The 107,272-nt window shown below is 70.5% G+C and carries 98 protein-coding genes and 1 tRNA gene (1 of these 99 cut by a window edge); 31 read left to right on the top strand and 68 right to left on the bottom strand.

Annotation, left to right across the window (positions count from 1 at the left end; translation table 11 throughout):
• The 3 genes from ACFY0K_RS20135 to glgB form a co-directional block, all read left to right on the top strand.
• A partial coding sequence (locus ACFY0K_RS20135) for an alpha-glucosidase C-terminal domain-containing protein (RefSeq protein WP_390640949.1) occupies positions 1 to 369 on the top strand: 369 nt, incomplete at its 5' end.
• 132 nt (positions 370 to 501) lie between these two features.
• On the top strand, positions 502 to 1,890 hold the full coding sequence (locus ACFY0K_RS20130) for a maltokinase (RefSeq protein ID WP_390640948.1): 1,389 nt from the start codon (positions 502 to 504) through the stop codon (positions 1,888 to 1,890).
• 17 nt (positions 1,891 to 1,907) lie between these two features.
• The gene (gene glgB, locus ACFY0K_RS20125; RefSeq protein WP_390640947.1) at positions 1,908 to 4,088 is read left to right on the top strand and encodes a 1,4-alpha-glucan branching enzyme; all 2,181 of its coding nucleotides are present in this window, start codon (positions 1,908 to 1,910) and stop codon (positions 4,086 to 4,088) included.
• On the opposite strand, the gene ACFY0K_RS20120 is transcribed toward glgB, so the two are convergent.
• From ACFY0K_RS20120 to ACFY0K_RS20100, 5 genes are all read right to left on the bottom strand, one after another.
• Complete coding sequence (locus tag ACFY0K_RS20120) at positions 4,063 to 6,333, bottom strand: HelD family protein (protein WP_390640946.1); 2,271 nt, start codon at positions 6,331 to 6,333, stop codon at positions 4,063 to 4,065. The two genes, glgB and ACFY0K_RS20120, sit on opposite strands and share 26 nt — an antisense overlap.
• A 149-nt stretch (positions 6,334 to 6,482) precedes the next feature.
• Positions 6,483 to 6,830: a thioredoxin family protein gene (locus tag ACFY0K_RS20115; protein WP_390640945.1), complete on the bottom strand. Its 348-nt coding sequence runs from the start codon at positions 6,828 to 6,830 to the stop codon at positions 6,483 to 6,485.
• Complete coding sequence (locus ACFY0K_RS20110) at positions 6,827 to 7,255, bottom strand: MerR family transcriptional regulator (RefSeq protein WP_351962268.1); 429 nt, start codon at positions 7,253 to 7,255, stop codon at positions 6,827 to 6,829. Before ACFY0K_RS20110 ends, ACFY0K_RS20115 begins: the two co-directional genes overlap by 4 nt.
• A gap of 29 nt (positions 7,256 to 7,284) precedes the next feature.
• Positions 7,285 to 8,058: a DUF2127 domain-containing protein gene (locus tag ACFY0K_RS20105; protein WP_352364941.1), complete on the bottom strand. Its 774-nt coding sequence runs from the start codon at positions 8,056 to 8,058 to the stop codon at positions 7,285 to 7,287.
• 253 nt (positions 8,059 to 8,311) lie between these two features.
• Positions 8,312 to 9,694 carry a cation:dicarboxylate symporter family transporter gene (locus tag ACFY0K_RS20100; protein ID WP_352364943.1) on the bottom strand — a complete coding sequence of 461 codons (1,383 nt, stop codon included), beginning with the start codon at positions 9,692 to 9,694 and terminating at the stop codon, positions 8,312 to 8,314.
• A gap of 151 nt (positions 9,695 to 9,845) precedes the next feature.
• Between ACFY0K_RS20100 and ACFY0K_RS20095 the strand changes: the two genes are divergently transcribed.
• Positions 9,846 to 11,471, top strand: a complete 1,626-nt coding sequence (locus ACFY0K_RS20095; protein ID WP_351962271.1) for a sensor histidine kinase — start codon at positions 9,846 to 9,848, stop codon at positions 11,469 to 11,471.
• Positions 11,468 to 12,154, top strand: coding sequence for a response regulator (locus ACFY0K_RS20090; RefSeq protein WP_351962272.1), 687 nt, complete (start codon positions 11,468 to 11,470; stop codon positions 12,152 to 12,154). Before ACFY0K_RS20095 ends, ACFY0K_RS20090 begins: the two co-directional genes overlap by 4 nt.
• 105 nt (positions 12,155 to 12,259) lie before the next feature.
• Here the strand turns inward: ACFY0K_RS20090 and ACFY0K_RS20085 are convergent, their stop codons facing one another.
• Positions 12,260 to 12,820 (bottom strand): hypothetical protein, encoded by a 561-nt coding sequence (locus ACFY0K_RS20085; RefSeq protein ID WP_390640944.1) that lies wholly within the window; start codon positions 12,818 to 12,820, stop codon positions 12,260 to 12,262.
• Between the two features lie 566 nt (positions 12,821 to 13,386).
• Between ACFY0K_RS20085 and ACFY0K_RS20080 the strand changes: the two genes are divergently transcribed.
• The 4 genes from ACFY0K_RS20080 (at position 13,387) to ACFY0K_RS20065 (ending at position 17,288) form a co-directional block, all read left to right on the top strand.
• Positions 13,387 to 14,754: an extracellular solute-binding protein gene (locus ACFY0K_RS20080; protein ID WP_351962275.1), complete on the top strand. Its 1,368-nt coding sequence runs from the start codon at positions 13,387 to 13,389 to the stop codon at positions 14,752 to 14,754.
• Between the two features lie 8 nt (positions 14,755 to 14,762).
• Positions 14,763 to 15,635, top strand: coding sequence for a carbohydrate ABC transporter permease (locus ACFY0K_RS20075; RefSeq protein ID WP_390640943.1), 873 nt, complete (start codon positions 14,763 to 14,765; stop codon positions 15,633 to 15,635).
• 8 nt (positions 15,636 to 15,643) lie between these two features.
• Positions 15,644 to 16,474 (top strand): carbohydrate ABC transporter permease, encoded by an 831-nt coding sequence (locus tag ACFY0K_RS20070; protein ID WP_388605117.1) that lies wholly within the window; start codon positions 15,644 to 15,646, stop codon positions 16,472 to 16,474.
• A 100-nt stretch (positions 16,475 to 16,574) separates the two neighbouring features.
• Complete coding sequence (locus tag ACFY0K_RS20065; RefSeq protein WP_390640942.1) at positions 16,575 to 17,288, top strand: XRE family transcriptional regulator; 714 nt, start codon at positions 16,575 to 16,577, stop codon at positions 17,286 to 17,288.
• Between the two features lie 117 nt (positions 17,289 to 17,405).
• On the opposite strand, the gene ACFY0K_RS20060 is transcribed toward ACFY0K_RS20065, so the two are convergent.
• Complete coding sequence (locus ACFY0K_RS20060) at positions 17,406 to 18,431, bottom strand: ATP-dependent 6-phosphofructokinase (RefSeq protein WP_390640941.1); 1,026 nt, start codon at positions 18,429 to 18,431, stop codon at positions 17,406 to 17,408.
• Between the two features lie 186 nt (positions 18,432 to 18,617).
• Between ACFY0K_RS20060 and pta the strand changes: the two genes are divergently transcribed.
• From pta to pyk, 3 genes are all read left to right on the top strand, one after another.
• Positions 18,618 to 20,753 carry a phosphate acetyltransferase gene (gene pta / locus ACFY0K_RS20055; protein WP_390640940.1) on the top strand — a complete coding sequence of 712 codons (2,136 nt, stop codon included), beginning with the start codon at positions 18,618 to 18,620 and terminating at the stop codon, positions 20,751 to 20,753.
• Positions 20,750 to 21,985 carry an acetate kinase gene (locus ACFY0K_RS20050; protein ID WP_390640939.1) on the top strand — a complete coding sequence of 412 codons (1,236 nt, stop codon included), beginning with the start codon at positions 20,750 to 20,752 and terminating at the stop codon, positions 21,983 to 21,985. The genes pta and ACFY0K_RS20050 overlap by 4 nt, the downstream gene beginning before the upstream one ends.
• A gap of 74 nt (positions 21,986 to 22,059) precedes the next feature.
• The gene (pyk, locus tag ACFY0K_RS20045) at positions 22,060 to 23,487 is read left to right on the top strand and encodes a pyruvate kinase (protein WP_382717576.1); all 1,428 of its coding nucleotides are present in this window, start codon (positions 22,060 to 22,062) and stop codon (positions 23,485 to 23,487) included.
• A gap of 110 nt (positions 23,488 to 23,597) precedes the next feature.
• On the opposite strand, the gene ACFY0K_RS20040 is transcribed toward pyk, so the two are convergent.
• The 6 genes from ACFY0K_RS20040 to ACFY0K_RS20015 form a co-directional block, all read right to left on the bottom strand.
• Complete coding sequence (locus tag ACFY0K_RS20040) at positions 23,598 to 24,062, bottom strand: hypothetical protein (protein ID WP_351962283.1); 465 nt, start codon at positions 24,060 to 24,062, stop codon at positions 23,598 to 23,600.
• Between the two features lie 17 nt (positions 24,063 to 24,079).
• A complete protein-coding gene (locus ACFY0K_RS20035) occupies positions 24,080 to 28,201 on the bottom strand; it encodes a Hint domain-containing protein (RefSeq protein WP_390640938.1) in 4,122 nt (1,373 codons plus the stop codon).
• Positions 28,202 to 28,574: 373 nt separating this feature from the next.
• Positions 28,575 to 29,945 (bottom strand): hypothetical protein, encoded by a 1,371-nt coding sequence (locus ACFY0K_RS20030; RefSeq protein WP_390640937.1) that lies wholly within the window; start codon positions 29,943 to 29,945, stop codon positions 28,575 to 28,577.
• Positions 29,935 to 30,519: a DUF6114 domain-containing protein gene (locus tag ACFY0K_RS20025; protein WP_382717564.1), complete on the bottom strand. Its 585-nt coding sequence runs from the start codon at positions 30,517 to 30,519 to the stop codon at positions 29,935 to 29,937. Before ACFY0K_RS20025 ends, ACFY0K_RS20030 begins: the two co-directional genes overlap by 11 nt.
• A 141-nt stretch (positions 30,520 to 30,660) precedes the next feature.
• Complete coding sequence (locus tag ACFY0K_RS20020; RefSeq protein WP_390640936.1) at positions 30,661 to 31,308, bottom strand: DUF6230 family protein; 648 nt, start codon at positions 31,306 to 31,308, stop codon at positions 30,661 to 30,663.
• Between the two features lie 644 nt (positions 31,309 to 31,952).
• Positions 31,953 to 32,927 (bottom strand): tetratricopeptide repeat protein, encoded by a 975-nt coding sequence (locus ACFY0K_RS20015; protein ID WP_390640935.1) that lies wholly within the window; start codon positions 32,925 to 32,927, stop codon positions 31,953 to 31,955.
• A 232-nt stretch (positions 32,928 to 33,159) separates the two neighbouring features.
• Between ACFY0K_RS20015 and ACFY0K_RS20010 the strand changes: the two genes are divergently transcribed.
• The gene (locus ACFY0K_RS20010) at positions 33,160 to 33,957 is read left to right on the top strand and encodes a TetR/AcrR family transcriptional regulator (protein ID WP_390640934.1); all 798 of its coding nucleotides are present in this window, start codon (positions 33,160 to 33,162) and stop codon (positions 33,955 to 33,957) included.
• A 59-nt stretch (positions 33,958 to 34,016) separates the two neighbouring features.
• Here ACFY0K_RS20010 and ACFY0K_RS20005 read toward each other — a convergent pair whose 3' ends face one another.
• The 4 genes from ACFY0K_RS20005 to ACFY0K_RS19990 form a co-directional block, all read right to left on the bottom strand.
• Positions 34,017 to 35,717: a methylmalonyl-CoA mutase gene (locus ACFY0K_RS20005; RefSeq protein WP_390640933.1), complete on the bottom strand. Its 1,701-nt coding sequence runs from the start codon at positions 35,715 to 35,717 to the stop codon at positions 34,017 to 34,019.
• 91 nt (positions 35,718 to 35,808) lie between these two features.
• Positions 35,809 to 36,153: a DUF3817 domain-containing protein gene (locus ACFY0K_RS20000; RefSeq protein ID WP_351962290.1), complete on the bottom strand. Its 345-nt coding sequence runs from the start codon at positions 36,151 to 36,153 to the stop codon at positions 35,809 to 35,811.
• Between the two features lie 66 nt (positions 36,154 to 36,219).
• A complete protein-coding gene (locus ACFY0K_RS19995) occupies positions 36,220 to 36,729 on the bottom strand; it encodes a MarR family winged helix-turn-helix transcriptional regulator (RefSeq protein WP_382717549.1) in 510 nt (169 codons plus the stop codon).
• A 99-nt stretch (positions 36,730 to 36,828) separates the two neighbouring features.
• The gene (locus ACFY0K_RS19990; RefSeq protein WP_390640932.1) at positions 36,829 to 38,031 is read right to left on the bottom strand and encodes an MFS transporter; all 1,203 of its coding nucleotides are present in this window, start codon (positions 38,029 to 38,031) and stop codon (positions 36,829 to 36,831) included.
• An 88-nt stretch (positions 38,032 to 38,119) separates the two neighbouring features.
• Here ACFY0K_RS19990 and ACFY0K_RS19985 point away from each other — a divergent pair, with 88 nt between their 5' ends.
• Positions 38,120 to 39,112, top strand: coding sequence for a DUF5937 family protein (locus ACFY0K_RS19985; protein ID WP_390640931.1), 993 nt, complete (start codon positions 38,120 to 38,122; stop codon positions 39,110 to 39,112).
• Between the two features lie 271 nt (positions 39,113 to 39,383).
• Here the strand turns inward: ACFY0K_RS19985 and ACFY0K_RS19980 are convergent, their stop codons facing one another.
• From ACFY0K_RS19980 to ACFY0K_RS19960, 5 genes are all read right to left on the bottom strand, one after another.
• Positions 39,384 to 40,034, bottom strand: coding sequence for a TetR/AcrR family transcriptional regulator (locus ACFY0K_RS19980; protein ID WP_390640930.1), 651 nt, complete (start codon positions 40,032 to 40,034; stop codon positions 39,384 to 39,386).
• The gene (locus ACFY0K_RS19975) at positions 40,031 to 40,711 is read right to left on the bottom strand and encodes a DUF4166 domain-containing protein (RefSeq protein ID WP_390640929.1); all 681 of its coding nucleotides are present in this window, start codon (positions 40,709 to 40,711) and stop codon (positions 40,031 to 40,033) included. The genes ACFY0K_RS19980 and ACFY0K_RS19975 overlap by 4 nt, the downstream gene beginning before the upstream one ends.
• Positions 40,708 to 41,451, bottom strand: a complete 744-nt coding sequence (locus ACFY0K_RS19970; protein WP_390640928.1) for a hypothetical protein — start codon at positions 41,449 to 41,451, stop codon at positions 40,708 to 40,710. Before ACFY0K_RS19970 ends, ACFY0K_RS19975 begins: the two co-directional genes overlap by 4 nt.
• A gap of 171 nt (positions 41,452 to 41,622) precedes the next feature.
• Entirely contained in the window at positions 41,623 to 41,916 is a 294-nt protein-coding gene (locus ACFY0K_RS19965) for an MTH1187 family thiamine-binding protein (protein ID WP_390640927.1), read from the bottom strand.
• A complete protein-coding gene (locus tag ACFY0K_RS19960; protein WP_390640926.1) occupies positions 41,913 to 42,269 on the bottom strand; it encodes a DUF3817 domain-containing protein in 357 nt (118 codons plus the stop codon). The genes ACFY0K_RS19965 and ACFY0K_RS19960 overlap by 4 nt, the downstream gene beginning before the upstream one ends.
• A gap of 205 nt (positions 42,270 to 42,474) precedes the next feature.
• Between ACFY0K_RS19960 and ACFY0K_RS19955 the strand changes: the two genes are divergently transcribed.
• The 4 genes from ACFY0K_RS19955 to ACFY0K_RS19940 all read left to right on the top strand — a co-directional run bounded on the left by ACFY0K_RS19955 (position 42,475) and on the right by ACFY0K_RS19940 (position 45,131).
• On the top strand, positions 42,475 to 43,107 hold the full coding sequence (locus ACFY0K_RS19955) for an AIM24 family protein (RefSeq protein ID WP_093499030.1): 633 nt from the start codon (positions 42,475 to 42,477) through the stop codon (positions 43,105 to 43,107).
• Position 43,108: 1 nt separating this feature from the next.
• The gene (locus tag ACFY0K_RS19950) at positions 43,109 to 43,759 is read left to right on the top strand and encodes an AIM24 family protein (protein ID WP_390640925.1); all 651 of its coding nucleotides are present in this window, start codon (positions 43,109 to 43,111) and stop codon (positions 43,757 to 43,759) included.
• A 47-nt stretch (positions 43,760 to 43,806) separates the two neighbouring features.
• Positions 43,807 to 44,562 (top strand): AIM24 family protein, encoded by a 756-nt coding sequence (locus tag ACFY0K_RS19945; protein WP_390640974.1) that lies wholly within the window; start codon positions 43,807 to 43,809, stop codon positions 44,560 to 44,562.
• 92 nt (positions 44,563 to 44,654) lie between these two features.
• Entirely contained in the window at positions 44,655 to 45,131 is a 477-nt protein-coding gene (locus ACFY0K_RS19940; protein ID WP_089098733.1) for a MarR family winged helix-turn-helix transcriptional regulator, read from the top strand.
• Between the two features lie 178 nt (positions 45,132 to 45,309).
• Here ACFY0K_RS19940 and meaB read toward each other — a convergent pair whose 3' ends face one another.
• Positions 45,310 to 46,266, bottom strand: coding sequence for a methylmalonyl Co-A mutase-associated GTPase MeaB (meaB, locus tag ACFY0K_RS19935; RefSeq protein WP_351962302.1), 957 nt, complete (start codon positions 46,264 to 46,266; stop codon positions 45,310 to 45,312).
• A 39-nt stretch (positions 46,267 to 46,305) separates the two neighbouring features.
• Positions 46,306 to 47,511: an acetyl-CoA C-acetyltransferase gene (locus ACFY0K_RS19930; RefSeq protein ID WP_390640924.1), complete on the bottom strand. Its 1,206-nt coding sequence runs from the start codon at positions 47,509 to 47,511 to the stop codon at positions 46,306 to 46,308.
• 149 nt (positions 47,512 to 47,660) lie between these two features.
• On the opposite strand from ACFY0K_RS19930, the gene mce reads away from it, so the two are divergent.
• The 7 genes from mce (at position 47,661) to ACFY0K_RS19895 (ending at position 57,534) form a co-directional block, all read left to right on the top strand.
• Entirely contained in the window at positions 47,661 to 48,101 is a 441-nt protein-coding gene (gene mce, locus ACFY0K_RS19925) for a methylmalonyl-CoA epimerase (RefSeq protein WP_123974084.1), read from the top strand.
• Between the two features lie 222 nt (positions 48,102 to 48,323).
• Positions 48,324 to 52,172, top strand: a complete 3,849-nt coding sequence (gene scy / locus ACFY0K_RS19920) for a polarized growth protein Scy (RefSeq protein ID WP_351962303.1) — start codon at positions 48,324 to 48,326, stop codon at positions 52,170 to 52,172.
• A 195-nt stretch (positions 52,173 to 52,367) separates the two neighbouring features.
• Positions 52,368 to 53,303, top strand: a complete 936-nt coding sequence (locus ACFY0K_RS19915) for a cellulose-binding protein (RefSeq protein WP_390640923.1) — start codon at positions 52,368 to 52,370, stop codon at positions 53,301 to 53,303.
• Between the two features lie 254 nt (positions 53,304 to 53,557).
• Positions 53,558 to 54,514, top strand: a complete 957-nt coding sequence (locus ACFY0K_RS19910) for an ATP-binding cassette domain-containing protein (RefSeq protein ID WP_390640922.1) — start codon at positions 53,558 to 53,560, stop codon at positions 54,512 to 54,514.
• Between the two features lies 1 nt (position 54,515).
• A complete protein-coding gene (locus tag ACFY0K_RS19905) occupies positions 54,516 to 55,292 on the top strand; it encodes an ABC transporter permease (RefSeq protein WP_390640921.1) in 777 nt (258 codons plus the stop codon).
• 122 nt (positions 55,293 to 55,414) lie between these two features.
• Positions 55,415 to 56,656 (top strand): ABC transporter ATP-binding protein, encoded by a 1,242-nt coding sequence (locus tag ACFY0K_RS19900; protein ID WP_390640920.1) that lies wholly within the window; start codon positions 55,415 to 55,417, stop codon positions 56,654 to 56,656.
• Positions 56,653 to 57,534 (top strand): ABC transporter permease subunit, encoded by an 882-nt coding sequence (locus tag ACFY0K_RS19895; protein ID WP_351957765.1) that lies wholly within the window; start codon positions 56,653 to 56,655, stop codon positions 57,532 to 57,534. Before ACFY0K_RS19900 ends, ACFY0K_RS19895 begins: the two co-directional genes overlap by 4 nt.
• 7 nt (positions 57,535 to 57,541) lie before the next feature.
• On the opposite strand, the gene ACFY0K_RS19890 is transcribed toward ACFY0K_RS19895, so the two are convergent.
• Positions 57,542 to 57,883 carry an ATP/GTP-binding protein gene (locus ACFY0K_RS19890; RefSeq protein WP_351957766.1) on the bottom strand — a complete coding sequence of 114 codons (342 nt, stop codon included), beginning with the start codon at positions 57,881 to 57,883 and terminating at the stop codon, positions 57,542 to 57,544.
• A gap of 223 nt (positions 57,884 to 58,106) precedes the next feature.
• Here ACFY0K_RS19890 and ACFY0K_RS19885 point away from each other — a divergent pair, with 223 nt between their 5' ends.
• Positions 58,107 to 59,135, top strand: coding sequence for an LLM class flavin-dependent oxidoreductase (locus ACFY0K_RS19885; RefSeq protein ID WP_390640919.1), 1,029 nt, complete (start codon positions 58,107 to 58,109; stop codon positions 59,133 to 59,135).
• Between the two features lie 103 nt (positions 59,136 to 59,238).
• On the opposite strand, the gene ACFY0K_RS19880 is transcribed toward ACFY0K_RS19885, so the two are convergent.
• Positions 59,239 to 59,631, bottom strand: a complete 393-nt coding sequence (locus ACFY0K_RS19880; RefSeq protein ID WP_093499046.1) for an SCO5389 family protein — start codon at positions 59,629 to 59,631, stop codon at positions 59,239 to 59,241.
• Between the two features lie 316 nt (positions 59,632 to 59,947).
• On the opposite strand from ACFY0K_RS19880, the gene nucS reads away from it, so the two are divergent.
• The gene (nucS, locus tag ACFY0K_RS19875; protein WP_382717496.1) at positions 59,948 to 60,619 is read left to right on the top strand and encodes an endonuclease NucS; all 672 of its coding nucleotides are present in this window, start codon (positions 59,948 to 59,950) and stop codon (positions 60,617 to 60,619) included.
• Positions 60,620 to 61,398: 779 nt separating this feature from the next.
• On the opposite strand, the gene ACFY0K_RS19870 is transcribed toward nucS, so the two are convergent.
• The 3 genes from ACFY0K_RS19870 to ACFY0K_RS19860 all read right to left on the bottom strand — a co-directional run bounded on the left by ACFY0K_RS19870 (position 61,399) and on the right by ACFY0K_RS19860 (position 65,650).
• Positions 61,399 to 63,930, bottom strand: coding sequence for an ATP-binding protein (locus ACFY0K_RS19870; RefSeq protein WP_390640918.1), 2,532 nt, complete (start codon positions 63,928 to 63,930; stop codon positions 61,399 to 61,401).
• 362 nt (positions 63,931 to 64,292) lie between these two features.
• Positions 64,293 to 64,616, bottom strand: coding sequence for an STAS domain-containing protein (locus tag ACFY0K_RS19865; RefSeq protein WP_093499049.1), 324 nt, complete (start codon positions 64,614 to 64,616; stop codon positions 64,293 to 64,295).
• Positions 64,617 to 64,801: 185 nt separating this feature from the next.
• Positions 64,802 to 65,650, bottom strand: coding sequence for a 3-hydroxyacyl-CoA dehydrogenase family protein (locus ACFY0K_RS19860; RefSeq protein ID WP_382717489.1), 849 nt, complete (start codon positions 65,648 to 65,650; stop codon positions 64,802 to 64,804).
• A gap of 210 nt (positions 65,651 to 65,860) precedes the next feature.
• Here ACFY0K_RS19860 and ACFY0K_RS19855 point away from each other — a divergent pair, with 210 nt between their 5' ends.
• Positions 65,861 to 66,433: a cob(I)yrinic acid a,c-diamide adenosyltransferase gene (locus tag ACFY0K_RS19855; RefSeq protein ID WP_390640917.1), complete on the top strand. Its 573-nt coding sequence runs from the start codon at positions 65,861 to 65,863 to the stop codon at positions 66,431 to 66,433.
• A gap of 156 nt (positions 66,434 to 66,589) precedes the next feature.
• Positions 66,590 to 68,416, top strand: coding sequence for a glycosyl hydrolase family 18 protein (locus tag ACFY0K_RS19850; protein ID WP_390640916.1), 1,827 nt, complete (start codon positions 66,590 to 66,592; stop codon positions 68,414 to 68,416).
• Positions 68,417 to 68,501: 85 nt separating this feature from the next.
• Here ACFY0K_RS19850 and ACFY0K_RS19845 read toward each other — a convergent pair whose 3' ends face one another.
• The 21 genes from ACFY0K_RS19845 to ACFY0K_RS19745 all read right to left on the bottom strand — a co-directional run bounded on the left by ACFY0K_RS19845 (position 68,502) and on the right by ACFY0K_RS19745 (position 90,822).
• Positions 68,502 to 68,948, bottom strand: a complete 447-nt coding sequence (locus tag ACFY0K_RS19845) for a DUF2550 domain-containing protein (protein WP_093499053.1) — start codon at positions 68,946 to 68,948, stop codon at positions 68,502 to 68,504.
• Between the two features lie 130 nt (positions 68,949 to 69,078).
• Complete coding sequence (locus ACFY0K_RS19840; protein ID WP_351957774.1) at positions 69,079 to 69,453, bottom strand: F0F1 ATP synthase subunit epsilon; 375 nt, start codon at positions 69,451 to 69,453, stop codon at positions 69,079 to 69,081.
• A gap of 134 nt (positions 69,454 to 69,587) precedes the next feature.
• Positions 69,588 to 71,024 carry a F0F1 ATP synthase subunit beta gene (gene atpD, locus ACFY0K_RS19835; protein WP_351957775.1) on the bottom strand — a complete coding sequence of 479 codons (1,437 nt, stop codon included), beginning with the start codon at positions 71,022 to 71,024 and terminating at the stop codon, positions 69,588 to 69,590.
• Positions 71,024 to 71,944, bottom strand: coding sequence for a F0F1 ATP synthase subunit gamma (locus ACFY0K_RS19830; protein WP_351957776.1), 921 nt, complete (start codon positions 71,942 to 71,944; stop codon positions 71,024 to 71,026). Before ACFY0K_RS19830 ends, atpD begins: the two co-directional genes overlap by 1 nt.
• Before the next feature lie 21 nt (positions 71,945 to 71,965).
• Positions 71,966 to 73,558: a F0F1 ATP synthase subunit alpha gene (gene atpA / locus ACFY0K_RS19825; RefSeq protein WP_093499057.1), complete on the bottom strand. Its 1,593-nt coding sequence runs from the start codon at positions 73,556 to 73,558 to the stop codon at positions 71,966 to 71,968.
• Between the two features lie 134 nt (positions 73,559 to 73,692).
• Entirely contained in the window at positions 73,693 to 74,508 is an 816-nt protein-coding gene (locus ACFY0K_RS19820; protein ID WP_390640915.1) for a F0F1 ATP synthase subunit delta, read from the bottom strand.
• On the bottom strand, positions 74,505 to 75,050 hold the full coding sequence (locus tag ACFY0K_RS19815; protein ID WP_294011079.1) for a F0F1 ATP synthase subunit B: 546 nt from the start codon (positions 75,048 to 75,050) through the stop codon (positions 74,505 to 74,507). Before ACFY0K_RS19815 ends, ACFY0K_RS19820 begins: the two co-directional genes overlap by 4 nt.
• A 37-nt stretch (positions 75,051 to 75,087) precedes the next feature.
• Positions 75,088 to 75,336: a F0F1 ATP synthase subunit C gene (locus tag ACFY0K_RS19810; RefSeq protein ID WP_123974115.1), complete on the bottom strand. Its 249-nt coding sequence runs from the start codon at positions 75,334 to 75,336 to the stop codon at positions 75,088 to 75,090.
• 76 nt (positions 75,337 to 75,412) lie between these two features.
• Positions 75,413 to 76,249 carry a F0F1 ATP synthase subunit A gene (gene atpB / locus ACFY0K_RS19805; RefSeq protein WP_390640914.1) on the bottom strand — a complete coding sequence of 279 codons (837 nt, stop codon included), beginning with the start codon at positions 76,247 to 76,249 and terminating at the stop codon, positions 75,413 to 75,415.
• 210 nt (positions 76,250 to 76,459) lie between these two features.
• Positions 76,460 to 76,891: a TspO/MBR family protein gene (locus ACFY0K_RS19800; RefSeq protein ID WP_388605159.1), complete on the bottom strand. Its 432-nt coding sequence runs from the start codon at positions 76,889 to 76,891 to the stop codon at positions 76,460 to 76,462.
• Between the two features lie 301 nt (positions 76,892 to 77,192).
• On the bottom strand, positions 77,193 to 78,617 hold the full coding sequence (locus ACFY0K_RS19795) for an MraY family glycosyltransferase (RefSeq protein ID WP_390640913.1): 1,425 nt from the start codon (positions 78,615 to 78,617) through the stop codon (positions 77,193 to 77,195).
• 150 nt (positions 78,618 to 78,767) lie between these two features.
• Positions 78,768 to 80,012, bottom strand: a complete 1,245-nt coding sequence (glyA, locus tag ACFY0K_RS19790; protein ID WP_390640912.1) for a serine hydroxymethyltransferase — start codon at positions 80,010 to 80,012, stop codon at positions 78,768 to 78,770.
• Between the two features lie 494 nt (positions 80,013 to 80,506).
• Positions 80,507 to 81,190 carry a protein-tyrosine-phosphatase gene (locus ACFY0K_RS19785; protein WP_390640911.1) on the bottom strand — a complete coding sequence of 228 codons (684 nt, stop codon included), beginning with the start codon at positions 81,188 to 81,190 and terminating at the stop codon, positions 80,507 to 80,509.
• Positions 81,187 to 81,834: an L-threonylcarbamoyladenylate synthase gene (locus tag ACFY0K_RS19780; RefSeq protein WP_351957786.1), complete on the bottom strand. Its 648-nt coding sequence runs from the start codon at positions 81,832 to 81,834 to the stop codon at positions 81,187 to 81,189. Before ACFY0K_RS19780 ends, ACFY0K_RS19785 begins: the two co-directional genes overlap by 4 nt.
• 61 nt (positions 81,835 to 81,895) lie before the next feature.
• Positions 81,896 to 82,741: a peptide chain release factor N(5)-glutamine methyltransferase gene (gene prmC, locus ACFY0K_RS19775; RefSeq protein ID WP_390640910.1), complete on the bottom strand. Its 846-nt coding sequence runs from the start codon at positions 82,739 to 82,741 to the stop codon at positions 81,896 to 81,898.
• A 42-nt stretch (positions 82,742 to 82,783) separates the two neighbouring features.
• Entirely contained in the window at positions 82,784 to 83,860 is a 1,077-nt protein-coding gene (gene prfA / locus ACFY0K_RS19770) for a peptide chain release factor 1 (RefSeq protein ID WP_351957787.1), read from the bottom strand.
• Positions 83,861 to 83,973: 113 nt separating this feature from the next.
• A complete protein-coding gene (rpmE, locus tag ACFY0K_RS19765) occupies positions 83,974 to 84,198 on the bottom strand; it encodes a 50S ribosomal protein L31 (RefSeq protein WP_030049623.1) in 225 nt (74 codons plus the stop codon).
• 301 nt (positions 84,199 to 84,499) lie between these two features.
• Entirely contained in the window at positions 84,500 to 85,636 is a 1,137-nt protein-coding gene (locus ACFY0K_RS19760; RefSeq protein ID WP_390640909.1) for an LCP family protein, read from the bottom strand.
• Positions 85,637 to 85,854: 218 nt separating this feature from the next.
• Complete coding sequence (locus ACFY0K_RS19755) at positions 85,855 to 85,977, bottom strand: hypothetical protein (protein ID WP_390640908.1); 123 nt, start codon at positions 85,975 to 85,977, stop codon at positions 85,855 to 85,857.
• A gap of 340 nt (positions 85,978 to 86,317) precedes the next feature.
• On the bottom strand, positions 86,318 to 89,104 hold the full coding sequence (locus ACFY0K_RS19750) for a S8 family serine peptidase (protein WP_390640907.1): 2,787 nt from the start codon (positions 89,102 to 89,104) through the stop codon (positions 86,318 to 86,320).
• Positions 89,105 to 89,271: 167 nt separating this feature from the next.
• Complete coding sequence (locus tag ACFY0K_RS19745; protein ID WP_390640906.1) at positions 89,272 to 90,822, bottom strand: phospholipase A2; 1,551 nt, start codon at positions 90,820 to 90,822, stop codon at positions 89,272 to 89,274.
• Between the two features lie 323 nt (positions 90,823 to 91,145).
• Between ACFY0K_RS19745 and ACFY0K_RS19740 the strand changes: the two genes are divergently transcribed.
• Positions 91,146 to 91,814, top strand: a complete 669-nt coding sequence (locus tag ACFY0K_RS19740; RefSeq protein WP_390640905.1) for a hypothetical protein — start codon at positions 91,146 to 91,148, stop codon at positions 91,812 to 91,814.
• A gap of 249 nt (positions 91,815 to 92,063) precedes the next feature.
• On the opposite strand, the gene rho is transcribed toward ACFY0K_RS19740, so the two are convergent.
• The 7 genes from rho to ACFY0K_RS19705 form a co-directional block, all read right to left on the bottom strand.
• Complete coding sequence (gene rho / locus ACFY0K_RS19735) at positions 92,064 to 94,103, bottom strand: transcription termination factor Rho (RefSeq protein WP_390640904.1); 2,040 nt, start codon at positions 94,101 to 94,103, stop codon at positions 92,064 to 92,066.
• Positions 94,104 to 94,510: 407 nt separating this feature from the next.
• Positions 94,511 to 95,440 (bottom strand): homoserine kinase, encoded by a 930-nt coding sequence (gene thrB, locus ACFY0K_RS19730; RefSeq protein WP_390640903.1) that lies wholly within the window; start codon positions 95,438 to 95,440, stop codon positions 94,511 to 94,513.
• Between the two features lie 253 nt (positions 95,441 to 95,693).
• On the bottom strand, positions 95,694 to 96,752 hold the full coding sequence (thrC, locus tag ACFY0K_RS19725) for a threonine synthase (protein ID WP_390640902.1): 1,059 nt from the start codon (positions 96,750 to 96,752) through the stop codon (positions 95,694 to 95,696).
• A 6-nt stretch (positions 96,753 to 96,758) separates the two neighbouring features.
• Positions 96,759 to 98,051: a homoserine dehydrogenase gene (locus ACFY0K_RS19720; RefSeq protein ID WP_390640901.1), complete on the bottom strand. Its 1,293-nt coding sequence runs from the start codon at positions 98,049 to 98,051 to the stop codon at positions 96,759 to 96,761.
• 158 nt (positions 98,052 to 98,209) lie between these two features.
• Positions 98,210 to 99,601: a diaminopimelate decarboxylase gene (lysA, locus tag ACFY0K_RS19715; protein ID WP_390640900.1), complete on the bottom strand. Its 1,392-nt coding sequence runs from the start codon at positions 99,599 to 99,601 to the stop codon at positions 98,210 to 98,212.
• A gap of 16 nt (positions 99,602 to 99,617) precedes the next feature.
• Positions 99,618 to 100,595, bottom strand: a complete 978-nt coding sequence (nrtL, locus tag ACFY0K_RS19710) for an ArgS-related anticodon-binding protein NrtL (protein WP_390640899.1) — start codon at positions 100,593 to 100,595, stop codon at positions 99,618 to 99,620.
• A 183-nt stretch (positions 100,596 to 100,778) separates the two neighbouring features.
• Positions 100,779 to 101,279, bottom strand: a complete 501-nt coding sequence (locus ACFY0K_RS19705; RefSeq protein WP_390640898.1) for a response regulator — start codon at positions 101,277 to 101,279, stop codon at positions 100,779 to 100,781.
• 99 nt (positions 101,280 to 101,378) lie between these two features.
• On the opposite strand from ACFY0K_RS19705, the gene ACFY0K_RS19700 reads away from it, so the two are divergent.
• Positions 101,379 to 101,450 (top strand) — tRNA-Arg (locus tag ACFY0K_RS19700).
• 174 nt (positions 101,451 to 101,624) lie between these two features.
• Here the strand turns inward: ACFY0K_RS19700 and ACFY0K_RS19695 are convergent.
• From ACFY0K_RS19695 to ACFY0K_RS19645, 11 genes are all read right to left on the bottom strand, one after another.
• The gene (locus tag ACFY0K_RS19695) at positions 101,625 to 102,008 is read right to left on the bottom strand and encodes a DUF6083 domain-containing protein (RefSeq protein ID WP_390640897.1); all 384 of its coding nucleotides are present in this window, start codon (positions 102,006 to 102,008) and stop codon (positions 101,625 to 101,627) included.
• 195 nt (positions 102,009 to 102,203) lie between these two features.
• Entirely contained in the window at positions 102,204 to 103,577 is a 1,374-nt protein-coding gene (locus ACFY0K_RS19690; protein ID WP_390640896.1) for a tyrosine-type recombinase/integrase, read from the bottom strand.
• On the bottom strand, positions 103,574 to 103,744 hold the full coding sequence (locus ACFY0K_RS19685) for a helix-turn-helix domain-containing protein (RefSeq protein ID WP_351958038.1): 171 nt from the start codon (positions 103,742 to 103,744) through the stop codon (positions 103,574 to 103,576). The genes ACFY0K_RS19690 and ACFY0K_RS19685 overlap by 4 nt, the downstream gene beginning before the upstream one ends.
• A gap of 16 nt (positions 103,745 to 103,760) precedes the next feature.
• Positions 103,761 to 105,170 carry a replication initiator protein RepSA gene (gene repSA, locus ACFY0K_RS19680; protein WP_390640895.1) on the bottom strand — a complete coding sequence of 470 codons (1,410 nt, stop codon included), beginning with the start codon at positions 105,168 to 105,170 and terminating at the stop codon, positions 103,761 to 103,763.
• Positions 105,171 to 105,174: 4 nt separating this feature from the next.
• The gene (locus tag ACFY0K_RS19675; protein ID WP_390640894.1) at positions 105,175 to 105,321 is read right to left on the bottom strand and encodes a hypothetical protein; all 147 of its coding nucleotides are present in this window, start codon (positions 105,319 to 105,321) and stop codon (positions 105,175 to 105,177) included.
• Positions 105,322 to 105,402: 81 nt separating this feature from the next.
• Positions 105,403 to 105,645, bottom strand: a complete 243-nt coding sequence (locus tag ACFY0K_RS19670) for a hypothetical protein (RefSeq protein WP_390640893.1) — start codon at positions 105,643 to 105,645, stop codon at positions 105,403 to 105,405.
• 5 nt (positions 105,646 to 105,650) lie between these two features.
• Positions 105,651 to 105,833: a hypothetical protein gene (locus tag ACFY0K_RS19665; RefSeq protein WP_390640892.1), complete on the bottom strand. Its 183-nt coding sequence runs from the start codon at positions 105,831 to 105,833 to the stop codon at positions 105,651 to 105,653.
• 93 nt (positions 105,834 to 105,926) lie between these two features.
• Positions 105,927 to 106,472 (bottom strand): GGDEF domain-containing protein, encoded by a 546-nt coding sequence (locus ACFY0K_RS19660; protein WP_390640891.1) that lies wholly within the window; start codon positions 106,470 to 106,472, stop codon positions 105,927 to 105,929.
• 3 nt (positions 106,473 to 106,475) lie between these two features.
• Positions 106,476 to 106,799 (bottom strand): SpdD protein, encoded by a 324-nt coding sequence (locus ACFY0K_RS19655; RefSeq protein ID WP_390640890.1) that lies wholly within the window; start codon positions 106,797 to 106,799, stop codon positions 106,476 to 106,478.
• 20 nt (positions 106,800 to 106,819) lie between these two features.
• Positions 106,820 to 107,002 carry a mobile element transfer protein gene (locus ACFY0K_RS19650; RefSeq protein ID WP_351957803.1) on the bottom strand — a complete coding sequence of 61 codons (183 nt, stop codon included), beginning with the start codon at positions 107,000 to 107,002 and terminating at the stop codon, positions 106,820 to 106,822.
• A gap of 19 nt (positions 107,003 to 107,021) precedes the next feature.
• On the bottom strand, positions 107,022 to 107,272 hold the 3' portion of the coding sequence (locus tag ACFY0K_RS19645; RefSeq protein ID WP_390640889.1) for a DUF2637 domain-containing protein. 394 nt of this gene lie beyond the right edge of the window; 251 of the gene's 645 nt are visible here — the last part of the coding sequence; the start codon falls outside the window, past its right edge; the stop codon is at positions 107,022 to 107,024.

The raw sequence follows: 107,272 nt of genomic DNA, 5'->3' as shown, positions 1-107,272 counted from the left end.
GGCTACCAGGTCACCAACGTCGAGGCCTCCATGTCCTCGCCGTCGTCCCTGCTGCACTGGACCCGGCGCATGATCGAGATCCGCAAGCAGAATCCTGCCTTCGGACTGGGGTCCTATACCGAGTTGCAGTCGTCGAACCCGGCGGTGATCGCGTTCCTGCGGGAGTACGAGGACGATCTCGTACTGTGCGTGCACAACTTCTCCCGCTTCGCGCAGCCCACCGAGCTGGACCTCAGGCAGTTCAACGGCCGGCATCCGGTCGAGCTGTTCGGCGGGGTGCGGTTCCCGGCGGTCGGCGAACTGCCCTACCTGCTCACCCTCGCCGGGCACGGCTTCTACTGGTTCCGGCTGCGCGCGGAGACGGCCTAGGCAGCGAAGAACCACGCACCCAGCGGAGCGCTTGGCACGGTCCACCCCGGGCGGCGGCAATTGGTTTCCTCCCGCCCGCCCGGGGCACGCATCACTAACGCCCCCGACGACCGGGGAAAGGACGTACCCGCCATGGCGGAAACGGTCAGCCCCTCCACTCCCGCTCTCCTCGCCTCGCTCGACCCCCTGCTGCGCGAGTGGCTGCCCCGGCAGCGCTGGTTCGCCGGCAAGGGAACCCCGGTCATCGGCTTCTCGCCGGTGGCCGAGACCGAACTCCTGCCCTCGGACGGCCGGCTGGGCCTGCACCACCTGCTGGTCCGCGCCCACCAGCCGCCCGCCCCCGCCGAGGCCGGCGACTGCTACCAGCTCCTCATAGGCGTGCGCGAGGCGCTGCCGCCCCGGCTGGCGCCCGCGCTGATCGGACACCTGACCGACGGCCCGCTGGCCGGGCACACGGTCTACGACGCGCTGTACGACCCCCGGCCCGCCGAGGTCCTGCTGGAGGCCCTGCGCACCCGGGCCCGCATCGGCGACCTGCGCTTCGAGCGGGAACCGGGCCAGGAGATACGCGAGGGCCTGGTGGCCCGGCTGCTGACCGCCGAGCAGTCCAACTCCTCGGTCGTCTACGGAGATACGTTCATCCTCAAGCTGTTGCGCCGGGTCGTGCCCGGTGTCAACCCCGACCTGGAGATACCCCTGGCCCTGGCCCGCGAGGGCTGTGCCCGGGTGCCGGCCCCGACGGCCTGGCTGCGGGCGGAGCTGGCCGGCGAGCACGGTGAGCCCGACGAGCCGTACGTCCTGGCGGTCCTCCAGCCGTTCGTGCGGGGCGCCACCGACGGCTGGGAGCTGGCGCTGCGCGAACTGGCCAAGGGCGAGGACTTCACGGCCGAGGCGCGGGCGCTGGGGCGGGCCACCGCCGAGGTGCACACGGCGCTGGCCCGGGCGCTGCCGACCGCCACCCTCGGGAACAGCCAGCTGGAGTCGCAGGTCGCGGGCATGACCGAGCGGCTGGCGGCGGCCGTGCAGGCGGTACCGGCGCTGCGGCCGTACGAGGACGGGCTGCGGTCCGCCTACACCGCGCTGGCCGACCTGGCCGCCGAGGGCCGCACCTGGACCGCCCAGCGCATCCACGGCGACCTGCACCTGGGGCAGTGCCTGCGGTCGCCGTCGGGTGAGTGGTCGCTGATCGACTTCGAGGGTGAGCCGGCCCGCCCGCTGGCCGAGCGCCGGATGCCGCAGCCGCCGGTGCGGGACATCGCGGGGATGCTGCGCTCCTTCGACTACGCGGCCCACTCGGTGACCCCGGCGGCCCCCGACTGGGCGCGCGGGTGCCGGGCGGCCTACTGCGCCGGCTACGCCGAGATCGCCGGCGCCGACCCGCGCACCGACCCCGTCCTGCTGCGGGCCTACGAGACCGACAAGGCCGTCTACGAGGTCGTCTACGAGGCCCGGCACCGCCCCGACTGGCTGCCCGTCCCGCTGTCGGCCGTGCACCGCCTGGCCACCCCCGACCCGACCTGATCCCGGGAGACGCGTCCGTGACCTCCAACACCCCCGTGTCCGTAGCCGACGGCGACCGTGAGCGGCTGCTGCACGGCACCCACCACGACCCGCACTCGGTGCTGGGCGCGCATCCGGTCCCGGGCGGGATCGCCGTCCGCGCCTTCCGCCCGTACGCCCGCGCGGTGACGGCCGTAGCGGGCAGTGATCTGCGGGCCGAACTGCACGACGACGGCGACGGCTTCTTCTCCGCCCTGCTCCCCCTCTCCGAGGTGCCGGTCTACCGGCTCCTGGTGGAGTACGAGGGGACGGTCCAGGAGACGGAGGACGCGTACCGCTTCCTGCCCACCCTCGGCGACCTCGACCTGCACCTGATCGGCGAGGGCCGGCACGAGCGGCTGTGGGAGGCGCTCGGCGCGCATCCGACCGTCCACCAGGACGTGCCGGGCACCCGGTTCACGGTGTGGGCGCCGAACGCGCGGGGCGTACGGGTGGCCGGCGGTTTCAACTTCTGGGACGGCACCGGGGCTCCGATGCGCTCGCTCGGCTCCTCGGGGATCTGGGAGCTGTTCCTGCCGGGCATCGGCGAGGGCGAGCTGTACAAGTTCGAGATCACGCGCCCGGACGGCTCCCGGACGCTGCGGGCGGACCCGATGGCCCGGCGTACCGAGGTGCCGCCGCAGACGTCGTCGATCGTCACCGCGTCCCGGCACGAGTGGGACGACGCGGAGTGGATGGCGCACCGCGGCGACACCCCCGTGCACGAGGCCCCGTTCTCGGTCTACGAGGTGCACCTGCCGTCCTGGCGCCCCGGCCTGACCTACCGCGAACTGGCCGCTCAACTGCCCGCCTACGTCAGCGACCTGGGCTTCACGCACGTGGAGCTGATGCCGGTCGCCGAGCATCCCTTCGGGGGCTCCTGGGGCTACCAGGTCACCGGCTTCTACGCGCCGACGGCCCGGCTCGGCACCCCCGACGACTTCAGGTTCCTGGTCGACGCGCTGCACCGGGCCGGCATCGGGGTGCTGATGGACTGGGTGCCGGCGCACTTCCCGCGGGACGACTGGGCGCTGGCGGAGTTCGACGGCCGCCCGCTGTACGAGCACGCGGACCCGCTGCGGGCCGCGCATCCCGACTGGGGCACCCTGGAGTTCGACTTCGGCCGCCGCGAGGTGCGCAACTTCCTGGTGGCGAACGCCGTGTACTGGTGCGAGGAGTTCCACATCGACGGGCTGCGCGTGGACGCGGTCGCCTCGATGCTCTACCTCGACTACTCGCGCGAGCCGGGCCAGTGGACGCCGAACGAGCACGGCGGCCGGGAGAACCTGGACGCGGTGGCGTTCCTCCAGGAGATGAACGCGACGGTGTACCGCCGGTCCCCGGGTGTGGTCACGATCGCCGAGGAGTCGACGGCGTGGGAGGGCGTGACCCGCGCCACCGACGGCGGCGGTCTGGGCTTCGGCCTGAAGTGGAACATGGGCTGGATGCACGACTCGCTGGAGTACATGTCCCACGAGCCGGTGCACCGCAGGTACCACCACCACGAGATGACCTTCTCGATGGTGTACGCGTACAGCGAGAACTACGTCCTGCCCATCTCCCACGACGAGGTCGTGCACGGCAAGCGCTCGCTCGTCTCGAAGATGCCCGGCGACTGGTGGCAGCAGCGTGCCAACGACCGTGCCTACCTGGCCTTCATGTGGGCCCACCCCGGCAAGCAGCTCCTCTTCATGGGGCAGGAGTTCGCGCAGGGCGCGGAGTGGTCGGAGGCGCACGGCCCGGACTGGTGGCTGCTCGACCCGGAGTACGGCGCGGCGGCCGACCACCGGGGCGTGCGGGACCTGGTCCGCGACCTCAACACGGTGTACCGGGTGACCCCGGCGCTCTGGCAGCGGGACACTGCGCCCGACGGCTTCCAGTGGATCGTGGGCGACGCGGCGGAGGACAACGTCTTCGCGTTCCTCCGCCTGGACGCCGAGGGCACGCCGCTCCTCGCCGTCTCCAACCTCTCCCCCGTGGTCCGCGACTACCGCCTGGGCGTCCCGGACGAGATCCCCGCCTGGCACGAGACCCTCAACACCGACCTGGCCCGCTACGGCGGCAGCGACGTCACCAACCCCGACCCGGTCAAGCCGGAGCCGCTGGGCAGCCACGGCCGCCCCGCGAGCATCCGGCTGACCCTGCCGCCGCTGGCTACGGTGTGGCTGCGGCCTGCCTGAGCCCGTCCGGCAGGCCGCCGGTGTACAGCACGCCGAGGCGCTGGGTGGCCCGGGTCAGGGCCACGTACAGGTCGCTGGTGCCGTAGCGGTCGGGTTCCACCACGAGGACGGAGTCGAATTCGAGGCCCTTGGCCTGGCGCGGGTCGAGCAGGACGACGGTCCGCGTCAGGTCGGGTTCGGCGCCGGCCGTGACACCGTCCAGGCGGGCGGCGAGGGTGCGGTGCAGGTCGCGGGGGGCGATCACGGCCAGTCGGCCCTCGGCGGGGGCGAGTTCGGCGACCGCCTTCTCGACGGCGCCCGGGAGGTCGTCGTACGCCTGCCTGATCCACGGCCGTACGCCCGTCGAGCGGACCGAGCTCGGGGGCTCGAAGTCGGGGTGCTCGGCGCGGACCACGGCCGCCGCGAGGTCCATGATCTCGGACGGGGTGCGGTAGTTGACGCCCAGGCGGGTGTGCTCCCAGCGGTCCTGCACGTACGGCTGGAGGATGTCCGCCCAGGAGCCGACGCCGGCCGCCTCCGCGGTCTGGGCCGGGTCGCCGACCAGGGTCATGGAGCGGGTCGGGCTGCGCCGCATGAGGAGCCGCCACGCCATCGGCGACAGCTCCTGCGCCTCGTCCACGATGATGTGGCCGAACGCCCAGGTGCGGTCGGCCGCCGCCCGCTCGGCCGCGCTGCGGAAGTCCGCCTCCTCCTGGCGCTCGGCGAACCGCTCGGCGTCGATGATGTCGTGCGCGGACAGCACCTCGGAGGCCTCGGGGTCGCTGTCCTCCTTGTCGTCGAACTCGTAGGTGCGGGAGGCGTAGGAGACGTCGAGGACGCCCTGGGCGTAGGCGATCTGGGTCGCGCGCTCGCGTTCGGCGCGGGCCCGCGCGACCCGTTCGTCCACGCCGAGCAGCTCCGCGGCCTCGTCGAGCAGCGGCACGTCCGAGACCGTCCAGGTCCGGGTCACCGGGCGGCGGACCGCGGCCGCGTCCTCGTCGCTCAGGTATCCCTCGGGGGCGGCGAGGAAGTCGGCGACCAGGCGCTGCGGGGTCAGCCGCGGCCACAGCTGGTCGATGGCGGACCAGACCTCGGGGTTCTCGGCGAGTTCGTCGCGGATCTGGGTGATGTCGGAGGGGTCGAGCAGGCTGCTGCCGTCGAAGGGGTCGGTGCCCACGCGTTCGGCGTAGAGGTCGGTGAGGGTGTTGAGGATGTGGCCCTCGAAGTGTTCTCGGGCCACGTTGTGCGGGAGCCGGGCGGCGCGGGTGCGCTCGCGGGCCATGTTGACCAGGCCGTCGTCGAGCATCAGCACCTCGCGGTCGTGCTCGATCGTGAGGACGGGGTCGGGCAGCGCCTGCCGGTCGCGTACGGCCGCGGCCAGCACGTCGGCCATGTCGGCGCGGCCCTTCACGGCGGCCGCCTCGGCTGTGTCGGACGCCGTCGCCTTCACGCCGGGGAACAGCTCGCCGACCGTCGCCAGCAGCACACCCGTCTCGCCCAGCGAGGGCAGCACCTCGCCGATGTAGCCGAGGAAGGCGGGGTTCGGGCCGACGATCAGGACCGCCCGCTTGGCGAGCAGTTCCCGGTACTCGTAGAGGAGGAAGGCGGCGCGGTGCAGCGCGACCGCCGTCTTCCCGGTGCCCGGCCCGCCCTCGACGACCAGGACCCCGCGGTGGGGCGCCCGGATGATCTCGTCCTGCTCGGCCTGGATGGTCTGCACGATGTCGCTCATCCGGCCGGTGCGGGCCGAGTTGAGCGCGGCGAGCAGCACCGCGTCGCCGGACGGGTCCTCGTGGCCGGTGCGCTCGCGGTCGCCGAGATCGAGGATCTCGTCGTGCAGGGCGGCGACCCGGCGGCCGTCGGTGGCGATGTGGCGGCGGCGGCGCAGGCCCATCGGGGTGTGGCCGGTGGCCAGGTAGAAGGGGCGGGCGACCTCGGCTCGCCAGTCGACGAGGACCGGGGTGCGCTCGGCGTCGTCCAGGCGCAGCCCGATCCGCCCGATGTGATGCTTCGTGCCGGAGGTCAGGTCGATGCGGCCGAAGCACAGCGAGCCGTCGACGGCGTTCAGCGCGGCGAGCAGCCCGGAGCGCTCGGCGACCAGGATGTCCCGCTCCAGGCGGGCCTGCATCGGCTTGTCGCCGAGGGCGAGGGCGTCCGCGACCGAGTCCTCGGTGTCACCGCGCAGGGCGTCCACCCGCGCGTACAGTCCGTCGATGAATTCCTGCTCATGGCGCAATTCATCGTCCGGAAATTCGGTGTTTGACAATTCCACTCCAGCCCGGATATACTGTGCCCACTGAACTTCTCCGCGACTTCATCGACTTCACCTCGACCTGAAATCGCGAACTCTTGAATATACGCAAAGAAATCCCCCGGACGCAATTGTCCGGGGGATTCTTCGTATTACCGGTCGGTTCAGCGCAGGACGTCGGGCAGCGCGTCGGCCAGCTCCTCGAACAGCCGCCGCTTGGGCCGGGCGCCCACCATCGACCGCACCGGCTCACCGTTCCGGAACACCATGAACGTCGGCATGGACAGGACCTTGTACGCGTTCGTCGTCTCCGGATTGGTGTCCACGTCCAGCTGGACCACCTTCAGCCGCTCGGGCTCCTCGGCCGCGAGGGCCGTGAGCACCGGGCCCATCTGCCGGCACGGCGGGCACCAGTCGGCGGTGAACTCCACCAGCACCGGCTGCTCCGCCCCGATCACCTCCGTCGCGAAGTCCGCGTCCGTCACCTCGGCCACACCAGCCGCCTTGATCATCGCCCGGTCCCTCCCAGTTCGCAGACCGGCTCCGGACCCCCCGGAGCCAGCGCCTCGACGGCCAGCGCGTCCCGGGCCCGCTCGGCCCGCTCCAGCTGGGCCCCGACCGTCGCCCGCACGGCCTGCAACTCGCCGATCAGCGAGTCCAGCTCCGCCAGCTTGCGCCGGTAGACCGCGAGCGACGCCGGGCAGGTGTCGCCCTCCGGGTGCCCGGCCCGCAGGCACTCCACGAACGGCCGGGTCTCCTCCAGCTCGAACCCGAAGTCCTGCAGCGTCCGTATCTGCGTGAGCAGCCTCAGGTCGCTCTCGTCGTACGTCCGGTGCCCGTTCCCGGCCCGTCGCGCGGGCAGCAGCCCGCGCGCCTCGTAGTACCGCAGGGCCCGCGTGGTGGTCCCGGCCCGTGCGGCCAGCTCGCCGATTCGCATGCCTACGACCGTAAGACCTGACGCCGACGTCAAGACAAGCTCGGCTGGACCCCCGCGGACTCCTCGACCTCGAGGAGCGAGGCGCTCTGCCGCTCCTCGTCGAAGGCCCTGCGCCCGCCGCGCAGCCCGAACAGCCGCTTGGCGAGGGCGATGTAGAGCACCGCGAGGATGTTCAGCACGAGGGTCGCGATCTTCAGATAGCTGACCTTCTCGGTGAGTTCCCAGATCTCCAGCGGCAGGAAGGCGGCGGTGGCGACGACCGTCAGGTACTCCGCCCACCGCTTGGCGTACCAGAGGCCGACCGCCTCGACGAGTTCGATCAGCGCGTACGCCAGCAGCAGTCCGGCCACCAGCAGCAGCGTGGAGTGCTTGTAGCCGAAGGCCTTCTGGATGGAACCGACGACCGGTGAGTGGTCGAGGTCGTAGTGGAAGTGCCTGAAGACCGGCCGGAAGGTGTCCAGGTACTCGTTGAAGAGCCTGCGCACCGCGTCCTGGCTGTTGCTGAACTTCCACACCGCGACCGCGACCAGCACGATGAACACCCCGCGCACGGCCCGCTCGATCGCGAGGAACCGCAGGATGAACAGGTCCCGCAGCACCTTCCCGCGCGGCACCAGCGGGGCGTCCCCGGCGGGCCCGGAGCCGTGCGGCTCGCCGAGTACGAAGTCGCCGCAGCGCAGACACCGCCAGGCCTCCCCGACCGCGGTCTGCGCGTGCAGCCGCACCCGCAGCCGCGGGTCGTCCGGGGCATAGGTCACATGCCCCTTGCGCGCGCAGTGCCGACGGTCCCAGTCGATCGCCATCCCCCGTGCCTCCAAATACCGATGTGCCGTTCCCGTTGGACAGGAACGGCACGTTAGTGGATACGCCTGACCGGCGCCGCCGAGGGGGTGCACCGGACGGCCGGCCCGGGTTCAGGCCGAGCCGGACGTCCGGCGGCTTCATGGATGCTGCGGTGCAGCGCCCCGTAAGGGGCGCTGGGGGTACCCCCGGCCGAAGGCTGGGGGAGGAACTGCGCGACCAGCCCCCACCGGCCCGCAGCCGACGACGCAGCCGCTAAGCCTTCGCCAGCTCCTCCCGCTGCTCGGGAAGGTCCGGCGCAACCACCGGCTCCCCCTCATCCAGCAGCGTCTTCTCGTCGAACGGCAGCTCACCGGCGAGCACCTGCCGCACCCGCCCCTTGTCGATCTCCTTCGTCCACGTGCCGATCAGGACGGTCGCGACGGCGTTGCCCGCGAAGTTGGTCAGCGCGCGGGCCTCGCTCATGAACCGGTCGATGCCGACGATCAGACCGACACCGTCCACCAGCGCCGGCTTGTGCGACTGCAGACCGCCGGCCAGCGTGGCGAGGCCGGCGCCGCTGACGCCCGCCGCACCCTTGGAGGCCAGCAGCAGGAAGAGCAGCAGCGGGATCTGCTCGCCCACCGACATCGGCGTACCGAGGGCGTCCGCGATGTACAGCGACGCCATGGTCATGTAGATCATGGTGCCGTCGAGGTTGAAGGAGTACCCGGTCGGGACGGTGATGCCGACGACCGGCTTGCTGACCCCCAGGTGCTCCATCTTCGCGATGAGCCGCGGAAGCGCGGACTCGGAGGAGGAGGTGGACAGGATCAGCAGGAACTCGCGGGCGAGGTACTTGAACAGCGTGAAGATGTTGAGCCCGGAGACGACCCGCAGCACCGTGCCCAGCACCACGAAGACGAAGAGCACACAGGTGACGTAGAAGCCGAGCATCAGCACGGCGAGGCTCTTGAGCGCGTCGAGCCCGGCGGACCCGACGACGGCGGCGATCGCACCGAACGCACCGATCGGCGCGGCCCACATGATCATGCCGAGGATGCGGAAGACGAGCCGCTGGACGTGCTCGATGCCCCGCAGCACCGGCTGCCCGGCCGACCCCATGGCCTGCAGCGCGAACCCGGCGAGCAGCGCGATCAGCAGCGTCTGCAGCACCTGGCCCTCGGTGAAGGCGGAGACGAACGTGGTCGGGATGATCGACAGCACGAAGTCGACACCGCCGAGCGCCTCGGAGTCCACCTGGGCGTGTCCGGTGGCCTTGAGGGCGTTGGTGATGTGCAGCCCGTCACCGGGGTGCAGGATGTTGCCGACCACCAGGCCGATGGTCAGCGCGACCAGCGACATCACCAGGAAGTACCCGAGCGCGATACCGCCCACGGCTCCGACCTTGGCGGCCTTCCGGACGGACCCGATCCCGAGCACGATCGTGCAGAAGATGATGGGTGAGATCATCATCTTGATCAGGTTGACGAAGCCGGTCCCGAGCGGCTTCAGCTCGACCCCGGCGTCGGGCCAGACCAGCCCCACGACGATGCCGAGCGCCACCGCGGCGATCACGGCGATGTACAGGTAATGGGTGCGGTCCCGCTTCACAGCGGGTGCGGCAGGTGCCGTATCGGGGGTGCTGGCTGCGGCCACGGCTGCCCTCCTTGACGTCTTCGTCGGTACCACCGGCGTGCGGCTCACGTCCGGGCGATGTGGGGGATGCCGTGACTATCTCCCGGTCTGTGAGGGCGGTCACCCTTCCGTTCATTGAGTTCACGCCCGCCCCGGAAGGCACACTGCTGACATGCGTTTTCCGTCCGTCCCCCGCCCTCGCAGCCTGGCCGGCCAGCTCTTCGCCATGCAGGCCGTGCTGATAGCGGTCGTGGTCGCCGGTTATGCGCTGTTCACGTACGTCAGCGACCGCCACCAGGCGCAGGACGCGGCGACCCGGCAGGCGACGGCGGTGGCCCGCTCGGTCGCCGACGCCCCGTCCGTCCGCGCCGCGATCCACACCGCGCACCCCACGGCCGAGCTCCAGCCGTACGCCCTCCAGGTGATGCGGGACACCGAGGTCGACTTCGTCACGATCATGACTCCGGACGGCATCCGCTGGACCCACCCCGACAAGACCCAGATCGGCAAGCACTACCTCGGCCACATCGAGGCGGCCCAGCAGGGCGACACCTACAGCGAGACCTACAAGGGCACCCTCGGGGCCTCGGTGCGCACGGTGACCCCGGTGGAGGAGAAGGGCCGGGTGATCGGCCTGGTGAGCGCCGGCATCAGGGTGGAGGCGATCAGCCAGCGGGTCCAGGAGCAGGTGACGGCGCTGCTCGGGGTGGCGGCGAGCGCGCTGCTGCTGGGCGCGCTGGGCACGTACGTCATCAACGCCCGGCTGCGCCGCCATACCCACGGCATGAACGCCGCGGAACTGAGCCACATGCACGACTACCACCAGGCAGCGCTGCACGCGGTGCGCGAGGGGCTGCTGATGCTGGACGGCCAGTACCGGGTGGCGCTGATCAACGACGGGGGCCGGGAGCTGCTGGGAGTGGGGCCGGAGGGAGAGGTCGTGGGCCGGTCGGTGGCGGAGCTGGGCCTGCCGGCCCCGCTGACCGGCGCGTTGCTGGCGTCCGAGCCCCGGGTGGACGAGGTGCACCTGACGGCGGACCGGGTGCTGGTGGTGAACACCTCACCGGTGTCGGGGGGCGAGCGGCGCGGCACCGTGGTCACCCTCCGGGACGTCACCGAACTCCAGTCGTTGATGGGCGAGTTGGACTCGGAGCGCGGCTTCACGCAGGCGCTGCGCTCGCAGGCGCACGAGGCGGCGAACCGCCTGCACACGGTGGTGTCGCTCATCGAACTCGGCCGGGCGGAGGAGGCGGTGGACTTCGCGACCGCGGAGCTGGAGCTGGCGCAGGCGCTGACCGATCAGGTGGTGGCCGCCGTCAGCGAACCGGTCCTCGCCGCGCTCCTGCTGGGCAAGACCGCGCAGGCGAACGAGCGGGGCGTGGAGCTGGTGGTCTCGGACGAGAGCCGGCTGGATGACGGTTTGCTACCGGAGAGCCTGTCGGCGCGCGATCTGGTCACCATCCTCGGCAACCTGATCGACAACGCGGTGGACGCGGCCCAGGGGACGGTCGGGGCACGCGTGACGGTGACCGCGTACGCGGAGGAAGCCGAATTGGTGATGCGGGTGACGGACACGGGCGCCGGGGTCGACCCCGCCCACGCCGAGCTGGTCTTCCAGCGCGGCTTCTCGACGAAGCCGGCGGGGCCGGGCGGGCGGGGGCTGGGCCTGGCCCTGGTACGGCAGGCGGTCGTACGGCTGGACGGCACCCTGACGGTGACGGAGGCGCCGGAGGGCGGAGCGGTGTTCGAGGTACGGCTGCCGTTGCGGGCGCCGCTGGCGGGAGGCGAGGCGCGATGACCGCCGAACCGATCAGAGTCCTGGTCGTCGAGGACGACCCGGTGGCCGCGGACGCGCACGTCATGTACGTGGGCCGGGTACCGGGGTTCGTGGCGGTGGGCAAGGCACACACCGGGGCGGAGGCGCGCCGCATCCTGGACCGCACGCCGGTGGACCTCCTCCTCCTCGACCTGCACCTGCCGGACGTGCACGGTCTGCAGTTCGCGCGCTCGCTCCGGGCGGCGGGGCATCAGGCGGACGTCATAGCGGTGACGTCGGCGCGCGACCTGGCGGTGGTCCGGGAGGGCGTCTCGCTGGGCGTGGTCCAGTACGTCCTGAAGCCCTTCACCTTCGCGACCCTCCGCGACCGGCTCACCCGCTACGCGGAGTTCCGGGGGGCGGCGGGCGAGGCCAGCGGCCAGGACGAGGTGGACCGGGCCCTGGCGGCGCTGCGGGCGCCCACGCCCGCCGCGCTCCCCAAGGGGCTGAGCGCGCCGACGCTGGAGCGGGTGACCGTCGCGCTGCGCGAGTCCGCGGAGGGGCTGACCGCGGCCGCGCTGGCGGAGAGCGTGGGGATCTCCCGGATCACGGCCCGGCGCTATCTGGAGCACCTGGTGGAGGCGGGCCGGGCGGGGCGGAGTCCGCTGTACGGGCAGGTGGGGAGACCGGAGTTGGTGTACCGGTGGGAGCGCCGGCGCGGGTGAGGACCTCGGTTGGCCCGGCGAGCGCCCCTCGGTCTCGACGGCATCGACTGGCTCGCCGAATCCGGCGCCGCCCTGCTGCGGGGGCGGCTCCTCCGAAGGGAGTCGTCAGAGGGGAGTCCGCGCCGGCCTGGCCTGCCTCGTCCACAGCAGGACCTGCATCCCGAGCCCCACCACCGCGAGCGCCTCCAGCACCGACAGCCCGACCAGCAACCCGCCGCCGCCCGCGCCTGCCCAGAACACCACCAGTGCGGCCAGCGGCACCGCGCAGAACGCCGTCAGGTCGATCACGGCCTGGATCGCCTTGCGGGTCCGCCGCCGGACGTCGGTCCGGTGGTACGCCTCCCAGCCGAAGGTCGCAAATTCCCCGCCCACAGAAGCCAGTTGAGCAAGCCGCGGCCCCAACTCGTCCCGCACGTAGAGCCCGATCGCCGAGATCTTCTCGTCGTTGACCAGGTACGTCCACCCGAGCACGACACACACCGGCGGCAACGCCAGCAGCATCGAAGCCTGCTTGGCCTGTGCCGCGGCGGCGATGACGGCGGCCACGACCGCGAGCGTCACGTACAGCAGATTGTCCCGGAAACCGATCCGCGCCTTCTGCTCGTCCTTGACCGCCTGGTACTCGGCGAGCAGCAACTGCCCGACAGTGACGCCTTGCTCCGGCATGCGAGCCCCTCCCCCGACGCCCCGGTCATCGCCCCGTAGCGTCGCACACATTCCCGATCACGGGTTGTCACGGTTCTGGGTGGGACACCGCATCGACTTCTTCGCTCGATCAGGGTTGCGCGATGTTCGCAGGAAACCTCGCGGGAGACCCCTTGTTCGGCCCGGTCACCGCGGAGGCGATCCGGATCGGCTTCGACACCATGCTGCGACTGGTCCCCAGGGAGTCGGCCGTGCTGACGGTCGAGGACCTGGCGGGCGGAACCGTGAAGGCATGGTCGACTACCGGGATCTCGACCCCTGTGCCGGTGTGGCCACCATCGGAGTCACCATCGGCGAAAGGGAGTTCTGGGGCCGCGGCTCCGGTCGGCTGTACTGGTACAGGGGAAGCGGTACGACCGCGTGCTCTTCGGAATGCTCCGTGAGGAGTGGGAGAGCCCCGCATGACGACGTCGATCACCAAACCCCTGCACGCACATTGACCTGACTAGACCACTCGACTTACCTTCACCGGGCAGACAGACGAACCCCCAGGCCACAGCGCAGTGGCCGCCGAGGAGGTCGTGCCCGTGCGCCCCACCGCCGTCAGCATCGTTGCCCTCGCCGTCGTCACCGCCGCCGCCTCGCTCAGCGCGTGCGGCAGCGGATCCGGAAGCAGTCCGGACACCGTGAAGGTCTCGTTCAAGCAGTCCATGGACAACTCCGTCAAGGTGACGGACACCTATCTCGCGGACATCAAGAAGCAGTTCGAGAAGGAGTACCCGGGGAAGAAGGTCGAGCTCGTCCCCATCAAGGCCTCGGACGCGGACTACTACACCAAGCTCCAGCAGATGCTGAGATCGCCGCGGACCGCTCCCGACCTCGTCTACGAGGACACCTTCCTCATCAACTCCGACATCACCAGCGGGTATCTCAAGCCCCTCGACTCCTATCTCGCCAAGTGGAAGGACTGGGGCCAGTTCATCGACACCGCGAAGTCGGCGGCCAGGGGCGAGGACGGGAAGACGTACGGCGTGCCGGACGGCACCGACACCCGCGGGCTCTGGTTCGACAAGCGGGTGTTCGAGAAGGCCGGGCTGCCGACCGACTGGCAGCCGAAGAACTGGGACGACGTGCTGGCCGCCGCCCGGACGATCAAGCAGAAGGTGCCCGGCGTCACGCCCCTCAACGTCTACACCGGCAAGGCTGCCGGGGAGACGGCGAGCATGCAGGGCTTCGAGATGCTGCTCTACGGCACCAACGACGGGACCGGCGATCCGCTCTACGACAAGTCGAGCAAGAAGTGGATCGCCGGGAGCCAGGGGTTCAAGGACGCGTTGTCCTTCGTCCGGACCGTGTACAAGGACAAGCTGGGGCCGGACGTCTCCGACGCGCTCGACCCCAACTACCGGAACACCGTCTGGGGTGAGCTCATGCCCCAGGGCAAGCTGGGCATCAACCTCGACGGGTCCTGGCTGCCCCAGAACTGGCTCCAGGGCAGCGGTCACGAGTGGCCCGACTGGTCCAAGCAGCTCGGTCTCGCCTACATGCCGACCCAGCACGGCCAGGCACCCGGCAAGGTGAGCATGTCGGGCGGCTGGACCTGGTCCATCCCCGCCAAGGCCGGCAACCCCGACCTCGCCTTCGACTTCATCAAGACCATGCAGACCAAGGCGAACGCCCAGAAGTGGTACATCGCCAACTCCGGGATCGCGGTGCGCAAGGACGTCGCGAGCGACCCGTCGTACACGTCCGCCCAGCCCGGCATCAAGTTCTTCACCGATCTCGTCGCCAGTACGCACTACCGGCCCGCCTACACGGCCTACCCGAAGGTCTCCACCGCCATCCAGGAGGCCATGGAGAGCGTGACCACCGGTGACGCGTCGGTCGACAAGGCGGCGGGCACCTACGATTCGACGCTCAAGGACGTGACCGACGGCCAAGTGGTCACCCGGTGAGTCAGCCGGTGAGGCATCCCGTGGTCACCCGGCGCATCGCCCGCGGCCTCCCGCTCGTCCCCGCCCTGGTCCTGATCCTCCTGTTCCTGGGCGGGCCGATCGTCTACTGCGCCTGGATCGCCTTCACCGACCTCCAGCTCACCGGGCAGGCGCACTCGTCCTTCGTGGGTTTCGCCAACTTCCGCCGGGCGTTCCGCGACGACGCCTTCCTGAACGCCGTCTGGCTGACCCTCGTCTTCACCGTGCTGTCCTCGCTCGTCGGGCAGAACACGCTGGGCCTCGCGCTCGCCGCGCTGATGCGGCGGGCGTCGAAGCCGGTGCGGACGCTGACCGGGGGGATCGTGGTCACGGCGTGGGTGCTGCCGGAGGTCGTCGCCGGGTTCCTGCTGTACGCCTTCTTCCGCAAGGAGGGCACCCTCAACGCCATCCTCGGCCTTCTTCACCTGCCCTCGCAGAACTGGCTGTTCACGCTGCCGATCCTGGCCGTGTCGTTCGCCAACGTGTGGCGGGGCACGGCCTTCTCGATGCTGGTCTACTCCGCCGCCCTCGACGAGATACCCAGCGAGATCGAGGAGTCGGCGGAGGTGGACGGCGCCGGCGGCTGGCGGCGGATGTGGCACATCACGCTGCCGATGATCCGGCGGTCCATCGGGACGAACCTGATGCTCAACACCCTCCAGACGCTCTCCGTCTTCGGGCTGATCTGGGTGATGACCAGGGGCGGTCCCGGCGGCAAGAGCCAGACGCTGCCCCTCTTCATGTACGAACAGGCCTTCCAGAACAGCATGATCGGGTACGGGACCGCGGTCGCCCTGCTCCTTCTCCTGGTCGGTTCGCTCTTCTCCGTCGTCTACATGCGCCTGCTGCGCACGGAGGTGTGAACGCGGCCATGCCCCGCCGTCAACGCCGTTCGCACCGGCTCGCCGCCGATCTCGGGCTGCTGATCGTGGCCGCCGCCTTCGTGCTGCCGCTCGCCTGGGTGGTCCTCTCCGCCGTCGACCCGCACGCCGGCCTGCGGGTACGGATCCCGGACGGGTTCACCTTCGGGAACTTCGACGCGATCCTCACCCCGGACATCACCTACACCCCGCTGCTCAACAGCCTGATCCTGTGCGGCGGCGCCACCGCGCTCACCGTCGTCTGCGCCGCCCTCGCCGCCTACCCGCTCTCCCGCTATCGCTCCCGGTTCAACCGGCCGTTCCTGCTGTCCATCCTGTTCGCGACGAGCCTGCCGATCACGGCGATCATGGTGCCGGTGTACGCGCTGTTCGTCCGGATCAACCTGATCGACACCATGCAGGGCACGATCCTGTTCTTCGCCGCCTCCCAGCTCCCCTTCGCCATCTGGCTGATGAAGAACTTCATGGACGGCGTCCCGAAGGAACTGGAGGAGGCCGCCTGGACGGACGGGGCGGGCTCCGCCCAGTCGCTGGTGCGGATCGTGCTGCCGCTGATGGGACCCGGTCTCGCCGTCGTCACCGTCTTCGCCTTCGTGATGATGTGGGGCAACTTCTTCGTCCCCTTCATGCTGCTGCTCTCGCCGGACCAGATGCCCGCCTCGGTCTCCATCAACGACTTCTTCGGCAACCGCGGCATGGTGGCGTACGGCCAGCTCGCCGCCTTCTCCGTCATCTACTCGACGCCGGTGATCCTGCTGTACGTGCTGGTCGCGCGCCGGCTGGGAGGCGGGTTCGCGCTCGGCGGGGCCGTCAAGGGATGAACAGGTGAGCAGCACCCGTGGATCCGTACGTTCCCACAATCCGTGTTCCTGGCCGAACGGACCGTAGTCAGCACCCCCGGGCACCCCTACCTTGACGCCTGTGCGCCGACCCCCAGCTCTGCCGAACCAGCCAGGTCCCCCCTTCAACGCCCCCGCCGCCCGCAGACTCCGTGCCGCTCTCGGCATGGGGCCCGAGCACGTGGCCCACGACCTGCGGGCCTCGTACGGGCTGCCGTACGCCACGCCCGATCTCGTCCTCGCCTGGGAACGCGGTGCGCTGATCCCCAGCAGTCCCGAACTCACCGCGCTGGCCGCCGTGTTGTGGTGTGCCCCGGGCGAACTGATCGGCCGGCCGCGCACCCTGCGCGAACACCGGATCGCCCGCGGGCTGGCCCCGGAGGACGTGGCCCTCGCGGTCGGCCTCGACCTCCTCGGCTATCTCGCGATGGAGGAGGACGAGGACTGGCAGGGCACGGAACGGCAGTCAGCCGCCCTGGCCGACGCCCTCAGCCTCTCCCTGCCGGACTTCATCACCGTCACCGGCAAGGAGGAGAAACTGGCGGAGCTGCTGCGCAACGCGGTCACCACCCGCTGGCAGGCCTACGTCCGCCAGGTGGGCAAGGTCGTCCCGCTGGACAAGCGCCAGATCGAGGACGCGCTGCGCGAGCTCCACGAGGACTACCAGGGGCGGATGACGGCGACCCTGGCCTGGGGCAACATCCCGACGACCGATTCCGCCGAGGACAGGGGCAGAGACTTCCTGGCTGGGATCGTCACCCACTTCTGGAATGAAGTGGGGAAGGGGACTGCTTGAACGCGCCTCGCTGGACGCGCCCCTTCAGGGGCGCTGGGGGTACCCCCAGCCGAAGGCTGGGGGAGGAACTGCGCGACCGGCCCCCACACACCCGCAGCCCGAAACGAAACCCCAGCCCTAGAAAACCGACTCGGCTTCGTCCATCCGATCCTTCGGCACCGTCTTCAACTCGGTCACCGCCTCCGCGAGCGGCACCATCCGGATGTCGGTCCCCCGCAACGCGGTCATCCTCCCGAAGTCGCCCCGGTGCGCCGCCTCCACCGCATGCCACCCGAACCGCGTCGCGAGGACGCGGTCGTAGGCCGTCGGCGTGCCGCCCCGCTGGACGTGTCCGAGGATGACCGGCTTGGCCTCCTTGCCGAGCCGCCGCTCCAGCTCGTACGCCAGGGCCGTACCGATGCCCTGGAAGCGCTCGTGACCGTACTGGTCGATCTCGCCCTTGCCGTAGTCCATCGTGCCGTCGGCGGGGTGGGCGCCCTCCGCCACGCACACCACGGCGAACTTCTTGCCGCGGGCGAAGCGCTCCTCGACCATCTTGGCCAGGTCGGCAGGGTCGAAGGCCCGCTCGGGGAGGCAGATGCCGTGGGCGCCGGCCGCCATCCCGGACTCCAGGGCGATCCAGCCGGCGTGCCGGCCCATCACCTCGACGACCATCACCCGCTGGTGGGACTCTGCGGTGGTCTTGAGACGGTCCATCGCCTCGGTGGCGACGCCGACCGCCGTGTCGAAGCCGAAGGTGCGGTCGGTGGAGGAGATGTCGTTGTCGATGGTCTTCGGGACGCCGACGACCGGCAGGCCCGCGTCGGACAGCATGCGCGCCGCGGTCAGCGTGCCCTCGCCGCCGATCGGGATCAGCGCGTCGATGCCGAACTCCTCGACCATGTCGGTGGCCCGGTCGCACGCCTCACGCAGCCGGTCCCGCTCCAGCCGCGACGACCCGAGGATCGTGCCGCCGAGGGACAGGATGCCGCCGACCGCGTCCAGGTCGAGGGTGCGGTAGTGGCCGTCGAGCAGGCCCCGGAAGCCGTCCTCGAAACCGATGACCTCGTCGTCGTACTGGGCGACGGCCCGGTGCACCACCGATCGGATGACGGCGTTCAGGCCGGGGCAGTCGCCGCCTGCGGTGAGAACTCCGATGCGCATGGTGGTGTGTCTCCTGCTCGCTGTCGTTACCGGTGAGCCGATCTGATTGTTTCATGCCGGACGGGCGGGCGAAGTCCTGACGGGCGCCTTATCCGGCGTCGGGGGTATTGTCAAGAGGGTTCCGCTCACCACGGTGGGCGATTTTTATGCGGCCGCACAGGTACTACACAGAGACGGAGTGCACACGTGACGCGCAGCGTGTACGTGACCGGGATCGACCGCGGCGACGGCCGCCAGGTCGTCGAGCTGGGCGTGATGGAGCTGCTGACCCGGCAGGTCGACCGCGTCGGTGTGTTCCGCCCCCTCCTCCACGACGGTCCCGACCGGCTGTTCGAGCTGCTGCGTGCGCGGTACCGCCTCGCCCAGGACCCGGCGACCGTGTACGGCATGGACTACCACGCGGCCTCCGCCCTCCAGGCCGAGCGCGGTGCCGACGAACTGGTCTCCGCCCTCGTGGACCGCTTCCACCTGGTCGCCCGCGACTACGACGTCGTGCTCGTCCTCGGCACCGACTACGCCGACACCCAGTTCCCGGACGAACTGTCCCTCAACGCCCGGCTCGCCAACGAGTTCGGTGCCTCGGTGATCCCGGTGGTCGGCGGCCGCGACGAGGACGCGGAGTCGGTGCTGGCGGAGACCCGCAACGCGTTCCGGGCGTACGACGGTCTCGGCTGCGACGTGCTGGCGATGATCGCCAACCGTGTCGCGCGCGGGGACCGGGACGAGATAGCCCGGCGGATCGACGGGCGGCTGCCGGTGCCGGTGTACGTCCTGCCGGACGAGCCCGCGCTCTCCGCGCCGACGGTCGCCCAGATCGCCCACGCGCTCGACGCGAAGGTGCTGCTCGGCGACGACTCGGGGCTGGCCAGGGACGCGCTGGACTTCGTCTTCGGCGGGGCGATGCTGCCGAGCTTCCTGCCCGCCCTGACCCCGGGCTGCCTGGTGGTGACCCCGGGCGACCGCGCGGACCTGGTCGTCGGCTCGCTGGCCGCGCACAGCGCCGGCACCCCGCCGATAGCCGGCGTGCTGCTCACCCTCGGCGAGCGGCCCGCCGACGAGATCCTCACCCTCGCCGCCCGGCTGGCCCCCGGCACCCCGGTGCTGTCCGTGCCCGGCAACAGCTTCCCGACCGCCGCCCAGCTGTTCTCCCTGGAGGGCAGGCTGAACGCGGCCACCCCGCGCAAGGCGGAGACCGCGCTCGGCCTGTTCGAGCGGTACGTCGACACCGGCGGCCTCGACAAGCGGGTCTCGGCGCCGAGCACCGGCCGGCTCACCCCGATGATGTTCGAGCACAAGCTCCTGGAGCAGGCGCGGTCCGACAAGCGGCGGGTGGTGCTGCCGGAGGGGACCGAGCCGCGGGTGCTGCATGCGGCGGAGGTGCTGCTGCGCCGTGGGGTATGTGACATAGCACTGCTCGGACCCGTCGACCAGATCCGCAAGAAGGCCGCCGACCTCGGCATCGACCTCGGCGACGCCCAGCTGATCGACCCGGCCACCTCCGAACTGCGCGACGCGTTCGCCGAGCAGTACGCCCTGCTCCGCGCCCACAAGGGCGTGACGGTGGAACTGGCGTACGACGTGGTCGCCGACGTCAACTACTTCGGCACCCTGATGGTGCAGGAGGGCCTCGCGGACGGCATGGTCTCGGGGTCCGTGCACTCCACGGCGGCGACCATCCGCCCGGCGTTCGAGATCATCAAGACCAAGCCGGGGTCGTCGATCGTCTCGTCCGTCTTCTTCATGTGCCTCGCCGACCAGGTGCTGGTCTACGGCGACTGCGCGGTGAACCCGGACCCGAACGCCGAGCAACTCGCCGACATCGCCGTCCAGTCGGCGGGGACGGCCGCCCAGTTCGGCGTGGCGCCGCGGATCGCGATGCTGTCGTACTCGACGGGCACCTCGGGTTCGGGGGCGGACGTGGACAAGGTGCGGGAGGCGACCGAGCTGGCGCGCTCGCGCCGGCCCGACCTGCTGATCGAGGGGCCGATCCAGTACGACGCGGCCGTGGAGCCGTCGGTCGCCGCCACCAAGCTGCCGGGCTCCGAGGTCGCCGGGCAGGCCAGCGTGCTGATCTTCCCGGACCTCAACACCGGCAACAACACCTACAAGGCCGTGCAGCGGTCGGCCGGCGCGATCGCGGTCGGGCCGGTGCTGCAGGGGCTGCGCAAGCCCGTCAACGACCTGTCCCGGGGCGCCCTCGTCCAGGACATCGTCAACACCGTCGCCATCACGGCGATCCAGGCCCAGAATCCGGCCGAGCCCCCTGAGTCCCCCACCGGGTCCCAGGCCGCGTCCCCGAGCGAGAAGGCAACCGCCCAGTGAGCCCCAGTCCGACCCGTGTCCTCGTCCTCAACTCCGGTTCCTCGTCGGTGAAGTACCAGCTGCTTGACATGCGGGACAGCAGCCGGCTCGCGGTCGGTCTCGTCGAACGGATCGGCGAGCAGACCTCGCGGCTCAGGCACACCTGCCTGGACAGCGGTGGCACCCGCGAGGCCCTCGGGCCGATCGCCGACCACGAGGCCGCCCTGAAGGCCGTGGCGGAGGAGCTGACGCGGGACGGGCTCGGGCTCGACTCGCCGGAACTGGCCGCGATCGGGCACCGGGTGGTGCACGGCGGGATGTTCTTCACCGAGCCGACGGTGATCGACGACGCGGTGCTCGCCGAGATCGAGCGGCTGATCCCGGTCGCCCCGCTGCACAACCCGGCCAACCTGACCGGCATCCGCACCGCGCAGGCGCTGCGTCCGGACCTGCCGCAGGTCGCCGTCTTCGACACGGCGTTCCACACGACGATGCCGGAGTCCGCGGCGCGGTACGCGATCGACCCGAAGTTCGCCGACCGGTACCGGATCCGACGGTACGGCTTCCACGGCACCTCGCACGCCTACGTGTCCCGGGCGACCGCGCGGCTGCTGGGAAGGACACCGGAAGAGGTGAACGTCATCGTGCTGCACCTCGGCAACGGGGCGTCCGCGTCGGCCGTCCGAGGCGGCCGGTGCGTGGACACCTCGATGGGACTGACGCCTTTGGAGGGGCTGGTGATGGGGACCCGTTCCGGTGATCTGGACCCGGCCGTCATTTTCCATTTGGCGCGAGTTGGCGGAATGTCCATGGACGAGATCGACACTCTTCTCAACAAGAGGAGTGGTTTGTTCGGTCTGTGCGGTGACAACGACATGCGGGAGATCCGGCGCCGGATCGACGAGGGCGACGAAGCGGCCCAACTCGCCTTCGACATCTACATTCACCGCCTGAAGAAGTACATCGGCGCGTACTGCGCCGTCCTCGGCCGGGTCGACGCGGTGGCCTTCACCGCGGGCGTCGGCGAGAACGCGGCCCCGGTGCGGGAGGCCGCGGTGGCGGGCCTGGAGGGGCTGGGGCTGGCGGTCGACCCGGAGCTGAACGCCGTACGGGCGGACGAGCCGCGGCTGATATCCCCCGCCGGCGCACGCGTCGCCGTCGCGGTGGTGCCGACGGACGAGGAGCTGGAGATCGCGACCCAGACGTACGCGCTCGTCGGTACCGGATCGGCACCGGTCGGAAATAACAGCTGAGCACATTAGCGCCCATTTGTATCTTCCACCAGACGGAATATTCCGTAGCGAAACAAACCGATAGGATCGCCCCCATGCGCCGTTCGAAAATCGTCTGTACTCTCGGCCCCGCGGTCGACACCCACGAGAAGCTCGTCGCCATGATCGAGGCGGGCATGAACGTGGCCCGGTTCAATTTCAGCCACGGCTCCCACGCCGAGCACCAGGGGCGGTACGACCGCGTCCGGGCCGCCGCCAAGGAGACCGGCCGTGCCATCGGCGTCCTCGCCGACCTGCAGGGCCCGAAGATCCGTCTGGAGACCTTCGCCGAGGGACCGGTGGAGCTGGAGCGCGGTGACGAGTTCGTCATCACGACCGAGGACGTCCCGGGCGACAAGACCATCTGCGGTACGACCTACAAGGGCCTGCCGGGCGACGTCTCGCGCGGCGACCAGATCCTCATCAACGACGGCAACGTCGAGCTGAAGGTCACGGACGTCGACGGCCCGCGGGTGAAGACGATCGTCATCGAGGGCGGTGTCGTCTCCGACCACAAGGGCATCAACCTGCCCGGCGCGGCCGTCAACGTGCCCGCGCTGTCCGAGAAGGACGTCGAGGACCTCCGGTTCGCGCTGCGCATGGGCTGCGACATGGTCGCGCTGTCCTTCGTGCGGGACGCCAAGGACGTCGACGACGTCCACAAGGTGATGGACGAGGAGGGCCGCCGGGTCCCCGTCATCGCCAAGGTGGAGAAGCCGCAGGCGGTGGAGAACATGGAGGGCGTCGTGATGGCGTTCGACGCCGTCATGGTGGCCCGTGGCGACCTGGCCGTCGAGTACCCGCTCGAGAAGGTCCCCATGGTGCAGAAGCGCCTGATCGAGCTGTGCCGGCGCAACGCCAAGCCGGTGATCGTGGCGACCCAGATGATGGAGTCGATGATCACCAACTCCCGCCCGACCCGCGCGGAGGCCTCCGACGTCGCCAACGCGATCCTGGACGGCGCCGACGCGGTCATGCTCTCCGCCGAGTCCTCCGTGGGCGCGTACCCGGTCGAGACCGTGAAGACGATGTCGAAGATCGTCCAGGCGGCCGAGCAGGAGCTGCTCAGCAAGGGCCTGCAGCCGCTGGTCCCGGGCAAGAAGCCGCGTACGCAGGGCGGTGCGGTGGCCCGTGCGGCCTGCGAGATCGCCGACTTCCTCGGCGGCCGCGGCCTGGTCGCCTTCACCCAGTCCGGCGACACCGCCCGCCGCCTCTCGCGCTACCGCGCGCAGCAGCCGATCATCGCCTTCACCACCGACGAGAGCACCCGCAACCAGCTCACCCTCAGCTGGGGCGTGGAGTCGCACGTGGTGCCGTTCGTGAACAGCACGGACGAAATGGTCGACATGGTCGACCAGGAGCTCGCCAAGATCAACCGCTTCAACGCGGGCGACACCGTCATCATCACGGCCGGCTCGCCCCCCGGCGTCCCGGGCACCACCAACATGCTCCGCGTCCACCACATCGGCGGCATCAACAAGTGACGGCCTTCTGAAGGGCCCTGTACAACCTTGCACGACACTGAGGGCGCCCCCTGTGACAGGAGGCGCCCTCAGGCGCGTCTGGGTCGGCGGCCGACCCTGACGCAGCGATCTCACACGGTCGGCGGCGCTCCGACCGTCTCCCGCAGCCAGGCGTTGCCGCCCAGTTCCGGGTGGGCGGCGGTGATCAACCGCACGGCCTCGGCCTTCGCCCGCTCGGCGAGTCCGCGCAGTTCCTCCCAGCTCAGCTCCGCCCTGGCCGGCGGCCAGTCCGTCGTAAGGGTGACGGTCGTCCCCTCCCGGTGGAAGGCGTAGACGTGCTGGGTGAGGGAGGCCTCGACCTCGACGTCAGCGCGGGTCTCCAGCTCCCCAACCGCGTGGTCCAGCAGCAGGGCGATGTCGACCACCGGCTCTCCCAGCAGCCGCACGCCGAGGTCCACTCCGTGGACGACGAGCCGCAGGTCGGCCTTGAAGTACCGCAGGCTGAAGTCCGAGGCACTCAGGTCGGTGACCGGTGGCCGCCAGTCCGGTGACCAGGAGTCGTCGTCCGCACGCGGCTCGAAGGCGAAGTCGATCATCCGTCCATACCTTTCCCTCACCAGACGTTCTTGGGCATCGCGGTGACCAGGTTGCCGAACTCGTCGACGACGAGCCGGATGCCGTTCTGGCCGTTCGCCCCGGTCGTCACATTGTCGAATGCGTAGTCGACGTAGTTGCCTCCGCGGGTGTCGGCCTTCGCCCGGGGCACCTCGTGCCCGAACTGCGCCGCTTCCTCGATCAGCTTCTTGAGCTTGCCAGCGTCGAGCCCCTCGGCGAAGACGTTCCCCATGTCGCCCGCGAGGTGGTAACTGCCGCCCCACAGATGCTCGTCACCGATGTGCTTCAGCGCCCCGCTGGTGATCGTGCGGCAGCTGATGTTGTGGACCAGCACCGGGCTGTCCCCGGCCATCACGAAGTAAGAGTGGACGCCCTCCACCGTGAGGTCGTAGGTGAGCTGTGGCCTGATGTACGACGTGACCCCGACGACCGTGACCGTGCCGTGGCCCAGTGTCTGCAGCCGGTGACCCTCCTTGAGTCGCCCCGCGTCCGTCCAGGACCCCGTAGTGAGGTCGTAGAACGGGTGGTCGGACGTGCCTGTGATGGTGCGCCGGCCGCTCGGCGTGGCCACGCTCAGGTCGGTGAACCGGGTGTCGGTGGTGGTGCGGTGCGCCAGCACGACGCCGTGCCGTTCGGCGACGGTGTCACCCGGCCGGGCGTTGAGGACCTGGTCGCCCGCGGTGACCTTCTCGATGGCACGGACCCCGCCGTCGGCCATCTTGACCATGGTCCCGGCCACGAAGCTGTGCTTCACGCAGAACGACACGCCCTTGGCCAGCCGCGCGTCGATGATGACCTTCAGCGCTTTCATCGTCTTGCGTGCCTTCGTCGCGCCCTCGAAGAACTTCGCGATCCCGGTGCTGACCCGCACGATGGCCGTGGCCACGGCCGGTGCCTTGCCGATCAGGGTGACCACGCTGATGGCGTTGACGAGCGTCCAGAGGCAGCTCTCCACGTCCGGGTCGGAGAAGCACTTCTTGGCGTCCGTGACCCCGAGCAGGTCGAGCAGGATCGCGCCGCCGTTCGCCTTCACCCAGTCGAGGACGTCCTGGTTCGCAGCCGCCATGGCTTCGCGGTACTGATCGACGCAGGTCTGACCGCACTCCGCGAGCAGAGCGGCCTCCTCGTCCTTGGTCAGGACGTACTCCGCAGTCGAACCGCCGGAGTTGACGACTTCCGCCCGCTCCTGCCTGGCCCGCTCCCGTTCCTCGGCCTCCGCCCGCGTGGCCGCCTTGTCCGCTTGGTCGGCGTAGCCGGCGGCCTTGTCCGCCGCGCCTTCCGCTGCGGTGGCGTTGCTCTCCGCCTGGGTGGCCGTCCGGTCGGCCGCCGCCGCGTCCTGTTCGGCGCTGCTGGCGGCAGACCGGGCGCTGGTGGCGTCCTTCTCGGCCTCGGTGGCGTCCCGGTCGGCCTGGGAGGCCGCCGACTCGGCCTCGTTCGCGGCGAAGTTGGCGTAGAAGGCGTCGGTGCCCGCCTGCTGGTCGTACTTCTGGGCGTTCGCGTCCGCCTTCTGCGCGGCTGCGGCGTCGACCGCCGCTGCGGCCGCCGAAGCGTTCGCCGCCGCGGCCGAGTTGACCGCCTGCACGGCGTAGTCCGCGGCGTCGGCCGCAGCCTGGAGCGCGGTCTTCGCATCGCCGGCGGCCTTGTCGGCGAGCGCCTTGGCCTGTGCGGCCGCCTTCTTCGCCTCGTCCGACTTGGCCTTCGCCGCGGTCGCCTGCTGCTCGGCGAGGGACTTGGCGGTCTGCCCGATCAGCACCGCGTACGCCGCCGAGGCGTCACTCTCCTGGTAGGGAGTGCCCAAGCTGATCGCTTCGTCGGCCACCTTGGTCGTCGCGGTCGCGGCGTCCCGGGCGGCCTGCGCGTACTGTGCCGTGGCGGTGGCGTATCCGGCGGTCTTCGCAGCCCACGCGGCCGTCTTCGCAGCCTCGGCCACCGCCGCAGTGGCCTCCTTGCGTGCGGTGGCCGCTGCGGTCTGGGCCTTCTTCGCCTCGGCGTCGGCCTGCTCGGCCTTCGCCTTCGCCGCTGCCGCCGCGTCGATCGCCTCGGCCGCCGCGGCATGCGCGGTGGCCGCCGCGGCCCGCGTCTTCGCGTATGCCGACTGGGCGGCGTCGGCAGCGGACCGGGAACGCTTGGCCGCGCCTTCCGCACGCGTTGCCGCCGCTCGTGCGTTCACCGCGGCCGTGGTCGCGTCGTCGGCGGCCACCCGGGCCCGGGTCGCCGCACCCGCCGCCGTGTTGGCAGCGGTACGTGCCTCCGTTGCCGCCTGCCGCGTCTCGGCCGCCGCCGAGGTGCCGTCGGCCGCGGCGGCCGCTGACTCCAGCGCGGCCGCCCGGGAGGCGGTGGCTTCCTTCTCGTGCTCGGCCTTGACCGCGGTGTTACGGGCCTGGTAGGCGCGCAGTTCGGCGTCCTCGGCCGCCGCCAGCTTCTCCGCCGCCGTGGCACCCGCCGACTCCGCGTCCGTACGGGCCTGGCGGGCAGTGTCCTGCTCGCCCCGTGCCCGTTCCTCGGCCGCGCCGGCCTTCGCCCGCTCGCTCGCCGCGTTGTCGCGCTCCCGCTCGGCGTTGGCCTTCTCGGCCTCCGCGACACCGCGTTGCCGTTTTGCCTCGGCTGCCTGGTCCCTGGCGGTCTGTTCCGCCTTCTCGGCTGTCGCGCGGGCGTTCTTCGCGGTGGTGGCGTCGGCCGCCGCCTCGGCCGCCAGCTTGGCGGCGGAATCAGCGGCGGCCTTCGCCTGGGCCTTGGCCTCCAGTGCCGCCGTCTTGCGGAACTCGGTGTTCAGGGCGTGCGTCTGGGTCTTGGCCAGCGCGAGCAGTGTCTGGGAGTCGGCCACAGTGGCCTTCGCCGCGTTCGAAGCGGTCAGCGTCGCCTTCGCGGCGGCCTGAGCGGCGGCGTACGAGGCCTTGGTGACCTGCACCGACTGCTGGGCGTACAGCAGGCCCCGGCCGCGGGGCTGCTGCGCCGCGTCGGCGATCTGCCAGGCCTTCTGCTGCTGGGCGGTGACGGTGTCTGCGGCCGTCCTGGCCCGCCCGACGGCCGCGTCCGCCACGGTCACCTGCTTGGCCGCCGCGGCCTTCGCCGCGTTCAGGTCGGCCGTCGCCTTCGTGAAGACGGCAGCCTTCGGGTAGTTGATGGAGTCCTTGTGCGCGGCCCAGTACTTCTGCCAGTACAGGATCTGGTCCGCCAGCCACGCCTGCCGGACCGCCTCGGTCATGGCCTCCGTGGCGGCGCGCGTCTCCTTCGCCGCGGCGGCCTCGGCGGCGACGATCTGCTGGCGCTGGTCGGCCTGGCCGGCGTACTCCGCCTCCCATTCCGTGTAAGCCGCGGTGACGGCCCCGGTCAGCACTCGGTAGTGGTCGATCGGGTTGTCGCTGTCACAGGCCGCCCAGGCCTGCTTCAGCGCCTCGACCTCGGTGCGGAACTCCAGCGAGTCCGGCTCGGGGGCCTTGGTGGCGAAGCCGCCGAAGCGCAGGAATGTGGCGATGTCGTTGGCCGAGGAATAGCCCAAGTTGCTCGTCTCGAGCAGTTCCCTGCCGGCGACGTCCTTGTAGGCCGCCGCCCAAGCGTCGCCGCCGGTGTCGAACGCGTCGAGCACCTTCTTGGCCTGGTCCAGGGAGGCCTGGCCAGGGTGCGGCGTGGGGTTTTCCGACGCCTTGTTGTACAGCTTCTGCTGTGTACCGAGGGTGAAGGTGACGATGTCCGCGCCGAACTCGGGGGCCCAGAAGTCCCGGCCGTTCGAGGAGTTCACCGAGCGGTAGGGCTTGTTGGCCTCGTCCAGTTTCGTCTGGCGGTCCCGGAACGCGTTCAGGGCGGCGATGCCCGCGTCCTGGTCGCGGACGGCGGCCTGGCCCCACTCGCCGCCCAAGGCGTCCGGGGTCACGAAGGCGCGCAGTGCGGCGTCCGTGCCGGTGAGCTTCGCCGCTGCGGTCGCCTTGAGGGCGGGGCCGCCGAAGTGCACGGCCTGTCCCGCCTGGCAGCGGTCCGCGCGGGCCTGGGCACCCAGGCTGATGCGCAGGGTGCGCTGGTAGGGGTTGGCCGGGTTGTCGCCGGGCTCGTCCGCGGCCGCGGGGACCGCGTACACGAGTCCGCCGAGCACCGCGGCGGCGGTGGCGAGCGCCGTGCCGGCCACCCCAAGCCGGAGTCGTCTTCCCCCGGTGTGTCCGTATCTCTTCTTTCGTGCCATTCGCACGTCCGTACCTTCCTCTGGATGGTCAGTCCGTCAGTCGGTCCGCGCGGAAAGCGGGCAGGACACAGCAAAGGCCGGAAACGAGTACAGATCCCCCCGCTGGGCGTGCGGTCGACACGCCACCCCCGCCCCCTCCCCCGGGAACGCGATCATCCTGCCAGGCCGGGGCTTTTTAAGAAACCAATAAAGGCGCTTTGTTTTCCCTTTGAGATCGACCTCTCACCCCGCGGGGTGCCGAACACGACCGTGCCCCGCCGAGTCGTTACTCGGCGGGGCACGGCCCTCTTGCGGCTCCCGGACGGGTCTGTGGTGACGCTCAGCTGGTTCCGTCGGTCGTGTAGACGTGCATCCCGGGCACGTGCAGGGTGCCGCCGAACTGGGCGGCCTGGGTGACCTTGACGTTGGTGAAGTAGATCAGCGGGATGTTCAGCGGCGGCGGGTTGTTCACGTCGAACGTGATCGGGATCAGGCCGAAGAGGTTGCCGGAGATGGACTCCGTGTACATCGTCGTGGCGCCGCCGGTGATCGTGGACTTCGAACCGGAGGCCGCCTGCACGTGGTAGGTCTTGCCGATGGTCGTGTCCTTGACCGTCTGGTGCAGGTCACCGATGTCGGTGCCGCCCGAGATGACGTACTTCAGCACCTTCTTCGTCTTGCCGCTGGCCGTCTTCACCTCGACGATGCCCTGGTAGTCGGCGCTCTTCAGCGTCAGCGAGCTGGCGCTCAGGTACCAGGGGTCGTCCGCGACCGCGACCTTGTTGTCGACACCGCTCACGTCTTCGGTGGCGGCCTTGCAGTCGTCGGCCGACGTGCTGGAGCTCGCGGACGGGCTCGGCGAGGCGCTGGACGCGGCGTCCCCGGCCGCCTTGGTGACGTCCTTGGTGACCTGGCCGGCCGCCTTGGTCGCCGTGTCGGTGGTGTCCTTCACGGTGTCCGTGACCTTCTTGACGGTCTTGGACACGGTGTCGGAGCCGCTGTCCTTGCTCGACGAGGACGACGAGGAGGAGGAGGAGGACGAGTCCGAGGACGCGGACGCCGACGGCGAGGGGGTGGCGCTCGCGGTGGAGTCCGACGAGGACGAACTCGTCGTGCTGCCGCCGCTCAGGATGCTGCCGATCGCGTCGCCGATCGAGCCCAGCAGGCCGCCATCGCTGCTGCTGCTCGCGGAGGCCGACGGCGACGGGGTCGCCGTGCTGCCGGAGTCCGATGAACCGGAGGACCCCGACGAGCCCGAATCGGACGAGGACGAGGACGACGACTTGGACGCGGACGGCGTCGGCGTGGCCGCGTCGCCGGAACCTGAATCCGACGAAGACGACTTGCCCGACGACGTCGAGTCCTTGGCGCCGTCCGACGCCGTCGCCGACGGCGAGGCCGAGTCCGTGGCCTTGTCGCTCGCCGACGCGGAGGGCGACGCCGAGTCCAGGGCGGAGACGCAGTTCTTGTAGTCCTCGGCCAGGCTCTTCGAGGACGCCGACGACGTGCTGTTGGTGTCGGCGATCGCGAGCGAGGACGTGAACCCGAAGCCCATGAGGACGGCCGTCGGCATCGCCACGGAGGCGATCGCCTTGCCCGCCGGCATGTGGAACCTGGTGAACAGCGGCTTCCTGGGCGCCGCATGCCGCGGCCCGGTTCTCACACGGGACTCGTCCACATCAGTCCCGTGGGTCACCTCGTCAGCCGGCACTGTGCCTCCCGTTCGCCCCGTTCACCGGGCTCGTTCCTGACAGGTCGTTCTCCCCCAGCGGCGCCAGGCCCTGTGAGGTACCCCCATCGCTCGCGCCGTCCGGCCCCGGGTAGTAGACGGCCTCCTCCGGGGCACCGTCCCCGGCCGGCGGGATCTCGCCCTCCGGCTGCGGCTTCGGAGGCGCACCCGGAGACCAGGCCACGGCCATCGCTCCGCCCACGAGGGCGAACAGGAAGCCCATGACGAAGCCACCGAAGTTGGACACGGGGAGGGACACCAGCGCCAGCAGGATCGCGGCGATTCCCGCGAACGTGCGGATGTGCTTCTGGTACCAGAGGCTGATGCCCAGGACGACGAGCAGCACGCCGATGATCAGGGACCCGGCGCCTGCGGTGGTCGCCATCGCCACCGTGAGGTTGCCGATCTGGAGATGCGCGTACGGGAAGTACATGATCGGGAAACCGGCGAGCAGGATGTACAAACCGGCCCAGAACGGCCGCGTGCCCCGCCAGGAGCGGAACTGCAGCCTCCGGCGGGTGAACTGGCCGGGTGCGGCAGGAGTCTCGGCGCTCATGGAAAACAGCTCCCTGGTGCGGCGTTGCTGTGGTGGTGATGCTGTGTGGTGCGGTGATGTTTCCTTGTACCGCGTGTGAAGACCGTGGGAAGAAGGTGGAGGGCGGGGGTACCTTCGGCGCCCCCGCCCGTCACGGAGCGCTTAGTAGCACTCCGCTCCCTTCGTCGAGATCGACATGTGCAGACCGCTCAGCTTGAAGGTTCCGGCAGTGGTGGCCCACGCCGTCTGCTTCACGCCGGACAGCGAGGCGTGGTCCGCCTCCTGCGCGAACCCGTTCGGGTTCGTCAGGCCGGCCTTGGCCTCGTCGTTCTTGATGCCGGGACCCTTGTTCGAGCTGCCGGCCGCGACACCGATGTTGATGTTGGTGAACGTCGCGTCGGCGCTCAGGTCATCGAGGTCGATGTACAGCTTGGTAGCCTCGACCGGCTTCTTCGCGTCGGTGCCCGCGTGCAGGATCAGGCTGACGTTCCCGAAGATCGGTACGTTCGGCGTGACCACGGACTGGCACAGGTTGGTGATGGTCGCGCTGTTGAACGCCGAGACCGCCACCGGGTGGATCGTCTTGTCACCGGCGAGGGTGACACCCGAGTCCACGGCGCCGTACTGAACGAAGCCGTCACCTTCCAGCGAGTCGGCCGTGACCTTGAACTGCTGGCCCGACACACTGAACGACGCGGCGAGAGCGCCCTGCGCGAGGGCGACACCTATACACGCCGTGGCGGCGACGCTGGGCACCATGACCACAGCGAACCGCTTCCATCTGGTCCCGCCACGCACCTGGGACTCCATATTTCCTCCTTCTCGGACGTACATCTCCTGGCCCGGTATCGCCCCCAACGGCGGCTCAGCCGGGCAGGGATGGGAGAAGTGCTACGTCCTCGGAAGGGGAGCGCCCGTACTCGGAGGCACGAACGCACCTCGATCACCGGCGATCACCCCCGAGCGACAACCACTGGTCGCGCCTGACACGCATCACGCACAACCTTGCTGGACAGGCTTCGCGGTGAGGCGAAGACCCCCCTGCCCAAGAGCCGGCGTCACTGCCGCCGACTCTGCTCGGTGGGGACCCAGATGAACCCGCGGCCCGATTGGCTGTCGGGGTACGGGAATGGACCGAGCGTCGCCGATCGTGGTGCATTCTCGCCGCCCGCACAAGGGGCTTCGTTACTCGGTAGTAACGGCCGGATAACCGAAGGACGACCCACCGGTCTCGGAGAGCGACTCTGGGTGGCATTCAGGGGCAGAGCAAAACAGTTGATCAGTGGACGAAACCAGACAGACCAACCGCCCTGATTTACTCCGAGTAACAGCGGCCGCGATTACCAAGATTTGGTAAAGAGCGGCCGCCGTGGCCCCGCCTCGGCAAATCTTTCACTCCGGCATCACAGGACGTGACGTTTAGCTACTGGTCAGCCCTGTGTCCAGATCGTTGTCTAGAAGAGCGCGCGCGCCAACGCCCTGCGCGCTCCCACCACCCGCGGGTCGTCGGTGCCCACGACCTCGAAGAGCTCAAGAAGCCGCCGCCGTACGGCATCCCGGTCGTCCCCGGCCGTCCGCTGCACGGTCTCGATCAGCCGCCCGAAGGCGTCCTCGACATGCCCGCCCACCAGATCCAGGTCGGCGGCCGCGATCTGCGCCCCGGCGTCGGCCGGCTTCTCGGCCGCGTCCCTGCGCACCTGCTGCGGGTCCATCCCCTGCACCCGCTGGAGCAACTCGGCCTGCGCCAGCCCCAGCTTGGCCTCGCTGTTGGCCGGGTCGTCGCTCAGCACGTTCTTGTACGCCTGGACCGCACCGCCGAAGTCGCCCGCGTCCAGCGCCTGGACGGCCGCCTCCAGGAGGGCGTCGTACGGGCCCGCGGGCGCCGCGGCGGGCACGGCCTGGGCGCCCGGCTCCGCGTCGGGGTCGACGACGAGGCCGGTCAGCCCGAACCGCTCCTCGGCGACCTGCACCAGCTGGTCCAGCGTCCCGCGGATCTGTTCCTCGCCGGCCGCGCCCTGGAAGAGCGGCAGCGCCTGCCCGGCGACGACGGCGAACACCGCCGGGATCCCCTGGATCCCGAACTGCTGCATCAGCATCTGGTTGGCGTCGACGTCGATCTTCGCCAGCAGGAAGCGGCCGTTGTACTCGACGGCGAGGCGCTCCAGGACCGGGCTCAGCTGCTTGCAGGGCTGACACCACTCGGCCCAGAAGTCGATGACTACAGGGACTTCGGCGGACCGCTGCAGGACATCGCGCTCGAAGCCGGCTTCGTCGACGTCGATGACCAGGTCGGCCGGGGAGACGGCACCGGCACCACCGTGCCGGGCCGCTTCGGCGCGCGCCTGCTCGGCCTTGGCCTTGGCCTCCTGGGCCGCCTTGACCGCGGCGAGGTCGACGACGCCGCTCATGGACATGTTCCGTGGCTGCATGCGTCTATCCTCCCCCGTTCCCGCGCGTGTGTGAAAAGCGTTGTGAAAGCCGGGCCGAACCTGTGTGCTTCAGCGGCGCCGGGTCCCCACCCCACGCCATGGTCGTCGCCCGTGCGGTCAGCCACGAGCTTTCGCTACGACCCGTAGCGTAATGCCATCCGGGACCCGCGCGACACCACTTTCCGGTGATCTCCCTCACGGCAGCACAGGAAACCCCGGTTATGGTCGTGGGATGCAGAGCCGCACCCCCGCCGGACGTACCGGCCGCCCGCGCAGCGCCGCCGCGGACGCCGCGATCCTGGAGGCGACGCGGCAGGCACTGGTCGAACTGGGCTGGTCCAAGCTCACTCTGGGAGACGTGGCCACGCGGGCCGGGGTTGCAAAAACGACTCTCTACCGCCGCTGGGCGGGCAAGAACGAACTCGTCGTCGACGCGGTGGCGGAACTCTTCGACGAACTCGAACTCCCCGACCGCGGCAGCCTGGCGAACGACATCGAGGGCGTCGTGCTGCAGTTCGCGGCGATCCTGGACCGCCCGGAGGCCCGCAGCGGCCTGATGGCGGCGGTCGCCGAGTCGACCCGCGACGACGCACTGCGGGAACGTATCCGCGCGTCCATCGTGGACCGCCAGAAGCGGCTGGTCCTGGAGGGCCGGGCCCGTGCGCAGTGCCGGGGCGAACTCCCCTCCGAGCCGGACCCGGAGGAGGCGGCCCGCACGGTGGACCTCATCTTCGACATGGTGGCGGGTGCGGTGGTCCACCGCACCCTGGTGAGCGGCAAGCCGGCGGACGAGGAGTGGGTGCGCGACTTCACCCGCGTCCTGCTCCTCGGCCTCGCCGCCGAGCCGACCGCGGCACCCACGTCCCGGCCGACCGAGCAGGCCGGATCGGCCACTTCCCGGCGAACCGAGCCGGGTGGAGCACCCACTTCCCGGCGAACCGAGCCGGCCGGGACGGCCACTTCCCAGCGGACCGAGCCGGCCGGGACGCCCGCTTCCCGGCCGACCGAGTCGGGTGGTGGGTGGGCATAGGTACCGGGGGTCCAGGGGGCGGAGCCCCCTGGTACGCGGCGGTACGCGGCGGTACGCGGCTAGAACCCCGCCGGCTCCGTGTACACCCCCCACTCGTCCCGCAGCACCCCGCAGATCTCACCCAGGGTCGCCTCGGCCCGTACCGCCTCCAGCATCGGCTCGATCATGTTGGACCCGCCCCGCGCAGCGGCCAGCATCGCGTCCAGGGCGGCACGCACCGCGCCCTCGTCCCGCGCCGCGCGGCGTGCGCCCAGCGCCCGTACCTGCTCCCGCTCGACCTCGTGCGAGACGCGGAGGATCTCCAGGTCGCCGGTGACGGACCCGGTGTGGACGTTGACGCCGACGACCCGCTTGTCGCCCTTCTCCAGCGCCTGCTGGTACTGGAAGGCCGACTCGGCGATCTCCCCCGTGAACCAGCCGTCCTCGATGCCCCGCAGGATTCCGGACGTGACCGGCCCGATCGGGTGCCGCCCGTCCGGATGGGCGCGCAGCCCCCGCTCCTTGATCTGGTCGAAGATCTTCTCGGCGTCGGCCTCGATCCTGTCGGTGAGCTGCTCGATGTACCAGGAACCGCCCAGCGGGTCCGCCACGTTGGCGACCCCGGTCTCCTCCATGAGCACCTGCTGGGTGCGCAGCGCGATCTCGGCGGCCTGCTCGCTCGGCAGGGCGAGGGTCTCGTCCAGGGCGTTGGTGTGCAGCGAGTTGGTGCCGCCGAGCACCGCCGCCAGCGCCTCCACGGCCGTCCGCACCACGTTGTTGTACGGCTGCTGCGCGGTCAGCGAGACACCGGCGGTCTGGGTGTGGAAGCGCAGCCACTGCGCCTTGTCCGACCGGGAGCCGTAGACGTCCCGCATCCACCGCGCCCAGATCCGGCGCGCGGCACGGAACTTGGCGATCTCCTCGAAGAAGTCGACGTGCGCGTCGAAGAAGAAGGAGAGGCCGGGGGCGAAGACGTCCACGTCGAGGCCGCGGGAGAGCCCCAGTTCGACGTAGCCGAAGCCGTCCGCGAGCGTGTAGGCGAGCTCCTGCGCGGCCGTCGCGCCCGCCTCGCGGATGTGGTAGCCGGAGACGGAGAGCGGCTTGTACGCGGGGATGCCGGCGGCGCAGTACTCCATCAGGTCGCCGATCAGCCGCAGATGGGGTTCGGGCTGGAACAGCCACTCCTTCTGGGCGATGTACTCCTTGAAGATGTCGGTCTGGAGGGTGCCGTTGAGGACCGACGGGTCGACGCCCTGCCGTTCGGCGGCGACGAGGTACATGCAGAAGACGGGCACGGCGGGCCCGCTGATCGTCATGGAGGTCGTGACGTCGCCGAGGGGGATGTCCTTGAAGAGGACCTCCATGTCGGCGGCGGAGTCGATGGCGACCCCGCAGTGCCCGACCTCGCCGAGCGAGCGCCCGTCGTCGGAGTCCCGGCCCATGAGGGTGGGCATGTCGAAGGCCACGGAGAGACCGCCGCCGCCGTTGGCGAGGATCATCTTGTAGCGCTCGTTGGTCTGCTCGGCGTTGCCGAACCCGGCGAACTGGCGGATGGTCCAGGTCCGCCCGCGGTAGCCGGTCGGATACAGGCCGCGCGTGAAGGGGTACTCCCCCGGCCAGCCGATCCGGTCGAATCCCTCGTAAGTGTCCCCTGGTCGGGGCCCGTACACCGGCTCCACGGGGTCCCCGGAGAGCGTGGTGAAGTCGGCGTCCCGCTTGCGGGCCGCGTCGTAACGGGCCTGCCAGCGTCGGCGGCCCTCCTCGATGGCGTCAGCGTCCATGGTTCGAATTTACTAGGACGTCCTAGTAAAAGTCGATGGGGGCACCGCCGCACGGGTGTCCGTACGGCGGTACGGCCCGGGGGCCTGTGGCCTAGGCCTGGACCTTCGCGGCCACCGGAGAACCCTCGGTGACCTTGGCGTCCAGCTCGCGGGTGACCTTGCGCTCCACGAAGAAGGCGGCGGTCGGGATGGTGCCCGCCAGCAGCACCCACAGCTGCTTGCCGACCGGCCACTTCGCCTTGGAGCCCAGGTCGAAGGCGAAGACCAGGTAGACGACGTAGAGCCAGCCGTGCGCGATGGCGACGACGCGCGTGACGTCGGCCGCACCGTTGATGTCCAGCCCGTACTTGGCGATCATGCTCAGGCACAGCAGCACCAGCAGCACACCGGTGACGTAGGCCAGGACGCGGTAGCGGGTCAGCACGCTCTTTTTCATGGGGACGAGCGTAACCACCCGTTCCGGGAGATCTTGCCCCGGGTCACTCCTGTGCGCGGGGTGCGTTCAGTCCTCGTCGAAGTCGTTCGCGGCGACCCGCAGCGGCCGCAGCATCGCGAAGATCTCCCCGCACTCCTCGGCGTCGTACACCCCGAGCCCGAAGTCCATCGCCATCAGGTCGCGGGTGGCCGCCTCGACGACCTGGCGGCCCTTCTCGGTGATCGTGGCGAGCGTGCCGCGCCCGTCGTTGGGGTTGGGCCGCTTGTCGACCAGACCGGACTTCACCAGCCGGTCGACGGTGTTCGTCACCGAGGTCGGGTGCACCATCAGCCGCTCGCCGATCTTCGACATCGGCAGCTCGCCGGCCTTGGAGAAGGTGAGCAGCACCAGCGCCTCGTAGCGCGCGAACGTCAGCCCGTACGGCTTGACCACCGCGTCGACCTCGGCCAGCAGGATCTGCTGGGCCCGCATGATCGACGTGATCGCGGCCATCGACGGGACGCTTCCCCAGCGCTGCTTCCAGAGGTCGTCGGCACGGGCGATGGGGTCGAAGGGGAGACTGAGTGGCTTGGGCACGTCACCGACCCTACCGGCCGGTCATATAGCGGTCAGCCCTGTCTCGGCTTTCGGTCACCTCCGGCTCGGTCGCCTCCGGCGGGGCGGGTCGGCGGGCCGCTACGACCTCGGCCGCGACAACCGCCGGACCGCCACCGCCAGACCGCAGCAGCACACCACCCCCACCACCCCGGCGCCCGCCACGGCCGCCCGCACCCCCACGGCCTCCGCCGCCAGCCCCGCCAGCGTCATGCCGACCCCCTGCAGGGTCATCAGCCCGGCGCTGAGCACGGTCATGGCCCGGCCGCGCAGCTCCTCGGGCACGGCCCGTACGAACCACTGGTCAAGGCCCAGCGTGTACGCCGACCCGGCCCCCGCCGCCAGCAGGAGCAGCAGCGAGAGCGCGAGGGACGGGTGCAGGGCGTACCCGAGGTACGGCAGCAGGGTGAGGCAGACCAGCGGCAGGGCGATCCGCTCCCGGGCGGCCGGGCCGAGCCGGGCGCCGGCGTACAGCTCCCCGGCGACGGTGCCGACCGGCAGCGCGCACATCAGCAGGCCGAGCCCCGGGGACCCGGAGCCGAGCGCGTCGGCGTAGGGGGCGGCGAGCGCCTCGGGGACGACGGCGAACATCGCCGGCACCCAGAAGAGGAGCAGCAGCAGGCGGATGCGGCGGTCGGCGAGCAGCTGCCGGGTGCCGCCGCGTTCCCGGGCCCGCGCGCGGGCGGGGCGGCGCCGGGTGCCGAGGCGGAGCAGGGCGGCCGAGGCGACGAAGGTGCCGACGGTGATCAGCAGGGCGTGCCGCGGGGTGAGGGCGGCGAGGAGCAGTCCGCCGAGGCCGTAGCCCACCAGCAGGGCGCTCTGCGCGACGATCCGCAGCAGGGACCGGCCGAGCACGAACAGGTCGCCGCCGCCGAGGATGTCGGAGAGGGTCGCCATCCGGGTGCCGGCGAACACCGGCGAGACGACGGCGAGGGCGCAGCGCAGCCCGAGCAGCACCCCGATGCCGGTTCCGGGGACCGCCATCACGACGACGCACCCCGCGCACACCAGGTCGCACACCACCAGCACCCGGCGGGCCGGGAACCGGTCGGCGACCGGGGCCAGCAGTGTGCCGCCGACCAGGTAGGGCAGGAAGCCCAGCGCAAAGGTCAGGGCGCTGAGCAGGGGTGATCCGGTGAGGTCGTAGACCAGCACGGACAGCGCGATCTCGCTGACGATCACGCCGAGCATGGACAGCACGTGGGCGGCGAAGACGGCACGGAACTCGGGCACGGCGAGGACCCGGCCGTAGCCGGCGGTTCCCGGGAGAGCAGGCGCGGACATGGACGGCAGGGTGCCCGTGCCCGGGCCCACCGCTTAGAGTTTCGGCACCAGCCGAATCTTCCTCCCTCCGCCCCGGAACGGTCCCGCCATGCCCTCCCACCTCCACTTCGACGAGGACGACTTCCTGCGGTGCCGGTTCGCCGTCTCGCCGCTGTGGGAGACGCAGGGGGCGGTCCGCACGCTGCGGCGGCCGGACCGGCACGGCTATCACGCGCCCTGGCTGCGGCGGATCAGGACGGTGGCGGCCGGGCTCGACCTGGCCCCCCTGTGGCTGCTGATGCCACGGCGCGGCCACTCGCCCGACTGGCTGGTGGCACCGCCGACCGGTCCGGCGGCCTCCGTCGAGGAGGAGCTGGCGACCCTGCGGGCGGTCGACCCGGAGACGGCCCGGGCGGACACCGCGCGCTCGCTCGCGGACACGCCGGGCGCGCTGGAGTCGGCGACCGGCCGGGCCTGGCTGGCCGATCCGCCGCGCCTGGTCCGGGAGGTGACGGACGCGCTGGAGGAGGCCTGGCGGGTCCTGCTGGCCCCGGACTGGCCCCGGCTGCGCGCCCTGCTGGAGGCGGACGTCGCCTTCCACTCCCGGCGGCTCGCGGAGGTCGGCCTGGGCGGGCTGCTGCCGGAGATCCACCACCGGTTCGGCTGGCGGTCCGGCACGCTGACCGTGGCCTCGCCCGGCGGCGCGTACGAGCGGCGGCTGGGCGGGCAGGGCCTGGTGCTGATGCCGAGCGTCTTCACCTGGCCGGACGTGATCAGCACCTTCGAGCCCCCGGCCCGGCCCACGGTGGTCTACCCGGCCCGCGGCATCGGCGGCCTGTGGACCGACCCGGCCGCGGCCACGCCCGACGTGCTGGTACGGCTGCTGGGCAGGGGCCGCGCCACGGTCCTGGCCGCCCTCGCCGACCCGGCCACCACCACCGCCCTCGCCCACCGGCTGCGCCTCGCCCCCTCCTCGGTCTCCGCCCACCTGACGGCCCTGCGCAACGCGGGCCTCCTGACCTCACACCGCTACGGCCACCAGGTGCTGTACGAACGAACCCCACTCGGCATCGCCCTGGCATCGGGCCCACAACGGTTCTAGCGAGTCCGCCCAAATCCGCCGCGGTCCGACAGCGCCCCCGTTCGAAACCCTCTGCACTCCGACAGCGCCCCCGAAGGGGCGCGGGGAACTGCGCGACCAGCCACGACGGCACCGCACACGACAGACACACTCCAGCAGTTCCGTCGAAACCCGCTGCACTCCGACAGCGCCCCCGAAGGGGCGCGGGGAACTGCGCGACCAGCCACGACGGCGCCGCAGACAGCAGACGGCAGACGGCAGACGGCACATCGCCCTGCCTCCGCTGGCGCCCCTAGTTACGGCCGGCCCGCCGCAGATGGTGCCGGACCGCGCGCTGGGCCACCGGGCCGAGCTCGTCCAGCGCGGCGACCATCGCACCGAGTTGTTCGAGGGCGTCCAGGGCCGCATGCGCGCCGGCCGTGTCGACGCCCTCGTACAGCTCGATGCCGACGAAGGACGCGGCGACCGCGCGGGCGAGCCCGGCCGGGTCGGCGAACTCGCCGAACGGGGTTGCCGCGAGGACCCGGACGAGCACCTCCTCCATCTCGGCGATCCACAGGTCGAGCCCGGCCGCCGTGGCCGGCCCGAGCGCCTCGTGGGTCTGGGCGCCGGCCAGCAGCTGCCCGAGCAGGGCGACATGGCCGCCGGCGCGGGCCTCCTCGTGGATCTGCCGGCCCACGGTGAGGAGTTCGGAGAGAGAGCGGACCGCGGCGAGCCGGGGGCGGAAGCGGGCGACGGCCTGCTCGGCGCCGTACCGGCAGGCGGCGGAGAGGAGTTCGTCCACGGATCCGAAGTGGTAGAAGACCAGCGCCTGGTTGACCCCGGCCGCCGCCGCCACGGTACGGGCCGAGGTCTTGGCGATCCCCTGCTCGGTGAGCGTCCGCAGCGCACCCTCCAGCAGCTTGTTCTTGGTCTCCAGGGACTTGGCGGTCTCCGGGCTCACGCGCGCGACTCCTCACGGACCGGCCGCAGCCCGGGGCGCACCCCGCAGCCGTGGATGTCGGCGTACGACGCCTCGAAGGAGCCCTGGTAGCCGAAGAGCGGCCCGAAGTACCGGTTCACGACCCGCACCCGGACCCGGAACCGGCCGGTTTGGTCGTCGTAGGACTCGCGTACCTCGGCGGTGGCGCCGACGAGTTCGGGGACCCGGACGTCCACCGGGCCCTCCCTGAACCGGTGTTCGCCGGAGCGGATCAGCAGGGAGCCGTCGGCCTCGGCACGGAAGTGCAGCTCGCTGGCGAGGTGCTGGTGGGTGCCGAGGTAGTCCAGGATGCGGTCGCCCTTGGGACTGAGCACCATCTGGGCGTCGAAGCGGCGGGGGCGGCCGGGCAGGTCGAAGGTGCGCACGAAGCTCACCGTCTCACGGCCGTAGGTGTCCGTGTAGGGCACATTCTCGATCTTGAAGGGCACGTTCCGCCCGGCCTGCGGGACCAGGATGTTGCGGGTGGCGCCCAGCACCAGGAACGGCTTCACGAACGTCGGCCCGTGCCAGATGCGCTCCATCACGCCGTGGCCGGTGCAGGCCTCGCCGCTCGCCAGGCCGACCGAGAAGCGCCGCCGGAGCTCGGGGTGCAGCCGGTCGAAGTCCGGCCCCATGACCGTGCGGAACATCGAGGTCACGACTGCTTCTCCAGGGTGTGCAGGACACGAGGGGCGGTGACCTTCGCCGACGGGGCGCGCAGGCAGCGGCGGGCGGCGGGGGTGGTCGCGAGCGGGGCCGCGAGGAGGGCCAGCGAGAGAGCGACCACGAGGAGGAGCGGGACCAGGAAGGCGACGGCGGGCGAGAGCGCGCCGAGGACCGGCCCCCGGCCCAGGCCTGCGGCGCAGCCGGCGATCGTCAGGGCGCGGGCCGCCAGCTCGGCGAGCCAGTTCCACCGCGCCCGTTCCGGGGTGATCCCGCGTTCCAGCCACAGCCGCAGCCGGTCGAAGGACCAGGCGGTCGCCCAGCCCATGATCGGGCGGAGCACCAGCCGGTCGGCGAGCACCCCGAAGGCACCCCAGCGGGGCCGGTAGTCGTAGCCGGTGAGGAAGCGGACGCCGTCGCCGACCGGGATGTAGCGCCAGTAGCCGCTGCCCTCGGCGAGCAGCGAGAGGGGGTGGCGGGAGGCGAAGCGCAGGGCCGAGGTGCGGGTGCCGTCGGGGCGCTCCTTCTCCCCCGCCGAGACGCCGGTGCCGGCGATCGTCAGGAACGGGAGCACGCGGGTGGCGTAGCGGAAGCGCTGCGGCTCGCCCGCCGCGCGCGGCAGGTGGTCGATCTCGGTGAACCTCAGGTCCCAGCGTTGGTGCCGGGCCGGGTCCTGGGTGCGGGCCCACAGTTCGTCGAGGTCGGCTCGGATGTGCGCCTCTATGTAGAGACCCATTGGTGGTGTACCCCCGTCACCTGGTCCTTCGAGGGTTCTTTGAGCGATCGCTCAAACCCTTCGGCGGTCACGGTACCCGGTTTTGAGCGACCGCTCAATCACTGGGGACGAGAAACCCCGGCCGCGAGGGGCCGGGGTTTCCTTCCGCCGGGTCTTCTTCTGCCGCTGCGGCTACTGGGCGAGGTGCTGCTCGACCGTCGCCACCTTGCTGGTGAGTCCGTCCGTGACACCGGGCCGGATGTCCGCCTTGAGGACCAGGGAGACGCGCGGGGCGCGCGCCTCGACGGCGGCGACGGCGCGCCTGACGACCTCCATGACCTCGTCCCACTCGCCCTCGATCGAGGTGAACATGGCGTCGGTGCGGTTGGGCAGCCCGGACTCGCGGACCACCCGGACGGCGTCGGCGACGTACTCCCCGACGTCCTCGCCGACACCGAGCGGCGTGACGGAGAAGGCGACGATCATGCGTTCACGACCCCTTCCTTTTCCTTGCGGGCGCGGGCGGCGATGACCTCGTCCTCGGCGGCGCGGCGCAGCGTGCGCTCGATGATGAAACCGCCGCCGGGGATGACCGAGTACGCGAAGTACAGGGCAGCCTTGCCCTTGTTCCACTTGGTGCGGTTCCAGGCGTCCGCCCAGAAGATCACGTAGATGATGAACAGCACGCCGTGGATCGGGCCGAGCACGGGGGCGACGTTGACGCCGGAGTCCACCGTGTACTTGATGACCGTGCAGGCCGCGAGAACGATCCAGGAGACGCCCTCCGGCACGGAAATCAGACGGAGGCGGCGGATGGCGGAGGCTGTTTTGAGGTCCACGAGTCACCTTCGGTGGGAGAGACGTCCACTCTTTGTGAACGCGAGCACAAACGTTCTGCCATTGTGGCAAAGAGGCGGCACGGACCCGGCGCGGGGGTGGGGGCGCAGCCTTGACGGCCGCACCCCTAGGGGACGGATCCGGGATGATGTCCACCCACGGGACCTGTCGCCGCCGTCTGCCTGCGGCTACCTTCGCAGCGTGGCGATGTTCCGACTCCAGGGCAGCAAGGTGCTCGCCGTCGAGATGACCGGGGACGCCGTGAAGGCGAAGAACGGCTCGATGGTCGCGTACGACGGGCAGATGGCGTTCAAGAAGCTGAGCGGCGGCGGCGAGGGGCTGCGCGGGATGGTGACCCGGCGGCTCACCGGCGAGCAGATGACGGTGATGGAGGTGAAGGGGCACGGGACGTGCTGGTTCGCGGACCGGGCGTCCGAGATCAACCTGGTCGGCCTCCAGGGCGACAAGCTGTACGTCGAGTCCAGCAACCTGCTCGCGACCGACGCGGGGCTGCGCACCGGCACGACGTTCACCGGCCTGCGCGGCGCCTCCCAGGGCAACGGGCTGTTCACCACGACGGTCGAGGGCCACGGCCAGGCGGCGATCATGTCGGACGGCCCGGCGGTGGTGCTCAGGGTCAGCCCGCAGTACCCGCTGACCGTCGACCCGGGCGCCTACATCGCCCACCAGGGCAACCTCCGCCAGTCCTTCCAGTCGGGTGTGACCTTCCGCACGTTCCTGGGAGAGGGCGGCGGGGAGGCCTTCCAGATCCGGTTCGAGGGGGACGGCCTGGTGTACGTGCAGCCGAGCGAGCGCAACACGATCGCGGGGGACGTCTGACATGGCCCTGCGCGAGGTGAACTCCAAGATGGTCGAGGCGACCGTCGTGCCCGGTCAGCGGCTGTTCAGCCAGCGCGGCGCGATGCTCGCGTACAAGGGCGAGGTGTCCTTCACGCCCAACATCCAGGGCGGCCAGGGCGGGCTGATGTCGATGCTCGGCCGCCGGGTCGCCGGCGAGGCGACCCCCCTCATGACCGTCGAGGGCAGCGGCACGGTCTTCTTCGGGCACGGCGGCCACCACGTCCACGTCATCACCCTCACCGGCGACACCCTCTACGTCGAGGCGGACCGGCTGCTCGCCTTCGAGGGCACGTTGCAGCAGGGGACGATGTTCATGGGCTCCCAGGGCGGCGTGATGGGCATGGTCCGCGGCCAGGTCACCGGCCAGGGCCTGTTCACCACCACCCTCAAGGGCCACGGCGCGGTCGCCGTGATGGCCCACGGCGGGGTCTTCGAGATCCCGGTCACCCCGCAGCGCCCGGTCCACGTCGACCCCCAGGCCTACGTCGCCCATCACGGCGACGTGCGCAACAAGCTGTCGTCCGCACTCGGCTGGCGGGAGATGGTGGGCCGCGGCTCCGGCGAGGCCTTCCAGCTGGAGCTCAGCGGCAGCGGCATGGTGTACGTGCAGGCGTCCGAGGAGAAGCTGTGAGCGCATACGGAGCCACCGGCGCGGCCGGGCCGGTCGTGTACGACCCGATGACCCTGCCCGTCGACGACAACGTCAACAAGTACACCTTCTGCGTGGAGCTCAAGAGCGGTCAGTGGTTCCTGCAGAAGGGGAAGATGATCGCCTACTACGGCTCGATCGACTTCAACGGCATCGGGCACGGCCGTTTGGACCGACTTGTCCGCACGTCTTTCCATTCGCCTCTGCACGCGAGCGACTGGGTGGTGGCGCAGGGCTCGGGCAAGATGCTCCTCGCCGACCGGGCGTTCGATGTGAACTCGTACGACCTGGAAGACGGCAACCTGACCATTCGCTCCGGCAACTTGCTCGCTTTTCAGCCAAGTCTCGCGCTGAAGCAATCAATCGTTCCCGGTTTTCTGACCCTTATCGGAACCGGAAAGTTTGTGGCGGCGTCCAACGGTCCGGTGGTGTTCATGGAACCCCCCATCCGGGTGGACCCGCAGGCGCTGGTGGGGTGGGCCGACTGCCCCTCCCCCTGCCATCACTACGACCATGGGTACATGACCGGCGTGCTGGGCGGTCTACGTGCACTGACGGGCCTCGGCGGGGCCTCTGGAGAGGAGCACCAGTTCGAGTTCGTAGGGGCCGGCACGGTCCTGCTCCAGTCCACCGAGACCCTGATGGCCGAGCAGGCCGCGGGAGCGGTTCCGCACGAGCCCGGAGTGCCCGGCGGAGGCACCCCCTCCACAGCTCGTCCACAACAACCGGGGGCACCGCGCCTTCCCGGACAGCTGGGGGACCTCCAGCGTCGCTTCGGGCTGTGAGCGGTAGTCTGCGGAGTGTGACATCGAACGCGTGCGCACAGTCACACCACCCTCACTAGTTCGCCTTTCAACATTTTAGGTAGACTTCATTCATGGAGACCGAGACGGCCACGCGCTGGCTGACCGATGCGGAGCAGTGCGCCTGGCGCACCCACCTGGAGGTCAACAGGCTGTTGACGTACCAGCTCGAAAAGGATCTGCAGCCGTTCGGCCTGACAATGAACGACTACGAGATCCTGGTGAACCTGTCCGAGTCGGAGGACTACCGGATGCGGATGAGCGACCTCGCCTCCGCCACCCTCCAGTCCAAGAGCCGGCTGTCCCACCAGATCACCCGTATGGAGAACGCGAACCTGGTCCGCCGCGAGAACTGCGAGTCCGACCGCCGCGGCCTGTTCGCCGTCCTCACCGAGCACGGCATGGAGACGATGAAGAAGGTGGCGCCACATCATGTCGCCTCCGTGCGACGGCACTTCATCGACCTGCTGTCGCCGGAGGCACTCATAGAGCTGGACAAGGGCCTGAAGCCCATCGCGGAGCACCTGCGGGGGCAGCGCGGGCGTCCGTGACGACAGACAGCACCTGAAAGCGGCGGACGGGGGTTCAGGTCCCGTCCGCCGCTCGCTGCATGATGGCGCTTCCCTGCCCGTGGAGCGCCCGTCAGGAGCGCGGGGAACTGCGCGATCGGCCCCCACCGGCCCGCGGCCGACGAACGGTCCGCGCCCCACGTTGTCGGCGCGGCCCGTGTCAGCCCTGGGTGAGGCCCGCCACCAGTTCGTCCGCCGCGCGGTACGGGTCCAGGTCGCCGGCCACGATGCGGTCCGCGAGAGCGTCGATGTGACGGTCCCCGTGGAGGTCGCCGATGCGCGCACGCAGGGCCGTCACCGCGATGGTCTCGACCTCGCGGGCGGCGCGCGCCAGGCGGCGTTCCGCCAGGACGCCCCGCTCCTCCATCCAGGCGCGGTGCTTCTCCAGTGCTTCCACCAGTTCGTCGACGCCCTCCGCCCGCGCGGCGACCGTCTTGACGATCGGCGGCCGCCAGTCGCCGGGGCCGCGGGACTCGCCGAGGCCCAGCATGTGGTTCAGTTCGCGGGCCGTGGCGTCCGCGCCGTCCCGGTCGGCCTTGTTGACCACGTACACGTCCCCGATCTCGAGGATGCCGGCCTTGGCGGCCTGGATGCCGTCGCCCATGCCGGGGGCGAGGAGCACCACACTGGTGTCCGCCTGGGAGGCGATCTCGACCTCCGACTGGCCGACGCCGACCGTCTCCACCAGGACCACCTCGCAGCCCGCCGCGTCCAGGACACGGATGGCCTGGGGCGCCGCCCAGGCGAGGCCGCCCAGGTGGCCCCGGGTCGCCATCGAGCGGATGTAGACGCCGGGGTCGGACGCGTGGTCGGACATGCGGACCCGGTCGCCGAGCAGGGCGCCCCCGGAGAAGGGGGACGACGGGTCGACGGCCAGCACGCCGACCCGTTTGCCCTGTTTGCGATACGCGGTCACGAGCGCCGAGGTCGAGGTCGACTTGCCGACGCCCGGGGACCCGGTCAGGCCCACCACGTACGCGTTGCCCGTCAGCGGCGCGAGTGCCGCCATGACCTCCCTGAGCTGCGGGGACGCCCCCTCCACCAGGGAGATCAGACGGGCCACCGCGCGCGGTCGGCCCTCCCTGGCCTGGGCCACCAGTGAGGAGACGTCCTGCATCACAGCTCCGTTCGCTTTCGTTCGCTCGAAGAAACCGGCTCAGGCCTTCGGTACCCGCACGATCAGCGCGTCACCCTGACCGCCGCCGCCGCACAGCGCGGCCGCGCCGACCCCGCCGCCCCGGCGCTTGAGCTCCAGGGCCAGGTGCAGGACGAGCCGGGCGCCGGACATGCCGATGGGGTGGCCCAGGGCGATGGCTCCACCGTTCACGTTCACCTTTTCGGTGGACACCCCGAGGTCCTTCATTGACTGGACGGCAACGGCGGCGAAGGCCTCGTTGATCTCGATGAGGTCCAGGTCGCCGACCTCCAGGCCCTCCTTCTTGAGGGCGTGGTTGATGGCGTTCGACGGCTGGGACTGCAGGGAGTTGTCCGGTCCGGCCACGTTGCCGTGGGCGCCGATCTCGGCGAGCCACTCCAGGCCCAGCTCCTCGGCCTTGGCCCTGCTCATCACGACCACGGCCGCCGCACCGTCGGAGATCTGCGAGGAGCTGCCGGCGGTGATCGTGCCGTCCTTCGTGAACGCCGGGCGGAGCCTGCCCAGCGACTCGGCCGTGGTGTCGCCGCGGATGCCCTCGTCCTTGCTGAAGACGACCGGCTCGCCCTTGCGCTGCGGGATCTCGACCGGGGTGATCTCGGCCTCGAAGATCCCGTTCTTCTGGGCGGCGGCCGCCCGCTGGTGGGACAGGGCTGCCACCGCGTCCTGATCCTCGCGGCCGAGGCCGAGGCGGGTGTTGTGCTTCTCGGTCGACTCGCCCATCGGGATGTTCTCCCAGGCGTCGGTCAGGCCGTCGTACGCCATCGCGTCGAGCATCTCGATCGAGCCGTACTTGAAGCCCTCGCGGGACTTCGGGAGCAGGTGCGGGGCGTTCGTCATGGACTCCTGGCCGCCCGCGACCACGATGTCGAACTCGCCTGCGCGGATCAGCTGGTCGGCCAGCGCGATGGCGTCGAGGCCGGAGAGGCACACCTTGTTGATCGTGAGCGCCGGGACGCTCATCGGGATGCCGGCCTTCACGGCGGCCTGGCGGGCGGGGATCTGGCCGGCGCCGGCCTGGAGCACCTGCCCCATGATCACGTACTGCACCTGGTCGCCACCGATCCCCGCACGGTCGAGGGCGGCCTTGATCGCGAAGCCGCCGAGGTCGGCTCCGGAGAAGGACTTCAGCGAGCCCAGCAGTCGTCCCATGGGCGTCCGCGCGCCCGCGACGATCACCGAGGTGGTTCCAGAGGTTCCAGAGGTCATGAGCTGCGAATCCCCTTACCGGCTGCACTGCCGAGGAGTGAACGAGGGTTTACTTCGAATGTATTGCGTGGCACTCCGTGCCGTCATCGGGCCGTCAGTGTGATCGCTGGCACGTTGCGTAACCATCGCGGTGGCGCTGCACTGAATCCATGCTGACGCGAATCGACCACATCGGGATCGCCTGCCACGACCTCGACGCGACCGTCGAGTTCTACCGGGCCACGTACGGCTTCGAGGTGTTCCACACCGAGGTCAACGAGGAACAGGGCGTGCGCGAGGCCATGCTCAAGATCAACGAGACGTCCGACGGCGGCGCCTCCTACCTGCAGCTTCTCGAACCGACCCGGGAGGACTCGGCGGTCGGCAAGTGGCTCGCCAAGAACGGCGAGGGCGTCCACCACATCGCCTTCGGTACGGCGGATGTGGACGGGGACGCGGCCGACATCCGGTCCAAGGGCGTACGCGTTCTGTACGACGAGCCACGGATCGGCTCCATGGGGTCGCGGATCACCTTCCTGCATCCGAAGGATTGCCACGGCGTACTGACAGAACTGGTCACTTCGGCGGCCGTTGAGTCACCTGAGCACTGACCCTCGTACATATGGGCCGGTAGGGTTGGGGGCGGTCGTCCCTTCGCACGTTCGCAGGGCCGGGGCGGCCGCATGCCGGGGTCCGGGTTTCGGGGGACGAGCGTCGGGGCAGCAGCCCGTGCTCCGCCGTTGATCTGACACCATTCCCCGGGGGCCCCGTTCGGCGGATGGACGGAGCTCGTTCGGAGAAGGTTGCGACCAGGGGACGGATGGGACCGCGCAGTGCGGGGCTACGAGAGCCAGGAGCGAGAGCCGGCGGCTGACGTCGACCACCTCTCTCGGTTCGAGGCCGAGATGAAACGGCTGAAGACCGAGCGGGAAAAGGCGATCCAGCATGCCGAGGACCTCGGCTACCAGGTCGAGGTGCTGCGCGCCAAGCTGCACGAGGCGCGGCGCACCATCATGTCCCGGCCCGCGTTCGACGGCGGTGACATCGGCTACCACGCCGAGCAGCTGCTGCGGAACGCCCAGGTGCAGGCCGACCAGATCCGCCAGGAGGCGGAGCGGGTGGCCGCGGAGGCCCGGGCGCAGACCCAGCGCATCCTCCAGGAGCACGCCGAGCAGGCCGCGCGGCTCCAGGCCGAGCTGCATCAGGAGGCGGTGACCCGCCGCCAGCAGCTGGACCAGGAGCTGGCCGAGCGCCGGCAGACCGTCGAGTCGCACGTCAACGAGAACGTGGCCTGGGCCGAGCAGCTGCGCGCCCGCACCGAGTCGCAGGCCCGGCGGCTGCTCGACGAGTCGCGGGCCGAGGCCGAGCAGGCGATGACGGCCGCCCGTGCGGAGGCCGAGCGGCTGGCGACCGAGGCGCGGCAGCGGGTGCAGGCCGACGCCGAGGCGGCCCGCGGGGAGGCCGAGCAGCTGCTGCTGCGCGCCCGCCGGGACGCCGAGCGGCTGCTGAACGCCGCGTCCACGCAGGCCCAGGAGGCCACCGACCACGCGGAGCAGCTGCGCAGCTCCACCGCGACGGAGTCGGACACCGCCCGCCGGCAGGCGACCGAGCTGAGCCGGGCCGCCGAGCAGCGGATGGCTGAGGCCGAGGAGGCGCTGCGCAAGGCGCAGTCCGAGGCCGAGAAGCTGGTCGCCGAGGCCGAGGCGAACGCCGCGAAGGCCCTGTCCAGCGCCGAGGCCACCAACGAGCAGCGCACCCGTACCGCCAAGGAGCAGGTGGCCCGGCTGGTCAGCGAGGCCACCAAGGACGCCGAGGCCACCAAGGCGAGCGCCGAACAGGTCGTCGCGGACGCCAGGGCCGAGGCCGAGAAGATCATCGCCGAGGCCTCCGAGAAGGCCCGCAGCCTCACCGCCGAGGAGAGCGCCTCCCAGCTGGCGAAGGCCGCCAAGACCGCCGAGGACGTCCTGAACAAGGCGTCCGAGGAGGCCAAGCGGACCACGAAGGCCGCCGCCGAGGAGGCCGAGCGGATCCGCACCGAGGCGGAGACCGAGGCGGACCGGCTGCGCGCCGAGGCGCACGACATCGCCGAGCAGCTCAAGGGCACGGCGAAGGACGACACCAAGGAGTACCGCGCCAAGACCGTCGAGCTGCAGGAGGAGGCCCGCCGGCTGCGCGGCGAGGCCGAGCAGCTGCGGTCCGACGCGGTCGCCGAGGGCGAGTCGATCCGCGCCGAGGCCCGGCGCGAGGCCGTGCAGCAGATCGAGGAGGCGGCGAAGTCCGCCGAGGAGCTGCTCGCCAAGGCCAAGGCGGACGCCGACGAGCTGCGGCAGACCGCGACCACGGACAGCGAGAAGGTCCGCACCGAGGCCATCGAGCGCGCCACCACGCTGCGCCGGCAGGCCGAGGAGACCCTGGAGCGTACCCGCCAGGAGGCCGAACGGCTCCGCGCGGAGGCCCAGGAGCAGTCCGAGACGATGCGGGCCGACGCCGAGCGGGCCGCGGCCGAGCTGCGCGAGGAGACCGAGCGGGGCGTCGAGGCCCGGCGCGCGGAGGCCGCCGCCGAGCTGACCCGCCTGCACACCGAGGCCGAGGACCGGCTCACGGCCGCCGACCAGGCGCTGACCGAGGCGCGCGAGGAGGCCGGCCGGATTCGCCGGGAGGCCGCCGAGGAGACCGACCGGCTGCGCGGCGAGGCCGCCGAGCGGATCCGTACCCTCCAGCAGCAGGCCGAGACCGAGGCCGAGCGGCTGCGTGACGAGGCCGCCGCCGACGCGTCGGCGTCCCGTGCGGAGGGCGAGGCCGTCGCCGTACGGCTGCGGTCCGAGGCCGCGGCCGAGGCGGAGCGGCTCAAGCAGGAGGCCCAGGACACCGCCGACCGGGTCCGGGCCGAGGCGCAGGCGGCCGCGGAGCGGCTGTCCACCGAGGCGTCCGAGACGCTGGCCGCCGCTCAGGAGGAGGCCGCCCGGCGGCGTCGCGAGGCCGAGGAGCTGCTCGGTTCCGCCCGCCAGGAGGCCGACCAGGAGCGTGAGCGGGCCCGCGAGCAGAGCGAGGACCTGCTGGCCCAGGCGCGCAACCGGGTCGAGGAGGCGCAGGCCGAGGCCGTACGGCTGGTCGAGGAGGCGGACCGGCGGGCCACCGAGATGGTGTCGGCCGCCGAACTCCACGCCCAGCAGGTGCGGGACTCCGTCTCCGGGCTGCACGAGCAGGCGCAGGAGGAGATCACCGGGCTGCGCTCGGCCGCCGAGCACGCCGCGGACCGCACCCGGCGGGAGGCCGAGGAGGAGGCCGACAGGGTCCGCGCCGACGCCTATGCCGAGCGGGAGCGGGCCAGCGAGGACGCGACCCGGATCCGGCGCGAGGCCAACGAGGCGTCCGAGGCGGCGAAGTCGCTCGCCGAGCGGACCGTCGCCGACGCGATGGCCGAGTCGGAGCGGCTGCGGTCCGAGGCGGCGGCGCACGCCCAGCGGGTGCGCACCGAGGTCTCCGACAGCATCGCCCAGGCGGACCAGGACGCCGCGCGCACGCGTGCCGAGGCGCGCGAGGACGCCAACCGGATGAGGTCGGACGCGGCGACCCAGGCCGACACCCTCATCACCGAGGCGCGCAACGAGGCCGAGCGGCTCCAGAGCGAGACCATCGCCGAGGCCGACCGGGTCCGCGCCGACGCCATCGCCAAGGCGGAGAAGCTGATCTCGGACGCCACGGGCGACGCGGAGCGGCTGCGGGCCGAGGCCGCCGAGACGGTCGGCTCCGCCCAGCTGCACGCCGACCGGACCCGGGCCGACGCCGAGCGGCTGAAGGCGGACGCGGAGACCGAGGCCGAGCGGATGCTGAACGCCGCCCGCGAGGAGGCCGACCGCACCCTCGACGAGGCCCGCAAGGACGCCAACAGGCGCCGTCAGGACGTGGCCGAGCAGGTCGACACGCTCATCAACGAGACGACCGCCGAGGCCGACAAGCTGCTCACCGAGGCGCAGCAGCAGGCGATGAAGACCACCGCGGACGCCGAGTCGCAGGCCGACACCATGGTGGGCGCGGCCCGCAAGGAGGCCGACCGGCTGGTGTCCGAGGCCACGGTCGAGGGCAACACGCGGGTGGAGAAGGCCCGTACGGACGCGGACGAGCTGCTGGTCGGCGCCCGCCGGGACGCCACCGCCATAAGGGAGCGGGCGGAGGAGCTGCGCGAGCGCATCACCGCCGAGATCGAGGAGCTGCACGAGCGGGCCCGCCGCGAGGCCGCCGAGACCATGAAGTCCACCGGCGACCGCTGTGACGCGCTCATCAAGGCCGCCGAGGAGCAGCTCGCCAAGGCTCAGGCCAAGGCCAAGGACCTGGTCTCGGAGGCCAACTCGGAGGCGGGCAAGGTCCGGATCGCCGCCGTCAAGAAGGCCGAGGGGCTGCTCAAGGAGGCCGAGCAGAAGAAGGCCACGCTGGTCCGCGAGGCCGAGGAGCTCAAGGCCGAGGCGATCCGCGAGGCCCGCCGCACGGTCGAGGAGGGAAAGCGCGAACTGGAGATCCTGGAGCGCCGGCGGGAGAACATCAACGGCGAGATCTCCCGTGTCCAGGACGTCCTGGAGGCGTTGGAATCCTTCGAGGCTCCGTCGGCCGGCAAGGACGGCGGGGTCAAGGCGGGCAGTACGGTGGGCGCGCCCCGATCGGGTGGCAAGTCGTCAGAGGGCTAGAGACCGGGGTCGGTTCTGTAGTGTTGTGGGGCTTTTGATTAAATCTGTGGCAGAGGCTTTGGCAAGCGATCTCACAGCGAGCCACCCAAAAGGGGTGTCATTCTCCAGATCAAACACGTATCCGCTCGATGACACACCGCTTCGGCCCCTAGGATTCCCCCTATCACCTCACCGGTCTCTTTCGACAGGAACCCCATGAGCGACACTTCCCCCTACGGCTTCGAGCTAGTGCGGCGTGGGTACGACCGCGCTCAGGTGGACGAACGGATCTCCAAGCTCGTCTCCGACCGTGACAGCGCTCTCACCCGCATCACCGCTCTGGAAAAGCGCATCGAGGAGCTCCACCTCGAGACGCAGAACGCCCAGGCTCAGGTAACCGACGCGGAACCGTCGTACGCCGGCCTCGGCGCGCGTGTCGAGAAGATCCTCCGCCTCGCCGAGGAGGAGGCGAAGGACCTGCGCGAGGAGGCCCGGCGCGCGGCAGAGCAGCACCGCGAGCTCGCCGAGTCGGCGGCCCAGCAGGTGCGCAACGACGCAGAATCGTTCGCTGCGGAGCGCAAGTCCAAGGCCGAGGACGAGGGCGTCCGGATCGTCGAGAAGGCCAAGAGTGACGCCTCGCAGCTGCGTGCCGAGGCCCAGAAGGACGCGCAGTCCAAGCGCGAGGAGGCGGACGCCCTCTTCGAGGAGACCCGCGCGAAGGCCGCGCAGGCCGCCGCCGACTTCGAGACGAACCTCGCCAAGCGCCGCGAGCAGTCCGAGCGCGACCTGGCGTCCCGCCAGCAGAAGGCCGAGAAGCGCCTCGCGGAGATCGAGCACCGCGCGGAGCAGCTGCGGCTGGAGGCCGAGAAGCTGCGCACCGACGCCGAGCGCCGTGCCCGCCAGACCGTCGAGACGGCGCAGCGCCAGGCCGAGGACATCGTTGCGGACGCGAACGCCAAGGCCGACCGGATCCGCTCGGAATCCGAGCGCGAGCTGGCCGCGCTGACCAACCGCCGCGACAGCATCAACGCCCAGCTGACCAACGTCCGCGAGATGCTGGCGACGCTGACGGGTGCGGCGGTGGCTGCCGCCAGCTCGCCGACCGAGGACGAGCCGATCTCCCGCGGGGTTCCGGCGCAGCAGTCCCGGTAGGCGTCAGCGACGTCACCGACGTCACAAGGCCCGTACTCCCTTTTTCCGGGGGTGCGGGCCTTCGTCGTACGGGTGCGGGTCGTGCGTGGTTGCTCGCGCAGTTCCCCGCGCCCCTGAAGGGGCGCCAGGTGCACGCCCCTGAAAGGGGCGCGGAGGAACTGCGCGACCGGCCTCCACGGCGCCGCACCCGGCCACGGTGCCCCCGGCGAAGCCGCCGATTGGCAGCCCCGGTAGGCCGGTCTTAGCGTGGCCGCATGATCGAGTTGGCGGGACTGACCAAGCGCTACGGCGACAAGACGGCGGTCGACGACCTCACGTTCACCGTCAGGCCCGGCATCGTGACCGGGTTCCTCGGGCCCAACGGTGCCGGGAAGTCCACCACCATGCGGATGATCCTCGGGCTCGACCACCCCACGGCCGGCCGGGTGCAGATCGACGGCAAGCGGTACGAGCAGCTCAAGGACCCGCTGACGTACGTCGGGGCGCTGCTCGACGCGAAGGCCGTGCACGGCGGGCGCAGCGCCTTCAACCACCTGCTCTGCCTCGCGCAGAGCAACGGGATCCCGCAGACGCGGGTGGCCGAGGTGCTCGACACCGTCGGACTGACGGCGGTGGCGCGGAAGAAGGCGAAGGGGTTCTCACTGGGGATGGGGCAGCGGCTCGGGATCGCGGGGGCGCTGCTGGGCGATCCGCGGATCCTGATGTTCGACGAACCGGTCAACGGGCTCGACCCCGAGGGCATCCACTGGATCCGGACCCTGATGAAGTCGCTGGCCGCCCAGGGCCGGACCGTCTTCGTCTCCTCGCATCTGATGAGCGAGATGGCTCTGACCGCGGACCACCTCGTCGTGATCGGACAGGGGCGGCTGCTCGCCGACACCTCCATGGCGGACTTCATCCGGACGAACTCACGGTCGTACGTCCGGGTCCGCTCCCCGCAGCGCGAGCGGCTGCTCGACGTGCTGCACGGGGCCGGGATCACCGTCGTCGAGACGGGGACCGGAGCCCTGGAGGCGGAGGGCGGGAAGGCCGAGCCGATCGGGGAGCTGGCGGCGCAGAACGGGATCGTGCTGCACGAGCTGAGCATCCAGCAGGCCTCCCTGGAGGAGGCGTTCATGCAACTGACGGCGGAGTCCGTGGAGTACCACGCGCACGCCGACTCGCCCCCGGTGCCACAGGCCTGGGGCGCCGGCTGGGACAAGGGAGCGTGAGATGGCCGTCGTCACCCAGGTCGTACGGTCCGAGTGGACCAAGATCCGCTCCGTCGCCTCGACGGTGTGGACGCTGTCGCTGGCCGTGGTGGTCACCGTGGCCCTCGGGGGGCTGCTGTCCGCACTCGCGAACAGCCAGTTCTCCAACATGCCCGCCCGTGAACGGCTCTCCTTCGACCCGACGAACATCAGCTTCGCCGGGATGACCCTCGGTCAGCTGGCGATGATCGTGTTCGGGGTGCTCGTCGTGTCGAACGAGTACAGCACCGGGATGATCAGGGTCTCGCTGGCCGCGGTCCCGCAGCGGGCCACCTTCCTGTTCAGCAAGATCGCGGTGGCGGCCGGCCTGGTGCTGGTGGTCGGCATGGTGACCAGCTTCGCCGCCTTCTTCCTCGGGCAGGCCATGCTCGGCTCGCACCGGGCCCACCTCGGCGATCCCGGGGTGCTGCGCGCGGTCGTCGGGGGCGGGCTCTACATGACGCTGATCGCGATGTTCTCCATGGGCGTGGCCGCGATGCTGCGCTCGCCGATGCTGTCGCTGGGCATCCTGATGCCGTTCTTCTTCCTGATCTCCAACATCCTCGGGAACGTCGACGCGACCAAGAAGATCGGCCGGTTCCTGCCGGACCAGGCGGGCAGCCACATCATGCAGGTGGTGCCGAGGGCCGGCGACGACGTCCCCTACGGACCCTGGGGCGGGCTCGGGATCATGGGGCTGTGGGTGGTCGCGGCGCTGGTCGGCGGGTACGTCCTGCTGAAGCGGCGCGACGCCCAGTGACCGGACCCGCGGGGCCGAGACTTTGCTTGCTCTTGGCCGGAACCGTCAGCTCCCCGATATCCTCCTAACCCTTACGGGGGGCGTCTGCCCCGCTGTCCTGATCCTTTCGATGGGTGCGGAGCATGATCGAGGCTGTAGGCCTGACCAAGCGCTACGGCGACAAGACCGCCGTGTACAACCTTTCCTTCCAGGTACGACCCGGAGCCGTCACCGGCTTCCTCGGGCCGAACGGCTCGGGCAAGTCGACGACCATGCGGATGATCCTGGGCCTGGACAACCCGACCGCCGGCTCGGTGACGATCGGCGGCTTCCCCTACCGCAAGCTTCCGAACGCCGCCCGCCAGGTCGGCGCGCTGCTCGACGCCAAGGCGGTGCACGGCGGCCGGTCCGCCCGCAACCACCTGCTCTCCCTGGCCCAGCTGTCCGCCATCCCGGCCCGCCGGGTGGACGAGGTGCTCGGCGTGGTGGGCCTCCAGGACGTGGCCGGAAAGCGCTCCAAGGGCTTCTCGCTCGGCATGGGCCAGCGCCTCGGCATCGCCGCCGCGCTGCTCGGCGACCCCCAGGTGCTGCTCTTCGACGAGCCGGTCAACGGCCTCGACCCCGAGGGCATCCTCTGGGTGCGGAACCTGATGAAGTCCCTGGCCGCCGAGGGCCGTACGGTCTTCGTCTCCTCGCACCTGATGAGCGAGATGGCGCTGACCGCCGACCACCTCATCGTCATCGGCCGGGGCCAGTTGCTCGCCGACATGAGTGTGACGGACTTCATCTCGGCCAACTCCGCCGACTTCGCGCGGGTGCGCACCCCGGACACCGAGCCGCAGCTGCGCGAGAAGCTGAGCTCGGCGCTGACCGAGGCGGGCGGCCATGTGCTGCCGGAGCAGGACGGGGCGCTCCGGGTGACCGGGCTGCCGCTGCCGCGAATCAGCGACCTCGCCCACGAGGCGGACGTACGGCTGTGGGAGCTCTCCCCGCACCAGGCCTCGCTGGAGGAGGCGTACATGCGGATGACGCAGGGCGCCGTGGACTACCGGTCGTCCATCGACCAGAAGGCGGGCCTCCAGCAGCCGCTGCCGCCGGGCGCCCAGCCGCCGATGCCGGTGCCCGGGCAGGGCCAGCCGGGCTGGTACGCCCCGCCGCCGCCCCAGCAGGGCGGCCTGCCGTTCGCGGGGCCGTACGGCGCGCCGGGGGCGCCCGTCGCGCCCGGCAGCGGGCACGGCGCCCCGCAGGGCCCCTACGGGCCTCCGCAGGCCGCTCCGAACCCCTACGCGCAGCCGGCGCCGGCTCCGGCGGCCGCTCCGCCCGCCCCGGCCCCCTCCCCCGCTCCTGCCCCCGCCGACCTGACCAAGCCCGAGGACGCCCGATGAGCACCCACCAGCCTCCGCTGCCGCAGGCCGCCCCGTCCGCGCCCGACTGGCAGGCGGCGCCCGGCGGTTCGTACCCCGGCTACGTCTCGCCGATCCCGGTGGTGCGCACCAACCTCTGGCACGCGATCACCTCCGAGTGGACGAAGATCAGGTCGGTGCGTTCGACGATCTGGACGCTCGGCGTCTTCGTTCTCCTCGTGATCGGCATCGGCCTCCTGGCCGGCGCGGTGGTCAGCAACTCCTCCTCGTCCGACGACCTGTCCGGCAGCAACGCGCTGTCGCTCGGCTTCTTCGGGCTGCTGCTCGGCAGCATGTGCATCATCACGCTCGGCGTGCTGACGACCGCCTCGGAGTACGGCACGGGCATGATCCGTACGACGATGGTGGCCTGCCCCTCCCGCGCCCGCGTGCTCGCGGCGAAGGCGATCGTCTTCTTCGCGGTCGCGTTCGTGATCACCCTCGCGGCCAGCGCGTTCGTGGCCATGACGCAGGTGTCGATGCTGAGCGACGTCGCCCGGACCCCGAGCGCCGGGGAATGGCTGAAGGGCACCGTCGGCGTCAGTCTCTACGTCGCCCTGCTCGGACTGCTCTCGCTGATCATCGGCTCGGTCATCCGGCACTCGGCGGGCGCCATCACCATCATGATCGGCGCGGTGCTCGCCCCGCTGGTGATCGCGCTGTTCATGTTCTCGTCGTCGCTGGAGAAGGTGCGCACGGCCCTGTTCGAGTACTCGATCCCGAACCAGCTGAGCGTCTTCTACTCCAACTCCCTCGGCTCTTCCGGCCCTTCGGGCTGGGACCCGCTGTGGATCATCCTGGGCGTGACGGCCGTCGCGTTCGCGGGCGCGTACGTCCTGCTGGAGAGGCGGGACGTCTGACTCCGCTCTAGAACTTCGGCGCGTTACGGGACCGCTGCACCCGCGTGGTGCGGCGGTCCTTCGCGTTCCAGCAGGCCTTGTGCCAGTGCCGGCGCTCGTCCACGCCCGAGTGCTCCGGCCAGGCCACCACGTGCGGGACGCCGGAGGAGATCACCTGGTCGCAGCCCGGGCAACGGTACGTCTTGCCGACCGCGCTGGCGCCGGCCACGTGCCGCACGCTCCACTCCTCGCCCTGCCAGCTCTCGGTGGACTGCCAGCCGCCGTAGCGGTCCGCACGGTCGTCCTCGGCGCTCCGGCCGGACGAGGCCGCTCCGTTCGGGCCCTTGGGTCGGTTGCGACGCGGGGACACGGGACACCTCTCGGGGCTATACAGGAAGCACGGGCTGTGTCCAGCCTACGACGCGCGCACGGGGGTACGCGTAGGGCACCAACCCGCACAAGTCCCCCTCCAGGGCGACCCATTCTCCAGACAATCCGCAAATCTCTCCGCCAGGCCGTGTCCTCGGCACGTGTCAGACGGTTATGCCCGGTGGGGGAGCTCCGGGTCGGAGCCAGGAAAGCAGGAAGAAACGATGCGCGTAGGTAGTTTTGTGCTGGCCGCCCAGTTCCCGGGCCAGGGTCAGGGGGAAGCCCTGCACCGGGCGGTGCGCACGGCGGAGGTGGCCGAGGAGTCCGGCCTGGACGCGGTGTGGCTGGCCGAGCACCACTTCGTGCCGTACGGCACCTGCCCGTCGGCGGTCACGCTGGCGGCTTTACTGCTGGGCCGCACCCGGCGGCTGCGGGTCGGTACGGCGGTGAGCGTACTGCCGACCGTCCACCCGGTCGCCCTCGGCGAGCAGGCCGCGCTGCTGCACGTGACGAGCGGCGGCCGCTTCACGCTCGGCGTGGGGCGGGGCGGGCCCTGGGTGGATCTGGAGGTCTTCGGATCGGGCCTGGAGGCGTACGAACAGGGCTTTCCCGAATCACTCGATCTGCTGACGCGCTGGCTGCGCGAACCGGCCGTGTCGGCCTCCGGGCCACGCTTCTCCTTCCGTGAAGTCCCCGTCGTACCGCGCCCCTCGGAGGCGCTGACGGAGGTACCGGGGCCGGAGGTGGTGGTCGCCTGCACCTCCGCGGCGAGCATCCGGCTGGCCGCCGAGCGGGGGCTGCCGATGCTGCTCGGGATGCACGTCGGCGACGAGGAGAAGGCCGAGATGGTCGCGTTGTGGCGGCAGCACGCGCGGGCGGCCGGGCGGTCCGGCGACGAGATCGCCGGGGCGGCCCATGTCTCGGCCGGCGTCTGCCAGATCGCGGACAGCCGCAGCGACGCCGCGGAGACCCTGACCAAGGCGATGCCGGGCTGGCTGAAACAGGGCCTGGAGGCGCACGTGACGGTGGACGGCCGGTTCCGCTCCATGCGGGACCCGCTCGCGTACACCGAACTGCTCTGCGGACTCCACCCGGTGGGCACCCCGCGGCTGTGCGCCGACCGGCTCGCCGCGACCTCCGAGCGGACCGGCATCTCCCGCTTCGCCCTGCTGACCGAGGGCTCGGGGGATCTGGCGGCCACGGAGGAGAACGTACGACGGCTGGGTGCCGAGGTACTGCCGCACCTCCGGTGACCTCACCGCCGCGGGGAGCTTGCCGCCCCAGTGACTGATGCACCTCCCGCGTGTGGAGCGGCAAGCAAGCGGCTCACTGCGTCAGCAGGACCGACGCACGGCGTCAGCAGTCCCGTAGTTCCGGGGACTGGTTCAACAGCTGGTTGCGCACAGAGGTGAAGCGGGCCAGCGTCTCGTCGACCGAGGCGTCCAGCGGGAACACCGCCACACGGTGGCAGTTCTGGAAGGCCAGCCGCACACCGAAGTGCCGCTGCAGGGCGCCGCGTATGGCGTCACTCGCGAGCGCACGCAGCAGCTGACCGCGTGCCTGCTCGTCCGGCGGGGGCGTCTGGTTGTCGGCGAACTCTCCGCCGTCCACCTTCAGCTGGGCCACCAGGGAGCTGATCATCTCCCATGCGTAAGGCAGGGAGGTCCGGACGCAGTCGACGAAATCTGCTTCGTCGACCTCGCCTCGCTCGGCCTGTTCGAGTAGGGCCGGTGAGACGTCGAGCGACATGGGTACTCCTCTCGCACCCCCGAACAGCAGGGGTTGGCGGACAGGTAAGGGAGTTCGCGATATCGAACACGCTGAGTACACAATCCGCGACCTCCCGTTTACTACGGTAGGCAACGGGCGGTGACCCCACCAGGAGATTGCGTATATGCGACGGTCCCTTTAGGCACACAATCGGCCAGGTTTGAACAGGCGTGTGCAGGCGGCTCTCCAGGAACGGTCGCGGGGACGGGTCCGAGGCCGCTCGTATGCCCCTCGGATGCCGCTCCGTTCCGGGCGAATCGCGTGGAGGGCGGCGCGTCGAGTAGCGTTGCCGACCATGCGTCTCGTCATCGCCCGGTGCTCCGTCGACTACGCCGGCCGGCTCACCGCCCACCTTCCCTCCGCTCCCCGTCTGATCCTCGTCAAGGCGGACGGCAGTGTCTCGATCCACGCGGACGACCGGGCCTACAAGCCCCTCAACTGGATGTCGCCGCCGTGCACCCTCAAGGAGGGGGCGGGTGACGAGGCCGGCGTCTGGACCGTCGTCAACAAGGCGGGCGAGAAGCTCATCATCACGATGGAGGAGGTCCTGCACGACTCCTCGCACGAGCTGGGCGTCGATCCGGGCCTGATCAAGGACGGCGTGGAGGCGCACCTGCAGGAGCTGCTGGCCGACCGGATCGAGACGCTCGGCGACGGCTACACGCTCATCCGGCGCGAGTACATGACGGCGATCGGGCCGGTGGACATCCTCTGCCGCGACGCCGAGGGCCAGACCGTGGCGATCGAGATCAAACGCCGTGGCGAGATCGACGGCGTCGAACAGCTCACCCGCTACCTCGAACTCCTGAACCGCGACCCCCACCTCGCCCCTGTCCGGGGCATCTTCGCCGCCCAGGAGATCAAGCCCCAGGCCAAGGTCCTCGCCACCGACCGCGGCATCGGCTGCACCGTCCTCGACTACGACGCACTCCGCGGCATCGAGGACGACAAACTCCGCCTGTTCTGACCGATCGGGCCGACGGCCCTGAACCAGGCCGACACATCAGGCATTTTCCGCCCGATCTAGCCAAATGCCGCCACCCCACCCCCACAACCGCAGCAACCGACCGGCGGCGCCGGACCGGCCTGAGACGGGCTCCGCACCGCCGGTCCACGTCATCGCGCCTGGGCACCGCCACGGCGGGTCCGGGGCGGCCCGACGGCCCTCAACGAGGCGGATGCATCAGCCATTTCTGCCCCGGGCCAACAAGTTGCACCGCTCTCCGCAATACCGCTGCGACGGCGCTCAGCCCCTACGACGACGGCCGGCGGCGCCGGACCGGCCTGAGGCGGGCTCGGCACCGCCGATCCGCGTCATCGCGGCTGAGCGCCGTCGCGGCGGAGTGGGGTGGGCGGCTCTGCCCAGGCCAAAACCGCCGCAACGGCGCTCCACCGACACAGGGGTGACCGGCGGCGCCGGACCGGCCTGAGGCGGGCTCCGCACCGCCGGTCCGCGTCATCGCGCCTGGGCACCGCCACGCCGGGTCCGGGGCAGGCCGACGGCACTCAACGAGGCGGATGCATCAGCCTCTTCTGCCCGGGCCGACAAGTTGCGCCGCCCTCCCCGAAACCGCCGCAACGGCGCTCCACCGACACAGGGGTGACCGGCGGTGCCGGACCGGCCTGAGGCGGGCTCGGCGCCGCCGGTGCGCGTCATCGTGGCTGAGCGCCGTCGCGGCGGAGTGGGGTGGGCGGCTCTGCCCGGGCCCGGCAAGTGGCGCCGCCCGACCCGGAGTGGGGTGTGGGTCAGATCACCGTGCCGGTCGGTGTTCCGGGGCTGATGCCCTCCGAGCCGGGGGCGCTCGTCGCGACGCTCGGGGAGTCGGATGCCGGACCGCTCGCCGAGTCGCTGGTGGACGGGGTCTCGCTCGGCGCCGAGGACGAGGGCGACGGCGACGGGCTCGGCGACTGGGACTCGGACTTCGACGGGCTCGGCGATGCCGACTTCGAGGGCGAGGGCGACTTCGGAGGTGACGCCGACGGTGAGTGTGTCGTACCGCCGCCGGAGGAGCCCTTCGTCCCCGAGGCCGAAGCCGAAGGCGTCTTCGTGTCGGACGGGGGTGTCGGGTCGTCCGACGTGCCCAGGGTGCCGTCGGGGCCCGGGTCTGTCGGCTTGGGCTTCGTCGTGCCGGTGTTGCCCGTGCCCGGGGTCTGGCCGGGGTCGGCGCCCAGGCCGCCGTCGCCGGTGTCCTCGCTCGCCGAGGGGTTGACGCTCACGTTGTTCGACGGGTTGTCGGCGTTGTTGTTGGAGGTCATGCCGAGGGTGACCACGGTGCCCAGGACGGCCGTCAGCAGCACCCCCGCGCCCACCGCGACCAGGTTGCGGCGGGCCATGCGGACCAGGCCGCCCCCACCACCCTGGGCTGGTGTCTGCTGCCCCGGGAGCCTGTGGGTCACCACCGTGTCCGAGACCGGCGAGTGGACCGCGGGGAAGGGCGTGGTGACACCGCCGGCCGGGGATATGGACTCCTCGTGGCGGGCATCGGGAATCTCGTCGCCCGCCATCGCCGCGACGGCCGGGATGACCTCGCCCGAGCGGTCGGCCACCAGGGCGAGGGCCCGGCGGCCGGCCGTCGTACCCCGCTTGTCGGAGAGCGCCCCGCGCAGCCCGATCGAGGCCTCCAGCTCGGCGCGCGCCCGGTCCAGCCAGCCGCCGCAGAGCGCGAATATGCCGAGCTCGTGGTGGAAGTAGGCCTGTTCGCCGACCTCACCGGCGAGGCGGGATGCCTCCGCACCGGCCCGCAGGGCGCGTTCCCAGGCGCTCCAGTGCAGCCCCGCCGCGAACGCGGGCGCGGCCGTGCGGGCCAGTCGTACCGGCGTGCTCTCCTCGTCCTCCGCCGGCGGCACCGTCTCGGGGACGATCACCGCCAGGGCGGCGAGGATCGCGTCGGACTCGGCGCAGACCCGCTCCGGGGTGACCGAGGGGTGCCCGGCCCACCAGCCGTAGTGCTGGGCGGCGGTGAGGGCCTGGGCGGCCGCGTCGTCGGCGTACCCGGCGGCCTCCAGCTGCTGCAGGACGCCCGCGGCGAGGCGGTAGCGGGAACCCACCGGGGAGACCAGTCCGCAGCCCGCCAGCTCGCCGAGGGCCGCGTCGGCGTGGGTGTCGCCGACGAGGGCCGGCAGATGTGCCTGGTGCGGCACCTCGCCGCCGAGGGCGACCGCGAAGCGCAGGGTGGCCCGGGCGGAGGCGCTGAGCCGGGAGGCGAGCAGCGGGGCGGGCGCGGCGGCCTCGCCGAGGGACGGGAGCGGGACCTCGTCGGTCGCCTCGGGGCCGAAGGACGCCTCGACCGGAAGGTCGGAGAGCGCGGCGATGTCGGACAGCTCGGGCAGGTCGGATGCGAAGACGCCGTACTCGTCCACGGCGCCGGTGCTGGCCCGCACCTGGTCGCGCTGGCGCAGCAGCGCGCCCGCCTGGACGAACCGCAGCGGCAGGCCCTCGGACTCGAACCAGAGGTCGCCGGCCCAGTTGGCCTCCTCCTCGGTGAGGACCCGGCCGACCGCGCGCTCCAGGATGTCGACGCCGCCGGCCCGGTCCAGGCCGCTGAGGAAGACCTCCTCGACGGCGGAGTCGGCGGAGGGCGCCGGCACCTCCGGGGTGGCGCCGATCAGGAAGGCGCACTCGGGGGTGGCGTCGATCAGCTCGTCCAGCTCTGCGCCGCCGAACTCGATGTCGTCGAGGACGACGACCGCGCCGACGGTCCGCACCAGTGCGAGGAGTTCGTCGTGGTCGGGGCGGTGGTCGGGCGCGTGGTAGACGGCGTGGAAGAGGTCGTGGAGCAGGTCCTCGTGCGTGCGGTGGAAGCCGTTGAGGCGGACCACGCCGTCCGGGGCGAGGTCGGAGCAGTCGTCGGCGACCAGGTCGAGGAGGGCCGTGCGGCCCGAGCCCGCGGGGCCGGTGAGGCGCACCGAGCGGCCGCGGGCGAGGAGCCTGACGAGCCGCTCGCGGTCGTCCTGGCGTTCCAGGAGCGGCAGCTCGGGCCGGGCGGGGCCGGGCGGCACCGGCGGCCGGGCGGCGCGCTCGTACTCGGCGCGCTCGGCGGCGGTGCGCTTCTCCGGTGCGGCGGGGCGCTCGGCCGGCGGGCAGGGTTCTATCTCGCTGCCGTCGACGGGATTGACGGTCAGCAGGAAGTCGCCGGTGACCAGCCGCGTGGTGCGGGCCGTGACCGGCGCGCTCTGGCCGAAGTCGGTGGTGAGGGAATCCCTGGGCGGGCGCTGGCGCGGCGTGCTGCCGTCGCCGTCCTGGCCGTACCCGTCGGGTCCCGGGTTGATCGGGTCCATAGGTTCCTAGCCCCCCAAAAGCGTCGTGTGCCGTGAATACCGGCCCCTCCCGGCCTGTTGCACACCGCGCTGTCGCTTCTGGTCCGGGCCCGCGCTCGAAGGGTGGCAAGGGCGGCGGGCGACCGAACCTTAAACCTTCGCACAGTATCTACGACAGTCCGGGGTGCCGCGCCGTCCGACACATCACGGTCTCGTGAGGATTGCGCCTGACGTGCGCATGCGTACCGTCCGACCGGGTAACCCCCGTCGCCCGGTGCACACCGGATCGCCGTGTCCCGACGCCTCCCCACCGCACACCCGTCCGGCCTGGCACAGCGGCCCGCCGGTCACCGTGGCACGGCGGCCGGCCGCCGGTCCCGGTGTCACACCCGCGGCAGCGACTCCGCCCCGATACCCCCCTCGATCGCCAGGATCCGGTGCAGCCTGGTGGCCACCAGCAGGCGCTGCATCTGCGGCGGCACGCCGCGCAGCACCAGGCGGCGGCCGCAGCGGCCGGCCCGCCGGTGGGCCCCCATGATCACCCCGAGTCCGGTGGCGTCCCAGGAGTCCAGCTCGGACAGGTCCAGCACCAGATCGCCGACTCCGTCGTCGACGGCCGAGTGCAGGACCGTACGGGCGTCCGCCGCGCTGCGGACGTCGAGGCGGCCCCCGACGACCAGCTCGGCGTGGTCGCCCCTGATGTACATATGCGCTCCCCGAGAGTGCGTGTCCTACTCCGTGAAAGTGTTGTCCGGTATTGCAACGTCTGACTGCGTTCGCCGGTCAGAGGTTGCCATCTGTAAGCGAACCGATACCGAATTCACCCCAGAGGGTGAAACCTCCGGGGTTTGTGCGTTTTGACAGGCGGTCAGAGGGTCTACGTACTGATGTTTCAGTACGTGTAGAAGCCCTGCCCGCTCTTGCGCCCGATGTCACCGGCGTCAACCATCCGGCGCATCAGCTCCGGCGGGGCGAACTTCTCGTCCTGCGACTCGGTGTAGATGTTGCTGGTGGCGTGCAGCAGGATGTCGACGCCGGTGAGGTCGGCCGTGGCCAGCGGGCCCATGGCGTGACCGAAGCCCAGCTTGCAGGCCAGGTCGATGTCCTCGGCGGTGGCGACGCCCGACTCGTACAGCTTGGCGGCCTCGACGACGAGCGCCGAGATCAGCCGGGTCGTCACGAAGCCGGCGACGTCCCGGTTGACGACGATGCAGGTCTTGCCGGTGGACTCGGCGAACTCCCGCGCGGTGGCGAGGGTTTCGTCGCTGGTCTTGTAGCCGCGGACCAGCTCGACGAGCTGCATCATCGGCACCGGCGAGAAGAAGTGGACGCCGACGACCCGTTCCGGGTGCTCGGTGGCGGCCGCGATCTTGGTGATCGGGATGGCGGAGGTGTTGGAGGCGAGCACGGCGTCCGGGCGCACGATCTTGTCGAGGGCGCGGAAGATCTCGTGCTTGACCTCCAGCTTCTCGAAGACGGCCTCGACCACGAGGTCCGCGTCGGCGACCGCGTCCAGGTCGGTGGTCGTGGTGATGCGGGCGAGGGCGGCGTCGGCGTCGTGCGCCTCCAGCTTCCCCTTGCTCACGAACTTGCCGTACGAGGTCTGGATCCCGCTCACGGCACGGTCCAGCGCCTCGTCGGTGACGTCTCGCAGGACCACGTCCCAGCCGGCCTGCGCGGCGACCTGGGCGATGCCCGAACCCATCAGGCCGGCCCCGATGACGGCAAGCTTCCGTGCCACTCCGCTCCCCTTACACGCTGTTGAGGTATGCCTCTTGGGCGGGACCCTAGCGCTCGTCGGGGGCCGGTAAACCCGGTAAGTAATGCGTGTCACGGTCTCAGGACGTGAGACAACCGTCACGTCCCGTCAGGCGGCCCCGGCGGCGGCGTCCGTTTCACGCCGGGTACGGGCGCAGTCCGCAGCCGGCGGGGACACCCTTACGCTGGCCGCATGGTCAATCTGACGCGCATCTACACCAGGACCGGCGACCGCGGCACCACCGCGCTCGGGGACATGAGCCGGGTCGCCAAGACCGATCTGCGGATCTCCGCCTACGCCGACGCCAACGAGGCGAACGCGGTGATCGGGACGGCGATCGCGCTGGGCGGCCTGCCGGAGGAGGTCGTCAAGGTGCTCACCCGGGTGCAGAACGACCTCTTCGACGTCGGCGCGGACCTGTCGACCCCCGTGGCGGAGAACCCCGAGTTCCCGCCCCTGCGCGTCGAGCAGTTCTACGTCGACAAGCTGGAGGCGGACTGCGACCGCTTCAACGAGCGGCTGGAGAAGCTCCGCTCCTTCATCCTCCCGGGCGGCACCCCGGGCGCGGCCCTGCTCCACCAGGCCTGCACCGTCGTACGGCGGGCCGAACGGTCGACGTGGGCCGCGCTGGAGGTGCACGGCGAGGTGATGAACCCGCTGACGGCGACCTACCTCAACCGCCTGTCGGACCTGCTGTTCATCCTGGCCCGGACGGCCAACAAGGGCGTCGGGGACGTGCTGTGGGTGCCGGGCGGGGAGCGGTAACTCCGCCGCCGGTGCGGGAGTTGGGGATCCGACGGCCGTAGACGAGAGTGGTCCAGACCTATTGACCGGTGGTCCAGACCTTTCTATTCTCGCGGCACCATGGGCATGAAGGCTCAGTCATGCCCACGTCACCCCCGATCAAGAGGGAGGCGCAGCATGCGCTTCAGACACAGAGTCGCGGCAGGACTCGCGACGCTGGTGCTCCCCCTGGCCGGCCTGGTCGGCATCGCGAGCCCCGCCCAGGCCGCGACGTCCGCCACCGCGACCTATGCCAAGACCTCGGACTGGGGTACCGGCTTCGGCGGCCAGTGGACCGTCAAGAACACCGGTACCACCACCATCAGTTCGTGGACCGTCGAGTGGGACTACCCCTCCGGAACCTCGGTCACCTCCGCGTGGGACGCGGACGTCACCTCCTCCGGCACCCACTGGACCGCCAAGAACAAGTCCTACAACGGCTCCATCGCCCCCGGCGCCTCCGTCTCCTTCGGCTTCAACGGAGCGGGTTCGGGATCGCCGAGCAACTGTCTGCTCAACGGCGCCAGCTGTGACGGCGGCACCACCGTCCCCGGTGACGCGGCGCCGTCCGCGCCCGGCACCCCGACCGCGTCCGGCGTCACCAACACCTCGGTGACGCTGAACTGGTCCGCCGCCACCGACGACAAGGGCGTCAAGAACTACGACGTCCTGCGTGACGGCAAGGTGGTCTCCACGGTGACCGCCACCTCGTACACCGACTCGGGCCTCACGGCCGGCACCGACTACTCGTACACGGTCCAGGCCCGCGACACCGCGAACCAGACCGGACCGGTCAGCGGCGCGGTCGCCGTCCACACCACCGGCGGTACGACCACTCCCCCGACCACCGGTTCCAAGGTCAAGCTCGGCTACTTCACCGAGTGGGGCATCTACGGCCGCAACTACCAGGTCAAGAACCTGGTGACGTCCGGGTCCGCGGCGAAGATCACGCACATCAACTACGCCTTCGGCAACGTGACGAACGGCCAGTGCGCGATCGGCGACGCCTACGCGGACTACCAGAAGACGTACACCGCCGACCAGTCGGTCAGCGGCGTCGCCGACACCTGGGACCAGCCGCTCGCCGGCAACTTCAACCAGCTGCGCGAGCTGAAGGCCAAGTACCCGAACATCAAGATCCTGTGGTCCTTCGGCGGCTGGACCTGGTCCGGCGGCTTCGCCCAGGCGGCGGCCAACCCGACCGCGTTCGCGAACTCCTGCTACAACCTGGTCGAGGACCCGCGCTGGGCCGATGTCTTCGACGGCATCGACATCGACTGGGAGTACCCGAACGCCTGCGGGCTGAGCTGCGACACCAGCGGCTCGGCGGCCTTCAAGAACCTGATGGCCGCGCTGCGCGCCAAGTTCGGCTCCTCCGCCCTGGTCACCGCGGCCACCACGGCCGACGGCTCGGCCGGCGGCAAGATCGACGCCACCGACTACGCGGGCGCCTCGCAGTACGTCGACTGGTACAACGTGATGTCGTACGACTTCTTCGGCGCCTGGGCGACCACCGGCCCGACCGCCCCGCACTCCCCGCTCACCTCGTACTCGGGCATCCCGACCGCCGGCTTCGACACGGCCGACGCGATGGCCAAGTTCAAGGCGCAGGGCGTCCCGGCGAGCAAGCTGCTCATCGGCATCGGCTTCTACGGCAGAGGCTGGACCGGCGTCACCCAGGACGCGCCGGGCGGCACGGCCACGGGCGCGGCGACCGGGACGTACGAAGCGGGCATCGAGGACTACAAGGTCCTCAAGACGTCCTGCCCGGTCACCGGCACCATCGCGGGCACGGCGTACGCCCACTGCGGCAGCAACTGGTGGTCCTACGACACCCCGTCGACGATCGCCGGCAAGATGAGCTGGGCCAAGTCCCAGGGCCTCGGCGGCGCGTTCTTCTGGGAGTTCAGCGGCGACACCAGCGACGGCGAGCTGGTGAGCGCCATCAGCTCCGGGCTGTCGTAACCACCTAAGAAATAAGTGTCCTAAGCGACATTGACGCTCCCCCAGACTTCGTCCGGGGGGACCCCCGGTCAGCGAGTGAATGTGGCTACGCCACATTCACTCGCTGACCGGGCGGGGCTGCTTCCAGCCACGCGAGGAATCCGGTCAGCGCGTCTTCGCTCATCGCGAGTTCGAGGCGGGTGCCGCGGTGGGTGCAGGCGAGGATGACGGCGTCGGAGAGCAGGGCCAGCTCCTCCTCGCCCTCGGGGAGGCGGCGGCCGGCCACCTCGATCCGGTCGCGTTCCAGGACCCGGCGGGGCCGGTAGGCGTAGGAGAAGACGCGGTACCACTCGACGCTGTCGCCGTTGTAGCGGGCGACGCCGTAGCTCCAGCCCTTGCCGCTGGTGTCCGTCTTCTCGGGGACGTCCCAGCGCAGGGAACAGTCGAAGGTGCCGCCGGAGCGCTGGATCAGTCTGCGGCGCAGGCCGAACAGGAAGAGTCCCACCACCACCAGCACGACCACGATTCCGGCCACAGTCAGAGCGAGGACCATCGGCACCGACCTCCCCGTCTCCTAGGTAATGGAACGTAAAAAGACCCAGATCTACCTCAGCCGCGGCTGGGTCCGGAGGGGCTCCGGTCCCAGCCGCGGCTGAGTTACGTCAACGCATACGCGCAGTCTGTCAGCGTCCGGTCGCCGCCCGCAGACGGACGTCGGCGCGTCGCTCGGCAGTGGCGTCACCTTCCGCCTTCGCCCGCTCCAGCTCGCGCTCCTCGCGCTGGACGTCGATCTCGTCCGACAGCTCGGCGGTCTCGGCCAGCAGCGAGAGCTTGTTGTCCGCGAACGAGATGAAACCGCCGTGCACCGCGGCGACGACCGTTCCACCATCACTCGTACGGATGGTCACCGGGCCCGACTCCAGCACACCGAGCAGCGGCTGGTGACCGGGCATGACGCCGATGTCGCCGGACGTGGTGCGCGCGACGACCAGGGTGGCCTCGCCGGACCAGACCTGGCGGTCCGCGGCGACGAGCTCGACGTGCAGCTCAGCAGCCAAGGGTGGCTCCTCGGGTCACCACCCGGCAGGGGTGCCGGGTGTTGGGGTCAATTCTAGTAGGCGTGCGTGAGGGGGCGGGACGCGCCCGCCCCCTCACACGAAGAACACAAGGAGTTCCGGGGAACTCAGGGTGGTCAGGAGACGCCCAGCTCCTTGGCGTTGGCCTTGAGGTCCTCCAGGCCACCGCACATGAAGAACGCCTGCTCCGGGAAGTGGTCGTACTCGCCGTCGCAGATCGCGTTGAAGGCCGCGATCGACTCGTCCAGCGGGACGTCCGAACCGTCGACGCCGGTGAACTGCTTGGCGACGTGGGTGTTCTGGGACAGGAAGCGCTCCACGCGACGGGCACGGTGGACGACGAGCTTGTCCTCCTCGCCGAGCTCGTCGATACCGAGGATCGCGATGATGTCCTGCAGGTCCTTGTACTTCTGCAGGATCGTCTTCACGCGCATGGCCGCGTTGTAGTGGTCCGCCGCGATGTAGCGGGGGTCCAGGATCCGGGACGTCGAGTCCAGCGGGTCCACGGCCGGGTAGATGCCCTTCTCGGAGATCGGACGGGAAAGCACCGTCGTCGCGTCGAGGTGGGCGAAGGTGGTGGCCGGGGCCGGGTCGGTCAGGTCGTCCGCGGGGACGTAGATCGCCTGCATCGAGGTGATCGAGTGACCACGGGTCGAGGTGATGCGCTCCTGGAGGAGACCCATCTCGTCGGCCAGGTTCGGCTGGTAGCCCACCGCGGAGGGCATACGGCCGAGCAGGGTCGAGACCTCGGAACCGGCCTGCGTGAAGCGGAAGATGTTGTCGATGAAGAACAGCACGTCCTGCTTCTGGACGTCGCGGAAGTACTCGGCCATGGTGAGGCCGGCCAGCGCGACGCGCAGACGGGTGCCCGGGGGCTCGTCCATCTGACCGAAGACAAGAGCGGTCTTGTCGATGACGCCCGAGTCGGTCATCTCCTCGATGAGGTCGTTGCCCTCACGGGTGCGCTCGCCGACACCGGCGAACACGGAGACACCGTCGTGGTTGTTGGCGACACGGTAGATCATCTCCTGGATGAGCACCGTCTTGCCGACGCCGGCGCCGCCGAACAGGCCGATCTTGCCGCCCTTGACGTACGGGGTCAGCAGGTCGATGACCTTGACGCCGGTCTCGAACATCTCGGTCTTCGACTCGAGCTCGTCGAAGTTCGGGGCCTTGCGGTGGATGCCCCAGCGCTCGCCGTCGTAGGTCTCGTCGACGTTCAGGACCTCACCGAGGGTGTTGAACACCTTGCCCTTGGTGAAGTCGCCGACCGGCACCGTGATGGAGTCGCCGGTGTCGGTGACCGGGGCCTGGCGGACCAGGCCGTCGGTGGGCTGCATGGAGATGGTGCGGACCAGGCCGTCACCCAGGTGCTGGGCGACCTCCAGGGTCAGGATCTTCTTCTCGCCCGCGTTCGCCGGGTCGGCGACCTCGACGTGCAGGGCGTTGTAGATCTCCGGCATCGCGTCGACGGGGAACTCCACGTCGACGACCGGGCCGATGACCCGGGCGACGCGGCCCGTAGCCGTCGCGGTCTCAACAGTGGTGGTCATTATCGGTCACTCCCCGCGGTCGCGTCGGCCAGGGCGCTGGCGCCACCGACGATCTCGCTGATTTCCTGGGTGATTTCGGCCTGGCGGGCCGCGTTGGCAAGACGGGAGAGCGTGTTGATCAGCTCGCCCGCGTTGTCGGTGGCCGACTTCATCGCGCGCCGCGTGGCGGCGTGCTTCGAAGCGGCCGACTGGAGCAGCGCGTTGTAGATGCGGCTCTCCACGTAGCGCGGCAGCAGGGCGTCGAGGACGTCCTCCGCCGAGGGCTCGAAGTCGTACAGCGGGAGGATCTCGTCGCCCTTGGCGGCGCTCTCCTCCGCGACCTCTTCGAGGCTCAGCGGCAGCAGCCGGTCGCCGAGCGCCGTCTGGGTCATCATCGACACGAACTCGGTGTAGACGATGTGGAGCTCGTCCACACCGCCGTCCTCGGTCGGCGTCTCGATGGCCTCGATCAGCGGCGCCGCGACCTTCTTGGCGTCCGCGTACGACGGCTCGTCGGTGAAGCCCGTGAACGACTCCGCGATCCTGCGCTCACGGAAGTTGTAGTGGGCGACACCGCGGCGGCCGACGATGTACGTGTCGACCTCCTTGCCCTCGCGCTCCAGGCGCTCGGTCAGCTGCTCCGCCGCCTTGATGGCGTTGGAGTTGAAGGCGCCGGCCAGACCGCGGTCGCTCGTGAGGAGCAGGACCGCGGCACGGGCCGGGTTCTCCGCCTCCGTGGTGAGCGGGTGCTTGGTGTTCGACCCGGTACCGACCGCCGTGACCGCGCGGGTGAGCTCGGTCGCGTACGGCGTGGAGGCCGCCACCTTGCGCTGCGCCTTGACGACGCGCGAGGCGGCGATCATCTCCATCGCCTTGGTGATCTTCTTGGTCGCGCTGACGGATCGGATGCGACGCTTGTAGACCCGGAGCTGGGCTCCCATGAGTCAGGTCCCTTCCTTACGTCACTTGGCGGCAGCGGCCGGAGTGTCCTCGCCGAGCAGCTTGCCGTCGCTCGTCTCGAACTGCTTCTTGAACTCCGCGATCGCGTCCGCGACGGCCGTGAGGGTGTCGTCGGACATCTTGCCGCCCTCGCGGATGGAGGCCAGCAGGCCCGACTCCTTGCGGTGCAGGTAGTCGAGGAGCTCGCGCTCGAAGCGGCGGATGTCGGCGACCGGAACGTCGTCCATCTTGCCGGTGGTGCCGGCCCAGACGGAGACGACCTGGTCCTCGGTGGCCATCGGCTGGTACTGGTCCTGCTTGAGCAGCTCGACCATGCGGCTGCCGCGCTCCAGCTGCGACTTCGACGCGGCGTCCAGGTCGGAACCGAAGGCGGCGAACGCCTCCAGCTCACGGAACTGGGCGAGGTCCACGCGGAGGCGGCCGGAGACCTGCTTCATCGCCTTGTGCTGCGCGGAACCGCCGACTCGGGAGACGGAGATACCGACGTTCAGCGCGGGGCGCTGACCGGCGTTGAAGAGGTCCGACTCCAGGAAGCACTGGCCGTCGGTGATGGAGATGACGTTGGTCGGGATGAACGCCGAGACGTCGTTGGCCTTGGTCTCGACGATCGGCAGACCGGTCATCGAGCCGGCACCCATGTCGTCGGAGAGCTTCGCGCAACGCTCCAGCAGACGGGAGTGCAGGTAGAAGACGTCACCCGGGTAGGCCTCACGGCCCGGCGGGCGGCGCAGCAGCAGCGACACGGCGCGGTAGGCGTCGGCCTGCTTCGACAGGTCGTCGAAGATGATCAGGACGTGCTTGCCGGCGTACATCCAGTGCTGGCCGATGGCCGAACCGGTGTAGGGCGCCAGGTACTTGAAGCCGGCCGGGTCGGACGCCGGGGCGGCGACGATGGTCGTGTACTCCAGCGCGCCGTTCTCCTCCAGCGCGCGGCGGACCGACGCGATGGTGGAGCCCTTCTGGCCGATGGCGACGTAGATGCAGCGGACCTGCTTCTTCGGGTCGCCCGAGCGCCAGTTGTCGCGCTGGTTGATGATGGTGTCGACGGCCAGGGCGGTCTTGCCGGTCTGGCGGTCACCGATGATCAGCTGGCGCTGGCCGCGGCCGACCGGGGTCATCGCGTCGACGGCCTTGTAGCCGGTCTCCATCGGCTCGTGCACCGACTTGCGCTGCATGACCGTGGGGGCCTGCAGTTCGAGGGCGCGGCGGCCGTCGGTCTCGATCTCGCCGAGGCCGTCGATCGGGTTGCCGAGCGGGTCGACGACGCGGCCGAGGTAGCCCTCGCCGACCGCGACGGAGAGGACCTCACCGGTGCGCTGCACCGGCTGACCCTCCTCGATGCCGCTGAACTCACCGAGGACGATGGCGCCGATCTCGCGCTCTTCCAGGTTCAGCGCGAGGCCGAGGGTGCCGTCCTCGAACTTCAGCAGTTCGTTGGCCATGGCCGAGGGAAGACCCTCGACCTTCGCGATGCCGTCGCCGGCAAGGGTGACCGTACCGACCTCCTCGCGCGAGGCCGCGTCCGGCTTGTACGACTGGACGAAGTTCTCCAGCGCGTCCCGGATCTCCTCCGGCCGGATCGTGAGCTCCGCCATCTGGGTTCCCTGCTCTCCTTGTTGGGCCCGAAGTTTCACTTGGGGGGTCTGGGGGCGACCCCCAGGGATTCTTCTTGTACGGCCCAACCAGGGCCGTCGTGAGTACGTACTGCTTGTTCTCGACTACCGAGGTGCTAGCTCGCCATGCGGCGGGCCGCGTCCTCCAGCCGGTCCGCGATGGAACCGTTGATGACCTCGTCACCGACCTGCACCCGGATCCCGCCGACGACCGCGGGGTCGACGTCGAGGTTGAGGTGCATCGTGCGGCCGTAGAGCTTCGCGAGGGCGGCGCCCAGGCGTCGCTTCTGCGGCTCGCTCAGCGGAACCGCCGAGGTGACGACGGCGACGACGCGGTCGCGGCGCTCCGCGGCCAGCTTCGACAGGGCCTCCAGGCCCGCTTCCAGGCTACGTCCCCGCGGCGCGGTCACAAGGCGCGTGACCAGACGCTCGGTGACCGGCTTGGCGCGGCCGCCGAGCAGCCGGTGCAACAGCTCGGTCTTCGCGGCGGCACCGGCCTTGCGGTCGGTGAGCGCGGCGCGCAGTTCGGTGTTGGAGGAGACGATCCGGCCGAACCGGAACAGCTCGTCCTCGGCGTCGTCCAGCGTGCCGGACTTCTCCGCGGCGGTGAGGTCGGCGATGTTCGCCAGCTCCTCCAGCGCGTCCACCAGGTCGCGGGGCTGCGACCAGCGGGACCGGACCAGGCCTGACACCAGGTCGGCGGTGGTCTCGGAGACCTGGCCGCCGATCAGGCGCCGGACCAGCTCGGCCTTGGCCTCGCCGGCCTGTGCCGGGTCGGTGAGGACCCGGCGCAGGCCGCCCTCGCGGTCGAGCAGCGCGGTGACGGCCGCCAGCTCGTCGGCGAGCCGCGTCGCGTCCACGGACGTGGAGTCCGTCAGCGCGTCGAGACGCTCACGTGCGGCTGCCAGGGCCTCGCGGCTCGCTCCGTTCATCGCGCGGCCTCGGCCTTCTCCTCGAGCTCGTCGAGGAAGCGGTCGATCACACGGCTCTGCCGGGCGTGGTCCTCGAGGGACTCACCGACGAGCTTGCCGGCCAGGTCGGTGGCCAGGTGGCCGACGTCCTGACGCAGCGCCTGCGCGGCGGACTTGCGGTCGGCCTCGATCTGGGCGTGACCGGCGGCGACGATCTCCTCACGCTGCCGCTGGCCTTCGGCGCGCATCTCGGCGATGAGCGCGGCGCCCTGCTCCTGAGCCTCCTGGCGCAGGCGCGCGGCCTCGTGCCGGGCCTCGGCCAGCTGCGCCTTGTACTGCTCGAGGACGCTCTGGGCCTCGGTCTGCGCGGCCTCGGCCTTCTCGATACCGCCCTCGATCGCCTCGCGGCGCTGCTCCAGAACCTTGTTGATGTTCGGAAGGAGCTTCTTGGCGAGGAAGCCGAAGACGATGACGAAGGCGATGAGGCCGATGACGAGCTCTGGGACCGGCGGGATGAGAGGGTTTTCGGGCTTCTCCGCCGCCAGCTGAACCAAGAGGCTCATATCAGTGCCTTTCGTCTAATGGTGCGCGACGGTCGGGTCAGGAGGTCGGGTAGACGAACGGCATGACCAGACCGATCAGAGCGAGCGCCTCACAGAAGGCGAAGCCGAGGATCTGGTTGGCGCGGATGAGGCCGGCCGCCTCGGGCTGGCGGGCGAGGGCCTGCGTGCCGTTACCGAAGATGATGCCGACGCCGACGCCCGGGCCGATCGCCGCGAGGCCGTAACCGATGGAACCGAGGTTGCCGATGACCGTGGCGCCGGCGGCAAGGGTCTGGAGAGCGGACATGCCGGTTCTTCCTTCTCTTTCAATGACCGGTGGGGGTTGGCCACCGGATGTCATGGGTGGGTGGTCGGGTTGGCGCTCAGTGCGACTCTGCGAGCGCGCCCTGGATGAAGCTGCAGGTCAGCAGTACGAAGACATAGGCCTGGACAGCCTGGATGAAGAGCTCGAAGGCCGTCATCACGAGGACCATCACGAACGACACCGCGGAGTAGGCGATGCCGATGCCGTTGAGCATGTACCAGCTGGCGATCGTGAAGAGCAGCAGCAGGGTGTGGCCGGCGAACATGTTCGCGAAGAGTCGGACGGCGTGGGTGAAGGGCCGCACGAGCAGGTTCGAGAAGAGCTCGATCGTCATCGACAGCGGGAGGACCGCGCCGAGCGACTTGTCGTAGCCGGTGAAGTTCTTGAAGGCGCCGACGAACCCGTGGCGCTTGAAGGTCAGCGAGACCCACAGGATGTAGACGATGCCGGCGAGCACCGCGGGGTAGGAGATGATCGCCGTCACCGGGAACTGGGCGACCGGGATGATCGACCAGAGGTTCATCATCCAGACGAAGAAGAACAGCGAGACGACGAGCGGGACGTACTTCTCGCCTTCCTTCTTGCCGATGGTCTCGTAGACGACACCGCGCCGGACGAAGTCGTAGCCGGCCTCGGCGACCATCTGGAGCTTGCCCGGGACGACCTTCGGACGGGCGAAGGCGGCCCAGAAGAAGGCCACGACGATGATCGACCCGAGCAGCGCCAGCAGCATCGTCTTGTTGAAGTACAGGTTGCTGTCCGCGTCGCCGAAGAGCGGCTTGAACAGGAACGAGTGCAGGCCCGGAGCCGGGAAGCCACACCCGTTGAACAGGTGACAGCTCGTGTCGAAAGCGAGCGTGTGCGTCGGGTCAGCACTCACCGCGGGCTCCTTCATCGTGGCGCATGGGTACGGCAACCTCGTTGTGTCGGCGCGGCGCAGGGCCGCGGTTCGGCACGGGACTGGTGTTACGGATGTGGGGGCGGCTGGGGGGCATCTCGCCTCGCGATTGAGCAGGCGTCAGCTCAGATGCCCGCGCCCGCGATGCCGCAGTTGGCACCGGACGATAGCAGCATCTCTCGTGCGCCTTTATCCCGGCCCTACCTCTCACGACGAGTGCCCGGTCTTCTCGGGCTTTCCGGACTTCTCGGGTTCGACGTAGAGGATCTTGGCCTTCATGTGGGCGCGGGTCTGCGCGGCGATCCACGTGAGGGTGGCGACCACGAGCGCGATGGCGAAGGCCCGGGGGTTGAACAACGTCGTGTGCTTGAACAGGGCCATGAAGATGAACAGCAGCAGCAGTTGGGCCGCGTAGAGCATCAGGCCCATCATCTGGAACAGCTGCGGCATGGACCTGGCCGTGCGCTGCAGGACGTAGAGACCGATCCCCATGAAGAGGATCACGATCACCGTCGCGACGAGCGCCCCGATCGCCCCCTTGCCGCCCGCGACGACGCCGCTGACGACGGCGGCGAGCACGCCGACGGCGGCCGTGGGTACGGCGGCCTGGGCCAGGTTCCGGGCGTCATTGGACGGCATGGCGGCAACTCCGCTTTCACAGGGGGCAGGTGTCGTCATGGACGAGCGTAGTCCCGGTCGGAGGGTCGAAGACCTCACGCTGACGGACCGTCGCAGTCGGGTCCTTCGACTCTGTCCGGGGTTCTCGTGAACCGTATCACAAACTATTTGATGAGGTCTTTACCTCGTAGGTGTGCTCGCTGTCACACATGAGAGTGAACCTGCGCGTCTGAGCGGAAACAGCGCCGTTGTGTCTGATATTGGGGGGCTTTGGTACCCCACGACTTGGCAATGCTCTAGTCAGATTCTTACCTTGGCAGGGTCAGCGGGAGGTCTCGGAAGCCCGCCGGTCCAGGAGACGCGGGCGGGGGCCGATGGCGGTCGCGCCGTTGACGGGAGCCGCTGCCGCGCCGTGCACCGAGGGGGCCGCGGCGCCGTTCACCGGGGCCGCCCCGGCCGTCACCGGGGAGCGGTGCTCGTCGCTCGGCTTCTCCGGTTCCTCCGGCTCATCCAGCTCTTCCTGCTCGACGGAGGCCGCGACCTGGGCGGTTGCCGCCGCCGGCTCCTCGACCGCCCCACCGCGCCGGTAGCGGGGCGGCACGAAGGCCTGCGCCCAGACCGGTGCCCGCGGCGTGAACCGCGGCAGCAGGAGCAGCCCCAGGCCGACCGCGCTGAAGAACACCACGCCGAGCACGATCCACATGGACGCCGAGTTCACCGAGTAGGCCAGCGCCCCGAAGCCGATCAGCGCCGCCCAGAAGTACATGATCAGCACGGCCCTGCTGTGCGAGTGGCCGACCTCCAGGAGCCGGTGGTGCAGGTGCCCCCGGTCCGCCGCGAACGGCGACTGGCCGCGCCAGGTGCGCCGCACGATCGCCAGCACCAGGTCGGCGGCGGGCACCGCGATGATGGTCAGCGGCAGCAGCAGCGGGATGTAGACCGGGACCATCTGGTGCACGGTGCTGCGCTCGGACCAGCCGGGGAACAGGTTCATCGCGTCCGGGTCGACCTGGCCCGTGACCGAGATCGCGCCGGCCGCCAGCACCAGGCCGATCAGCATCGACCCGGAGTCGCCCATGAAGATCCGCGCCGGGTGCATGTTGTGCGGCAGGAAGCCCAGGCACATGCCCATGAGGATCGCCGAGAAGAGGGTCGCCGGGGCGGCGGCCTCGATGCCGTACGAGTACCAGATCCGGTAGGCGTACATGAAGAACGCCGCGGCCGCGATGCAGACCATGCCGGAGGCCAGGCCGTCCAGGCCGTCGACGAAGTTGACCGCGTTGATGGTGATGACCACCAGGGCCACCGTCAGCAGGGTGCCCTGCCACGGGGTCAGCGCCACCAGACCGACGCCCGGGATGGGCAGCCACAGGATCGTCAGACCCTGCATGACCATGACGCCCGCGGCGATCATCTGACCGCCCAGCTTGATCAGGGCGTCGATCTCGAACTTGTCGTCGAGCACACCGATCAGCCAGATCAGCGCCGCACCGGAGAGCAGCGCCCGCGGCTCGTTCGACTTGGCGAATACCTCGTTGAGGTTGGACATGTGGTCGGCGACCAGCAGGCCCGCGCACAGGCCGAAGAACATCGCGATCCCGCCGAGTCGCGGAGTGGGCTCCCGGTGCACGTCACGCGCCCGGATCTCCGGCATGGCCCCCGCCACGATCGCGAACTTACGCACCGGCCCTGTCAGCAGGTACGTCACCGCGGCCGTGATGCAGAGCGTCAGCAGGTATTCACGCACAGGCTTCCCCACATGTCTCGCTGGCCATCACAGCCCCACACCCTAGCGAGGGACGCATATGTATGGGGACTTCCGGGTAGCGACGATGGTTGCACGCAAGGCTGTGAGCCGGGCTCACAGCGGGGTGTACGACGCTGCGCCTACCCCGTCTCACCCGGGATACGGCGGAAATCTACCGGTGAGCTCGCGCACCTCGGCACGCGCCCTCCCCGTGTCCGTGACTCCGCTCACCACGCCGGCCAGCAGCTCGGCGATCCGGGTCATCTCGGTCTCCCCCATGCCCTGTGTGGTGACGGCGGCCGTGCCCAGCCGCAGCCCCCGCGCGTCGCCGTGCGGCAGGGCACAGCAGTCCAGCACGATCCCTGCGGCCGCGAGCCGCCCGCGGGCGGCCTTCCCCTCGACGCCGAGCGGGCCGGTGTCGACGGTGATCAGATGCGTGTCGGTGCCCCCGGTCGTGACGGTCAGTCCCGCCTGCGCCAGCCCGGCCGCGAGCACCCTCGCATTGGCGACCACCTGATGGGCGTACGCGGTGAACGCCGGTGTTGCCGCCTCCCCGAACGCGACCGCCTTCGCGGCGACGGCGTTCATCTGCGCGCCGCCCTGCGTGAACGGGAACACCGCCCGGTCGAGCCGCTCGGCCAGCTCGGGCGCGCCGCACAGCAGCATCCCGCCGCGCGGCCCGCGCAGCACCTTGTGCGTGGTCGCGCACACGACGTCGGCGTACGGCACCGGGTTCGGTGCGGCTCCCCCGGCGACGAGCCCGATGGGATGGGCGGCGTCGGCGATCAGGTAGGCGCCCACCTCGTCGGCGACCTCGCGGAAGAAGGCGTAGTCGATGTGCCGGGGGTAGGCGATGGACCCGCACACGATCGCCTTGGGCCGGTGGCTGCGGGCCAGCGTCCGCACCTGGTCGTGGTCGATGAGCCCGCTCTCGGCGTCCACGCCGTACCCGACGAAGTCGAACCAGCGGCCGGAGAAGTTGGCCGGGGAGCCGTGCGTGAGATGGCCGCCGTAGGGCAGCCCGAGAGCCAGTACGGAGTCGCCGGGCCGCAGCAGGGCCGCGTACGCGGCCAGCATGGCGGACGAACCCGAGTGGGACTGCACGTTGGCGTGCGCGGCGCCGAACAGCGCCTTGGCCCGGTCGACGGCGAGCCGCTCGGCGACGTCCACGATCTCGCAGCCGCCGTGGTAGCGGGTGCCCGGATATCCCTCGGCGTACTTGTTGGCGAGCGGCGACCCGAGCGCGGCCAGCACGGCCGGCGAGCTGAAGTTCTCGGCGGCGATCAGCTGCAACGACGTCGACTGCCGGGCGAGCTCCCCCAGCAGGATCTCGGCCAGCTCAGGATCCTGCCGTCGCAGGAGATCGCCCTCGAGGAGGGCAGGGGTGACCGACATGACGTGCTCCGGGCGGTCGACGGTGACGTATGTCCAATGTAGGCGTGGTACGGGGTGGTCGCGCGGTTTGTGCGTACGACCGTGGCGCCGGCCCGCCCCGCCGCCGCAGGGGTGCGTGCTTACGGCCGGCCACGCGGCCGCGGCTGCATGCGGCCTGCCGGCCCGCCTCGCCCCCGGAGGGGCATGCGGCCGGTCACGCGGCCGCGGGGGCGTGAGGGTTGCCCACGCAGTTCCCCGCGCCCCTTACGGGGCGCCGCACCCCACGCGTCCTGCGAGGTACTCCACCCCCACAATCGCCACCGCCACGGCATCCGCCGTCGCTACCGCCGTGGGCAGGCGTTCCGCAGGGCGATGGGGGTCCCCCGCGCGAGCGAAGCCGGCCTGCAGCGCCGGGTGCCGATGGGAGAAGCGCGCGCTTACATGCGCGGCACCGTCGCCACCGGCACCGCCGTGGGCAGGCGTTCCGCAAGGCGGGACGGGTGGACACGGCCTGCTTACGTTCGCGCCGGCACCCCGGTCAGTGCCGTCACCACCGGGTCCAGGGCCTCGTGTATCTCGTCGCCGATGGACTGGAAGAACGGGAGGGGGGCGCCGTAGGGGTCGTAGACCTCGTCCGCCTCGGCCGTCGGGGCCAGGAGCCAGCCGCGGAGGGCCGCCGCGGCGCGGACCAGTGCGCGGGCCCGGACGACCACGCCTTCCGACGTCGGCGGCAGGGTCGCCGGGTCTATCGCGCGGACCAGCCGGGTGAACTCCTTGAGCGTGAAGGTGCGCAGGCCCGCCGAGTGGCCCATGGAGATGACCTGGGCGCGGTGGTCACGGGTGGCCGTGAGGACCAGGTCCGCGCGGATCACGTGCTCGTCGAGCAGCTCGCGGCCCACGAAGCCGGAGGCGTCCGCACCGAACTCGGCCAGCACGGCCTCCGCGTTGGCCTCCATGGGCGCGCCCTCGTGCCCCCAGGTACCCGCGCTCTCCACGACCAGCCCGCCGCCGAGGAAGGCGCCGAGCCGGTCCGTCACGAGATGGCGGGTCAGCCGCTCGGTGATCGGCGAGCGGCACACATTGCCGGTGCTGACGTGGAGGATGCGGAAGCTGTCGCGCGGCAGCCCCACGAACGTCGTCGTGATCTCCGCCGCGCTCTCCCCGTTGCCTATGCCACGCCCCGCGTCAGGGGCTGTCAATTCGCCACCTCGAGGTCGGGTACGACCTTCCGCAGCTCCTCCGCCGAGATCGCGCCCGCACGCAGCAGCAACGGAACTTCGCGGGTGACGTCGACGATCGACGAGGGGACGTTGCCGGGGGTCGGGCCGCCGTCGAGGTACACGGAGACGGAGTCGCCGAGCATCTCCTGCGCGGCGTCACAGGTCTCCGGGGCCGGGTGGCCGGTGAGGTTGGCGGAGGAGACGGCCATCGGGCCGACCTCGGTCAGGAGCTCGATGGCGACCGGGTGCAGGGGCATGCGGACGGCGACCGTGCCACGGGTGTCGCCCAGGTCCCACTGGAGCGACGGCTGGTGCTTGGCGACGAGCGTGAGGGCTCCCGGCCAGAACGCGTCGACCAGCTCCCAGGCCAGTTCGGAGAAGTCGGTGACGAGACCGTGGAGCGTGTTCGGGGACCCGATCAGCACGGGGGTGGGCATGTTGCGGCCCCGGCCCTTGGCGTCGAGGAGGTCGGCGACCGCCTCCGAGGTGAACGCGTCGGCGCCGATGCCGTACACGGTGTCGGTCGGCAGCACCACCAGTTCGCCCCGGCGGACGGCGGACGCGGCCTCGCGCAGACCCGTCACGCGGTCGGTCGCGTCGTTGGTGTCGTATCGCCGTGCCATGTCTAGCGGGCCTCCTCGTACACGTGCATCTGGACGTCGGAAAACACTGCCTGCGGGGTGCTCACGGCAGCGCCTTGCGGGCGGTCGCGAAGCGGGGGCGCCTGTTGAGGTCCGGGTGGTCGGCCGCGTCGGCCCAGCCCCGCTCCTCGGTGAAGATCCACGGCACCTGCCCGCCCTGGGTGTCGGCGTGCTCGATGACGACGACACCGCCCGGGCGCAGCAGCCGGTGCGCGGTGCGTTCGATGCCGCGGATCAGGTCGAGGCCGTCCTCGCCGGAGAACAGGGCCAGCTCGGGGTCGTAGTCGCGGGCCTCGGGGGCGACGTACTCCCACTCGGTGAGCGGGATGTACGGAGGGTTCGAGATGACCAGGTCCACGTGGCCGTCGAGGTCGGGGAAGGCGTCCAGGGCGTCCCCCTGGCGCAGGTCGACCCGGGAGCCCGCCATGTTCTTGCGGGTCCACTGGAGCGCCTCCTCGGACAGCTCCACGGCGTGCACGCGCGAGCGCGGTACCTCCTGGGCGAGAGCGAGCGCGATGGCGCCGGAACCGGTGCACAGGTCGACGATGCGGGGCTCGACCACGTCCATGGCGCGCACGGCGTCTATGGCCCAGCCGACGACGGACTCGGTCTCGGGCCGCGGCACGAACACGCCGGGCCCCACCTGGAGTTCGAGGTACCGGAAGTACGCCCGCCCGGTGATGTGCTGGAGCGGCTCGCGCTGCTCCCGGCGGGCGATGACCTCCCAGTAGCGGGCGTCGAAGTCGGAGTCCTTGACGGAGTGCAGCGCGCCCCGCTTCACGCCGTGCACGAACGCGGCGAGCTCCTCCGCGTCGTTGCGCGGCGAGGGCACGCCGGCGTCGGCCAGCCGCTGGGTGGCCTGGGCCACCTCCGCGAGCAGCAGGTTCACGCTGGTCCTCCGTGTCGTACTCGGTCGTCGTGCGTACGTGCCTTACGCGGCCGCGAGCTTGGCGGCCGAGTCCGCGTCGACGCAGGCCTGGATCACCGCGTCGAGGTCGCCGTCCAGGACCTGGTCCAGGTTGTACGCCTTGAAGCCCACGCGGTGGTCCGAGATGCGATTCTCCGGGAAGTTGTACGTGCGGATCTTCTCGGAGCGGTCGACGGTGCGGACCTGGCTGCGGCGGGCGTCGGCGGCCTCCTTCTCCGCCTCCTCCTGCGCCGCGGCGAGCAGCCTGGAGCGCAGGATACGCAAGGCCTGCTCCTTGTTCTGCAGCTGGCTCTTCTCGTTCTGGCAGGAGGCGACGACTCCGGTGGGGATGTGCGTGATGCGCACGGCGGAGTCGGTGGTGTTGACGGACTGTCCGCCGGGCCCGGAGGACCGGTAGACGTCGATCCGGAGGTCGTTCGGGTTGATCTCGACGTCGACCTCCTCCGCCTCCGGCGTGACGAGCACACCGGCCGCCGAGGTGTGGATACGGCCCTGGGACTCGGTGGCCGGCACGCGCTGCACGCGGTGCACACCGCCCTCGTACTTCAGCCGCGCCCAGACGCCCTGGCCGGGCTCGGTCGCGCCGTTGCCGCCCTTGGTCTTCACGGCGACCTGGACGTCCTTGTAGCCGCCGAGTTCGGACTCGGTGGAGTCGATGATCTCGGTCTTCCAGCCGACACGCTCGGCGTACCGCAGGTACATCCGCAGCAGGTCGCCGGCGAAGAGAGCGGACTCGTCGCCGCCCGCGCCGGCCTTGATCTCCAGGATGACGTCCTTGTCGTCGGACGGGTCCCGGGGCACGAGCAGCAGGCGCAGCTTCTCGGTGAGCTCGTCGCGCTGCTTGTCCAGTTCCTTGACCTCGGCGGCGAAGTCGGGGTCGTCGGCGGCCAGTTCACGCGCGGTCTCGATGTCGTCGCCGGTCTGCTTCCAGGAGCGGAACGTGGCGACGATCGGGGTGAGTTCGGCGTAGCGCTTGTTCAGCTTGCGCGCGTTGGCCTGGTCGGCGTGGACCGACGGGTCGGCGAGCTTCTTCTCCAGGTCTGCGTGCTCGACGACGAGTTCCTCGACGGCCTCGAACATTTTTGGCTCCTGATACTGCTACGGCGTGGGGAAGGGAAGGCGGGCGACCAAAAACGCCGGTCCCGGGCACGCCCTCGCAGGGGCGTGGCCGTGGACCGGCGAAATGGGGCTCGCTACTTCTTGGAGCCGGCGGCAGCCTTGCCGAAGCGGGCCTCGAAGCGGGCCACGCGGCCACCGGTGTCGAGGATCTTCTGCTTGCCCGTGTAGAACGGGTGGCACTCGGAGCAGACCTCGGCACGGATGGTGCCGCTCGTGATCGTGCTACGGGTGGTGAACGACGCGCCACAGGTGCAGCTGACCTGCGTCTCGACGTACTCGGGGTGGATCTCGCGCTTCAAGGTGTCTCCTAGATATCGGGAGGGCACCGGGTCGCTGCCGCGGGCTTGCGGGGCGTGAACCGGGGCCGACGTACCAGTCTGCCAGGGCTGGCCGTATCTCCCAAAACCGGGGGGCTTTGATCTTTATTCCGCGGGGGGCGGGAGGCCGCGCCTACGGGGGTGCCACGGTTTCGCCGTGGGCGAGTGCAGGTCGTCGTGGGTTGCTCGCGCAGTTCCCCGCGCCCCTTCCAGGGGCGTCAGCCTGAGCGCCCCTCCAGGGGCGCGGGGAACTGCGCGACAAAGCCCCCACCGGCCCGCACCCTCACGACGCCGTCACGACCCCCTTGGCCTGCCCCGTCGCCGTGCCCTTCGTGGCGGACGCCGGGATCGGCCTGTCGTTCTTCAGCGCGGTCCAGACCAGCTTGGCCTTCGCCTCCGCCACGATCACCCGGTTCGGGTTCGACGGGTCGTACCGCACCGGCATGGTGACCATGTGCATGTTCTTGGAGCTGATGGACTTCAGGCCGTTCGCGAAGTCGACCAGGGAGTTCACCGAGCCGAGGTCGGAGTCGGTGGTGACCGCCTTCGTCGCGGTGTCCGCCAGGTCGTACAGCTTCTTGGGGCTGGTGAAGACGCCCACCTGCTTGACCTGGTCGATGAGGGCCTTCACGAACGCCTGCTGGAGCTGGATGCGGCCCAGGTCGGAGCCGTCGCCGACGCCGTGCCGGGTGCGGACGAGGCCGAGGGCCTGCCTGCCGTCGAGCGTGTGGGTGCCGGCCTTGAGGTCGAGGTGGCTCTCCCGGTCGTCGATCGCCTTCGTCGTGGTGACCTGGACACCGCCGAGGTCGTCGATGAGCTTCTGGAAGCCGGAGAAGTCGACCTCCAGGTAGTGGTCCATCCGGATGCCGGTCATCGCCTCGACGGTCTTGACCGCGCAGGCCGCGCCGCCCGTGGAGTACGCGGAGTTGAACATGACGCCGGTCGCGGCGGAGTGGCTGGTGCCCTGCGCGTCGGTGCAGGCGGGGCGGTCGATCAGGGTGTCCCGCGGGACGGAGACCACGGCGGCCTTCTTGTGGCCCTTGTAGACGTGGACGATCATCGCCGTGTCGGAGCGGGCGCTGCCGTCGTCCGCGCCGCCGCCGAGCTTCTTGTTGGCGCCGGAACGCGTGTCCGAGCCCAGGACCAGGATGTTCTCGGAACCGTTGTCGACCTTGGCGGGCCGGTCGGAGCCGAGCATCTGGTTGATGTCGACGGTCTTGAGGTTGCCGTTGAGCTTGAAGTACAGGTAGCCGACGCCTGCGCCGCCGAGGACGAGGATGCCCGCCGCCGTCCACGCCGTGACGCGCAGCGCCTTGCGGCCGGTACCGGGCGGCTTGCGACGGCGGCCCTTGCCACGGCGGTCCATGGCGGTCGTACCGGACTCGGGTATGTGCGGCCCTGACGTGCTCTCGGCGGACATGGGCTCCTCTGTTCTCGTACGACTGGTCGGTTACCCCCTGCTTTCAGGGTCAGGCCCGGCGTACCAGGATCATCGGCGCGTACCGGACCATCGTCGCTCCGCCTGGTCAGACGGCGAAACTCGGGAAAGGGTTGCACGACGCAGTGTGCCCACCGCGTAGCGCGATGGGCACACCATGTCACCGGGCAAGACGGGGCGAACCCCGCTCACCAGGTATTTCAGCCGAAGATGTCGTACTGCTGGAAACCGGTACCGAGCGACTTCCTTGTGCCGAAGATCTCACTGGTCGCCTTGCCGGTGCCCGGGTACAGGTACAGCGTGCCGCCGGTCGTGCGGGCCACGAGGTCGGCCTTGCCGTCGCCGTTGAGGACGCGCGGGCGACGAGGTGCCGTTGCCCTTACCCGTATATCGTCATCCGGATCGAGGTCGCCTTGACGGAGCCGCCAGGGTCACCTCGATGTGGGGGGCGCCGTTCCTCAACACGGTGTATGACGGGTGGTTCCACCGGCGCAGGACGGCGGAGAGGATGCCGCGACCAGGAGTTCGCCTTTCCGTCAGCTGACCGAAGGGCGCGACCGTGCATCGGAGTAGGAAGCGCGAAGGGCCGCCCCCTGCGTACTGCGGGGGCGGCCCTTTTCCCTGCTCCGAGAAGACCGAGCTACGCGTCCGTGGAGCCGTCGCTCACCTGGCGGACATTCCGAACCGTAGCCCGGCGGCCGGGAGGCCACCTGTGCCCGGCGCATAGGTGGTGACCGGCTGTGCTGTGCCTCCGGTCACGTTCGCCCACGGCATCGCGTAGAGCGAGCCATAGGCGCCCGGCCCATAGGGCATACCGATGTAGAGGTTGGCCCGCGTGCCGTACAGGCTGGTGCCCACCGCGTGCGCGGCGGTCGGAGCACCCGGCATACCGGTACCGTTGCCGGCCTCGATCCACCGGTCGGTGACACCCGGCGCGCTGTACAGACCAAAGACCTGTACGGCGCCCGCGTCGGCAACAGTGCCGATGTCCTCGCCCGGCACGCCGACCGCCATCACCAGGCTCGCGTCGGTCACGGTCGACGCCGGGTCCCGGTTGACGATGGTCACCTGGGCGCCCATGCGGTCACCGGCCTCGGGAGCTCCGGAGACATCATCGGGGGACTGGTCGTAGCCGCTGTTGATTTCCGTGAACCCCATGGTCTTGTCCACCCTGACCACGACGGCACGTCCGGCGTCGGCCTTGGCCGCCCCTCCATAGGTGAGGTCCTCCCCGGGGACGCCGATGGCGATGTAGGTACCCCGTACCGGCCATGGGAAGCCCCTGTAGTACAGAGCCTGGGTGACCGAGACCGACGCACCGAACTGGTCCCCCGCCTCGGCATCGGCCGACATGAACAGGCTGTTCTCGTCGACGGTTCCAACAGAGGCCGGGACACCACTGTCGTTGAGTTCGTGGGTCATCACAGAGACCTGGCCCGCTGCCGCCTGGGGGGTTCCGTTCGGTCTACGGGTGGGTACGACGCTCTGGCCCGGTGTACTGACCACCAGGTACTCAGGGCTCGCGGCCACCGAGGAACCGAACTTGTCGCCCGCCTCCAGAATGCCCGCCACCCCCGAACTGCCCTGGACCAGCGTTCGGTTGATGCTGCCGCGCAGATAGAAGACGGCACCTGCGTCCGTCTTGCCGTCGATGTCCTCACCCGGGACTCCGATGACCAGGTACGGCTCCTGGTCGAGGGTGAGGCCCGCGGCAACGGCGGCGCCCATGCGGTCCCCGGATTCCGAGGACGCGGCGAGGATACCCTCGGCGCCCGTGCCCTGCTCCAGGTGGAGTGCCGCCTTGCCAGTGCCGAGGCCGCCGGAGGCGCCGTAGATCACGTCCACGGTGCCTGCGTCCGTCGCGCTGCCGACATCCTCGCGGGACGTGCCGACGACGAGGTCAGTGCAACCGTCCTTGTTGTAGTCGACGGTGGCGAGGGAGTCGCCGAAGTAGTCGTTCGGCTCGGCGTCGCCAGGCACCGAGGCGAGGTCCTGGTTCAGCTCGGACGTGCCCTTGCCGCCACCGTAGACAACCCGTACGACGCCGGCCTTGGCATCCCCGCCGACGGCCGCCTCGGGGTCGGCGACGGCCAGGTCCTCCTTCTTGTCGCAGTTGAAGTCACTGCCGGTCGTAGCGGGCTGAACGGTCGCGCCGAGCGCCTGGGCGACGTCGATGCGGGGCGTGTCGGCGCCCGTGTAGGCGATGGTCTTTCCGCTGCTCTCGAGCCGTGACTCCAGGTTCGCGACACTGTCGTTGGGGAACGCCTGCCGCAGGATCGCGAGCGAGCCTGCCACGTGCGGCGCGGCCATGGACGTCCCGCTCTTCGAGGCGTATCCGCCGCCCGGGACCGAGGAGATGATGCTGGTACCAGGGGCCAGGAGGTCCAGCTGCGGGCCGCGGTTGGTGAACGCGGACAACTGGTCGTCGTCGGTGGTGCCACCCACCGTGACCGCTGAGGAGACGCAGCCGGGGGCGCTCACCGCGTCGGTGTAACCGTTGTTTCCGGCCGCGACCACTGTGGCGACCCCGGCGGCGAGCAGGTTGTCGATGGCCGACTTACGCGGGTCGGTGTCGCAGGCGGTGGCGTACCGGCCGGACCCCAGGCTCAGGTTCGCCGCCACCACGGGCGTCCCGGACTGTCGCAGTTGCAGCACCTTCTCCAGGGCCGCCAGCTGGGCGCTGGTGAAGCTGCCCACGCACGGTGCGGCGCCGGCGCCGCAGTAGTCCTCGGAGTCGAACTTGCTGAACACCTGGAGGGCGATGATGTTGGCACCGGGGGCGACACCGCGCTTGGGGGCCCCGGTGATGCCCTCACCGTTGCCTGCGATGATCCCGGCCACGTGAGTCCCGTGATCGCACTCGGCGATCGTCGCGCAGGGGCCGCTCTCGGAGTCGGCCGTGCCCGTCCCCTCCTGGTGGTCGGTCCCGTCGGGACACAGGCTGGTGGCGCTGAGGTCGGGGTCGATCGTCGAGAAGCAGCCCTCGGAGATGACCCGGCCCTTGAGGAACGGATGGTGGGTGGCGATCCCCGTGTCCAGGACGGCCACCACGCTGCCCGCACCGGTCATGCCCTGTGCATAGGCCTGGTCGGCGCCGATGATGGGGACGCTCTCGTCCAGCGACGGCCGCGCCGGGACGTCCTCCGTCACGCTGACCACGCCCGGCTGGGCGGCCAGCCGGTCCAGCCCGCTGCGGTCGACCTTGAGAGTGACGACCGGCAGAGTCGTGAACGACTGCACCGTCTTGCCGGCCGATGCCGCGGCGGAGAGGTCCGTGCGGTTCTCGGTGACGACGTTGACACGGGCCACGCGGCCGGACGACGTCGCGTCGTACAGCGGCGGATCGACCGGGTCACCTGTGGTCGCGGCCGCCACGGTGGCACTGTGGGGCACCGCGGCCTGAGCCGGGGCGGCGCCGAGCGCCATGGTCGTCACAGCGGTGACGACCATGGCCCATATGGGTTTTTTCACTGAAGCTCCGGTGGGAAGCGGACATGACTGAGCCCGCTGGCGCGTATGAGGGAAGGAGTCGGGCGCGAGAAGGCCGGACGGCGGAACGTTCCGTCGTCCGGCCAGAGCGCTCGCTGACGTCATCGGTCAGCGGGCGATGCCGCGGATCAGGTGGCGTTGGCGCCGTTCTTCGGGTTGCCCTTCAGGCCAACGGCCTTGTAGTAGACATACGCGTAGCTGTAGCAGTCAGGCCTGCTCAGGATGAAGTAGGCCTTGCAGCTGTACGTCGACATCGTGGTGTAGAAGGCGTTGTCGACGTTCGACTTCTTGCTGCGGTCGAGGTAGTACTTGTAGCCCTTGTACGTATTGCCGATCAGGCCATAGCCGTAGTCGTGCATGTCGCACGCGCTCCGGAAGTTGAAGCCGCCCGGCTTGCTGATGTTCGGCCCCGGGGTGCTGCAACCGTCGTTGTTGATGCCCACGACCCAGTTTTTGGTCGGCGTCTGCTTCCAGAACGGCTGGTGCCAGCCGTAGTGCGCGGCCCATGCGGCGCAGCCGTCTTCGAGGTACCACAGCCAGTCCGTCGCGCGGTTGCAGTGCCGGGGATAGGCCTCAGGGTCGGAGATCTCCCCGCTTGTGAAGTCCGATGCCGGCGGGGCGGTGGCGGCCGGGTTGGTGATATCGGCAGCGCCCGTGAAGGGCGACTCGGAGGTCGGACGCGCGGGGCCGTCGGGCTCGACGTTCGGGGCGGCCGAGTCGGCCGGGAACGTCAGCTCCCAGTTACCGTTCGACGGCGATGTGACGTCGGAGACGCGACCGGTGGAGTCGTAGGCGTAGGTGGCGACCGGCTCGGCGGCCTCGACCGGGTTGACCACTGAGCGCAGCAGGCCTGATGCGTCGTAGGAGTACCGCGCGAGCGTCTGCGTCGTGGCGCCGACGGTGAGGCTGATCTCCTTGGCCCGGCCCGCGAACTCACCGAGAGTCGTGCCCGTGGCCGTTGTGGCGGCCGAGTACTTGACCGTCAGCGACTGCGCCGGGGTGTCCCCGGCGGCGGCCTCCTTGACGGTGGAGATCCGGCCCTGGGCGTCGTAGCTCGCCGTGGAGAGGCTGCCCTCGGCCACGTTGCCGACGCCGGTGACGCGCCAGGTGTCGGTACCCGAAGCCGCCTGCTTCCACGTGTAAGTGGGGGTCAGCGTGGTGATGCCGACGGGGGCGCCGCCGTCGGTGTCGGCGGACTGGTCCGCGTCCACGGTCGCCGCGGGCGCGCTGACGACCTCGGAGGCGGTGGACACCATGGTGCCCGTCGCCTCGTCGAACTTGGTGGTCACAGTCAGCTTGGCACCCCCGGCGGACGTGTACTTCTGGACGCCGCCACCGCTCGGATAGTCGACACTGCTCGTCAGGGCGTAGGTGATCGCAGCGTTCGCGTTCAGGTCGGTGACGACGGCGGAGTCGGCCTTCTGCTCCAGTTTGCGGTTGAGCTGGCCACCCATGAACTCGGCTTCCCAGCCTGGGCCGAAAACGCCCATGTCCGGGCGGGACACGGGCGCGGACTCCGGCTTGGCGACGCCACTCGCCTGAGCGTTGACAGTGTGGCTGCGGCTCATCAGGCCTTCTGCCACATCTGTCTCGTAGATCTCGAAGGACTTGTCCGCGGTCGAGTAGACCCCGGGACCGACCTGCTCGGTGTCGCCCTCCGCCAGCGGTGGATCAACCACTGTGGCAGCCGTGGCGAGCGATGCTCCCGCAGGTGCCGCTCCCGCAATCTCCTGTGGGAGCAGCAGGGACAAGGACAGCGCGGCAAATACGGGTATCGCGATTCTGCGCACGAGTTCCCCCCTCGTGTAGCAAAGCGTGAATGATCTGAATGATCGCTGCGGACACTAGATCAACTCAGCTCACTTTCACAAGCGCCAGAAACGGAATACACGCCCCCACTTCCCTTTAGGCACGTAAAGCGTTGCTTATGGCCCGCGGGCAACCCATGTAAATGAGTACGCGTACTCATGCGCGGAACGGGATGACGGCCGAGGCTGTGGACATGACACGCATCGCTGCCCCTATCAGCGCGTTCACCCGCCCCCGGCGCACCCTCGGGGCCGCCGCCTTGGCCGCGCTGGCGCTTACCGGCTGCGGAGGCAACGGGGCGAGTGGAAGTGGGCCGCAGGGTGAGCCGGGCGCGGGCGCCGGCACCCAGGTGAGTGCCACACAGCTGACCCCCGAGCAGGCGGCATTCGCAGCGATGCTCGACAAGGTCGCACGGCCGTGCTCTTCGACCACCGGGTCCACGTCCGGACCTACCGACAAGAAGCCGACCGGTCCGGAAGGGGAGCCGAGCCTCGGCCCCGGCGAGACTCCTCCAGCTCAACCGGTCGAGCCTGGCGCCCCCACGGAGGCGCCATTGGACGATCGAGATCAGTGCGCGAGCGTCCAGCACGAACAGCGCATCATCCGGGCACTTCAGGCAGTCCCAGAACCTGACCCCGCCAAAGTCCGCGAAAGCTTGAACAGCCTCGGCTACATCAGCGAACGCATCCACGACCTCAAGCAGGACGGCAAGGTCACGCGCTTCTACCTCGACTTGCGCCAGGAGGGCAGCCGGCTCTGCGAGGTCGGCACGGCGGCGGGCGAGGAATCCGATGTCACCCCGTGCGTAGCTCCCGCCACCGGATCGTTCGCAGTCAGGAAACTGTCGCCTGACGGATCGTGATCGCTCGCCCCCACCAAGACCTAATTTCGGACGAACCGCCGGACGGAGACCTTGCCAGCTCAGGGGCGTCACCGAACAATCTCGGCCACATAATGCACCCATGCGCGTCCATCACCCCTTTAACCGGCTCCTTTACCTCGGCAAAGTCAAGGTAAAGGAGCCGGTTCCTGTCTGACGGACGCTAACCGCGCAAAAGGCCGCCCTCCGCGGCTTGCGAAGGACGGCCTTTTGCGCGGTTTTACGACACTCTCAGTCGCCGTTGCCCGGCGTCGGCGTCGTCTTCTGGATCTGCATCAGGAACTCGACGTTCGACTTCGTCTGCTTCATCTTGTCGAGGAGCAGCTCGATCGCCTGCTGCTGGTCCAGCGCGTGCAGCACGCGCCGCAGCTTCCAGACGACCGCCAGCTCCTCGTTGCCGAGCAGGATCTCCTCCTTGCGGGTGCCGGACGCGTCGACGTCCACCGCCGGGAAGATGCGCTTGTCGGCGAGCTTCCGGTCGAGCTTGAGCTCCATGTTGCCGGTGCCCTTGAACTCCTCGAAGATCACCTCGTCCATGCGGGACCCGGTGTCCACCAGGGCGGTGGCGAGGATGGTCAGCGAGCCGCCGTCCTCGATGTTGCGGGCCGCACCGAAGAAGCGCTTCGGCGGGTACAGGGCGGTCGAGTCGACACCACCGGACAGGATGCGGCCGGAGGCCGGCGCCGCGAGGTTGTACGCACGGCCCAGACGCGTGATGGAGTCGAGCAGCACGACGACGTCGTGGCCCAGCTCCACCAGACGCTTGGCGCGCTCGATGGCGAGCTCGGCGACCGTGGTGTGGTCCTCGGCCGGGCGGTCGAAGGTCGAGGAGATGACCTCGCCCTTGACCGACCGCTGCATGTCGGTGACCTCTTCCGGACGCTCGTCGACCAGGACGACCATCAGGTGGCACTCGGGGTTGTTGTGCGTGATCGCGTTGGCGATCGCCTGCATGATCATGGTCTTGCCGGTCTTCGGCGGGGCCACGATCAGACCGCGCTGGCCCTTGCCGATCGGCGACACGAGGTCGATGATCCGGGTGGTCAGCACGCCCGGGTCGGTCTCCAGGCGGAGCCGGTCCTGCGGGTAGAGCGGGGTCAGCTTGTTGAACTCCGGGCGTCCGCGGCCGTGTTCGGGCGCCATGCCGTTGACGGAGTCCAGGCGGACCAGCGCGTTGAACTTCTCGCGGCGCTCGCCCTCCTTGGGCTGGCGGACCGCGCCGGTGATGTGGTCGCCCTTGCGCAGGCCGTTCTTGCGGACCTGGGCGAGGGAGACGTACACGTCGTTCGGGCCGGGCAGGTAGCCGGAGGTCCGGATGAACGCGTAGTTGTCGAGGATGTCGAGGATGCCCGCGACGGGGATCAGGACGTCGTCCTCGGCCAGCTGCGGCTCGGCGCCGCCGATCTCGTCACGGCCGCGGCGGCCACGGCGGTCGCGGTAGCGGCCGCGACGGCCACGGCGTCCGCCGTCGAAGTCGTCGTCGTCCTGCGGGCCGGCGTTCCGGTCCTGACGGCCGCCGCCCTGCTGCTGCGGCTGCTGCTGACGGTCCTGCCGGTCCTGCTGACGGTCCTGGCGGCCGCCCTGGCCGCCGCCCTGCTGCTCGTCGCCCTTGTTGCGGCGGTCGCGGTCACGGCCGCGGTCACGGCGGTCGCGACGGCCACGGCCCTCGTCACCGGCGTCGGCGCGGGCGTCGCCCTGCTGCTGGGACTGTCCGGGCGTCTCGGCCTTCGCCTCGGTGCGCGCCTCGGCGGCGATGGTCTCGGCGCCGGTGGCGGTGGGGCTGCCTGCCTCGGCGGTGGCCCGGCGACGGCGGCGCTCGGCCGGGGCGTCGTCCCCGTCGCGCTCGGCCTCGCCCGCGCGGCCGGCCGGCTGGCCGGGGATCTCGATCTGCTGCTGGGCCACGGCCTTCTCGGCGGGGGCCTCGGCGGCCTGCTCCGCCTTCTTCTCGGCGGCCTCGTCACCCGTGCGGGCCTTGGAGGTCGCGCGGCGCTTCGGCTTGGCCTCGGTGGCGGCCTCGGCCTTGGCGGGAGCTCCGCCTCCGGCCTGCGCCTCCTTGATGACCTCGATCAGCTGGCTCTTGCGCATCCGCGCGGTGCCCCTGATGCCGAGGCCGGATGCGACCTGCTGAAGCTCGGCCAGCACCATGCCCTCGAGGCCGGTACCGCGGCGCCGCCGGGAGCCGGCACCGGAGGCAGGCGCGGAGGCGTCCGTGGCGGGCGCGGCAGCGGTCTCCTCGACACGTGCGCCCATCAGATCGGTGGTGTCGCTCACGAAGGGTCCTTCCCTGGAGCGGACGTCGGCCTGTCTGGCTCGGCGACCGGTTGTGCTGTCCGGCTTTCGGTCCTTGCTTGTGTGGACCGTGCCGGGGCGGTGGTCCGCCAGTGCGGCGGAAGAAATATCTGGTGACGGCGCTTCCGACGAGCCGTGGCACCCGGTGTCACGTGGCGTGGTAGCACCTGTTCCGGAGCGTGCCCAGCGGCCCTCTCAGTGCCCGGGTACGGCGTACTGCCCAGGTACGTCATACAGAACGCTGAGTGGCTTGGGAGACTCCCGGAAGAATGTCTGTCCCGGACGGGGACACGAAGCACCTCGCCATGGTGGGGTCGGGTGCAGACTTGAGGTTAACACTACCGGATCCAACAAACATTCCCCCTCTCCAAATCCGGCAATCGTGCGCGTCACATGTCGCTGGAGGGCGCGAGCGGCAGCACGCTCGCTCCCTGAAGGTCCAGGTCGAGCCGGTTGGCGGCCCAGCCCGCACCCGCCAGGGCCTGCACCTTTTCGGCGCTGCCGGCGTCGGCGAGCGCCATCACGGTGGGTCCGGCGCCGGAGATGACGGCCGGGACGCCGTCGGCGCGCAGCCGCTCCACCAGGGCGGCGCTCTCCGGCATGGCGGGGGCGCGGTACTCCTGGTGCAGGCGGTCCTCGGTGGCGGGCAGCAGCAGTTCGGGGCGCCGGGTGAGGGCCTCGACGAGCAGGGCCGCGCGGCCCGCGTTGGCGGCGGCGTCGACGTGCGGCACGGTGCGCGGGAGCAGTCCGCGCGCGGTCTCGGTGAGGACCGGCTTCCCGGGCACGAAAACCACCGGAACGATGGAATCGACGGGCTCCATCCTGATCGCCCGCGCGGCGCCGGACTCCATCCAGGAGAGCGTGAAGCCGCCGAGCAGGCAGGCCGCGACGTTGTCGGGGTGGCCCTCGATCTCGGTCGCGAGCTCAAGGAGGGCCGCGTCGTCGAGGCGGGCTTCCCCGCCTATGGTCACGGCACGTGCGGCGACGATGCCCGCGCAGATGGCGGCGGAGGAGGAGCCGAGGCCACGGCCGTGCGGGATGCGGTTGGCGCACACGATCTCCAGGCCGCGGGGCTGTCCGCCCAGCAGGTCGAAGGCGGTGCGCAGGGAGCGTACGAGAAGGTGGCTCTCGTCACGCGGCAGCGTCTCGCTGCCCTCCCCCGCGATGTCGATGTGCAGCCCGGAGTCGGCCACCCGGACGACGACGTCGTCGTAGAGCCCCAGCGCGAGGCCCAGGGCATCGAAGCCCGGGCCGATGTTGGCGCTGGTGGCGGGGACGCGCACCCGGACGGCGGCGGCGCGGAACGCTGGACCGGCCATCGCTCGATGACTCTCCTTGAGCTGCGTGATGGTCGAATGACATTCGATAGGTACGTGGGGGACCCTCGGGCCGTGGAGACGGCGCGGCACCGCGCCATATGCGGAGGCATATGCAGCGGGCGGGTTCAGTACAGCCTATCGAAGGAAGGTTCTGTGGCGACATAGGGCGCACAGGAGGCGCACGATGCGTGTCGTAAGCCCCCTGTGCCCCGTCCGTAGGGAGTTCCCTGTCCGGGACGCCCTCGGTGATTCTCTAGGCGAGACCCAGCCGCTCGGCCGCGGCGGCCGCGTCGACCGGCACGGTGACCGGCTGCGGGGCGCCGGCGACGGCCCAGTCGGGGTCCTTCAAGCCGTTGCCGGTGACGGTGCAGACGATCCGCTGGCCCGGGTCCACCTTGCCCTGCTCGGCCGCCTTCAGCAGACCGGCGACGGACGCGGCGGAGGCGGGCTCCACGAAGACGCCCTCCTGGGCGGCCAACAGCCGGTACGCGCGCAGGATCTCACGGTCCGTCACCTCGTCGATGAAGCCCCCGGACTCGTCCCGGGCCGCAAGCGCGAACTGCCAGGAGGCGGGGTTGCCGATCCGGATCGCGGTGGCGATCGTCGAGGGGTCCTTCACGATCTCGCCGCGCACGATCGGAGCGCTGCCGGAAGCCTGGAAACCCCACATCCGGGGCGTCCTGGCGGCGATGCCGTCGGCGGCGTACTCCTTGTACCCCTTCCAGTACGCGGTGATGTTGCCCGCGTTGCCGACCGGCAGGACGTGGATGTCGGGCGCGTCGCCGAGCATGTCCACGATCTCGAAGGAGGCCGTCTTCTGCCCCTCGATACGCACCGGGTTGACCGAATTGACCAGCGCCACCGGGTAGTTCTCGCTCAGCTTGCGGGCGAGGGTGAGGCAGTCGTCGAAGTTGCCGTCGACCTGGAGGATCTTCGCGCCGTGCACGAGGGCCTGGCCCATCTTGCCGAGCGCGATCTTGCCCTGCGGGACGAGCACCGCGGAGACCATGCCCGCGCGCACGGCGTACGCGGCGGCGGAGGCGGAGGTGTTGCCCGTGGAGGCGCAGATGACGGCCTGCGCGCCCTCCTCCTTGGCCTTGCTGATGGCCATGGTCATGCCGCGGTCCTTGAAGGACCCGGTCGGGTTCGCGCCCTCCACCTTCAGGTGGACCTCGCAGCCCGTGCGCTCGGAGAGCACCTGCGCGGGCACGAGGGGCGTGCCGCCCTCACGGAGCGTCACGACCGGCGTGGTGTCGGAGACGGGCAGCCGGTCCCGGTACTCCTCGATGATTCCGCGCCACTGGTGGGTCATTGCTGGTTACTCTCCTTCAACCCGCATGATGCTGGCGACACCCCGCACGGTGTCGAGCTTGCGCAGCGCCTCGACGGTCCCGGAGAGGGAGGCGTCGGAGGCCCGGTGGGTGACGACGACGAGGGAGGCCTCGCCGTCCTTGCCGGTCTGCCGAACCGTATCGATGGAAACCCCGTGCTCGGCGAAGACGGTGGCGACCTGGGCGAGAACACCCGGTTTGTCGGCGACGTCGAGGCTGATGTGGTAGCGCGTGACGACATCGCCCATGGGCGACACGGGCAGACCGGCGTACGCCGACTCGCCGGGCCCCGTTGCCCCGCTGAGCCGGTTGCGGCAGACGGCGACGAGGTCGCCGAGGACCGCGGAGGCGGTCGGGGCGCCGCCGGCGCCGGGACCGTAGAACATGAGCTGCCCGCTGGCGTCGGACTCCACGAAGACGGCGTTGTACGCGCCGCGCACGGAGGCCAGCGGGTGGGTCAGCGGAATCATGGCGGGGTGCACGCGGGCGGTCACCGAGCCGCCGTGGTCGGCGCGCTCGCAGATGGCGAGCAGCTTGATGGTGCAGCCCATGTTCTTGGCGGAGGCGAAGTCGGCGGCGGTGACCTCGGTCATGCCCTCGCGGTAGACGTCGTCGAGCCGGACCCGCGAGTGGAAGGCGATGCCGGCGAGGATGGCGGCCTTGGCGGCCGCGTCGAAGCCCTCGACGTCGGCGGTGGGGTCGGCCTCCGCGTACCCGAGCGCGGTGGCCTCGTCGAGCGCCTCCTGGTACCCGGCCCCCGTGGAGTCCATCTTGTCGAGGATGAAGTTGGTCGTCCCGTTGACGATGCCGAGCACCCGGTTGACCTTGTCGCCGGCCAAGGACTCGCGCAGCGGCCGGATCAGCGGGATGGCACCGGCTACGGCGGCCTCGTAGTAGAGGTCCCGGCCGTGCTGCTCGGCGGCCGCGTGCAGGGTGGCGCCGTCCTGGGCGAGCAGGGCCTTGTTGGCCGACACGACCGACGCGCCGTGCTCGAAGGCGGTGGCGATGAGGGTGCGGGCGGGTTCGATCCCGCCGATGACCTCCACGACGACGTCGATGTCGCCGCGTTTGACGAGCGCGGTGGCGTCGGTGGTGACCAGCTCCGGGTCGATGCCCTCACGGACCTTGGAGGGGCGTCGTACGGCGACACCGGCCAGTTCGACCGGGGCGCCGATCCGCTGGGCGAGGTCGTCGGCGTGCGTCGTCATGATGCGTGCCACCTCTGAGCCGACGACCCCACAGCCCAGCAGCGCCACCTTCAGCGGACGCGTACGCATCATCCGACCTCGTTTCCTCATACCGTCTACGGTTGGACCAGTCTCACTCACCGGACGGGAGTTTCTACCCTTCGTCCGGATCGTGAGACATCTATTTCATTGTGCGGCGATGACAGACAGGAGATCTTCCTCCCGCCTGATCCCCCTGCTCGACGGCGCTTTCACCCGACGTCGAGCCGGAGCAGGTCCTCCTCCGTCTCCCGCCGGACGATCACCCGGGCCGCGCCGTCCCGCACCGCGACGACGGGCGGCCGGAGCACATGGTTGTAGTTGCTGGCCATGGAGCGGCAGTAGGCGCCGGTGGCCGGTACGGCGATGAGGTCACCGGGTGCCAGGTCGCCCGGCAGGAAGGCGTCCTTCACCACGATGTCCCCGCTCTCGCAGTGCTTGCCGACGACGCGGGCGAGCATCGGCTCGGCGTCGCTGGTCCGGGACACCAGGGCGACGCTGTACTCGGCGTCGTAGAGCGCGGTGCGGATGTTGTCGGACATGCCGCCGTCGACGGAGACGTAGGTGCGCAGGTTGTCGAGCGGCTTGATGGTGCCGACCTCGTAGAGCGTGAAGGCGGTGGGGCCGACGATGGCCCGCCCCGGCTCCACGGAGATCCGGGGCGTCCGCAGCCTGGCGGCCTCGCACTCCCGCGTCACGATCTCGGTGAGCGCCTTGGCGATCTCGTGCGGCTCGCGCGGGTCGTCGTCACTCGTGTACGCGATCCCGAGCCCGCCCCCGAGGTCGATCTCGGGCAGCTCGACCCCGTGCTCGTCCCGGATGTCCTTGAGCAGCCCGACCACGCGGTGCGCGGCGACCTCGAAGCCCGACATGTCGAAGATCTGCGACCCGATGTGCGAGTGGATCCCGATGACCTCGAGCCCGTCGAGCTGCAGCGCCCGCCGTACGGCCTCCGCGGCCTGCCCGCCGGCCAGCGGAATCCCGAACTTCTGGTCCTCGTGAGCCGTTGCGATGAACTCGTGCGTATGCGCTTCCACACCCACGGTGATACGAATCTGCACGCGCTGCCGCGTGCCGAGCTCCCGCGCGATGTGGGCGACCCGCACGATCTCCTGGAAGGAGTCGAGGACGATCCGCCCGACACCGGCCTCGACGGCCCGCCGGATCTCCCCCTCCGACTTGTTGTTGCCGTGGAAGGCGATCCGGTCGGCGGGCATGCCCGCGGACAGCGCGGTGGCCAGCTCCCCGCCGGAGCACACGTCCAGGTTCAGCCCTTCCTCGTGCAGCCAGCGCACGACGGCCCGCGACAGGAACGCCTTCCCGGCGTAGAACACGTCGGCGTCCGGTCCGAACGCGGTGCGCCAAGCGCGCGCCCGGGCCCGGAAGTCGTCCTCGTCGAGGACGTAGGCGGGGGTGCCGAACTCCTCGGCGAGGTTCTTCACGTCGGTACCACCGACGGTCACGACACCGTCGGCGTTCCGGGTGACGGTCTGGGCCCACACCTTGGGGTCGAGGGCGTTGAGATCGGTGGGCGGGGCGGCGTAGTGCCCCTCGGGCAGGACGTCGGCGTGCCGGGGCCCGGCGGGGTGCGCGGAACGGCTCATTGCTCTTCGGGCTCTCTCAGAGGTGATCGGGTGCGTCGATGCCGAGCAGGGACAGGCCGCCGGCCAGCACCGTCCCGGCGGCTTCGGCGAGGGCGAACCGGGCGCGGTGGGCGGCCGAGGGTTTCTCGTCGCCGCGGGGCAGCACGGTCGGCAGGAACGGCAGCGCGGCGTCGGCGACGGTGACGAGGTGCCGGGCGAGCCGGTCGGGGGCGCGATGGATGGCCGCGCCGGTGAGGATGCGGGGGTAGTCGGCGAGGGCGGTGACGAGATTGCCCGGGGCATCGGGGACGTCGCCGGGCACGGCCTCGAACCCGAGCCGCCCCGCACCCCGCCCGACGGCCCGCACCCGGGCGTGCGCGTACCTGACCCGGAACAGCGGGTTGCTCTCCCGCTGCACCAGATGATCGGCGGTGATCCGGGGCCGGTCGTGGCCGGCGGGATGCAGCAGGGCCCACTGGGCGGCGTCCGGCCCGAGCGGCGCGGGGTCCTCGGGCGCCGGAACGGGCCGCAGACTGACGGGCTCCCCGTGCTCGACCTCACCACGCCCGCCCTGCGTCGCAACGATCCGTACGACCGCGTCGGCGACGACCTCGGCCCGCACGTCGTACGGCACCCGGAGCGCGACCACCTGCCCGGCGAGGGCGTCGCCGTGGCCGTAGCCGGCCCCGAGACGGCGGATCTCCCCGACCAGGGTGGAGGTCGGCGACGAGGCGGAACTGAGCGAGATATTGAGGAACCCGGGCCCGGTCACGACGACGTCCTCGACGCCGGCGCACTCCGCGAGCAGCGGCACCAGGATCTCGGCGACCCGCGCAGGCGGCTGCCCGGCGGGCCCGGCGAGCTGCAACGCGACGTTGGTGGCGTAATCCCCGCACCCACCCGGCCCCGGCGGCGTCACCACGACCCGCTCCGGCACGGCCACACTGAGCTCCCCGGCATCCACGGCACGGCGCACCGCGCACAGGACGGTACGAGAGAGCTCGACGGGGGTCACGGGACAAGCGTAGGGGAGGAGGGGGGTGGGTATGCGAGCCGGTTTGGGCGGGCTTCCGGCATGTGGACGGTGGGGGGGCGGGGGCGGCGGGGGCTAGCCGGGGGCAGCGATGGGCGGCCGGGGAGGGCGTGAGCCGACCGGGGAGAGCGTGAGCCGACCGGGGAGGGCGTGAGCCGGCGGGGATCAGGGATACGCGGGGTTGCCCCCGGCCCGCTCCCCCAAGAACCGAACCTCATCCCCCTCGCCCCCACCCCGCCGCCGCTCGATAAGTTCCCGCACCACCTGCACAAGTTCCGCGGGTTCGAAGGGCTTGGCGAGGAACGCGTCGACGCCGACGTCGAGACCGGTCTCGACCTCCTGCTGCGTGCAGGCACTGACGATGGCGAGCGGAAGATCGTGAGTCCGCGGATCCGCACGCAACTGGGCGGCGGTCCGCAGCCCGTCGAGCCGAGGCATCACGACGTCGAGGGTGATCACGTCGGGACGCACCCGATGCACGACATCCAGACACTCGGCACCGTCGGCCGCGGTCACGACCTCGATACCCTCCAGTTCGAGATTGACCCTGATCAGCTGCCGGATGACCTTGTTGTCGTCCACAACAAGCACCCGGCCCGACGCCCCTGGCACAACTCGAGAGTAGGTCCGGACCGGCCACCGCGTCCGGGTTTTCCCGACTTCCACCCCCTGCGGGCGAGCACCCCCGCGAAACCCGTTCCTGATCACCCCGACCGAGCTGGTAGTGTTCTACCCGTCGCCGCGAGCAACAGCTCAACGCCAGACGCCCCCGTAGCTCAGGGGATAGAGCAACGGCCTCCGGAGCCGTGTGCGCAGGTTCGAATCCTGCCGGGGGCACCCCTTATGAGGTGCCCAAAGACCCCGTCACCAGCGGAAACGCTGAGGCCGGGGTCTCTTGCATGTGCAGGCGTGTGCGGCGCTGAGCAGCGCTATGACGGCCTCTGTGGACTATTTGTGGACCGAAGCTTGGAGCATCGCCCCAGGTCAGCCCACCGATTCAGCCGAAGCCCATTATCCGGCGTCCGGCCACTCCTCGGGAGGGCGGGGCGGCTCGGGCTCGTTCAACCGCTCGGCTTGCCGCGCGTTCTCCCCTCGCAGACTCGTCAGCCACGGCCACAGGTCCGGCAGGGTTTGCTCGGGACAGGCAAGACGATGCTCGATGCGGCACCGCTGGAACGGCTCGGCAGGACAGACGCCGTACACCGCCACTCGCCCGTCGGACGTCTCGATCCACCGGTACTCCGCCGGCACCAGGTGGGCGAGCGGAGCCATGTCGGGCTCCAACAGCACCCAGTCATGTTCGATCGTCGCCACGCGCTCCTGTGGCAGACCGCAGTACGGGCACGTCAGCCGTGACTCGCCCAGCCTGCGCGTCGACTTCTTGGAAGCCCCCATATAGCGAGGGTCGACACTCGGTCCGGCCGCGCGTAGAGGGCGAATCGGACGGGACAACTGGGGCGCCTGAGCAGCAGCAAGAGGGAAAGTGACGCGAAAGGTGCATCCAGCAACCGACGGCTTAGAAAGTGCGGCCAGTACACGACGAAGCCCTTAACCCGTGAAGGCTGGAGGCTGTTCGCCGAGCGACCCAATTTACTCGTACTCGCTCAAGAGATCTTCAATCTTCCGGTTGGCGATCTCCTGTCGCCCGTCGATGCACTTCGCATAGCGGCCGAGCAGGACCTCAACGCTGTTTCCTGCCCGCTGCGCAACCTCGGTCGGGTCTACGCCGGAGTTGAGCCAGGTGGATAAGGCCGAGTGCCGGAGGTCATACGGCCGAGCAGCGAGTGGCGATTCGACCGCGGCCGGCGGAAAGGCCAGCGTCCGAGCCTCCTGCCAAACTCGGTAGTACGTCGATGAGCCGACCACTCCCCCACGCTCGTTCGTGAACAACCGCCCGTCCTCAGCAGTGCCGAAGGTGTCGAGGTGCTGCTTGAGGACGGTGACGAGCTGAGGCGGAATCGGAACGAGCCGGACCTCCTCGGCAGGGCGATTCTTGAGACCCCTGTCGTCGTGAGTCTCGCCTGAGTCCGTCCACTGCTTTCCGGCACTGGGCCGCGTCCGGTTCAAGAGCGCCGTACCCCAGCCGCGTTCGGGCAGCTTCAAGTCCGCCTCACTGAGGGCCACCGCCTCAGCCGGCCGGAAGGCTCCGTAGTACATGCAGGCGAACAGGCCGACGAGTCGGCGACCGCGGGCCCGGTCGTACCCGCCGACGTACGACACGGCCGTCAGCAGAGCACGCGCCTGCTCAGGGTTGGCGACCACACGCGGGTCGACCTCTCCAGCAACCTTCGGCTTCTTCCACCGGATCCGGGCCACCGGGTTCTCTTTGAACTCCCCGAGGTCCACCGCGTAGTGCAAAGCATTGACCAGTGTTCGCCGCTTACGCCGGACGGTCTCCGCGGCTGCAGCGGTTCCGTCGAGCTTCAGCCTCAGCGAGTCCAGGACCGTCCTTGCCAGGGCGGCATCACTGAGGTCTGCCAGAGGTCGCGAAGCTTTCGAGACCCAGCTCAGGGTGTTCGCGACGTCATCGGGCAACTCGCGCTCATCAGGCCCGGGAAGGACAAACGCCCAGTTGCGGAGCGTCTTCCTGATCAGCTCTTCAGGCGGCTGGCCCGGTCGATCGTCCAAGAGAGCCATGGTCACCGCCGTCAGCGACTCGTTGATCCCACTGCGCGTGTTGGGAGCAGCGTGGGGCCACTTCATTGCGAGGTACCTCAGAGCAAAGGCGTACCAGCTCATCGAAGCTGCCTTTTCGACCATCGAGTCAGGCAACCCGGTGCCGGTATCGAACCCCTCACCCCCATGCGCGGCCTGGAGCAGTTTGGATCGGTAGTGATCCGCCAGCCCTTTGGTCCGAAACTGTTCCGAGAACACGTTCCCCGCGACGACCCACCGAACGTCATAGGACGACTTCTTCGTGTTCCGCTTACGAACGCCCCACACCTTTACGTCCAGAGACTTCACGCGGCGGCCTCCAGCTGCCGCAGCCACGTGGTGAAGTCGCTCCGCCACACTCGGAGCTCACCGTTGGGCAACTTGAACGCAGCCGGCCCCTGTCCCAGCTCTCGCCAGCGGTAGAACGTCCGCCGAGACACTCCGCCAAGCTCGCTAAGGATCTGTGGGACAGTCATCAGCTCGTCTTTCACGTCAGGCTCCTTCCAGAGCGGCGAGCTCCTCGCGGGCGGTGTCACGGCTGAGTTGGATGTCGCGGCGGATGTTGGCGGCGAGCCAGGATTCGCCGGGGGTGTGGCCGTGGCCGGCGTAGGCCCAGTGGGCGAGCGTGAGCGTGGTCGCCTCGGTCTCTTCGCCGGGGTCGGGAAGGCCAAGGGAGCGGCGTTGCTGCTGTGCGCGATAGTCGGCGCGGACCTGACGCAGGGTGCCCAGGGTGGTCGAGTAGCGGCGGGACTTCGTCGAGAAGTGGCCGCGGAAGCCGAGCATGTGAGCCCAGTCCCGGAGCTTGCGGTCCGGGTAGAGCGCGTGCAGGTCGAGGCAGGCTTCGATCAGCCGGCGCGGGTGGTCCGGGACTTCGAGCAGGGTGAGGGCTTCCTTGTTGCCGATCCGGCGGTCGACAGTGCCAGTGGTCTCAGCGGCTTTGGTGGCGTACTTGGCGACGTAGGAGGCCACGGCAGCCTCGGTGATGTCTTCGCCGTCGCCGAAGGCGCGGATCGGGCGGACGTCGGCCTGGGTGCCCCACTTCAGGGTGCGGGCGGGTTGGGTGCGGGCCGGCTGGTCGGGGTCGGGCTGGTAGCGGGCGGGTTTGACGTCGACCTGTGCGCGGCCGGCGGCGGCGTGGATGGCGTCGGTGAGCAGTTCGAGGGTGGCCCAGGCCGGCGGCGGCGAGTCGGGCCCATCGGGCCCGTCGAAACGGATCACGGCATGGAAGTGCACAGCGCCGCGCTTCTGATACTCGGCGACCTTGCCGAAGGCCACGCGGGACTGTTCGTGCGCGGCTTTCTGGGTGAGGCCGGCGCGGCGGGCGATCTCGCGGCGCAGGTAGATCGTGAAGTACCGCCACAGCTCGGAGGCGTGGTTGTTCCACAGCACCGCGCTCGCGTAGTCGTACGTCTCGGGGTCGAGCGGGGTGCCGAGTTCGGGCGCGTCCTCGCCGTGGCGGGTGCCGCAGCGGCAGGGCCGGTTGCCGGGCCGGTTGTGGACCGGGCCGAAGGAGGGCGCGGTGAGGGTGGCGAAGACGCGGGGGTGGTCGCGGATGGTCTCGGGGGTGCCTTTGGCGGGGTCGCCGACGAGGCCGGCGCGGATGAGGTGGTAGGTGTCTCCGGCGTAGGTCCAGGCGCAGGCGGGGCAGCGGGACGCGCGACGGTTGCCGCACGCGATCCGCAGCCGTCCGCCGGGCTCATGGTCGGTGTCGTACCGGTGGAGGATCTGGCCGGTGGTGCGGTCGCGGGTGACGATGGAGCCGGTCAGGTGGATCGGGTCGGAGCAGCCGCCGGTACGGCGAATCTGGTCTTGGATGCGGTCGAAGCCGTCAGACCCGGTCAGCCTCAGCACGTCGGCGAGGGTGGCCGGGTCCAGGCCCGCCTGAATGGCGGTGTCGGTCACGCGGTCACCGGCCCTTCCGGTGAGCGGGGCCGTGGTTGTCGGTCCAGTCCTGGACCAGGGCGCGGACGCGGGAGGCGCCGCGGGCGGTGTCGGAGTCGCCGCAGGTTCCGCAGGTGTAGGAGCCGGTGGGGTGGATGCGGTGGTGGTCCACCAGCGGGCGGGGTCGTCGTGCTTGCGGTAGATCGGTTCGGCGGAGACGTGCAGGCCGGGGCGGTCCGGGGTCGGGGTGAGGTCAGCCACGGCCGGTCACCTCCGGCACGTCGACGGTCACGGCGTTCAGGGCGCCAGCAGCTTCGATCGCGGCAGCGGCCAGGCTGCGCAGCGCCTCCGAGGTGCCGGGGGCGGCGAGAAGCGCGATCTCGACGAGGTCACCGCCGATGCGGAGGCTGACGAAGGGGTAGGCACGGTCCGCGAAGGGCGTGACTCGGAAACGGGTGTCCGGTTCGATGTGAGCCGAGATGGTGACGTTCTCCATGGCCGTCACCTCCCGGTCCGGGTGAGCACGGGCGCGGGGATGGTGGTGCCGGTGCCGTGGCAGGCCTGGCAGTTGACACGGAGGGTGGTGCGGGTGCCGTCCGGGTTGCGGGTTCCGGTGGTGATGGCGACGACGGGGAAGCCGTCGCAGTCGCGGCAGACGCGCGGGTTCGGGGTGTTCCGGGGCATGATGGGGCTTCCCTTTCGGGTCCGTTGGATCAGGAATGGGTGAGGCGCCCGGAGCGGCGGATACTTGGCGGTAGAGGCCGCTCCGGGGGCCGGTCAGTTGTGGACGTTGCGCCTTCCGTGGCCCTTGGCCGCGTACATGGCGGCGTCGGCTGCGGAGAGCGCGTCGGTCAGGGCGGGGATCGTCAGGTCGGTGCGGTGGCAGAACCCGACCGAGGCGGAGACCGGCAGAAGGTGTCCGTCGTGAGCGACAGGGCGTGCGAGCGCGGTGTGCAGCGCGGTCGGTCCGGTCGTGTGGGCGAGGTCGGTGACGATGGCGGCGAACTCGTCGCCTCCGAGGCGGGCGGCGATGCCGTGGCGTCCGCACCAGTCACGAAGCCGGCGGGCGGTCGCGGTGAGGACGGTGTCCCCGGCGGCGTGTCCGTGTGTGTCGTTGATGTTCTTGAAGTCGTCCAGGTCGATCAGCAGGACCAGGGCGGACGGGTGCCGGGTGAGCAGGTGTTCGGCGCGGGTGGTCCATCCGGCGCGGGTGTGCAGACCGGTCAGCGGGTCCCGTCGGGCGGTGGCCAGTCGGCGCAGGAGGAGTCCGCCGTGAACGGCCCATCCGAGTGCCGGTAAGGCTGCGGCAACCACGGTCTCCATGGCTCACCGCCCCTTGCGCAGGTCGTTGACGAGTAGCCGCAGGATGATCGCGACCAAGGCCACCGAGACGGCGGTGATGGCGACGGCGAGGAGCATGGAGACCAAAACCGCTCCGACGACCAGGACCACGGCGCCACCGCCGGCCGCGAGGGCAAGAGCGGAGCCCGGGGTGAGCTGAACCGTCGGCCGGGCCGAGGCCGGGGCCGCCTGCGCGACCGGTGCCGGGGCGGGCGCGGCCGGGACCACGGGCGCCGGGGCGGTGGCCTGGGGCGCGGTGGGCGCCGGGGCCGGTGCGGTGTCCGGGGCCGGGTACTTGGGGGTGAACATCGGTGGATCTCCCTTCGGGGTCAGTGGCAGGTGTGGGTGCGGGCGGCGAGTTCGGCGGCTGCTCGGTCGAAGTACTCGTTGGAGACGCCGCACTTGGGGGCGGTGCAGGCGGCGATGTGTTTGGTCTGGCCACGGCCGTTGTTGAAGGTGGCGACCTTGACCGGCCCGATGCGGATGACGTCGTAGAAGCGGTTCGGGCGCACGGTGGAACCTCCTTTGCTGTCAGACGAGTTGGGCGACGATGGCGAGTGCGAGGTCTTCCGGCAGGCCGAGGCGGGCGCGCAGGGTGGCCGCGTCGATGTCGGCTCCGGTGCGCGCGCGGTGGTCGGTGGCGACCTTGCGGGCGTGGTCGATCAGCGCCGGGGGCACGCTGGAAGCGGCCTTCGGTAGCGCCGGGGCAGGCTCCGCCTCGGGAATCTCCGGGACGGCTTCGGGTGTCTCGGGGCGGTCGACCGCGACCACCGGGCGCGGCT

The sequence above is a fragment of the Streptomyces sp. NPDC001507 genome (assembly GCF_042894765.1).
In the GTDB taxonomy this organism is placed as follows: Bacteria; Actinomycetota; Actinomycetes; order Streptomycetales; family Streptomycetaceae; genus Streptomyces.
The sequence above is the reverse complement of the archived record's forward strand: the minus strand, read 5'-3'. Positions and strand labels throughout refer to the sequence as shown.

Coding starts and splice junctions, on each gene's coding strand:
- ACFY0K_RS19830 (WP_351957776.1), bottom strand. CDS start 71,944: ATGGGAGCCCAGCTCCGGGTCTACAAGCGTCGCATCCGATCCGTCAGC.
- ACFY0K_RS19965 (WP_390640927.1), bottom strand. CDS start 41,916: ATGATCGTCGCCTTCTCCGTCACGCCGCTCGGTGTCGGCGAGGACGTC.
- ACFY0K_RS19895 (WP_351957765.1), top strand. CDS start 56,653: ATGAGCACCCACCAGCCTCCGCTGCCGCAGGCCGCCCCGTCCGCGCCC.
- ACFY0K_RS19880 (WP_093499046.1), bottom strand. CDS start 59,631: ATGTCGCTCGACGTCTCACCGGCCCTACTCGAACAGGCCGAGCGAGGC.
- ACFY0K_RS19750 (WP_390640907.1), bottom strand. CDS start 89,104: ATGGTCGTCACCGCTGTGACGACCATGGCGCTCGGCGCCGCCCCGGCT.
- ACFY0K_RS19885 (WP_390640919.1), top strand. CDS start 58,107: ATGCGCGTAGGTAGTTTTGTGCTGGCCGCCCAGTTCCCGGGCCAGGGT.
- ACFY0K_RS19760 (WP_390640909.1), bottom strand. CDS start 85,636: ATGTCCGCCGAGAGCACGTCAGGGCCGCACATACCCGAGTCCGGTACG.
- ACFY0K_RS20060 (WP_390640941.1), bottom strand. CDS start 18,431: ATGCGCATCGGAGTTCTCACCGCAGGCGGCGACTGCCCCGGCCTGAAC.
- ACFY0K_RS19845 (WP_093499053.1), bottom strand. CDS start 68,948: ATGGTCCTCGCTCTGACTGTGGCCGGAATCGTGGTCGTGCTGGTGGTG.
- ACFY0K_RS20015 (WP_390640935.1), bottom strand. CDS start 32,927: ATGCAGCCACGGAACATGTCCATGAGCGGCGTCGTCGACCTCGCCGCG.
- ACFY0K_RS19780 (WP_351957786.1), bottom strand. CDS start 81,834: ATGGCACGGCGATACGACACCAACGACGCGACCGACCGCGTGACGGGT.
- ACFY0K_RS19930 (WP_390640924.1), bottom strand. CDS start 47,511: ATGACCTCTGGAACCTCTGGAACCACCTCGGTGATCGTCGCGGGCGCG.
- ACFY0K_RS19665 (WP_390640892.1), bottom strand. CDS start 105,833: ATGCCCCGGAACACCCCGAACCCGCGCGTCTGCCGCGACTGCGACGGC.
- nucS (WP_382717496.1), top strand. CDS start 59,948: ATGCGTCTCGTCATCGCCCGGTGCTCCGTCGACTACGCCGGCCGGCTC.
- ACFY0K_RS19660 (WP_390640891.1), bottom strand. CDS start 106,472: ATGGAGACCGTGGTTGCCGCAGCCTTACCGGCACTCGGATGGGCCGTT.
- atpA (WP_093499057.1), bottom strand. CDS start 73,558: ATGGCGGAGCTCACGATCCGGCCGGAGGAGATCCGGGACGCGCTGGAG.
- ACFY0K_RS19685 (WP_351958038.1), bottom strand. CDS start 103,744: ATGACTGTCCCACAGATCCTTAGCGAGCTTGGCGGAGTGTCTCGGCGG.
- ACFY0K_RS19810 (WP_123974115.1), bottom strand. CDS start 75,336: ATGTCCGCTCTCCAGACCCTTGCCGCCGGCGCCACGGTCATCGGCAAC.
- ACFY0K_RS19900 (WP_390640920.1), top strand. CDS start 55,415: ATGATCGAGGCTGTAGGCCTGACCAAGCGCTACGGCGACAAGACCGCC.
- ACFY0K_RS19865 (WP_093499049.1), bottom strand. CDS start 64,616: ATGTACATCAGGGGCGACCACGCCGAGCTGGTCGTCGGGGGCCGCCTC.
- ACFY0K_RS20070 (WP_388605117.1), top strand. CDS start 15,644: ATGCCCCGCCGTCAACGCCGTTCGCACCGGCTCGCCGCCGATCTCGGG.
- ACFY0K_RS19940 (WP_089098733.1), top strand. CDS start 44,655: ATGGAGACCGAGACGGCCACGCGCTGGCTGACCGATGCGGAGCAGTGC.
- ACFY0K_RS20085 (WP_390640944.1), bottom strand. CDS start 12,820: ATGCCGGAGCAAGGCGTCACTGTCGGGCAGTTGCTGCTCGCCGAGTAC.
- glyA (WP_390640912.1), bottom strand. CDS start 80,012: ATGTCGGTCACCCCTGCCCTCCTCGAGGGCGATCTCCTGCGACGGCAG.
- ACFY0K_RS20105 (WP_352364941.1), bottom strand. CDS start 8,058: ATGGCGATCGACTGGGACCGTCGGCACTGCGCGCGCAAGGGGCATGTG.
- ACFY0K_RS19800 (WP_388605159.1), bottom strand. CDS start 76,891: ATGCCGTCCAATGACGCCCGGAACCTGGCCCAGGCCGCCGTACCCACG.
- ACFY0K_RS19815 (WP_294011079.1), bottom strand. CDS start 75,050: ATGAGCCTCTTGGTTCAGCTGGCGGCGGAGAAGCCCGAAAACCCTCTC.
- ACFY0K_RS20025 (WP_382717564.1), bottom strand. CDS start 30,519: ATGAGCGCCGAGACTCCTGCCGCACCCGGCCAGTTCACCCGCCGGAGG.
- ACFY0K_RS19870 (WP_390640918.1), bottom strand. CDS start 63,930: ATGGACCCGATCAACCCGGGACCCGACGGGTACGGCCAGGACGGCGAC.
- ACFY0K_RS20095 (WP_351962271.1), top strand. CDS start 9,846: ATGCGTTTTCCGTCCGTCCCCCGCCCTCGCAGCCTGGCCGGCCAGCTC.
- ACFY0K_RS19720 (WP_390640901.1), bottom strand. CDS start 98,051: ATGATGCGTACGCGTCCGCTGAAGGTGGCGCTGCTGGGCTGTGGGGTC.
- ACFY0K_RS20005 (WP_390640933.1), bottom strand. CDS start 35,717: ATGGACGCTGACGCCATCGAGGAGGGCCGCCGACGCTGGCAGGCCCGT.
- ACFY0K_RS20110 (WP_351962268.1), bottom strand. CDS start 7,255: ATGCGAATCGGCGAGCTGGCCGCACGGGCCGGGACCACCACGCGGGCC.
- ACFY0K_RS19855 (WP_390640917.1), top strand. CDS start 65,861: ATGGTCAATCTGACGCGCATCTACACCAGGACCGGCGACCGCGGCACC.
- ACFY0K_RS20020 (WP_390640936.1), bottom strand. CDS start 31,308: ATGGAGTCCCAGGTGCGTGGCGGGACCAGATGGAAGCGGTTCGCTGTG.
- mce (WP_123974084.1), top strand. CDS start 47,661: ATGCTGACGCGAATCGACCACATCGGGATCGCCTGCCACGACCTCGAC.
- ACFY0K_RS20000 (WP_351962290.1), bottom strand. CDS start 36,153: ATGAAAAAGAGCGTGCTGACCCGCTACCGCGTCCTGGCCTACGTCACC.
- ACFY0K_RS20090 (WP_351962272.1), top strand. CDS start 11,468: ATGACCGCCGAACCGATCAGAGTCCTGGTCGTCGAGGACGACCCGGTG.
- ACFY0K_RS19970 (WP_390640928.1), bottom strand. CDS start 41,451: ATGGGTCTCTACATAGAGGCGCACATCCGAGCCGACCTCGACGAACTG.
- ACFY0K_RS19670 (WP_390640893.1), bottom strand. CDS start 105,645: ATGGAGAACGTCACCATCTCGGCTCACATCGAACCGGACACCCGTTTC.
- ACFY0K_RS19695 (WP_390640897.1), bottom strand. CDS start 102,008: ATGGGGGCTTCCAAGAAGTCGACGCGCAGGCTGGGCGAGTCACGGCTG.
- ACFY0K_RS19990 (WP_390640932.1), bottom strand. CDS start 38,031: ATGTCCGCGCCTGCTCTCCCGGGAACCGCCGGCTACGGCCGGGTCCTC.
- ACFY0K_RS19945 (WP_390640974.1), top strand. CDS start 43,807: ATGACCCTGCCCGTCGACGACAACGTCAACAAGTACACCTTCTGCGTG.
- meaB (WP_351962302.1), bottom strand. CDS start 46,266: ATGCAGGACGTCTCCTCACTGGTGGCCCAGGCCAGGGAGGGCCGACCG.
- ACFY0K_RS20115 (WP_390640945.1), bottom strand. CDS start 6,830: ATGATCAAGGCGGCTGGTGTGGCCGAGGTGACGGACGCGGACTTCGCG.
- ACFY0K_RS20130 (WP_390640948.1), top strand. CDS start 502: ATGGCGGAAACGGTCAGCCCCTCCACTCCCGCTCTCCTCGCCTCGCTC.
- ACFY0K_RS19820 (WP_390640915.1), bottom strand. CDS start 74,508: ATGAACGGAGCGAGCCGCGAGGCCCTGGCAGCCGCACGTGAGCGTCTC.
- ACFY0K_RS19985 (WP_390640931.1), top strand. CDS start 38,120: ATGCCCTCCCACCTCCACTTCGACGAGGACGACTTCCTGCGGTGCCGG.
- ACFY0K_RS19740 (WP_390640905.1), top strand. CDS start 91,146: ATGACACGCATCGCTGCCCCTATCAGCGCGTTCACCCGCCCCCGGCGC.
- ACFY0K_RS19915 (WP_390640923.1), top strand. CDS start 52,368: ATGAGCGACACTTCCCCCTACGGCTTCGAGCTAGTGCGGCGTGGGTAC.
- ACFY0K_RS20010 (WP_390640934.1), top strand. CDS start 33,160: ATGCAGAGCCGCACCCCCGCCGGACGTACCGGCCGCCCGCGCAGCGCC.
- ACFY0K_RS19655 (WP_390640890.1), bottom strand. CDS start 106,799: ATGTTCACCCCCAAGTACCCGGCCCCGGACACCGCACCGGCCCCGGCG.
- pyk (WP_382717576.1), top strand. CDS start 22,060: ATGCGCCGTTCGAAAATCGTCTGTACTCTCGGCCCCGCGGTCGACACC.
- atpB (WP_390640914.1), bottom strand. CDS start 76,249: ATGAAGGAGCCCGCGGTGAGTGCTGACCCGACGCACACGCTCGCTTTC.
- ACFY0K_RS19955 (WP_093499030.1), top strand. CDS start 42,475: ATGTTCCGACTCCAGGGCAGCAAGGTGCTCGCCGTCGAGATGACCGGG.
- ACFY0K_RS19905 (WP_390640921.1), top strand. CDS start 54,516: ATGGCCGTCGTCACCCAGGTCGTACGGTCCGAGTGGACCAAGATCCGC.
- ACFY0K_RS19850 (WP_390640916.1), top strand. CDS start 66,590: ATGCGCTTCAGACACAGAGTCGCGGCAGGACTCGCGACGCTGGTGCTC.
- ACFY0K_RS20040 (WP_351962283.1), bottom strand. CDS start 24,062: ATGATCGACTTCGCCTTCGAGCCGCGTGCGGACGACGACTCCTGGTCA.
- thrC (WP_390640902.1), bottom strand. CDS start 96,752: ATGACCCACCAGTGGCGCGGAATCATCGAGGAGTACCGGGACCGGCTG.
- ACFY0K_RS19950 (WP_390640925.1), top strand. CDS start 43,109: ATGGCCCTGCGCGAGGTGAACTCCAAGATGGTCGAGGCGACCGTCGTG.
- thrB (WP_390640903.1), bottom strand. CDS start 95,440: ATGGCCGGTCCAGCGTTCCGCGCCGCCGCCGTCCGGGTGCGCGTCCCC.
- ACFY0K_RS19910 (WP_390640922.1), top strand. CDS start 53,558: ATGATCGAGTTGGCGGGACTGACCAAGCGCTACGGCGACAAGACGGCG.
- prfA (WP_351957787.1), bottom strand. CDS start 83,860: ATGTTCGAGGCCGTCGAGGAACTCGTCGTCGAGCACGCAGACCTGGAG.
- atpD (WP_351957775.1), bottom strand. CDS start 71,024: ATGACCACCACTGTTGAGACCGCGACGGCTACGGGCCGCGTCGCCCGG.
- lysA (WP_390640900.1), bottom strand. CDS start 99,601: ATGAGCCGTTCCGCGCACCCCGCCGGGCCCCGGCACGCCGACGTCCTG.